The 115,343-nt window shown below is 38.0% G+C and carries 101 protein-coding genes and 1 other RNA gene; 50 read left to right on the top strand and 52 right to left on the bottom strand.

Annotated elements, in window-relative coordinates; genetic code table 11:
• Window positions 1-17: 17 nt before the first annotated feature.
• The 14 genes from AC0QT4_RS02370 to gshB form a co-directional block, all read right to left on the bottom strand.
• Window positions 18-869, bottom strand: coding sequence for an outer membrane protein (locus tag AC0QT4_RS02370; RefSeq protein ID WP_473200128.1), 852 nt, complete (start codon window positions 867-869; stop codon window positions 18-20).
• 320 nt (window positions 870-1,189) lie between these two features.
• Complete coding sequence (locus tag AC0QT4_RS02365) at window positions 1,190-2,023, bottom strand: outer membrane protein (protein ID WP_473200127.1); 834 nt, start codon at window positions 2,021-2,023, stop codon at window positions 1,190-1,192.
• An 880-nt stretch (window positions 2,024-2,903) separates the two neighbouring features.
• Entirely contained in the window at window positions 2,904-3,209 is a 306-nt protein-coding gene (locus tag AC0QT4_RS02360) for a hypothetical protein (protein ID WP_473200126.1), read from the bottom strand.
• A gap of 561 nt (window positions 3,210-3,770) precedes the next feature.
• A complete protein-coding gene (locus AC0QT4_RS02355; RefSeq protein ID WP_473200125.1) occupies window positions 3,771-4,397 on the bottom strand; it encodes a ribonuclease D in 627 nt (208 codons plus the stop codon).
• Window positions 4,390-5,784, bottom strand: coding sequence for a dipeptidase (locus AC0QT4_RS02350; RefSeq protein WP_473200124.1), 1,395 nt, complete (start codon window positions 5,782-5,784; stop codon window positions 4,390-4,392). Before AC0QT4_RS02350 ends, AC0QT4_RS02355 begins: the two co-directional genes overlap by 8 nt.
• Before the next feature lie 75 nt (window positions 5,785-5,859).
• Window positions 5,860-6,735 (bottom strand): bifunctional DNA-formamidopyrimidine glycosylase/DNA-(apurinic or apyrimidinic site) lyase, encoded by an 876-nt coding sequence (gene mutM, locus AC0QT4_RS02345; RefSeq protein WP_473200123.1) that lies wholly within the window; start codon window positions 6,733-6,735, stop codon window positions 5,860-5,862.
• Between the two features lie 57 nt (window positions 6,736-6,792).
• Window positions 6,793-8,040: an aminopeptidase gene (locus tag AC0QT4_RS02340; protein ID WP_473200122.1), complete on the bottom strand. Its 1,248-nt coding sequence runs from the start codon at window positions 8,038-8,040 to the stop codon at window positions 6,793-6,795.
• A gap of 31 nt (window positions 8,041-8,071) precedes the next feature.
• Window positions 8,072-8,923: a cell wall hydrolase gene (locus tag AC0QT4_RS02335; RefSeq protein WP_473200121.1), complete on the bottom strand. Its 852-nt coding sequence runs from the start codon at window positions 8,921-8,923 to the stop codon at window positions 8,072-8,074.
• A 581-nt stretch (window positions 8,924-9,504) separates the two neighbouring features.
• Window positions 9,505-10,227, bottom strand: a complete 723-nt coding sequence (gene phoU / locus AC0QT4_RS02330; RefSeq protein ID WP_473200120.1) for a phosphate signaling complex protein PhoU — start codon at window positions 10,225-10,227, stop codon at window positions 9,505-9,507.
• A 21-nt stretch (window positions 10,228-10,248) separates the two neighbouring features.
• Entirely contained in the window at window positions 10,249-11,007 is a 759-nt protein-coding gene (pstB, locus tag AC0QT4_RS02325; protein WP_473200119.1) for a phosphate ABC transporter ATP-binding protein PstB, read from the bottom strand.
• Window positions 11,008-11,066: 59 nt separating this feature from the next.
• Complete coding sequence (gene pstA, locus AC0QT4_RS02320; protein ID WP_473200118.1) at window positions 11,067-12,359, bottom strand: phosphate ABC transporter permease PstA; 1,293 nt, start codon at window positions 12,357-12,359, stop codon at window positions 11,067-11,069.
• Window positions 12,356-13,816: a phosphate ABC transporter permease subunit PstC gene (gene pstC, locus AC0QT4_RS02315; RefSeq protein ID WP_473200117.1), complete on the bottom strand. Its 1,461-nt coding sequence runs from the start codon at window positions 13,814-13,816 to the stop codon at window positions 12,356-12,358. Before pstC ends, pstA begins: the two co-directional genes overlap by 4 nt.
• A 62-nt stretch (window positions 13,817-13,878) precedes the next feature.
• Window positions 13,879-14,925, bottom strand: coding sequence for a substrate-binding domain-containing protein (locus tag AC0QT4_RS02310; RefSeq protein WP_473200116.1), 1,047 nt, complete (start codon window positions 14,923-14,925; stop codon window positions 13,879-13,881).
• A gap of 95 nt (window positions 14,926-15,020) precedes the next feature.
• The gene (gene gshB, locus AC0QT4_RS02305) at window positions 15,021-15,959 is read right to left on the bottom strand and encodes a glutathione synthase (RefSeq protein WP_473200115.1); all 939 of its coding nucleotides are present in this window, start codon (window positions 15,957-15,959) and stop codon (window positions 15,021-15,023) included.
• 87 nt (window positions 15,960-16,046) lie between these two features.
• On the opposite strand from gshB, the gene AC0QT4_RS02300 reads away from it, so the two are divergent.
• Window positions 16,047-16,835 carry a molybdopterin-synthase adenylyltransferase MoeB gene (locus AC0QT4_RS02300; protein ID WP_473200114.1) on the top strand — a complete coding sequence of 263 codons (789 nt, stop codon included), beginning with the start codon at window positions 16,047-16,049 and terminating at the stop codon, window positions 16,833-16,835.
• A 632-nt stretch (window positions 16,836-17,467) separates the two neighbouring features.
• Here AC0QT4_RS02300 and AC0QT4_RS02295 read toward each other — a convergent pair.
• From AC0QT4_RS02295 to AC0QT4_RS02285, 3 genes are all read right to left on the bottom strand, one after another.
• The gene (locus AC0QT4_RS02295; protein ID WP_473200232.1) at window positions 17,468-18,703 is read right to left on the bottom strand and encodes an MFS transporter; all 1,236 of its coding nucleotides are present in this window, start codon (window positions 18,701-18,703) and stop codon (window positions 17,468-17,470) included.
• Window positions 18,703-19,764, bottom strand: coding sequence for a ThiF family adenylyltransferase (locus tag AC0QT4_RS02290; protein ID WP_473200231.1), 1,062 nt, complete (start codon window positions 19,762-19,764; stop codon window positions 18,703-18,705). The genes AC0QT4_RS02295 and AC0QT4_RS02290 overlap by 1 nt, the downstream gene beginning before the upstream one ends.
• Before the next feature lie 677 nt (window positions 19,765-20,441).
• Window positions 20,442-21,029, bottom strand: a complete 588-nt coding sequence (locus AC0QT4_RS02285) for a c-type cytochrome (protein ID WP_473200113.1) — start codon at window positions 21,027-21,029, stop codon at window positions 20,442-20,444.
• A 105-nt stretch (window positions 21,030-21,134) separates the two neighbouring features.
• On the opposite strand from AC0QT4_RS02285, the gene AC0QT4_RS02280 reads away from it, so the two are divergent.
• The 24 genes from AC0QT4_RS02280 (at window position 21,135) to truB (ending at window position 45,432) form a co-directional block, all read left to right on the top strand.
• Complete coding sequence (locus AC0QT4_RS02280) at window positions 21,135-21,866, top strand: 3-deoxy-manno-octulosonate cytidylyltransferase (RefSeq protein ID WP_473200112.1); 732 nt, start codon at window positions 21,135-21,137, stop codon at window positions 21,864-21,866.
• The gene (locus AC0QT4_RS02275) at window positions 21,863-22,726 is read left to right on the top strand and encodes a prephenate dehydratase (RefSeq protein ID WP_473200111.1); all 864 of its coding nucleotides are present in this window, start codon (window positions 21,863-21,865) and stop codon (window positions 22,724-22,726) included. The genes AC0QT4_RS02280 and AC0QT4_RS02275 overlap by 4 nt, the downstream gene beginning before the upstream one ends.
• Window positions 22,727-23,132: 406 nt before the next feature.
• Window positions 23,133-23,540 (top strand): hypothetical protein, encoded by a 408-nt coding sequence (locus tag AC0QT4_RS02270; RefSeq protein ID WP_473200110.1) that lies wholly within the window; start codon window positions 23,133-23,135, stop codon window positions 23,538-23,540.
• A 667-nt stretch (window positions 23,541-24,207) separates the two neighbouring features.
• Window positions 24,208-24,305: signal recognition particle sRNA small type (gene ffs, locus AC0QT4_RS02265), an RNA gene on the top strand.
• A gap of 228 nt (window positions 24,306-24,533) precedes the next feature.
• On the top strand, window positions 24,534-26,456 hold the full coding sequence (locus AC0QT4_RS02260) for a DNA polymerase III subunit gamma/tau (RefSeq protein ID WP_473200230.1): 1,923 nt from the start codon (window positions 24,534-24,536) through the stop codon (window positions 26,454-26,456).
• Window positions 26,457-26,470: 14 nt separating this feature from the next.
• Window positions 26,471-26,794 (top strand): YbaB/EbfC family nucleoid-associated protein, encoded by a 324-nt coding sequence (locus AC0QT4_RS02255; RefSeq protein ID WP_473200109.1) that lies wholly within the window; start codon window positions 26,471-26,473, stop codon window positions 26,792-26,794.
• A gap of 36 nt (window positions 26,795-26,830) precedes the next feature.
• Window positions 26,831-27,436, top strand: coding sequence for a recombination mediator RecR (gene recR, locus AC0QT4_RS02250; RefSeq protein ID WP_473200108.1), 606 nt, complete (start codon window positions 26,831-26,833; stop codon window positions 27,434-27,436).
• Between the two features lie 57 nt (window positions 27,437-27,493).
• Window positions 27,494-28,522, top strand: coding sequence for a YeiH family protein (locus AC0QT4_RS02245; protein ID WP_473200107.1), 1,029 nt, complete (start codon window positions 27,494-27,496; stop codon window positions 28,520-28,522).
• Window positions 28,523-28,632: 110 nt separating this feature from the next.
• Window positions 28,633-29,316, top strand: coding sequence for a tRNA (adenosine(37)-N6)-threonylcarbamoyltransferase complex dimerization subunit type 1 TsaB (gene tsaB, locus AC0QT4_RS02240; protein WP_473200106.1), 684 nt, complete (start codon window positions 28,633-28,635; stop codon window positions 29,314-29,316).
• Window positions 29,316-29,807: a ribosomal protein S18-alanine N-acetyltransferase gene (gene rimI / locus AC0QT4_RS02235; protein WP_473200105.1), complete on the top strand. Its 492-nt coding sequence runs from the start codon at window positions 29,316-29,318 to the stop codon at window positions 29,805-29,807. Before tsaB ends, rimI begins: the two co-directional genes overlap by 1 nt.
• A 31-nt stretch (window positions 29,808-29,838) precedes the next feature.
• Window positions 29,839-31,215 (top strand): tRNA (N6-isopentenyl adenosine(37)-C2)-methylthiotransferase MiaB, encoded by a 1,377-nt coding sequence (gene miaB, locus AC0QT4_RS02230; RefSeq protein ID WP_473200104.1) that lies wholly within the window; start codon window positions 29,839-29,841, stop codon window positions 31,213-31,215.
• 163 nt (window positions 31,216-31,378) lie between these two features.
• Window positions 31,379-32,482, top strand: a complete 1,104-nt coding sequence (locus AC0QT4_RS02225) for a PhoH family protein (RefSeq protein WP_473200103.1) — start codon at window positions 31,379-31,381, stop codon at window positions 32,480-32,482.
• An 18-nt stretch (window positions 32,483-32,500) separates the two neighbouring features.
• Complete coding sequence (ybeY, locus tag AC0QT4_RS02220; protein WP_473200102.1) at window positions 32,501-32,977, top strand: rRNA maturation RNase YbeY; 477 nt, start codon at window positions 32,501-32,503, stop codon at window positions 32,975-32,977.
• A 91-nt stretch (window positions 32,978-33,068) separates the two neighbouring features.
• Window positions 33,069-34,088, top strand: coding sequence for a hemolysin family protein (locus AC0QT4_RS02215; RefSeq protein WP_473200101.1), 1,020 nt, complete (start codon window positions 33,069-33,071; stop codon window positions 34,086-34,088).
• The gene (lnt, locus tag AC0QT4_RS02210; protein WP_473200100.1) at window positions 34,069-35,685 is read left to right on the top strand and encodes an apolipoprotein N-acyltransferase; all 1,617 of its coding nucleotides are present in this window, start codon (window positions 34,069-34,071) and stop codon (window positions 35,683-35,685) included. The genes AC0QT4_RS02215 and lnt overlap by 20 nt, the downstream gene beginning before the upstream one ends.
• A gap of 146 nt (window positions 35,686-35,831) precedes the next feature.
• Window positions 35,832-36,245: a helix-turn-helix domain-containing protein gene (locus AC0QT4_RS02205; RefSeq protein ID WP_473200099.1), complete on the top strand. Its 414-nt coding sequence runs from the start codon at window positions 35,832-35,834 to the stop codon at window positions 36,243-36,245.
• A 117-nt stretch (window positions 36,246-36,362) separates the two neighbouring features.
• Window positions 36,363-37,628 (top strand): methionine adenosyltransferase, encoded by a 1,266-nt coding sequence (gene metK, locus AC0QT4_RS02200; protein WP_473200098.1) that lies wholly within the window; start codon window positions 36,363-36,365, stop codon window positions 37,626-37,628.
• Entirely contained in the window at window positions 37,625-38,326 is a 702-nt protein-coding gene (locus AC0QT4_RS02195; protein WP_473200097.1) for a tRNA (guanine(46)-N(7))-methyltransferase TrmB, read from the top strand. Before metK ends, AC0QT4_RS02195 begins: the two co-directional genes overlap by 4 nt.
• A gap of 151 nt (window positions 38,327-38,477) precedes the next feature.
• Window positions 38,478-39,104, top strand: coding sequence for a ribosome maturation factor RimP (rimP, locus tag AC0QT4_RS02190; protein WP_473200096.1), 627 nt, complete (start codon window positions 38,478-38,480; stop codon window positions 39,102-39,104).
• Between the two features lie 47 nt (window positions 39,105-39,151).
• The gene (gene nusA, locus AC0QT4_RS02185) at window positions 39,152-40,759 is read left to right on the top strand and encodes a transcription termination factor NusA (RefSeq protein ID WP_473200095.1); all 1,608 of its coding nucleotides are present in this window, start codon (window positions 39,152-39,154) and stop codon (window positions 40,757-40,759) included.
• A gap of 21 nt (window positions 40,760-40,780) precedes the next feature.
• A complete protein-coding gene (locus AC0QT4_RS02180) occupies window positions 40,781-41,416 on the top strand; it encodes an RNA-binding protein (RefSeq protein ID WP_473200094.1) in 636 nt (211 codons plus the stop codon).
• Complete coding sequence (gene infB, locus AC0QT4_RS02175; RefSeq protein ID WP_473200093.1) at window positions 41,413-43,935, top strand: translation initiation factor IF-2; 2,523 nt, start codon at window positions 41,413-41,415, stop codon at window positions 43,933-43,935. The genes AC0QT4_RS02180 and infB overlap by 4 nt, the downstream gene beginning before the upstream one ends.
• A gap of 125 nt (window positions 43,936-44,060) precedes the next feature.
• A complete protein-coding gene (gene rbfA / locus AC0QT4_RS02170) occupies window positions 44,061-44,468 on the top strand; it encodes a 30S ribosome-binding factor RbfA (RefSeq protein WP_473200092.1) in 408 nt (135 codons plus the stop codon).
• Between the two features lie 4 nt (window positions 44,469-44,472).
• Complete coding sequence (gene truB, locus AC0QT4_RS02165) at window positions 44,473-45,432, top strand: tRNA pseudouridine(55) synthase TruB (RefSeq protein ID WP_473200091.1); 960 nt, start codon at window positions 44,473-44,475, stop codon at window positions 45,430-45,432.
• 453 nt (window positions 45,433-45,885) lie between these two features.
• Here truB and AC0QT4_RS02160 read toward each other — a convergent pair whose 3' ends face one another.
• Complete coding sequence (locus AC0QT4_RS02160) at window positions 45,886-47,514, bottom strand: MFS transporter (RefSeq protein ID WP_473200090.1); 1,629 nt, start codon at window positions 47,512-47,514, stop codon at window positions 45,886-45,888.
• A 316-nt stretch (window positions 47,515-47,830) separates the two neighbouring features.
• Between AC0QT4_RS02160 and rpsO the strand changes: the two genes are divergently transcribed.
• From rpsO to AC0QT4_RS02145, 3 genes are all read left to right on the top strand, one after another.
• Entirely contained in the window at window positions 47,831-48,100 is a 270-nt protein-coding gene (rpsO, locus tag AC0QT4_RS02155; protein ID WP_473200089.1) for a 30S ribosomal protein S15, read from the top strand.
• Window positions 48,101-48,341: 241 nt separating this feature from the next.
• On the top strand, window positions 48,342-50,477 hold the full coding sequence (gene pnp, locus AC0QT4_RS02150) for a polyribonucleotide nucleotidyltransferase (RefSeq protein ID WP_473200088.1): 2,136 nt from the start codon (window positions 48,342-48,344) through the stop codon (window positions 50,475-50,477).
• Window positions 50,478-50,550: 73 nt separating this feature from the next.
• Complete coding sequence (locus tag AC0QT4_RS02145) at window positions 50,551-51,549, top strand: class I SAM-dependent methyltransferase (RefSeq protein WP_473200087.1); 999 nt, start codon at window positions 50,551-50,553, stop codon at window positions 51,547-51,549.
• Window positions 51,550-51,568: 19 nt separating this feature from the next.
• On the opposite strand, the gene hslU is transcribed toward AC0QT4_RS02145, so the two are convergent.
• Both hslU and hslV read right to left on the bottom strand, forming a co-directional pair.
• Entirely contained in the window at window positions 51,569-52,879 is a 1,311-nt protein-coding gene (gene hslU, locus AC0QT4_RS02140; RefSeq protein WP_473200086.1) for an ATP-dependent protease ATPase subunit HslU, read from the bottom strand.
• Window positions 52,880-53,461: an ATP-dependent protease subunit HslV gene (gene hslV, locus AC0QT4_RS02135; RefSeq protein WP_473200085.1), complete on the bottom strand. Its 582-nt coding sequence runs from the start codon at window positions 53,459-53,461 to the stop codon at window positions 52,880-52,882.
• Between the two features lie 220 nt (window positions 53,462-53,681).
• Here hslV and AC0QT4_RS02130 point away from each other — a divergent pair, with 220 nt between their 5' ends.
• The 4 genes from AC0QT4_RS02130 (at window position 53,682) to AC0QT4_RS02115 (ending at window position 58,181) form a co-directional block, all read left to right on the top strand.
• Window positions 53,682-54,671 carry an asparaginase gene (locus AC0QT4_RS02130; protein WP_473200084.1) on the top strand — a complete coding sequence of 330 codons (990 nt, stop codon included), beginning with the start codon at window positions 53,682-53,684 and terminating at the stop codon, window positions 54,669-54,671.
• 118 nt (window positions 54,672-54,789) lie between these two features.
• A complete protein-coding gene (gene coaA / locus AC0QT4_RS02125; protein ID WP_473200083.1) occupies window positions 54,790-55,788 on the top strand; it encodes a type I pantothenate kinase in 999 nt (332 codons plus the stop codon).
• A 13-nt stretch (window positions 55,789-55,801) separates the two neighbouring features.
• Window positions 55,802-57,175 carry a leucyl aminopeptidase family protein gene (locus AC0QT4_RS02120; RefSeq protein WP_473200229.1) on the top strand — a complete coding sequence of 458 codons (1,374 nt, stop codon included), beginning with the start codon at window positions 55,802-55,804 and terminating at the stop codon, window positions 57,173-57,175.
• A 124-nt stretch (window positions 57,176-57,299) separates the two neighbouring features.
• Window positions 57,300-58,181 (top strand): C40 family peptidase, encoded by an 882-nt coding sequence (locus tag AC0QT4_RS02115; RefSeq protein ID WP_473200082.1) that lies wholly within the window; start codon window positions 57,300-57,302, stop codon window positions 58,179-58,181.
• Between the two features lie 801 nt (window positions 58,182-58,982).
• On the opposite strand, the gene AC0QT4_RS02110 is transcribed toward AC0QT4_RS02115, so the two are convergent.
• The 3 genes from AC0QT4_RS02110 to AC0QT4_RS02100 all read right to left on the bottom strand — a co-directional run bounded on the left by AC0QT4_RS02110 (window position 58,983) and on the right by AC0QT4_RS02100 (window position 61,844).
• A complete protein-coding gene (locus AC0QT4_RS02110) occupies window positions 58,983-59,396 on the bottom strand; it encodes a (deoxy)nucleoside triphosphate pyrophosphohydrolase (RefSeq protein WP_473200081.1) in 414 nt (137 codons plus the stop codon).
• Window positions 59,397-59,526: 130 nt separating this feature from the next.
• A complete protein-coding gene (gene argJ / locus AC0QT4_RS02105) occupies window positions 59,527-60,759 on the bottom strand; it encodes a bifunctional glutamate N-acetyltransferase/amino-acid acetyltransferase ArgJ (protein WP_473200080.1) in 1,233 nt (410 codons plus the stop codon).
• A gap of 131 nt (window positions 60,760-60,890) precedes the next feature.
• Entirely contained in the window at window positions 60,891-61,844 is a 954-nt protein-coding gene (locus AC0QT4_RS02100; RefSeq protein WP_473200079.1) for a peptidylprolyl isomerase, read from the bottom strand.
• Between the two features lie 418 nt (window positions 61,845-62,262).
• Between AC0QT4_RS02100 and secA the strand changes: the two genes are divergently transcribed.
• From secA to prmC, 4 genes are all read left to right on the top strand, one after another.
• Window positions 62,263-64,980, top strand: coding sequence for a preprotein translocase subunit SecA (secA, locus tag AC0QT4_RS02095; RefSeq protein WP_473200228.1), 2,718 nt, complete (start codon window positions 62,263-62,265; stop codon window positions 64,978-64,980).
• A 27-nt stretch (window positions 64,981-65,007) separates the two neighbouring features.
• A complete protein-coding gene (locus AC0QT4_RS02090) occupies window positions 65,008-65,424 on the top strand; it encodes a Fur family transcriptional regulator (RefSeq protein ID WP_473200078.1) in 417 nt (138 codons plus the stop codon).
• 178 nt (window positions 65,425-65,602) lie between these two features.
• A complete protein-coding gene (prfA, locus tag AC0QT4_RS02085; RefSeq protein ID WP_473200077.1) occupies window positions 65,603-66,682 on the top strand; it encodes a peptide chain release factor 1 in 1,080 nt (359 codons plus the stop codon).
• Window positions 66,679-67,545 carry a peptide chain release factor N(5)-glutamine methyltransferase gene (gene prmC / locus AC0QT4_RS02080; protein ID WP_473200076.1) on the top strand — a complete coding sequence of 289 codons (867 nt, stop codon included), beginning with the start codon at window positions 66,679-66,681 and terminating at the stop codon, window positions 67,543-67,545. Before prfA ends, prmC begins: the two co-directional genes overlap by 4 nt.
• Here prmC and nrdF read toward each other — a convergent pair.
• Genes nrdF through nrdH form a run of 4 tightly spaced genes read right to left on the bottom strand, consistent with a single transcriptional unit; the run spans window position 67,542 to window position 71,282 of the window.
• Window positions 67,542-68,516 carry a class 1b ribonucleoside-diphosphate reductase subunit beta gene (gene nrdF / locus AC0QT4_RS02075; RefSeq protein WP_473200075.1) on the bottom strand — a complete coding sequence of 325 codons (975 nt, stop codon included), beginning with the start codon at window positions 68,514-68,516 and terminating at the stop codon, window positions 67,542-67,544. The two genes, prmC and nrdF, sit on opposite strands and share 4 nt — an antisense overlap.
• Before the next feature lie 11 nt (window positions 68,517-68,527).
• On the bottom strand, window positions 68,528-70,678 hold the full coding sequence (nrdE, locus tag AC0QT4_RS02070) for a class 1b ribonucleoside-diphosphate reductase subunit alpha (RefSeq protein WP_473200074.1): 2,151 nt from the start codon (window positions 70,676-70,678) through the stop codon (window positions 68,528-68,530).
• Entirely contained in the window at window positions 70,660-71,058 is a 399-nt protein-coding gene (gene nrdI, locus AC0QT4_RS02065) for a class Ib ribonucleoside-diphosphate reductase assembly flavoprotein NrdI (protein WP_473200073.1), read from the bottom strand. The genes nrdE and nrdI overlap by 19 nt, the downstream gene beginning before the upstream one ends.
• Complete coding sequence (gene nrdH / locus AC0QT4_RS02060) at window positions 71,058-71,282, bottom strand: glutaredoxin-like protein NrdH (RefSeq protein WP_007347678.1); 225 nt, start codon at window positions 71,280-71,282, stop codon at window positions 71,058-71,060. Before nrdH ends, nrdI begins: the two co-directional genes overlap by 1 nt.
• A gap of 684 nt (window positions 71,283-71,966) precedes the next feature.
• On the opposite strand from nrdH, the gene AC0QT4_RS02055 reads away from it, so the two are divergent.
• From AC0QT4_RS02055 to AC0QT4_RS02025, 7 genes are all read left to right on the top strand, one after another.
• Complete coding sequence (locus AC0QT4_RS02055; protein WP_473200072.1) at window positions 71,967-72,719, top strand: ABC transporter ATP-binding protein; 753 nt, start codon at window positions 71,967-71,969, stop codon at window positions 72,717-72,719.
• 3 nt (window positions 72,720-72,722) lie between these two features.
• Window positions 72,723-73,604, top strand: coding sequence for a metal ABC transporter permease (locus tag AC0QT4_RS02050; RefSeq protein WP_473200071.1), 882 nt, complete (start codon window positions 72,723-72,725; stop codon window positions 73,602-73,604).
• Between the two features lies 1 nt (window position 73,605).
• Window positions 73,606-74,523 carry a metal ABC transporter substrate-binding protein gene (locus AC0QT4_RS02045; protein WP_473200070.1) on the top strand — a complete coding sequence of 306 codons (918 nt, stop codon included), beginning with the start codon at window positions 73,606-73,608 and terminating at the stop codon, window positions 74,521-74,523.
• A gap of 721 nt (window positions 74,524-75,244) precedes the next feature.
• Window positions 75,245-76,570 (top strand): sn-glycerol-3-phosphate ABC transporter substrate-binding protein UgpB, encoded by a 1,326-nt coding sequence (gene ugpB / locus AC0QT4_RS02040; RefSeq protein WP_473200069.1) that lies wholly within the window; start codon window positions 75,245-75,247, stop codon window positions 76,568-76,570.
• A gap of 107 nt (window positions 76,571-76,677) precedes the next feature.
• A complete protein-coding gene (gene ugpA, locus AC0QT4_RS02035) occupies window positions 76,678-77,562 on the top strand; it encodes a sn-glycerol-3-phosphate ABC transporter permease UgpA (RefSeq protein ID WP_473200068.1) in 885 nt (294 codons plus the stop codon).
• Window positions 77,563-77,572: 10 nt separating this feature from the next.
• Window positions 77,573-78,424, top strand: coding sequence for a sn-glycerol-3-phosphate ABC transporter permease UgpE (gene ugpE / locus AC0QT4_RS02030; protein WP_473200067.1), 852 nt, complete (start codon window positions 77,573-77,575; stop codon window positions 78,422-78,424).
• 2 nt (window positions 78,425-78,426) lie between these two features.
• Window positions 78,427-79,473: a sn-glycerol-3-phosphate import ATP-binding protein UgpC gene (locus AC0QT4_RS02025; protein ID WP_473200066.1), complete on the top strand. Its 1,047-nt coding sequence runs from the start codon at window positions 78,427-78,429 to the stop codon at window positions 79,471-79,473.
• 99 nt (window positions 79,474-79,572) lie between these two features.
• Here AC0QT4_RS02025 and AC0QT4_RS02020 read toward each other — a convergent pair whose 3' ends face one another.
• From AC0QT4_RS02020 to AC0QT4_RS02010, 3 genes are all read right to left on the bottom strand, one after another.
• On the bottom strand, window positions 79,573-80,295 hold the full coding sequence (locus AC0QT4_RS02020; RefSeq protein WP_473200065.1) for a glycerophosphodiester phosphodiesterase: 723 nt from the start codon (window positions 80,293-80,295) through the stop codon (window positions 79,573-79,575).
• Window positions 80,296-80,427: 132 nt separating this feature from the next.
• A complete protein-coding gene (guaA, locus tag AC0QT4_RS02015; RefSeq protein ID WP_473200064.1) occupies window positions 80,428-81,984 on the bottom strand; it encodes a glutamine-hydrolyzing GMP synthase in 1,557 nt (518 codons plus the stop codon).
• 126 nt (window positions 81,985-82,110) lie between these two features.
• Window positions 82,111-83,397, bottom strand: coding sequence for an RsmB/NOP family class I SAM-dependent RNA methyltransferase (locus AC0QT4_RS02010; protein ID WP_473200063.1), 1,287 nt, complete (start codon window positions 83,395-83,397; stop codon window positions 82,111-82,113).
• Window positions 83,398-83,905: 508 nt separating this feature from the next.
• Between AC0QT4_RS02010 and AC0QT4_RS02005 the strand changes: the two genes are divergently transcribed.
• Window positions 83,906-84,055, top strand: coding sequence for a hypothetical protein (locus tag AC0QT4_RS02005; RefSeq protein ID WP_473200062.1), 150 nt, complete (start codon window positions 83,906-83,908; stop codon window positions 84,053-84,055).
• 162 nt (window positions 84,056-84,217) lie between these two features.
• Here the strand turns inward: AC0QT4_RS02005 and guaB are convergent, their stop codons facing one another.
• From guaB to AC0QT4_RS01990, 3 genes are all read right to left on the bottom strand, one after another.
• The gene (gene guaB / locus AC0QT4_RS02000) at window positions 84,218-85,717 is read right to left on the bottom strand and encodes an IMP dehydrogenase (protein ID WP_473200061.1); all 1,500 of its coding nucleotides are present in this window, start codon (window positions 85,715-85,717) and stop codon (window positions 84,218-84,220) included.
• A 147-nt stretch (window positions 85,718-85,864) separates the two neighbouring features.
• Entirely contained in the window at window positions 85,865-87,436 is a 1,572-nt protein-coding gene (locus AC0QT4_RS01995) for a phospholipase D-like domain-containing protein (protein ID WP_473200060.1), read from the bottom strand.
• Between the two features lie 414 nt (window positions 87,437-87,850).
• Window positions 87,851-89,248 carry a sigma-54-dependent transcriptional regulator gene (locus tag AC0QT4_RS01990; RefSeq protein ID WP_473200059.1) on the bottom strand — a complete coding sequence of 466 codons (1,398 nt, stop codon included), beginning with the start codon at window positions 89,246-89,248 and terminating at the stop codon, window positions 87,851-87,853.
• 253 nt (window positions 89,249-89,501) lie between these two features.
• Here AC0QT4_RS01990 and omp10 point away from each other — a divergent pair, with 253 nt between their 5' ends.
• The gene (omp10, locus tag AC0QT4_RS01985) at window positions 89,502-89,861 is read left to right on the top strand and encodes an outer membrane lipoprotein Omp10 (RefSeq protein ID WP_473200058.1); all 360 of its coding nucleotides are present in this window, start codon (window positions 89,502-89,504) and stop codon (window positions 89,859-89,861) included.
• 265 nt (window positions 89,862-90,126) lie between these two features.
• Here the strand turns inward: omp10 and AC0QT4_RS01980 are convergent, their stop codons facing one another.
• Together AC0QT4_RS01980 and galU are read right to left on the bottom strand one after the other, a co-directional pair.
• The gene (locus AC0QT4_RS01980; RefSeq protein WP_473200057.1) at window positions 90,127-91,119 is read right to left on the bottom strand and encodes a KpsF/GutQ family sugar-phosphate isomerase; all 993 of its coding nucleotides are present in this window, start codon (window positions 91,117-91,119) and stop codon (window positions 90,127-90,129) included.
• A 40-nt stretch (window positions 91,120-91,159) separates the two neighbouring features.
• The gene (gene galU, locus AC0QT4_RS01975) at window positions 91,160-92,050 is read right to left on the bottom strand and encodes a UTP--glucose-1-phosphate uridylyltransferase GalU (RefSeq protein WP_473200056.1); all 891 of its coding nucleotides are present in this window, start codon (window positions 92,048-92,050) and stop codon (window positions 91,160-91,162) included.
• A 273-nt stretch (window positions 92,051-92,323) separates the two neighbouring features.
• On the opposite strand from galU, the gene AC0QT4_RS01970 reads away from it, so the two are divergent.
• Both AC0QT4_RS01970 and AC0QT4_RS01965 read left to right on the top strand, forming a co-directional pair.
• Window positions 92,324-93,580 carry a lytic murein transglycosylase gene (locus AC0QT4_RS01970; protein WP_473200055.1) on the top strand — a complete coding sequence of 419 codons (1,257 nt, stop codon included), beginning with the start codon at window positions 92,324-92,326 and terminating at the stop codon, window positions 93,578-93,580.
• Between the two features lie 15 nt (window positions 93,581-93,595).
• Entirely contained in the window at window positions 93,596-94,663 is a 1,068-nt protein-coding gene (locus tag AC0QT4_RS01965; RefSeq protein WP_473200054.1) for an SGNH/GDSL hydrolase family protein, read from the top strand.
• A gap of 144 nt (window positions 94,664-94,807) precedes the next feature.
• On the opposite strand, the gene AC0QT4_RS01960 is transcribed toward AC0QT4_RS01965, so the two are convergent.
• On the bottom strand, window positions 94,808-96,832 hold the full coding sequence (locus AC0QT4_RS01960) for a M3 family metallopeptidase (protein WP_473200053.1): 2,025 nt from the start codon (window positions 96,830-96,832) through the stop codon (window positions 94,808-94,810).
• Between the two features lie 349 nt (window positions 96,833-97,181).
• On the opposite strand from AC0QT4_RS01960, the gene mgtE reads away from it, so the two are divergent.
• The 3 genes from mgtE to ppa all read left to right on the top strand — a co-directional run bounded on the left by mgtE (window position 97,182) and on the right by ppa (window position 101,492).
• Entirely contained in the window at window positions 97,182-98,558 is a 1,377-nt protein-coding gene (gene mgtE / locus AC0QT4_RS01955; protein ID WP_473200052.1) for a magnesium transporter, read from the top strand.
• Between the two features lie 514 nt (window positions 98,559-99,072).
• Window positions 99,073-100,899, top strand: coding sequence for a translational GTPase TypA (typA, locus tag AC0QT4_RS01950; protein WP_473200051.1), 1,827 nt, complete (start codon window positions 99,073-99,075; stop codon window positions 100,897-100,899).
• A gap of 65 nt (window positions 100,900-100,964) precedes the next feature.
• Window positions 100,965-101,492: an inorganic diphosphatase gene (ppa, locus tag AC0QT4_RS01945; protein ID WP_473200050.1), complete on the top strand. Its 528-nt coding sequence runs from the start codon at window positions 100,965-100,967 to the stop codon at window positions 101,490-101,492.
• Window positions 101,493-101,542: 50 nt separating this feature from the next.
• On the opposite strand, the gene AC0QT4_RS01940 is transcribed toward ppa, so the two are convergent.
• From AC0QT4_RS01940 to AC0QT4_RS01865, 16 genes are all read right to left on the bottom strand, one after another.
• Window positions 101,543-101,863, bottom strand: a complete 321-nt coding sequence (locus tag AC0QT4_RS01940) for a DUF167 domain-containing protein (protein WP_473200227.1) — start codon at window positions 101,861-101,863, stop codon at window positions 101,543-101,545.
• A 24-nt stretch (window positions 101,864-101,887) separates the two neighbouring features.
• Window positions 101,888-102,181 carry a YggT family protein gene (locus AC0QT4_RS01935; protein WP_473200049.1) on the bottom strand — a complete coding sequence of 98 codons (294 nt, stop codon included), beginning with the start codon at window positions 102,179-102,181 and terminating at the stop codon, window positions 101,888-101,890.
• A gap of 349 nt (window positions 102,182-102,530) precedes the next feature.
• The gene (locus AC0QT4_RS01930) at window positions 102,531-103,076 is read right to left on the bottom strand and encodes an invasion associated locus B family protein (RefSeq protein ID WP_473200048.1); all 546 of its coding nucleotides are present in this window, start codon (window positions 103,074-103,076) and stop codon (window positions 102,531-102,533) included.
• A 112-nt stretch (window positions 103,077-103,188) separates the two neighbouring features.
• Window positions 103,189-103,713 (bottom strand): RNA pyrophosphohydrolase, encoded by a 525-nt coding sequence (locus tag AC0QT4_RS01925; RefSeq protein WP_473200047.1) that lies wholly within the window; start codon window positions 103,711-103,713, stop codon window positions 103,189-103,191.
• 31 nt (window positions 103,714-103,744) lie between these two features.
• Window positions 103,745-105,055: a S41 family peptidase gene (locus AC0QT4_RS01920; RefSeq protein WP_473200046.1), complete on the bottom strand. Its 1,311-nt coding sequence runs from the start codon at window positions 105,053-105,055 to the stop codon at window positions 103,745-103,747.
• A complete protein-coding gene (locus tag AC0QT4_RS01915; protein WP_473200045.1) occupies window positions 105,045-106,328 on the bottom strand; it encodes a murein hydrolase activator EnvC family protein in 1,284 nt (427 codons plus the stop codon). Before AC0QT4_RS01915 ends, AC0QT4_RS01920 begins: the two co-directional genes overlap by 11 nt.
• 95 nt (window positions 106,329-106,423) lie before the next feature.
• Window positions 106,424-106,906 carry a 23S rRNA (pseudouridine(1915)-N(3))-methyltransferase RlmH gene (gene rlmH, locus AC0QT4_RS01910; protein ID WP_473200044.1) on the bottom strand — a complete coding sequence of 161 codons (483 nt, stop codon included), beginning with the start codon at window positions 106,904-106,906 and terminating at the stop codon, window positions 106,424-106,426.
• A gap of 1 nt (window position 106,907) precedes the next feature.
• Entirely contained in the window at window positions 106,908-107,351 is a 444-nt protein-coding gene (gene rsfS / locus AC0QT4_RS01905; protein WP_473200043.1) for a ribosome silencing factor, read from the bottom strand.
• A gap of 41 nt (window positions 107,352-107,392) precedes the next feature.
• A complete protein-coding gene (locus AC0QT4_RS01900; protein ID WP_473200042.1) occupies window positions 107,393-107,986 on the bottom strand; it encodes a nicotinate-nucleotide adenylyltransferase in 594 nt (197 codons plus the stop codon).
• 29 nt (window positions 107,987-108,015) lie between these two features.
• Entirely contained in the window at window positions 108,016-109,272 is a 1,257-nt protein-coding gene (locus AC0QT4_RS01895) for a glutamate-5-semialdehyde dehydrogenase (RefSeq protein ID WP_473200041.1), read from the bottom strand.
• A 42-nt stretch (window positions 109,273-109,314) separates the two neighbouring features.
• Window positions 109,315-110,454, bottom strand: a complete 1,140-nt coding sequence (gene proB, locus AC0QT4_RS01890) for a glutamate 5-kinase (protein ID WP_473200040.1) — start codon at window positions 110,452-110,454, stop codon at window positions 109,315-109,317.
• A gap of 11 nt (window positions 110,455-110,465) precedes the next feature.
• On the bottom strand, window positions 110,466-111,482 hold the full coding sequence (obgE, locus tag AC0QT4_RS01885; protein WP_473200039.1) for a GTPase ObgE: 1,017 nt from the start codon (window positions 111,480-111,482) through the stop codon (window positions 110,466-110,468).
• Between the two features lie 171 nt (window positions 111,483-111,653).
• Window positions 111,654-112,382 carry an RlmE family RNA methyltransferase gene (locus AC0QT4_RS01880; RefSeq protein WP_473200038.1) on the bottom strand — a complete coding sequence of 243 codons (729 nt, stop codon included), beginning with the start codon at window positions 112,380-112,382 and terminating at the stop codon, window positions 111,654-111,656.
• A gap of 32 nt (window positions 112,383-112,414) precedes the next feature.
• Window positions 112,415-113,719: a Ppx/GppA phosphatase family protein gene (locus tag AC0QT4_RS01875; protein ID WP_473200037.1), complete on the bottom strand. Its 1,305-nt coding sequence runs from the start codon at window positions 113,717-113,719 to the stop codon at window positions 112,415-112,417.
• Window positions 113,720-114,559: 840 nt separating this feature from the next.
• Window positions 114,560-115,150 carry an invasion associated locus B family protein gene (locus AC0QT4_RS01870; RefSeq protein ID WP_473200226.1) on the bottom strand — a complete coding sequence of 197 codons (591 nt, stop codon included), beginning with the start codon at window positions 115,148-115,150 and terminating at the stop codon, window positions 114,560-114,562.
• Between the two features lie 2 nt (window positions 115,151-115,152).
• A partial coding sequence (locus AC0QT4_RS01865) for a YadA-like family protein (RefSeq protein WP_473200036.1) occupies window positions 115,153-115,343 on the bottom strand: 191 nt, incomplete at its 5' end.

Here is a 115,343-nt window from a genome sequence, read left to right as displayed (position 1 = left end):
AATTTGTTTATCATACATTAAAATTTGTAAGCTACTCCAACACGGAAATCATTCGTCTTATAGTTAAATTCAGCGTCATCATCTTTGAATTTCTTTTTACCAAAATCTGAGTAACGATATTCCGCACGCAACAAAACATTATCAGTCATTGCGAAATCGATACCACCACCAAGGGTAAAACCAACCATCGTTTTTGTTTTATCGCCTACAGTACCAGAAACTGTTTTACTTGGTTTATTCTCTACCGATTTCTTTGTTCCTGAAATCATAGCAATACCTTGCATTTGCGCATATGCAATGCCACCAGCAAAATAAGGCATAATCCGGTCAGCAGCCGCAAACCCAATACGCGCCCGTGTCGCACCAGTCCATTTTTCTTTATAAGTAAAGATATATGATCCAGTATCGCCTTCTGCAAATTTTTCGACGTCACTTAACTTAATACCAGCCTCTGCAAATGCCGCATTAAAATCTTCAAGATCAGTAGCTTCAAGCTCTTTTGTAGAGAGTGTTTTTGTATCTCCTCTATCAGCCCAAACAGCATCTGTTTCAATCCCTAGTATGAGACTATTTCCAAGATCTATATTGGATCCTGCATAAAGACCACCCATGAAACCTGAAGGTTTCGGCGTGTTATCTTTACTAAAAAACTCATTTTTCTTACCAGAATCAGTTATCTCAACCTTACTTGAAAAATTCCCAACTTGAGCACCAACATAAAAACCGGTCCAAGAAAATGCAGGAGCAGAAATAATGGAAGTTCCCCGATGAGAGGAAACCTCATGTGGGATGACAACATCAGCAGCCTGTGCCGTAGAAACTGAAATCAAAGCGATCACAGAGGTTATCGTTAAACGTTTTATATTCATAAATTTTTCTCCTAAATAATGCAATACTGTGCAACCATGCAAAAAAATCTATAATTAAAAGGATATAGTCATAAAAAATAAAGCCTCTATTCAAAGAGAGAACGGCTTAATGGGTTCGTCATGCATTACAGTTTGTCAATTGCATATACGGACCTTACTGGTATTGTAAGAGATTTCATTTTTGTCCTTTAAAAGGTTTATCCAAAACAACGAGTAACAATACCTTGCATGTACTATGAAATATATAACACTATAGTCATAGAACATAACAGAAGTTCTATCAAAGATAGAACCCCTGCATGATTTAGCTTACAAATACATTAAAATTTGTAAGCTACACCAACGCGAAAGTCATTGGTTTTGTAAGAAACTTCATATCTATCTTTTGAATATTTCTTTTTACCAAAATCTGAGTAACGATATTCCGCACGAACAATAATATTATTGGTCATCGCTAGATCAACACCAGCACCAAGAGTATAGCCAACAAACGTTTTTGTTTCATCAGAAAGGTTACCAGAAGCTATTACTTTATTTGTATCCTTTCCTGTTATTGATATCGAAGCAATATCTTGAAGCTGTGTATAGGCAATACCACCAGCGATATAAGGCATAATGCGTTCAGCAGCAAAACCAATTCGCACCCGCGTAGCACCAGACCACTTTTCCTTAAAAGTAAAACTGCTAGAACGTTTACCACCAACTAAGGATTCGTTGTCACCAATCTTAATTCCAGACTCTTTCAAGATCTTTTTGACATAAGCTTCGTGATCCGGATTAATCAGAAACTCTTTTCCCGTTTTAGTGTCGCTTTTATCAGACCACATGATATCTGTATCAACACCTAAAATAAGACCGTTGCCAAGATCAATATTGGAACCCGCATAAAGGCCGCCCATGAAACCTGACAATTTAGGCAAAAGGTTGTCTTGCACCGGAATGGTTTTTCCATTATTGAGGATATCCATCTTCGTTTTACTGGAAAAACCACCAATCTGACCACCAAGATAAAAGCCTGTCCAAGAAAAAGTGGAAGGAACAATAACCGGTGCAACGGGTGTAGGACTAGGGGGAACAATAACATCTGCTGCTTGTGCCGCTGAAGCTGAAACAAAAGCAAAAGCAGAAGCTGTTATTAACCATTTCATATTCATAATTTTTCTCCATAGCTGAATATTTGAACACACGATTCCATATAGAGCCCCCTTTTCAGATATCTGTAGTAAAAATGATACACTCATAAAAAAAACAAAAAGCACCCCCCTTCTCTCTTATCCATCTGATCTATAATGAATGAATTTGGAAGCTATGAAAACGTAGAAATGAATCTTCTCAATCAAATTTAATGTTGTTTCTTTATGGAGCTTCTAAAGTCTTGAACAACATTCTCCGTAAGTATCAGGGACTGATGATTACTGTAAAATGAAATACGCTTATAAAATGTACCCAAGCAATATCTTCTATTTTAACACTCATATGACTCTATACAATGTCTTAACCCGTTGATCCCTTTCACACACTGTAAAAAAATCTGCTCCTCCGCATACAGTATTGCAAAAACCACATAGAGAGCAGACAACCCTAGCACTCCTCCTCACAACTACAGATATCTTTTTCTTTAAATAAAATTCTTTTACACCTCTTTATTTTTCAAAATACACTCTCATCTCCTCATATTCTGAAAATTTTTTTCAGAATATTTACACAATCTTGTAGAATAATTTTTCATCACTTTTATGCCCTTTTATCAAACCACCTCCTTTTCCTCCTTACAGCAAAAATTCCTACGACAAAAAATATTTCCCCTCTAACCCCAAGGACATTGTAACCCTCTCTTGTGCGACCATACCTTTCATTCTTTTATCGAAATCAGCACACTTAGATTTTTCATAAATGATACATTCTCCAACTATCATAATGGCACAACAACTAAACCACAAAGAAACAATTACCTCTCTTTAAGCTACCAAAAATATCCCCCCTCGCCGCCTATCCAGAATAAAATAGCATCTCCTAACTTTGTTTCTTCGCTTATTAAAAACTCATCGGACTTTTGGTAAACAACTTTGGTCGACCTTTTTTGTTTCTAGATCCCAGACCTCTTCTTTTCGCTGATGAGGATATGGGTACTAACTTAACAGCTAGCTTGGGCTCGTCATTATCAAAACAAGAAAACTTTGTTTGAAAAACTTTAGACAAGCTATCGCTCTCTCGTTCATTAGGAGAAAACGCCGAAGGCATTGCCTGCAATAACTTTTGAGCAGCTATAAAGCCAGCTCCTTGGGCTATAGAAATTGAAGAAAAAGTAGTAAAAGCTGTAATAAAATATTTCAGATTCATTGATCTAACTCCTTGTAAGTATCCATAATGGATTTTACATAGTGCTAACATTTCAAGTTTCCATAAAAAAAATGGTATGTTGAGTAGATAAAAAGCTCAAATTCTAAAAAGCACAATTTTGGAGCAGTTTTATTTAAAAAAATATTTTTAAGCTTTGCCAATACAAAAATCATTGGTTTTATAACCAATGAAAATATGCCTTCTCAAATAGACAATAAATGAAACGAATATTGATCAATGTATTTCTCTCGGAAAGAGACTCTATTGCGTATATACAATACGAATTAAATCATATTCATATAGAAAGCTTTCTCTATGAGATTATTACGTATATTTTTTGCTTTTTTATTCCCTTATGAAATTGTCTGTTTTTGTAAACCTTAAAATAAAAGAAAAATAATGTACCTTTATTGTACAAGTTTCAACAACACTCTTTATTCTAAAAATTAGGCCATAAAATACTCTCATAAAAAACACAAGAAAACCACACGCCCATATATACTACGGATGTGTGGTTCTGTAACATTAATGACTTTTTTATTTTTATTAAAAAGCTAATTTTTAAACTGAGCTATGCGCGAAAATATCAACCTCTGACCATCCCAAAAGATCAAGTTTTGCTCTCACTGGTAAAAATTGAAAACATGCCTTTGCAACATCTTCCCGCTCTTCACGTCTTAAACGTTCTTCAAATATATTCTTTAAACGATGTAAATATAAAACATCTGATGCGGCATATTCAATTTGTGCGCGTGATAAAATTTCTGCTGCCCAATCTGAAGATTGCTGCTGTTTAGAAATATTCACATTGAGCAATTCACTACAAATTTCCTTCAATCCATGACGATCCGTGTAGGTACGCGTGAGTTTCGAGGCAATTTTTGTACAAAAAACCACATCAGGCATAACGCCAAACGTATGCGCTAAAATAGCAAGATCAAAACGCCCAAAATGAAATATTTTGGTGATAGCCTTATCTTCAAGTAATTTAACCAAATTGGGAGCACTCTTTTGCCCTTTAGCAATCTGTATAACGTCAGCAGTACCATCCCCAGAAGAAAGCTGAACAACACATAAACGATCACGGTATGGTTGTAATCCCAAAGTTTCGGTATCAATCGCAACAGCATCAATTTGATAATTATCTAAGTTTGGTAAATCACCTTGATGAACGCGGATCTCAGTCATTTACCCTCCTATTTGCTAACGCTGCCAGAATACGTGCCCAAGACCGTTGCCCTTTATGAAATGACTTTAAGTTATATTTTTCATTTGGTGAATGAATACGGTCATCAGCCAGTCCAAAACCAACCAAAAGACTTTCCATATCAAGAATTGACTGAAAATCTGCTACAACTGGAATTGAACCACCCATAGCTATCAATACAGTAGGAACTTCCCACTCTTGGGATAAAGCATCCTTTGCCGCCTTGATAAAAGAGGAATCATAGGGAAGCTGCAATGCCGGAGAAGAACCATGATTCTTAAATGTCACTGTACAGTCAGCAGGAATCGAGTTACGGACATAATCACGAAAGGCTTGACGTATTTTCTCTGGATCTTGTTTATGGACTAAACGACACGATATTTTTGCGCTTGCCTGAGAAGCAATAACCGTTTTAATCCCTTCCCCTTCATAGCCTCCACTAATACCATTAATTTCTGCTGTAGGACGTGCCCATATTTGTTCTAAAATACTTCGCCCTTTTTCCCCAAAAGGAACGGAAAGACCGATAGGACCAAGAAATTTTTCAGCAGTGCAATTAAGCTCATTCCATAATTGCAAAATATGGGAAGGTGTTTCTTCTACACCGTCATAAAAACCAGGAATTGTTACTTTATTATTTTCGTCATAAAGTCCTGCTAAAACTCTAGTTAAAATACGAATAGGATTAGCTGCTACTCCGCCAAAATAACCAGAATGCAAATCACGATCAGCTGCTGTGATAATAATCTCTTCTGCCATAATTCCCCGAAGAGAAAGAGCAATAGAGGGGGTATTTGCATCCCACATCGACGTGTCACAAACCAACGCGTAATCAGCTTTAAGTTCATCTTTATTTGCTTTTAAAAAAGGAACAAGAGAGGGAGAAGCACTTTCTTCTTCACCTTCACATAAAATAGTAACTTTAACAGGAAGCTGTCCTGTTTCTTTCTTATATGCACGACACGCTTCAACAAATGTCATAAATTGGCCTTTGTCATCTGAAGCTCCACGAGCACAAATAACTTTCTCGCCATCTCTCTCTTTTATAGAAGGTGTAAATGGATCATCTTCCCATAAGCTCAGGGGATCAACAGGTTGCACATCGTAATGTCCGTAGAATAAAACATGTAAACAATCATCTGAAGGGCCTGGATGATGCCCAACGACCACTGGATGCCCCGGAGTATCACGACGTGAAGCCTCAAAACCAATGCTTTTTAAATCCTCTACTAACCAATCTGCTGCTTGACGACATTCGTCCTTATAAGCTGAGTCCGTAGAAATCGATTGAAAACGTAAAAAAGAAAAAAGGCGTTCAAGGCTCTTTTCTATATTATCATCAAGATGTGTGAGTACTTTATTAAGCATAAAAAAACCTCTCAAGCCTTAATTAACTATCGATATGACTTTAAGCCTCTCGTAGAATTTTGCAAGAGACCTCTTTCATTTTTGACACTGTGAACAGTAAAAACTTGAACGCCCCGACTGAAAAATGCGTATAATAGGCATTCCACAGTGTAAACATTCTTCTCCTTCGCGCCCATACACTGAAAAAGCATGTTGAAAATAACCAAGAGAACCATCTACCTGTACGTAATCACGTAATGAAGATCCACCAGACAAAATTGCTTCAGAAATCACATTGCGTATATTCTGAGCTAGAGAATCTGCAAATTCACGTGCATGTGCAGTTTTTAATGCTAATGTAAATGCACCACGCTGTGGTGACAAACGACTACGCCATAGTGCTTCGCAAACATAAATATTTCCAAGACCCGCGACAATAGACTGATCAAGTAAAACTCCCTTAAGAGATATTTTTTTATTAACAAAAGCCTTTTGTAAATAACGACCCGAAAACATATTACTCATAGGCTCGAGCCCCAGTTTCTTTAAAAGTGGATGCTCATAAAGCCTATTTGTTTCTATTAGAAGCATAAATCCAAAACGACGAGGATCATTATAGGTAAGATGATAAACCTTGCCATCCTTTACCTGAATATCCATGGCAAAATGATCATGCTTAACAAATTTCCCTGTAACAGAAGATGTTTGGGTTAAAAAATCATCTTCTATACGCCATGATCCTGACATTCCTAAATGGCTTAAAATTGTTTCATTCTGCGAAAGATGAAATAATAAATATTTTGCGCGCCGACCAAGTTCTATAATTGTCCTTCCCATAAGTCGTTCAGGAAACGCCTCAGGAAAAGGAAATCGCAAATCCTTTCGATGAAGCTTGACAGATACAATTTTTGCACCAGTTACAAATGGCTCTAAACCACGACGAACGGTTTCTACTTCAGGAAGCTCAGGCATCACTTTTTTAAAAAATTATGCGCTTTCTAACAAAATATCACTGAAAAAACAATAATACTAAGCCCACTCACCTTTACGAAATACAGGAATTTTCGCGCCATCCTGCGTAATGCCATCTATATCGATTTCACCAGATCCAATCATCCAGTCAATATGAATCACACTTTTATTCCCACCACGCGCTGCAATTTCCTCTGAGGTCAATGATGCTCCATCTAAAAAGCACTTGGAATAACACTGCCCTAAAGCGATATGACATGCGGCATTTTCATCAAATAATGTATTATAAAAAAGAAGTCCACTCTTAGAAATTGGTGAAGAATGTGGGACAAGAGCAACTTCACCTAATCGACTCGCACCCTCATCACTCTGTAAAACCTGTTGCAAAACTTCTTGGCCTGTTGAAGCACGTGCGTCAACAATACGTCCCGCTTCAAACCGCACCTCAATATTATCTATGAGTGCTCCTTGATATGAAAGTGGTTTTGTTGAACGAACAAAGCCTTCAACCCTATGAGCATGAGGAGTGGTAAAAACTTCTTCTGTCGGAATATTAGGATTGCAAACTACATCATTTTTAGCCGTTGATGCACCACCATGCCATTCGTGATCATCTGCCAAACCAACCATTAAATCAGTCCCTGGCCCTGTAAAATGCAAAGCAGAAAAACGCTGCCCATTGAGCCAAGATGACCGTTGTTTTAAAGTTGCATTATGCACAGTCCATGCATGCACTGGATCTTCTTCCGTAACACGTGAAGCTGCAAAAATTGCATCCGCTAACTTCTTAATCGCCTCATTAAGCGGTAAAGAAGGAAACACAGCCTCAGCCCATCCTGCCGTTGGATAAGCTACAATCGACCAGTTCATGGCAAAATTTGATATTTTTTTGAGAGCAGGCTGATAAGCCATTGACGTAGACTTATTTAAACGCGAAACTTTATCAAAGTCTTGATTGGAAAGGAGTAAAGGATTATCACCAACAATAGCCAAACGCGCAGCTCCATTTCCAAAAGCCTTTGCCATTCCCTCATACAGCCAAGAAGGTGCGCAATCAAAACTAGCAGTATGTGCATTTTCAAAACGTGTAAGCGATAACATATCATCACTAAAAAGTGGTGTAATTACACCGGCACCAACCTTATAAGCATGATAGGCAATACGCCGAACAAAAGGTAATGCTGAAACTGGAGCAGTCAAAATAAGATCCTGCCCTTCTTGTAAATTTAACCCAACTTTTACCGTAATTTCTGCAAGACGATTAAGCTTTTCAGGCGAAACCGCCTCATGAATATCAAAGTACATTACCAATATCCTTACTTTGGTTGTGAAAAAATTATCGGCTTCTGTACCGTTTTTCTAACATTGTAATAATTAAATTCAACTGATCTGATGAGGGCATTGCATAAGCTACTGTCGCTTTGCTTTCCCCGCCCTGATCTATACGATGCGGTGGATCTGTAGGAATAGGAACTTTATTAAGTTGTACTGTAACAAAAGGTGTAATACGCGCTTTATTCACCTGCGCTACTTCTATAGAAGAAGATGTATTTTGTTTTTCTTCTGCTTTTATTTCTTTAATTGATAAGCTTGTATCCATGATACTTAGTACATTACCAGAACGTTCTTGCGCAAAAGCATAAGCAACATCATAAGGACGGTCGTTGGTAGGAACTTGAAGCGATCCATCACGGGAGCGCTTTTCATAAAAAGCATTTCCCCCCGCAACACGAACATAATGCATATTTTTATAAGGAAAAGATAAACCTGCTGTATGAAAAAACTTGGCGTTTTTAAGTTTTTCATCCCTTCTGCCACGTAAAACAGCATCAGCAGCCTCTTTAACACGGGCAACAGATGCTGGCTCCGTCATAGGACGCGTTAAAACACCAGGAGCAAATTGTTTATATTGACCAACAACACCACAAATCGTTTTTGGATACGCACTTGAATTAACACGGTTCATAACAACCGTTCCAACAGCAATCATTCCTTCAAAGCTCGTACGATTTGATTCAAAATACATTGCACGCATAAGGCATTGGCGTTCAGTCAATGGATACACTGCTGTTTTCGTCTTCTTATTTTCATTCACTTTATCAACACCAAAATGATTTGCAGCACATCCCACGATAACAAATGGTGCTAGAAAACAGGTTATAAAAACAGTCCAACAATTTCTTTTCATCTTATACAACACAATTCTCACGTCTTTGAAGCATTCACAATTTGAACATGTTTTAAATGTATGTTCAAAGAAAGTATACAGTTAATTGTTACAACTTAGTAAAATTTTAATACAAGAAGTAATTAAAAGGTATTTATGCGAAGTAAAAAATAAAAAATTGTTAACCGATCAATATTGTCATTATTAACGATGGAAACAGCTACACAATCTCACCCCTCATCTTTTAAGAGTGGATAAAATATTCTGCTTCAGAAAGCGTTTGAACGATTTCGCATACAAAAAGATTGTCATACTAAAGGAGTCTGTATCAAAAATAAATACGGATATCTTCTTTAATACAAATTTGAGAAAATGATTAGAAAGAAGTTTTTACTCCACCCCAAACTAAGCAGGTGATAATTTCTCTGAACTCAGATATATCTAAAGAGAATAAAAATCCGTAATATTACCCCAATTTCCACATTGTCTCTTGTGTTTATCCATAAGTTATCTTTCCTATTCCATCTAAAGCCATACTGTAAAAAAAGTGCCTAAATGGTTTTCATCTTTATAGAAATTCATTCTAAAAGCTGAAAGAAAATCTAATCTATTTTCTTCTCCCCTACCCCAACTTTATAGGTAAGATCATCGCGAGGACGATCAGAAGACATATGGTAACCCGTTATTATATAATGAAGCATTTCCGCAATATTGGTAACATGATCACCAATTCGTTCAATGTTTTTTAAACAAAAAAGTAAATGCGTACAAACTGTAATATTGCGTACATCTTCCATCATATAAGTTAGAAGCTCACGAAAAAGAGACGTATATAAAGCATCAATTTTACCATCGCGCTCACGTACCGCGTCAACACGTTCCAATAAACGGCTCGTGTAAGCACTCAATACTTCCTTTAATTGATTGAGTGCTAAAGCTGCAATCGTTTCAAGCCCATGATAAAAAGCAGCAGATTGACGTGTTTCTGAAAGCGCTACCGTTCGCTTAGCAATGTTTTTGGCCATATCCCCAACCCGTTCAAGATCAGAAGAAATACGAATGGCACCAATAATTTCACGCAGATCAACGGCCATCGGTTGGCGTTTGCAAATAATGGTAATTGCTTTTTCATCAATGTCACGTTCTGCTTCATCTAAAAACAAATCATCGGCAATAACTGCCGTCGCAAGTTGAAGATCACTACACACAATTGATGCAACAGAACGTTCAATCATTCTTTCTGCATGACTACCCATTGCTGTAATCCGTGCTTTCAAATATTTTAGTTCTGCATCATAAGAACGGACAGTATGGTTCCTAGACATAGCTTATACTCCTCAATTTACCTATCCAAAGCGCCCTGTAATGTAATCTTGCGTACGTTGTTCTTTTGGTGAGGTAAAAATCATTTCAGTTGCACCAACTTCTACCAAATGTCCCAAATGAAACATGGCAGTATATTGAGAAACACGTGCTGCCTGTTGCATGGAGTGTGTCACAATAACAATTGTATAGTCTTGTCGTAACGCATCAATAAGCTCTTCAATACGCGCTGTCGCAATTGGATCAAGAGCTGAACAGGGCTCATCCATCAAAATAACTTCAGGACTAATTGCAATGGCACGCGCAATACATAAACGCTGTTGCTGTCCTCCTGATAAACTTGTACTTGCCTCATGAAGACGATCTTTTACTTCTTCAAATAAACCTGCCTGTCTTAAACTCTTTTCAACCCTATCATGCAATTCGGCACGCGATTTAACTAAACCATGAATGCGTAGCCCATAGGCAACATTCTCAAAGATAGATTTTGGAAAAGGACTAGGCTTTTGAAAAACCATCCCGACACGAGCACGCAATTCCACAACATCAATCTTCTGGTCATAAATATTCTCTCCATCTAAGGTAATAAGACCTGTTATTTTAGCGCCTTCAATCGTATCATTCATACGATTAAAACAACGCAAAAAAGTCGATTTTCCACAACCTGAAGGACCTATCAAAGCTGTAACCTGATGTTCAGGGATATCAAGAGTGATACCATGAAGTGCTTCTTTTTCCCCATAAAAAACCTTTACATCTTGACCGCGCATTTTTATTTTCATTACAAAAACTCACCTTACCTTAAAACATAAACCTTATCAAAGTTACTGCTTTATCGAAATCACTGGCGCCGTTCAAATCGTCGACGTAAAAAAACAGCAGAAATATTCATGATCGCAAGAAAAATCATTAACACGATAATAGCACCTGATGTCTTTTCAACAAAAGCACGCTCTGCTTCCCCTGCCCACATGAAAATTTGAACAGGCAAAGCTGTTGCTGGATCCATGGGGGTAGAAGGAATATTGACAACAAAAGCAACCATTCCAATCAAAAGCAACGGGGCTGTTTCACCCAGAGCCTGAGCTACACCAATGATCGTACCCGTCAAAATACCAGGAACCGCTAAAGGAACAACGTGATGAAAAACCATTTGTGTTTTCGATGCCCCTAATCCTAAAGCAGCTGCGCGAATAGAGAGAGGAACAGCCCGCAAAGCAGATCGTGTCGCTATAATAATTGTAGGGAGTGTCATAAGAGCCAAGACAAGCCCACCAACAAAAGAGGCTGAACGTGGTAACCCCAAAAAATTAACAAAAACAGCAAGTCCTAAAAGACCAAAAACAATCGAAGGAACAGCAGCAAGATTATTGATGTTAACCTCGATAAAATCTGTAAATTTATTTTTGCGTGCATATTCTTCCAAATAAAGAGCTGTTGCTATCCCTATTGGAAGCGAAATCAATAAAACTATGACTATCATATAAAGAGAGCCAATGATCGCAACCCCTAATCCCGAAGTTTCAGCACGGCTTGAAGCGCCAAATGTAAAAAAACCAAAATTAAATGTTTTATAAAGCGTACCATCATGTGCTAAACGTTTTATCCATTCTACTTGGCGATTAGAAACTTTGCGGTTTTTTTCCGCTACATGTAAATCAATCTGTCCTTTATAAGCAGAATCAATATCTGCTGCAGCTAAAACTTTGATTTTTTGCGTTGTTCCAATCAGTTTTGGATTTTTTGTTACCATTTCACGAAGTTGAACACGTACACCATTTGAAAACATACGATTAATATCTCGTAATAGTGCTCGATCATTTTGATCTATATCAAGTTTTTTTGCCAAAGCATTCCGTACGAGAAGAGGATAATTGGCCGTTATGAGTATCTGCGGATTCGTTTCACGTTGCCCCTTTGAATCAATGATTTTCTCATCCAAATAAATCGATAATGTCATTTCACTTTGAAAAAAAGCTGTATACCCCTGACTGATGATAGACCACAAAAGCGAAAATAAAAAAAATAAACTAATAAAAATAGCAATCAAACCATACGCTCGGAAACGACGTTCAGCCCAATATCGACGCTTGAGGCCAATATTACGACGAGAGACAAGAACTTTTTCATTCATTCGTATTGTTCCCGATATTTACGCACAATATAAAGAGCAAGAATATTCATTAAAAGAGTCATGATGAAGAGCGTCATCCCTAAAGCAAAAGCTACAAGAGTTTGTGGAGAATTAAACTCAAAATCACCTGTTAATTGGTTAACTATCTTAACTGTCATCGTAGTCATTGCTTCGAATGGATTAAGTGTTAGGTTCGCAGCAACACCTGCCGCCAGAACCACAATCATTGTTTCTCCAATTGCACGTGATGCTGTCAATAAAATTGCCCCCATAATTCCTGGAAGCGCTGCCGGTATAACAACTTTCTTAATCGTCTCAGATTGCGTTGCTCCTAAACCATAAGATCCTTCACGCAAAATGCGTGGAACAGCTGTTATAACATCATCCGACAAAGAGGAAACAAAAGGAATCAACATAATTCCCATCACGACTCCAGCCGTTAAAACACTTTGGGCCATAATAAAACCAGCACCACCAGAAAGAGAGACAGAGAGATCACGTAAAAATGGCCCTACAACCTTCAGAGCAAAAAAACCATAAACAATGGTTGGAATACCAGCGAGCACTTCTAACAATGGCTTCACAATTGATCGTAATTGAGTAGAAGCATATTCGGCCATATAAAGAGCTGAAAACAACCCAATAGGAACAGCAAAAAGCATTGCCACAAGCGCAATATAAAGCGTGCCCGCAAGAAGCGGAATAAGACCAAATTGTCCCACTTCATTGCCCGAACCACTCACTGAAAAACGTGGATCCCAAACCGTTCCAAAAAAGAAATTTGATAAGGGTACAGACTGAAAAAAACTCATCGTTTGAAAAAACATGGAAAATGCTATGGCTGCTGTTGTTAAAACCGCAACTATAGATGCGCAAATCAACCCAATGACAATGAAACATTCAACCTTATTGCGCGCACGCTGACGTGGAGCAATTTGGATAATTCCAAAGATAAAACCAAAGAATGCAATGACAAAAAGAAAGCTATGACCAATTAACTGTAGCTCTTTAGAAGAAGAGACCCATGACTGTGCTATTCTTAATACATCCTCTGATACCCCATGGGGTAAAATAGATCCTTTTGCCAATAATTGTGCCTGCACTTCTTCATACGAAGCAGTAACAAAATCGCCCTCAAAGCGATGAACCATTTTGACCAGATTTCGAATAGTTCCCAAAATAAGATCATGATTCACAAGCTCGGTTGCACGTACACTATACGCTTCAACCTCTCGAGAAGCACTATACTCTAAATAAATTGCACTCCCACTCTTCCAAAAAATTAAAAAAATAAGTGCTGGAATAACAGTTATCAAAAATGTCCACCACCCGTAATAATAGGCACGAGAATGCATCTTGTATTGTGCGTATTCAAGAGAGCGAGCTCGCATATAAGAAATATAAAACCCCAGAAAACCGAGAAAAAATAGAAGAAAAATAATAACAGAAATGCGCATATTGTCTTTCAATTTTTACAAAAAAATACCATAGAAAACTTCTATACCGCAAATTCAGAGAATTATTTCAGACTCATCACTCTACCAGAAGAAAAAGCAGAACGTTGTGCTTGTCTTTCTTTTTCAGAAGCAACAACCAAACCATATTCAGCCAATGGACCATCTGGTCCAATCATTTGATCAGAAAGGAAAAAGTTAACATATTCCCATAAACCTGGAATAATACTAACATGTGCTTTCTTAATATAGAAAAAAAGTGGACGAGAAACCGGATATTCGCCGCGTGTAATTGTTTCAACGGTTGGTGCAAACCCATTAATCTCCGCAACCTTTAACTTATCAGCATTATTTTCATAAAAAGATAAACCAAAAACGCCAACCCCTGTTTTATTAGAAATTAAACGCGCAAAGGTTTCAGAATAATCCCCATCAATATCAATAGCTTTTCCATCTCTCCGTACAGCAACACAAGCAGTATGAATCGCTTTATCATCCATTCCTAAAGTCTTCATTAGCTCAACTGCTCCACTCGCTTTACAGCCTTCGGCTAGCAATTTCTCTTCAAAAACTTCACGCGTTCCATGCTTCTCTCCAGGGATATAAGCTGCTATCGTCCAATCAGGAAGAGCTTTATTAACTGCATTCCATTTTGAGACGTTATTGGGTTGCAATTTTCCGTCTATAATAACCCGAGCAGCAAGTGCTCTATAAACATCTACTGGTTGTAGCTTCCAATCAGGACCATTTATATCTGTTGCAAAAACAATACCATCATACCCGATGCGTATTTCTTCAACATCTTTTACACCAGCATCAAAACAAGACTGCAATTCACCAGGCTTCATCGCCCGTGAAGCGTTAACGATATCAATTGTATGCTCCCCAATACCATAACAAAACTCTTTAATACCAGCTCCTGTTCCACCCGATTCGATAACTGGAACCTTAAAGTTTGGATAAGTTTCTCCAAATACTTCAGCAACAATCTTTTGATAAGGTAAAACTGTAGATGAACCCGCAATCTGTATTTGATCACGTGCATTGCCGACATTAATGGACAACAGCATTGCAAAAAACAGTCCCACTCCAACTGACAATACTCTGCTCATCCATAAACTCCTTAGAACTTGAGCCAATATTTTCCACTCTTATCATACAATCATCCAGATTGTAATTCACATTTACGGTATAACAAATAATAAATTTAATGAGCACATTTTAACTCAACGACATCCCAGAAAAGATGGGCAACATCTGCACCACCAAAGCGTTTAATTTCACGAATACCGGTAGGAGATGTCACATTAATTTCCGTTATATAATCTCCAATCACATCAATTCCTACAAGAAGAAGTCCACGTTCCTTTAAAGCTGGGCCAATCCGTTCGCAAATCTCATTATCACGTTTTGTTAAATCAACATTTTCCGCACGCCCTCCAACATGCATATTAGAGCGTGCATCTGTTTCCACCGGAACACGATTAATCGCTCCAACAGGAGTACCATCAAGCAAAATAATTCGTTTATCCCCTTTTCGCACAGCATCTATATAACGTTGCACAATAAAAGGTTCGCGATAACTTTTTGCAAACATTTCTAAGAGTGATGATAAATTGCGATCATCCTGTTTCAAATGAAAAACACCCGCCCCTCCATTGCCATAGAGTGGTTTAAGAATGATATCGCCAAACGTAGCTCTAAAATTCGTTATTTCTTCAATATCTTTTGTAATTAATGTTTCTGGCATCAAATCAGAAAATTCAGTAACAAAAATTTTTTCTGGGCTATTGCGGACCCACTTTGGATCATTCACCACAAGTGTCTTAGGATGAATGCATTCTAACAAATGCGTCGTGGTGATATAATTGAGATCAAAGGGCGGATCTTGGCGTAAAAGGACCACATCCATATCCGTTAACTCCGTGCGTACAGGCTCTCCTAAGTCATAATGGTTCCCCTCTTCATCGCGTACAATCAACGGCTCTAATCGTGTCATCACACAACCATCGCGCATCGATAAATGATCTGGTGTATAATGAAAAAGTGAGTGTCCGCGTTCTTGCGCTGCTAAAGCCAGTGCAAATGTTGTATCTCCTTGAATCCGAATCGTTGAAATGTGATCCATCTGAATGGCAATTTTCATGAATAAAACCTCCCTATACTAAAAGCGGACTAGTCTACGCGCTATAAAATTAGTAAACAATGAAAGAACTATGACAAGAGAAAGCTCATGATACAAGAAGCGGATACAAAATTAAGCCATGAGGAAATAAAACGCTATGCACGCCATATCCTTTTGCCTGAAATCGGAGGAGCTGGTCAACAAAAGCTCAAAACTGCACGCATTCTCGTTGTTGGAGCAGGAGGACTTGGTTCTCCTGTCCTAAGCTATTTAGCCGCTGCAGGCGTTGGAACCCTTGGAATTGTTGATGACGATATCGTTTCGCTTTCCAATTTACAACGCCAAGTGATTCACAAAACGAACACAATTAATCAATTAAAGACTGAGAGCGCTAAAGCCGCTATACAAGCGATAAACCCTCATATTATTGTTGAAAAACATAACACACGCTTAGATAAAAGTAATGTGGATAAATTATTAAATGCCTATGATATTATTGTTGATGGTAGTGATAATTTTGCCACACGCTACTTACTTGCCGATCATGCTGCCCAATGCGCAAAACCCTTAATCAGTGGTGCTGTAGAACGTTTTAATGGCTCATTGACAGTGCTCATGCCTTATAAAGACAATAATCCTCACTATCGAGACCTATTCCCCAATCCACCTGCTCCAGACACTCTCCCAACATGTGCTGAAAACGGAATCATCGGTGCTTTACCCGGAGTCATTGGAACACTCCAAGCCATGGAAGCCATTAAACTTATCACAAACATTGGTGAACCATTAGTAGGAAAAATTCTCCTCTATAATGGATTATCCGCACAATTTAATATCATTACCTATAAACGGTCAAATTCCAGCGCAAATAAAACAAACATCAAGGCGTGCATATAAGGATTTTGAGAAAAAGAAAAATACGATCGGCAAAGCCATGTTCAATCATTTTTCCATTGCACATAATACTCATTTCATGTGCAAGCACTTTGACAACTTTTAAATCATGGATCATCAACAGATAATACAAGAGTTATTTATTGTGGTTGACGAAAAAGACTAATAATCAGTCCCGACATGCTCACATCACATCAAGAGAAGAGGTTGGTTCATCAAGCGTGATAAAGTGTGGTTTGAGAAGTATTGCATGAGCAAGAGTAATTCACTGCCTCTTTTTACGTGAAAACACATATGGATAACAGAGCGGGGGAAAAGCCATCAATTTCGTGCAAAACTTCAATAGACCAATACCCCTTTTTCATTATCCTCATTAATTCTGAGCAAGTTCTTTTCTCTACACTCTTGAGTAAAAGCAAAATTGCAGTTTTTCAAAAAATCTCAAAAACTATATTCAATGAAATAAACTAGTTTTAGCAGGACAAAATTCTGTACGATTTCAATGCACTTCATCAATAATTTACAAAATAGAAAAAATTCTTGTGATAGATTACCCTCTTTCATGAGTATAATGCATCCTAATCGTTTTTCTGATCTATAAAACTTCGGAAACAATCGCTTTTTTAACTGTATTTTCATATAGTTTTTTTCAAAACAGATTTAGTAGGCAACGACATCCACTTGATGATTACCACGCCACACATAAAAAAAGTTAAAATCGGCAATACAAGGTAATAAGACGGTGGAATTGTTGCAGGGAGAAAAGAAATGACACTTAATGCCGCTATCGAGAATATTCTTCCGCTAAAAGATGCAGCACCGACAATGCCGGAAATATGTTGAGTTTGTTTTTTGTTAAGCTCTGAAAAAAACAAACTCTTTGCACCTATCGGTACAGTGCAAATAAACCCATGAATTAATGAAAATGCGATAACTGATGCAGCAATTTGACTGCTATGGACAAAAAAATAAAGAGCCATACACATCAGGGTAGAAAAGAATGAAAAATACTTTATGGAGTTTTTATATTTTTTATCGAGTACGTGATATTTAGACATCAGAGAATTAGAAAAATATTGAGCTGAGAAAGCGCCAGCATGGCAGAACATGAGTAGCAGCATCTGCGAATTGTTGAGGTGGTCAAATTTGCCACCTGAGAGTATTATCGGTTGCCAAAAGTGATAAATAACCTGAATGCCCGCGCTAAACAGGCACATCAGCAAAATAAACCATGCTCCTCCCACGGTGTTTTGAAATATCCAGAGTGTTTCCTTAGCATTTTGTAGGATAGTTTTGGTTTTTGTTCCTTCACTCATGAATATTTTTTCTTCAGGAATGATAAGGAATATAAAGAAAATTATTCCCATCATCAGGCTTGAGATAATATATCCCATGAAATATTGCCCAAAATAATATATCGTTGCAATTCCTATGATACCGCTAACAATGCTACCAAGAGAGTTTATCTGATGAGCGAGATGTGCATAATAAGAAAAGCGGTCTTGTTTACTACCTAAAGAATGGTAAATCCAGCCGTCAATGGCACTGGTAATGAGGCAAATTCCCGCTGCATAGAGAATTTGTGCAATCATAAGCGCTGTCATATTGGGAGCTTGAAGACAAAGAAAATAAAACACTCCTGTCAGAAAAACTCCAACCGTGACTGAGTATTTATGTCGATATTTGTCAGCTAAAACAGCACAAGGAAAATCAAGAAGCAAAACAGTTATTGAAAAGGCAATTTGCAGCAAAGCCAATTGGGATAGAGTAACCCCCATAGACATTAGAAAAATGGCGTGATAAACACCAATGAGCATTCGTATTGCATGGTAAGATCCATAGGTTACAGCAAGTATTCGAGGTCTGTTCATCAACTTGTCCCACAAACTTTGCAATGAGGATTCTTTTCTAAGCAACGCTCTTCTGTGAAAAGTTTGCTGCTCCATATCCCTATACGGCGATCAATGGACAGGAGCTCACCATAACCACCCAAAAATTTAAGAGCATCATTAGCACACATAGCCGCTGAAAGAGCATTCACAGGAGGAAACGTCGCAACTTTAAAATTATTATTAATAGCAGCGCAAACCTCATAGATTAAACCATCGCTTTTTTCGGGAAGATTTCCTATCGATGAACCGCATACATAGCAACCGGTTTTTCCAGGTATATAAAAAGGTCCAAATACAGCAATATCATTGACATAGCCGGAATTTATATAAGCTTGTTTATTTTTTATACACCATTCGTTTATCCATGGGACTAAATGGTCAGGTTCATCAGCAGAAATGATCCACAAATCGGCTTTAGGCAATTTGCTAATATCTTCTTTTATAGTGATCGACATTTGTAATTCGCTAATCTCTATTTGACTATTCCTTTGTATAAACTCACGCTGAAGAACAGTCGTCTTAGGAAGACTAATATCTTGTTCAGTAAAAAGAATTTGTCTGGTAAGACTGGTTATCTCGATTACATCATTGTCGACAAGAATTAACTTTTCCACGCCAGAGGATGCAAGTATCGCTGATACATGATTACTAATTCCCCCACCCCCTAAAATGACTACCACTTTTTGTGAAAAGATACGTTGAATAGACTCTGGATTCATACCGTAACTTTGATAATAGAGATGATTTCTCGAATATCGATTATTGAAAATATTATCCGATGTCTCTGCTAACACAACGAAATGATTGGAAAAAAGAAAGTCAAACGCGCGGTTAAAGTCTTCTCTCAACATGATTGATGATAGCGAATTATAAGCTTCCTCTATCGTCTTTTTCTCGATCCATTGTGCCGCGAGAAGTACAAAATTTTCCCAGCCTTTTTTCTTATTGATAACAAACTGCTTTGAACCGGCACCGAAAATTGCATTCTCTTTACGGACAAGAACACGGATGTATTTTCCTAAAATATATTGACGTTCCATTGCCCCCCATTTATTCATTAAATAAACTTTCCCCTGAAAAATTATTTTAGGGAAAAGAATCTTCCTTATCAATTAAAACCTATATGATCCATAATACCCCCCCTCTTCTTAAATATTGTTTCCGTTATTCATCACTCCTGTGATAAAAATGAGCTTGAATCAAAACATCATTATTATCAATATGTTTTATGTGACCTAGCATGAATGTTCTTACAAAATACGCATCGAGTTCCTTAGAAAATAGAAAAAACCTCATGCATAAGAACTCTCTTTTGCCTCAGGCAACAATACGCGAAGCTTGATGTTATCAGGTTTTATTTTCTATGGCACTTAGTTAGCTAACTTCAACAAAACGCAAATGGCGTACCCTACAGATTTATTCACTTTCTTTGATGGAGATGAAAGCAATTTTATTTTCAACGAAACTCTTAATGAGATTTTGCCTGATGCTTGTACTTTCCAACTTTAATTGGATTATTTTGATTCAATCAATCATAGGTGTATTTTGTTACATTCCAACAATAGAGAGAAAATACAGAAGGAAACTTTGTCACTAACGCACAATTTTAAACAGCACTCAAATTCAATACATCCACCAACCTCTACCTTTTTAGCAAATGAATTTTGGTAATCTGTCTTTATTCTTGATAATCAAAATATGATTATAAAACAATGATTTATTTATCAAATAGTTTATCTTTGGTCTGACTTGGTTTTTCTTCCTTATTATCCATTGGTAAAGGAACAGGATGATCAGATAAACTACGCAAATAAAGCAAAAGATCAGCACGATCTTGGTCATTTTTGATCCCACGGAAAGACATAATGGTTCCTGGGAACGCTTTACGTGGTGATTGTATATAACGATCTAAAGTTACAAAATCCCATTTTTGATGAGAATTTGCACGCAACACTCGTGAATACGCAAAGCTTGGTGCCGCTGCCAAAGGACGGTTGACTATGTCCCAAAGCACTGGACCAACACGACCAGATTCATTGCGTCCAGAGGTATGGCATATAGCACATTGGTGAAAAATTTTACGCCCATTTTCAAGATTAGCTTGTTGAAGACGATCTGTTAGAGACAAAGAACTCTCAGATGTATGCTGTTTCTCTTTAAATGCTTCATTCTTTGCAACTGGATGAGGATGTTGAACTGATGGAGAATTATCGTAGATTATATTGCTGAGTGTAGAAATCCCTACCACCATAATCAGCACAAAAAGGCAAGCAAAAACAAAATAGACGATAGTCGAGCGATTCATAAAAACTTAAATGTTCATCTTTTCATTACTACTTTGTAGTTTAAGCTTTTTCCTTATAAGATACAATATTATAAATGCATGACACACGGTATTTGGAACATTACAATGGCACTTGAACCTATTATTCTTATCCCTGCTCGCATAGGCTCAACCCGCCTACCCCAAAAAGCTCTCGCCGAGATTGCTGGAAAACCAATGATTGTTCATGTTGTTGAACAAGCAAAAAGAGCTGCAATAGGACGTACTCTCGTTGCAACAGATCATAATGATATCGCCAAAGTTGTTACGACTTATGGGCATGAATGTATCATGACCTCTTGTGATCATAAATCTGGATCTGATCGCATTTATGAAGCCTTAACGCGTATTGATCCTGAACAACGCTACAATACCATTTTGAATTTACAAGGTGATCTCCCAACAATAACACCTCATGAGATCACCAGTACTTTACGCCCTCTAGAAAATAATCTTACTGATATTGCAACTTTGTGTGCCAAAATCATTGAGGAAGATGAGAGGATAGATCCTAATGTTGTCAAAGTTATTGGTACACCGCTTTCCCAAAATCGCCTTCGTTCTCTTTATTTTACCCGTGCAACAGCGCCTTACGGAGATGGCTCCCTTTTCCACCATATTGGAATCTATGCCTATCGACGCGAAGCACTTGAAAAATTTGTAGGGCTTAAACCCTCTCCACTTGAGCAACGTGAAAAGCTTGAACAATTACGCGCATTAGAACATAATATGCGTATTGATGTAGAAATAATTGAGACTATTCCCTTAAGCGTCGATACACAACGTGATCTTGAACGAGTCCGTAAGATTTTAGCATGAAAATACTTAAAAAAACTAATAAGATCTCTTTCCAAGGAGAATATGGTGCAAATTCTCATATTGCTTGCTCCAATATGTTTCCCAATATGGATGCTGTGCCCTCTACTACTTTTGAAGATGCCCTCAACTTGGTAGAAAGCGGGCAAGCTGATCTTGCTATGATTCCTATTGAAAATACTCTTGCTGGACGCGTTGCAGATATTCATCACCTCTTACCGCAGTCATCCCTTTATATTATTGGCGAATATTTTTTGCCTATACATTTTCAACTCATGGTTTTACCGGGTGTTACGCTTGAAGAAATTAAAACCGTCCATAGCCATACACACGCCCTTGCACAATGCCGTAAAATTATACGCAACAATGGTTGGATCCCTGTAACCTCTGCTGATACAGCTGGAGCCGCAAAATTTATTAAAAAAGATGCAAAACGTTCACAAGCAGCCTTAGCTCCTCTGATCGCGGCTGAACTCTATGGTCTTGATATTATTGAAAAAAATGTTGAAGATAGTCCCCATAATATTACTCGTTTTGTCATCCTTTCGCGTTCTCAAAAACATGTACCAAAACCCCAAAATGGCGAAAAAATCATTACCAGTCTTCTTTTTCGAGTGCGCAATGTGCCAGCTGCCCTTTATAAAACTCTGGGAGGATTTGCTACAAACGGTATCAATATGACAAAATTAGAAAGCTACCAAATTGGTGGAAATTTCAATGCAACACAATTCTTTGTTGATATTGAAGGACATCCTGAAGAACCTATGATGCAACTCGCCTTAGAAGAACTGTCTTTCTTTTCCGCTGAATTTCGTATTATCGGTATTTATCCGGCTAAAAACGATCGAGCACTCTATGTATGAAAGACACTTAAATTGGATAATTTTTGTACGTAAGAAAGGACACACTTGAAACACAATACAAGTAACAACCCATACTTTTCTTTCGTCACCCCATTTTCCTCATATAGGAAAGAATTCTTTATAAAAAATATATCATTTTCTATTGCAATTTATTTCAAAGTGAAACCTGTAAACCTTCCAAATAAGGTCAAAAAATAACTTCAATTGCTACCAGAGCACATTAATTTGCCTTCAACTGTCTTGGACTTAAAAGCTAAAAATGATTTTTATAAAATTTACAAAATTAGAAAATGCACTTTAGCTCCACTTTTCGTTTTAAATTTTATCTTTTCTCTTTACGAAAACTAATTTATAATCCACATTCTAGAATAATTTACAATTCATATTCTGGGATAAAAGGAAAAAAATGAAAAAAATCTTCAGTCAAGGATTATTGATTGCCAATATCCTTATGTGCTCCAGTGTTGCTTTTGCTGGCTTTGGTGAGAAAGAATGGGATTTTGCGCCAGGTGAAAGTGTTGAGATTGGTACATCCGATAAAATGCATCACGGCGTTGAATACTCTTGTAAGGTGTTTAAGCCCAAGAAAGCATCTTTTACTTTATCTTACTCTTCCCCTTCTGATTTAAACAAATTGAAAATTGTTGCTGACGATGAAAAAAAGATAAAGCATAATAAAAAACAGCGAATCTTTAGGCTTCAAAGTATAACATCTCTCCAAATAAGCTTCCCTCCATCAGGAAATTATGTTTTTAAAAATATTACTAAGAAAAGGGTTGTTGGGAAAAATTGTGATACAGGAGACTACGATTGATAAGATTTCCAAGAGCCTTTAAGTTCATGTAGATTTCCGCAATTATTGAAGTAAGTTTTTAAAATCAGGTGTCGTGAATTATCGATACCTGTTTTTTTATGAGGGTTTGTATTTATTTAACAAAATCAAACTGTTCAAACTAAATCGCGAAACACTCAATACGTTAGATATTGAGTAAATTTTATAACCAATTAAATTATTTTATATTTTCATTAGTATAGATTTTTTTAACAAGGACATTATCTCCATCAAGAATTCATCCGTCATTTAAAGCAGTATAATATAGATTGCGTTGTGCTATTTTGTAATAATATTTTCCCCCCAATATTCCAATTTCAGCTTATTAAGTACCCTCATCTGTTGAGCCTTTCTTTTTTGTCACCGCAAAGTTCTCATAATTTTTAAAAAACTTCAAAAAATACATATTCTTGCCTAAAATTCTAAAACAGACTTAGTTAATTAGCGTCTCCTCAATATCGCACAAAATCAACACTTTTGTTCAGATCCATCACTCTATGATGAGTTCTTGGAATGAAAGTGAATGAATTCGTATCCATTGGTCATTCATAGTGCAAGATTGAACTCAAAAGAACACTTCTTTGTCGTTCTTATCATATTTTTTGTTTCTTAGCTTGATTTTTCATTTTAAATCGACAATATGGGCTTGGGAGGTTGGTAGTGGACGAACTACTCGCCAACTGGGTCAGGTCTGGAAAGAAGCAGCCCCAACGAGTTTTGGTACGGGTCATCGTACCAGCCTCCTTTTTATCGGATAAATTATATTTTTATCATTCAATAAAACGTCTCCACTGTTTTAAAATGATATGGTGGTGTGAAAAATAAAGACTTTGAGCTGTCTTTAAGAAAATTGTTCTATTTCTTCAAAAAATAATTTGATTGAGAAAAAATCCTTTTATATTAGAGTACAGTAGCAACTTGTGCTTTTGTGTTATAAAAATATACGCATAAAGAGTTTCAAAATTGGAATCGTTGATGGAAAATACGCCGGTAGAAACAACCTATCGTGTTCTTGCTCGCAAATATCGACCTCAGAATTTTTCTGACCTCATTGGTCAAGAAGCCATGGTGCGTACCCTCACAAATGCCTTTGACACAGGTCGCATTGCACAAGCGTGGATGCTAACAGGAATTCGCGGAGTGGGTAAAACCACAACAGCACGTATTTTAGCACGTGCCCTCAATTATAAAACACAAGAGATTAACCAACCAACAACCGTATTGGATACACTTGGTGAACATTGCACGCAAATCATTGAAGGACGTCATATCGATGTTATAGAAATGGATGCAGCTTCGCATACAGGTATTGATGATATTCGTGAAATTATTGAACAAATACGTTACCGTCCGGTTTCTGCACGCTATAAGGTTTATATTATTGATGAAGTGCATATGCTTTCAACACAAGCATTTAATGGCTTATTGAAAACGCTTGAAGAACCACCAGCGCATGTAAAATTTATTTTTGCAACAACAGAAATTCGCAAAGTTCCCATCACAATCCTTTCACGTTGCCAGCGTTTTGACTTACGGCGTATTGAATCTGCTATCTTAGTTTCACATTTGCGCCAAATTGCAAAATATGAAAACGTAGAGGTGGAAGAGCAGGCACTCTCTATGATTGCTCGCGCTGCAGAAGGCTCTGTACGTGATGCACTGTCCATTTTTGATCAAGCAATTGCTCATAGCCAGGGCAATGTTAGTGCTGTTGCTGTGCGCACAATGTTAGGATTAGCTGATCAAGCACGTATTATTGATCTTTTTGAATTCATCATGAAAGGCAATGTTGTCGATGCATTGCATGAATTACGCAACCAATATGATGCAGGCGCTGATCCTCTCACTATATTGACAGAATTGGCCGATTTTAATCATCTTGTAACACGTCTCCGTTTTACTCCAAACATAGCAGAAGATTCCTCGCTTACTGAAAATGAACGTTTAAGAAGCCTCAATTTTTCACAAAAACTTTCCATCCCTATTTTATCTCGAAACTGGCAAATGTTGCTCAAAGGCTTACAGGAAGTTAGTCAAACTGCGCATCCGCTTCAAGCCGCCGAAATGTTACTTATTCGTCTTGCACATACTGCTGATCTGCCAACCCTTGATGAAGCTTTGAAAAAAATTTCACAAGAAAAAACACCTCTCACAATTGTTCCAAATGCTTCCCACCAAGAGTTCACAAATGTAAATAATACGACAAAAGAAACAACTGAGTATACCTCTTCTGCTCCAGACGTTTCAAAAACATCACAAAATCAATCAGATATAAAAACATCATTGGAAAACCAATTAGACCACTCTTTACAACAAAAAGATTCAGCCAAAATTCAAAATCCTGAAAGCATTCATATTCCTGAAATAACAAAAACTTTTGAAACTTCTCCATCTGTTGATCCATCTCAAGATATTGTAAATTTATCGCATTCCACCACACAAACAGTAAAAGAGATGACTGAATCGCAACCCATCGTTATCGATTCCTTGCGCGATATGGTTAAATTAGCTGAACAGTATAATGATGATTCTTTCAAAATTTTTGTTAAAGAATTTGTTCATCCTGTATCTTTTCAACCAGGGCATATTACCTTAAGACTTTCCGAAAATGCTCCACTTTCACTTGCTCGTGATCTAGAAAAAACACTTTTTCAATGGACCAAGAAACACTGGACTGTAACTTTTGTTAATGAAGGAGGAGGACCAACCCTACAAGAAGAGAGTTTGGCTATCCAAAAAACTCTTTTTTCCAATGCGCAAACAGATCCTGATATTGCGAAAATACTTGACTATTTCCCAGAAGCAAAAATTGTCGATATTCGTTTGAATAAACAAGAAAACGATCTTGATTTACTCTCTAATACCTTTAAAAATGAAAATGATATAAACGATGAATAAGGATACCTCTTTCTATGCGTGAAATGATGAATATGATGAAAAAAGCTAAAGAAGTGCAAGAAAAAATGCAAAAAATGCGAGAAGAAATGGCGAATATGCAAGCCATTGGCTCTGCAGGCGGTGGTCTTGTAAATATCACTATAAATGGTAACAATAGCATAATAGCGCTTCAAATTGATCCTTCATTACTCAAACCTGAGGAGGTTGAAATTCTTGAAGATCTCATTATAGCAGCACATCATGAAGCTAAAACAAAAATTGAAATTGCTATAGAAGAAAAAACAAAAGCTATGACAGCAGGGCTACCACTTCCAACAGGTTTAAAACTTCCACTCTAATATAACCGGATTTATTTAATCCTGTGAGATAAAAATATGTCTAAATACATTGCAGGACCTGAGATTGAGCGTCTCATTCAGCTGTTAGCACGGATACCAGGTCTTGGTCCACGTTCAGCGCGTCGTGCTGCGCTTCATCTTATTAAAAAAAAGGAATCCTTATTGGAACCTTTAGGAGTAGCAATACAAGCAACTATAGACAAAGTTGGTCTTTGTTCTGTTTGTGGCAATGTAGATACAACTAACCCCTGTTCAATTTGTACAGATCCCCGACGCGATGATACGACAATTATTGTTGTTGAGGATATTGCTGATTTATGGGCTCTTGAGCGTGCAAAAATTTTAGCAGCCCGTTATCATGTTTTAGGCGGCCGGCTTTCACCCTTAGATGGGATTGGTCCAGATGAACTCAACATTGCGCCTTTAATACAGCGTGTTGTAACGAGCTCAATTACGGAGATTATTTTAGCCGTGAATGCTACTGTTGAAGGACAAACAACAGCTCACTATATTACCGATCAGCTTTCCAATTTCTCTATTAAAATTACTCGTCTTGCTCATGGAGTACCCGTAGGAGGTGAATTGGATTATCTTGATGATGGGACATTAGCTGCTGCATTACAAGCGAGAACCAATCTTTGAAACTACCCTTACTTGCCTATTACCTTCCTTGTCTATCCTTTTTTACTGTATAGGAAAATGCCCCCAAAAAGCCCCTCTCTTCTGAAAGATCTTGGACCTGGTGTTCTAACGTGTCTCCTTATATCCGCTTTAGCCTATGGCTTAGAAATTATAGAAAAACAGCTTTTTGCAGAAACGTGGCTTGAAAGCCTTGTCTTAGCAATATTACTAGGTTCTATTGCTCGTAGTTGTTTTACTTTTCCAAAATATTTTCAAAAAGGTATAAATTTTTGCGCAAAAACACTTCTCGAAATCGCTATCGTTCTTCTAGGTACAAGTATTAGCATCCATGCTGTTCTTTCAACTAGCTGGAGTTTGCTTGTTGGCATCGTATTTATTCTCTTTATCACTATTCTTATCAGTTTTGTTATTGGACGGCTTTTTGGGCTTTCTCCACATTTAGCAATGCTGGTTGCATGTGGTAATGCCATTTGTGGTAATTCCGCCATTGTTGCAACTGCACCTGTCATTAATGCAAAGCATGAAGATGTAGCCGCGTCAATTGCCTTTACCGCACTCTTAGGCGTTATTATCATTTTACTTTTACCCTTTTTACAGCCACTTCTCGATTTATCATTTAATCAATATGGCGTGCTTGCCGGCATGGTCGTTTATGCTGTGCCACAAGTTTTAGCGGCAACAGCATCTGTCTCTTTTCTAAGTGTTCAAATTGCAACAATTGTCAAACTAGTACGGGTTTTAATGTTAGGCCCTGTTATTATTACTCTATCAATTATTTATCGCCGCTCCGCAAAAACACGCTTACGTTTACATACACTCGTCCCATGGTTTATCATCGGTTTTATTCTTATGATGCTTGTCCGCTCAAGTGGTCTTATTTCTACAACAGCTCTTAACCCTCTCAAAATTATTGCTCAGTTGTTTACTGTTATCTCAATGGCAGCATTGGGATTAGGCGTTGATATTCGTTCATTAAAAAAAGCAGGATGGCGGGTTATCTTAGCTTCAACCTGCTCCATACTAATCCTTGCTGCTTGTAGCCTTATTATGATAAAATTAATTGATTTGAACCATATAATATTTTAAATATGCATCTTCTTAAAAAAGATTGCAAAATCAAAATATAGTAAAAAACAAACGAAATTTAAAAATACAGCAGTCTTTTGTGTGTCATATTATTCAATGAGAATATTTTTATGCTTATTCTTGCTATAGATACAGCTTCAGTCCATTGCGCTGTTGCGCTTACCCGTCGTAAATCTGTTATTGCCCGTATCAGCGAGCGCATAAATAAAGGACATGCCGAAAAAATCATTGGACATATTGCACAAATAACTGATCAAGCTAACGTTACTCTTAATCAAATTGATCGCATTGCTGTCAATATTGGTCCTGGATCATTTACCGGTGTGCGCGTAGGTGTTGCAACAGCAAAAGCTTTGGCATTAGCGCTTGAAATACCAGCTATTGGAGTAAGTGCACTCGAAGCATTAGCAGCACAAATAAGAAATAAAAATACCACGTCAGCAATCACTGTTGTTATTGAAGCAGGAAGAGAGATGTTCTACCATCAAAATTTCAAGGAAGATCTCACACCTTTGGGAGAACCAAGATTAAAAACAATTGAAAATATTATCAAAGATTTACCGCAGACAACAATATTAACCGGTTCAGCAGCTGGCACCCTTGAACTTTATATTGAAAACAATAAGCTTAAAAAAAATATTGTGCGAGATCAAACCCTCTGCGAAACAGCTGATGTTGTAAGCTATGCTCACCTTGCAGCAAATAAGAAACCACAAGATCCACCTCGCCCACTCTATTTACGCAATGCTGACGCAAAACAACAAACCGGTTTTGCTTTACCACGAAAAAAATAATGTTTAAATTTTCATCGACAAACAAGCATTTTAGAGCTGCTCCACTCCACGTTGATGATAGTGCTTCTCTTCATCAGATTTATCAGAATTGTTTCACCCCTGCTTGGGAAAAACAAGCTTTTGATCATTTTTTAACAGATCACTCTATCTTTGGATATAAAGCCACCCCCATTAATGAACCAGAGAAAATTTTAGGATTTTGCCTCTACCGCTTCATTCTTGATGAAGCAGAAATCATCACAATTGCTGTTCATCCACATTTCCGTCGACAAGGAATTGGCTCCTTGCTTATCGATAGCATATTTTGTCATCTTCACCACGAAGGAGCCATAAAACTCTTCTTGGAAGTAGAAGAAACGAATCTTTCTGCTTTGAATCTTTACCAACGTTTTAAATTTGAAAAAATTGCTAAACGTCCTGCCTACTACCAATCACACAACAGGCGGACAGATGCGATCCTTATGCAAAAAACTTTTAAGCAAATAGATTGAGATTTCTGTTAAAAACATTTAGACATGCGTTATGAATAAAGTAGATCCTAAGAATATGCCTCCTGTTCCTCCTAAAAAGGTTTTTATCAAAACCTACGGATGTCAAATGAATGTTTATGACAGTCAACGAATGACTGACAGTCTCAGTTTACAAGGTTATGTTACAACACAAACACCAAATGACGCTGACCTTATTCTCGTTAATACCTGTCATATTCGTGAAAAAGCAGCAGAAAAACTCTATTCTGACCTTGGACGTTTGCGCGTAATGCGTCAAGAACGTACCCCTGACAAACCTCTGATGGTTGGTGTAACGGGTTGTGTTGCACAAGCAGAGGGAAGTGAAATTTTGCGCCGTGCTCCAACAGTTGATCTGGTCATTGGTCCGCAAATGTATCATCGCTTACCAGACTTGTTAGAAAAAGCTAAACGGGGAAAAAAGGTTATTGAAACAGACTATGCTGTTGAAGATAAATTTGCTTATTTACCAGCTCATAATAAACGCGCTGTAAGAAAGCGGGGCGTTAGTGCATTTTTAACAGTACAGGAAGGCTGCGATAAATTTTGCACTTTTTGTGTTGTTCCTTACACACGCGGTGCCGAAATATCGCGATCTGTCGAGCAAATTACCGAAGAAGCACGTCAACTCATCGAAGCAGGTGTCAAAGAAATTACACTGCTTGGTCAAAATGTAAATGGTTGGCACGGACAAAGTGCAAATGGCAAGACTTGGCGCCTCGGCGACCTCCTCCATCATCTTGCCAAACTAGATGGTTTAAAGCGTCTCCGTTACACAACAAGTCACCCAAGAGATATGGATGATAGTCTTATTGCCGCACACCGAGATCTTGACATCTTAATGCCTTACTTGCATCTTCCTGTACAATCTGGTTCAGACCGCATCTTAAAAGCAATGAATCGCCAACACAAAAGCATTCATTACCTTCAGCTTATTGAAAAAATTCGCAATGCGCGACCTGATATTGCTTTTTCAGGCGATTTTATTGTAGGATTTCCAGGAGAAACAGATGAAGACTTTGAAGACACACTTAAACTTATTAAACAAGTACAATATAGTTCGGCCTATTCTTTCAAGTATTCACCGCGACCTGGAACAGTTGGTGCAACAATGAAAAATCATGTTGACGAAACTGTGAAGGACGCTCGGCTCCAGCATTTACAGGTGCTGCTTCTTGAACAGCAAAATGCATTTTTGCGTTCTAAAGTTGGTCAAACAACCGATGTGCTTATCGAAAAAGCTGGACGTCATTCGGGACAAATGATAGGTCGTTCACCTTGGCTTTTACCTGTAGTTGTAGATACAGAAGCTTCTACAGGGACCGTGGTGGCAATCCATATTAAAAATACAAGCTCAAACAGTTTTATTGGTGAAATGGCACATATATAAACATGCCTCAAATGCCTTGATTGCGAAATAGATTTTAAAAAGCTCTTTTATTTTGGAATAAAATTATTACATCTAGAGTTTGTGTACTCTATGAAAGGTAATTTGCTTTTATAAAGTTTCTTCAAGAAAGTGTGCAACATTTATGTAAATAAGGGAGAATAGGTTGAAAACTTCAACCGAAAAAGTAAAATACATTAAAGAAAAGGTGAAAGTTTGCCATAGAAATGTTGGTGTCTTGGAAAAAGCAAGTCTGCCAGATATTAATCATGTCGTTTTAATTTTTGAAAATAATAGATATGCCAAAACGGTTTTTGGTAAACTCGATGAAAATCTTACTTATATCGAACAAAAACTGGGACTTAACATTCATCCGCGCGGTAATGAAGTTCTCATTCAAGGAAATGTTATTGCTATAAAACGCGCACAGTATGTATTACAACAGCTTTATGAACGCGCCAAAACACATCAAGAGCTTACGTTATCAGATACAGAAGGAGTGATTGCCATGGCAAATTTGCTACAGGAACAGCAAGAAGCCTCAACAACAATCAAACCTATAAAAAAACTTATCCCCGCACACTTGAGTACTCATAAAAAAACGATCCATGCTAGAACCTCCACTCAAGATGCTTATATACGTGCAATGGAACGTAGTGAACTTGTTTTTGGTGTAGGACCAGCAGGAACAGGCAAAACATACCTTGCCGTTGCTCACGCTGCAATGCTTTTAGAGCGCGGTATCATTGAACGAATTATTCTCTCACGTCCTGCTGTTGAGGCTGGAGAACATCTTGGCTTTCTACCTGGTGATCTCAAAGAAAAAGTCGACCCATATTTACGTCCACTTTATGATGCTCTTTATGACATGATGCCTGTCGAGAAAGTAGAGCGCATTTTGGCTTCCGGCGTCATAGAAATTGCCCCTCTTGCTTTCATGCGTGGGCGTACACTAGCCCATGCCGCTGTTATTCTTGATGAGGCACAAAATACCACACCCATGCAAATGAAAATGTTCCTCACACGTCTTGGAGAAGGAACACGCATGATCGTCACCGGTGATATAAGCCAAATTGATTTGCCTAACGGACAAAAATCAGGTTTAATCGAAGCAATACGCATTCTCTCACAGGTGGAAAATATTGTGATCATTCGTTTTAATGAAAAAGATGTTGTGCGTCATCCCCTTGTTACCGCTATCGTCCGAGCTTATGATTATGATTCTGGTATACAAGCTCAAAAAATGTCATCCTCAAGCGCTTCATTTTAAAAGTGAGTTTGATTTATCATGATTACTATTGATATAATGGTCGAGAGCTCAGGCTGGAATGATAAACAAGTACTTTATAATATCACTGAAAAAGTATTAACAACAACAATGCATCATCTTTCATTGGGAAATGTTATAAGCGAAGTCAGCCTACTTTTTACCGATGACAAACATATGGCACAAATAAATGCACAATGGCGCAATAAAAATAAACCTACCAATGTATTGTCCTTTCCCGCTTTTCCACTTAAAGTTGGAGATCCTCCTAGACCCATACTGGGTGATATCGTTATTGCACAAGAAACTGTTGCGCTTGAAGCAAAAAAAGAAAGAAAATCATTTCAAGATCATTTAACGCATATGATTGTTCATGGCGTTCTCCATCTGCTTGGCTATAATCATGAAACAAATGACGAGGCTTACCAAATGGAAAAGCTTGAGAGAGAAATTCTTCAAAAGCTTTCCATAAATGATCCCTATACGGAAATGTCTTAAAATGATAAAAATTAACCTTCTTAAATCACCATCATACAATTTAAAGCCTCTGATGTCTCTACTATAAAAGAAAGTTTTAAGATTTTAAATCATGGCAGACAAAATAAATACACCACATAACAGTCAAGCATCGTCTCATATTGAAGAGCATAACTCTCAGCAGACTAATCATACAGAAAAAAACTCCTTGCTGAATCATTTGTTTTCGTTTTTACGTGGCCGTAATTATACGTCATTACGCGATGATCTGTCTGTTGCACTCAATACTAACAATGAAAAAGATACAACCCCCTTCTCACCTGAAGAACGGACTATGCTGCATAATATCTTACATTTGCGTGAAGCGCGCATTGCTGATGTTATGATTCCACGTTCTGAAATCAAAGCATTGGAAATTAATACCCCTCTTGGGGAAGCCCTTAAATATTTTGCAAGAATTGGCCATTCTCGTATACCTGTTTATGCTGAAACTTTAGATGATCCACGAGGAATGATTCATATCCACGATATTCTTAATTATATGAATCGCTTTATTATCAACTCAACTCAAACCGAGCAGAAATCCGATTCGCTTCAGTTAAACCACAAGGACCTACACACTCCAATCGGTGAGTTAGATTTGATTCGAACAGTTCTCTTTGTGCCTAGTTCCATGCTGGCAAGCAAATTATTAACACGTATGCAAACGACACGAACACAGATGGCTTTAGTTATTGATGAACATGGAGGTACAGATGGTTTAGTCTCGATGGAAGATATTGTTGAATTGGTTGTTGGTGATATCGAAGATGAACATGACAATGTAGACAATGCTATCGTGTGTGAACCAAATAATAAATGGCTTGTTGATGCAAGAACCGAACTAGAAGATGTAGAAAAAGCGCTTGGTCCTGATTTTATCATCGGAGAATATGGAGATGAAGTCGATACTATTGGTGGTTTGATTGTCTCTATTCTTGATCGTATTCCTGCAAAAGGTGAAGTCGTTGAAGCTATACCTGGCTATCGATTTCGTATTCTAGAAGCTGATAAACGCCGGATTAAACGATTGCGCATTTTTCGCATTCCAGAAAATGAAAATTTAAAAAACAATGCCAACTCTAAAGAATAATCAAACTTTTTTAAACAATTTCATCCTTTTCCTGTTTTCTATTACCAGCTGGAAGCGACAAATGTGGGTGTTTCTCTGTGGGGCGACTACTTCTTTTGCCCTTCCTCCTTTCTCTTTGACACCTCTTTGTTTTTTAACTTTTCCCGTCTTTATTATTCTTCTTGACACAATACGTACAATCCAAAATAATAAAAGGCGTTTTCTTACCTACGCTTTAAGCTGTGGAACTTTTGGCTTTAGTTATTTTATTTGTAGCCTTTGGTGGTTGTGCAATGCTTTATTAACCGACCCAGTTTCTTTTGGTTGGGCAGTGCCGTTTGCCATTTTAATTCCTCCCATTTACCTTTCTTTTTATTGGTTTTTTTCTGGTTTTATTGTCGGTTTATTATGGACAAAAGGGATAGCACGCTTCTTTGTCTTAGCCTTTGCACTAGGATTAGCAGAGTGGTTACGCGCATTCTTATTCACAGGTTTCCCATGGAATTCTCTTGGCTATACAGCTATGCCAACCCCAATGCTCATGCAATCTGATGCAATCATTGGACTTTACGGAATGAATATTCTTGCCGTTTTAGTTTACAGTCTCCCCACTGTTTTATTAACTGATGAAAAAAAGAAAGCCGCACTTTTTCTTTGCATATCACTTATATTACTTCACAGTGGTTTTGGATTTTATCGTCTCAATACTGTAGCTAACACAGAAGATACCAAAAAAAATAATTACTGGGTACGCATTGTTCAGCCTTCCATTCCGCAAAACATAAAATTAAGCAATACAACACGAGAAAACATATTTGCGGCTCATATGCGTTTGAGTGCAACACCAACAGCCGATCACAATCCAGAACCCGACTTTATCGTATGGCCTGAAGCATCTATTCCTTACCTTCTTTATGACAACTCTCCGACTACAATGCGCATTGCCTCTCTTCTAAAATCCAAACAATCAGCCATTATTGGTGCTATACGCGCCATTGATGATCCGTCTTATGCACAAACAAAATATTTTAATACGATTGCAGTTATTAACGCTAAAGGTAACATTTTAAATACTTCTGATAAGCTTCACTTGGTTCCTTTTGGTGAATATCTTCCCTATGAGAATTTATTAAAAAAAATCGGATTGCATATCCTTGCGGATAATATTGGTGGATATAGTGCTGCAAGTGTGCGCGAAACTGTCACGATGCCAAACGGGTTTTCTTATCTTCCACTGATTTGTTATGAAGCAATCTTTCCCAATGAAATGAATTTTAAAGGTCCCTCTCCTCAAGCAATTATTAATGTTACGAATGATGCATGGTTTGGTGTAACGCCTGGCCCATATCAACATCTTCAACAAGCACAGCTTCGTGCTATTGAACTGGGAATTCCCCTCATACGAGCAGCCAATAATGGAATATCGGCTGTTATTGATTCTTATGGACGAATCGTTGTAGCACTCCAACAAAATGTTGTTGGTATTATTGATTCACCAATTCCCTCACCCATTATCCCTATAGGAAGTAATAAAGAAAGGATATTCTCTACTTTCATCTTATTCATTCTTATGCTATTGTGCCGTATCGGTTTTGGTTCTACAAAACAGTTTAAATGATCAAATGCCCATATACGGTATAGTGTTGTGCGTACCAGTAATATTGGGAAAAATTGTTACATATTATTTTAATTATATGCTAAATCAACCTCAAATAAATTTGATGTTGATTGAGCAGTAGAGTGCTGGAAATAAAGAGTTGCATTATGACTGAAACTAGAAAAAAGCCTGATCCTATAGATGTTTATGTTGGAACTCGTATTCGTTTACGTCGTAATATTTTAGGACTTACCCAAGAGAAACTAGGTGAAAAGCTAGGCATCACTTTCCAGCAAGTTCAAAAATATGAAAAAGGCACAAATCGTATTGGTGCAAGTCGCCTTCAAGCAATTGCAGAAATTATGGATGTTCCTGTTTCTTATTTTTTCGATAAAAGCCTTAATACGCAGCAAGTAGAAGGCTTTGCTGAAAGTGAAAATGATTTTATGGATTTTTGCTCCAGTAATGAAGGAATTCAGCTCATGCGTGCTTTTACTAATATATCTGATGCTAAAGTGCGTCGAAAAATTATTGATTTAGCAAAAGCACTTTCGGAAGAAGATTTGACAAACAAACTATAAAATAAAAATTACGTCTTTTCTTTTCCTATCTTATAATCAGCATTGACCATTTGCCGTGGCATTGGCAAATAGAGGCAATTTTAATAGACATTGCTTTTCTTTTTTGAAGGAGTTCCTATGCCGCACCAAGATTATTTTTTTACGAGTGAATCGGTATCGGAGGGGCATCCTGACAAAATTTGTGATCGTATTTCAGATGAAATCGTTGATATGATTTATAAAGAAGCTCAGAAAACCGGTACGGATCCATGGCTCGTACGAATCGCTTGTGAGACTCTTGTTAGTGTAAACCGTGTTGTTATTGCGGGTGAAGTGCGTGTTCCTGATACACTCTTAAAAAGAGATAAAAATAAGAAATTTATCTACGATGAAATGGGGTTGCCACTCATCAACCCTACCCGTTTTCGGGCAATAGCACGCCGTGCTATTCGCGCAATTGGTTATGAGCAAGCAGGATTCCATTGGAAAACTGTTAAAATTGATGTTCTCTTACGCCCACAATCAACTGATATTGCACGCGGTGTTGATAATGCTACAGATCGACATGGTGAAGAAGGAGCAGGTGATCAAGGGATCATGTTCGGATATGCTTGCCGTGAAACACCTGCTCTCATGCCTGCGCCAATTTATTATGCGCATAAAATTCTTAAACTTCTTGCTGCAGCCCGCCATAAAAATGAAGGAGAAACCGGAAAATTAGGACCAGATGCCAAAAGCCAAATAACAATACGATATAAAAATGGAAAACCTATAGAGGTAACATCCATTGTTCTTTCAACACAACATTTGGATGAAAGTTGGGATTCCAATAAAGTCCGGACAGTGGTTGAGCCCTATATTCGTCAAGCTTTGCATGATATTCCCATTTCTGATCAATGTAGTTGGTACATTAACCCAACAGGGAAATTCGTTATTGGAGGTCCTCAAAGTGATGCCGGATTAACTGGGCGCAAAATTATTGTTGACACTTATGGAGGCGCAGCTCCTCATGGTGGAGGTGCTTTTTCAGGAAAAGATACAACAAAAGTTGACCGTTCTGCAGCTTATGCTGCGCGTTATCTTGCTAAGAATATTGTTGCAGCTGATCTAGCGGAACGCTGTACTATTCAACTCTCCTACGCAATTGGCATTGCGCAACCCTTATCCATTTATCTTAATCTCCATGGAACAGGAAAAGTCGATGAAAAAATTCTTGAAGCCACTATTCGCAAAATAATGGACCTTTCACCAACAGGAATCCGAAAACATCTTGACCTCAATAAACCTATTTATACAAAAACAGCTGCTTATGGTCATTTTGGACGCAAACCAGGAAATGATGGTTCATTTTCATGGGAGAAAACTGACCTCATTAAAACACTTCAAACAATGACAAGATTATGATTGATCATAATACACGTATCTGTGAAGCATTTTTTGGTCGACGCAAAGGAAAACGACTACGAGACAGTCAGTTTGCACGTATAAAAACACTTCTTCCAACTCTTAATATTGATTTGAATACCGCTCCACCTTTAGACTTAACGTCTTTGTTTCTCGATAAAGTAACAGAAGTTCATCTTGAAATTGGCTTTGGTGGAGGTGAACATTTGCTTTATCAAATGGAGCATTTTCGACAAACTGGTTTTATCGGCATAGAACCCTTTATCAATGGCATGGCAAAAATGTTGATGTCTCTTGAACAACATAAAGAGCATCAAAATCACATTCGTCTTTATGATGATGACGCCACACTCCTCCTTGATTGGCTCCCAAATGCATCACTTGACGGAATAGATCTCTTCTATCCAGATCCGTGGACTAAAAAAAAGCATTGGAAACGACGTTTTATTAACATGAAAAACCTTAATCGTTTTGCTCGTGTTCTTAAAACAGGTAAAAAATTTCGCTTTGCTAGCGATATAGATAGTTATGTAAACTGGACCCTCTATCATTGTACACAACATCACAGTTTTGAATGGAAAGCTGAAAATCCTAAGGATTGGAAAACTCCTTATCCGCTATGGCTAAGCACTCGCTATGAAACAAAAGCTCTGCGCGAAGGAAGAACACCTACTTATCTTACCTTTATCAAGAAATAAATGATGAGATGCTTTTCTTATAAACAACTTGAAAAAAATTGAATTTAGGAGTATCAGTAGCTAAATTCTTGGTCTTATGATGAGGAGTGGGCCGTTGGACCCGCTCTTTTTTAGTGTCATAAAACTGATGAAACCGACTTGGATAAAATATATGAACGAGACTGAAAAAATAAGTGTTCTTGACGAACCACGTTTGTTTGAAGAAAATGGTATTGAAGCGCGTATCGCTGCTCTTGTCATACCTGTACTTAAGCCTTTAGGTTTTCGTTTAGTTCGCATAAAACTTCTTGGTTTAAATGGTTTAACATTGCAGATTATGGTTGAACGCGCAGATGGCTCTATGACTGTAGAAGATTGTGAAATGGTTAGTCGAACTGTTTCTCCCCTTCTTGATGTACAAAATATAATTGATCGCAAATATCATTTAGAAATCTCATCTCCTGGAATTGATCGTCCACTGGTAAGAAAATCTGATTTTTTTGATTGGCAAGGGCATCTCGCAAAAATTGAAACAAAGATTAAAATTGATGGACGCCAAAAGTTTCGTGGAATGCTTACAAACATCACCCAAGATGGATTTATCTTAAACACTGATAAAGCGGCTTATGGAGAAGCTCTGTATATCTCTATTTCCTTTTGTGATATCATAAATGCGCACTTGGTACTGACAGATGAACTCATTCGCGACGCGTTAAAAAAAAATAAAGATTTAAGTCAAAAAATCATTCCCGAAGATAATTGTAACGTTTCGGAGAAAACGTCAAATTACAAGAGCTAAGATCTCAGGGAAATGCTCATTGTGTAGCACAAAGAAGGAGAAAATTGATGGCTACAAGCGTTAACAGGCTTGAAATTCTGCAAATTGCAGATGCTGTTGCACGTGAAAAATCAATTGACCGTGAAATTGTCATTTCTGCAATGGCCGATGCTATTCAGAAAGCGGCACGCTCTCGTTATGGTCAAGAAACCAATATTCGTGCTGAAATCAATTCCAAAACAGGTGAAATTAAATTGCAACGCCTGCTTAAAATTGTTGATGTCATTGAAGATTATACAACTGAAATTACTTTATCTGACGCACTCAAACGTCAAGCAGACGCAAAAATTGGTGATTTTTTTGCTGATCTTTTACCTCCTATGGACTTTGGGCGTATCGCGGCGCAATCTGCTAAACAGGTTATTGTACAAAGAGTACGCGACGCAGAGCGTGATCAACAATATGAAGAATTTAAAAATAAAATTGGTGAAATTATTTCTGGTACAGTAAAACGTGTAGAATATGGCAATGTTATTGTTGATCTCGGGCGTGGTGAGGCCGTTGTGCGCCGTGACGAATTAATTCCACGTGAATCTTTCCGCTATGGAGACCGTATTCGTGCTTTTGTCAGTGATGTGCATCGTGAATCGCGTGGTCCACAAATTTTTCTTTCACGTACACATCCACAATTTATGGTAAAACTTTTTACCATGGAAGTGCCAGAAATTTATGATGGTATTATAGAAATTAAATCCGTTGCCCGCGATCCTGGTTCACGTGCGAAAATTGCTGTTGTCTCACGCGATGGTTCCATTGATCCTGTTGGAGCATGTGTTGGAATGCGAGGAAGTCGTGTACAGGCTGTTGTTGCAGAATTACAAGGTGAAAAAATTGATATTATTCCTTGGTCCCCCGATGCTGCAACATTTATTGTCAATGCACTACAACCCGCTGAAGTTTCTAAAGTCGTCCTCGATGAAGATGCAGAACGTATTGAAGTTATTGTGCCTGATGACCAACTCAGTCTTGCTATTGGTCGGCGTGGACAAAATGTTCGTTTAGCTTCACAATTAACAGGATGGAATATTGATATTTTAACGGAACAGGAGGAATCTGAAAATCGTCAAAAGGAATTTACCGAACGCAGTAAACTGTTCATGGAATCCTTAGATGTTGACGAAATGATTGGGCAAGTGATGGCATCAGAAGGATTTTCTTCCATTGAGGAAATCGCCTATATTGATCTCGAAGAAATCGCTTCTATTGATGGTTTTGATCATGAAACTGCTGCTGAAATCCAAAGTCGTGCACGCGAATATCTTGAACGTAAAGAAAAAGAACTCGATGAAAAACGTAAAAAACTCGGTGTTTCTGACGAATTACGTACATTGCCTGGAGTAACAAGTGCTATGCTGGTTGCTCTTGGCGAAGATGGTGTGAAAACAATGGAAGATTTTGCAGGTTATGCAGTCGATGATTTGGTTGGCTGGAGAGAACGTAAAGAAGGTCAAACACAGAGCTTTTCTGGTATCCTGACCCCGTTTGATATTACACGTGATGATGCAGAAGCTATGGTTTTAGCAGCACGTGTGCAAGCAGGCTGGATAGACCAAGCTGATCTTGTAGCAGAAACTCCCGCAGAAAATGAAAACTCTGCAAAAGATGAAAAAAAATAATTTGACGTGGATACACTTTAAATGAATGAACGGACCTGTATTGTGACAAGAAAAAACGCTTCAGCCAAAACGCTGATCCGTTTTGTTATTGGTCCCAACAATCAAATTGTTCCTGATCTTAAATCCAATTTACCTGGACGCGGCGTTTGGGTTTCTGCTCACCATTCTGCCATCGAAGCAGCAATAAAACAAAAAGCCTTTAAGAGAAATTTTAAAACAGATGTTGAGGTTGCACCAAATCTTGTGCATATTGTTGATACACTTTTACTAAAAGCTGCTCTTTCAAGTCTTTCCATGGCACGAAAAGCTGGTGCCGTTGTTATGGGGGCAACAAAAGTTGATGCAGCTATCCGCTCTGGTCAAGTTCTGCTCGTACTTCATGCTAAGGAAACTAAAGAAGATGGAAAACGAAAAATTGCACAAGCTATCCACACAATGCAACAACAAACAAATCGGGATATAAAGACCATATCTTTATTTACAAGTGATGAAATGCGAGTGGCTTTTGGCGCTAATCCCGTAATGCATGCAGCCTTATTAGACACCAAAGCTGCTGAGGGATTTCTAAAAACAATATATAAACTGCTCGCCTATCGTGATGACAAGCACAGCAAGCTTGGTGAGATGACGGCACAAGCCGTGAAGGAAGTACAATGAGTGAAAATAATAACGACAAAATAACAGCCAAGAGGACTTTAACCTTAAAGCGGTCAGTCCTAGAAACGAGCACGGTCAAACAAAATTTTAGCCATGGCCGTACAAAGGCTGTGGTTGTCGAAACCAAACGGCGCAAAGTTACACGCCCTGATGAAAAGGCTGAGGTACAACAGCCAATTACGAAACCACATGTGGCTTCCCAACGGTCTAAACCACGATTCGAAGAAGCAGCCCCTCGTGAACGTGTCGCTAAAAGCAATCTCTCATCTGCTGAAATGGAAGCAAGGCTTCGTGCATTGGAAGAAGCGCATATTCAAGAGAAAATAATGCGTGAACGAGCCGAAGAAGAAGCAAAGCGTTCAAAAGAACGTGAAGAAATTTTACAGCAGACAATTCAAGAGACAGAAATACATCAAGAAGAAGAAAAACCATCGGCACAGATTCCGTCTCTTCCCTCTACTCATTCCATCATAGAACCGATAGATATTCCTATCCCTCCTAAAAGTACACCTGTTATTGAAAAGCGCAAAGCAGATGAAAACAAAGAAGATGATCGACATAACCGGCGGGCTAACCCTGCAAAATCAGAAGTGCGTGCACCAAAAGTTATAAAAGGAGCTGATGAGCGGCGCCGTGGCAAACTCACCCTTAATAGCGCTTTAGATGAAGAAGGGAGCGCACGTGGACGTTCAATGGCTGCTATGCGCCGGAGGCAGGAGAAATTTAAGCGTGCACAAAATCAAGAGCCAAGAGAAAAAATTTCTCGCGAAGTTGTTCTTCCTGAAACCATTACCATTCAAGAACTTGCTCAACGTATGACTGAACGCTCCGTTGATGTCATTAAATTTCTCATGAAACAGGGGCAAATGATGAAACCTGGCGATGTTATTGACGCAGATGTTGCGGAACTCATCGCCGCCGAATTCGGTCACACTGTTAAGCGTGTTTTAGAATCTGACGTAGAAGAAGGCATCTTTAATATAGCTGATAACCCTCAAAAAATGCGGTCACGCCCACCCGTTGTAACAATTATGGGACATGTTGACCATGGAAAAACTTCTCTGCTTGATGCTATTCGAAAAGCGAATGTTGTTTCTGGTGAAGCAGGAGGAATCACACAGCATATTGGTGCTTATCAAGTGGAGCAAAATGGTCAAAAGATTACCTTTATTGATACACCAGGACATGCCGCCTTCACAGCTATGCGTGCTCGTGGGGCTCGTGTTACAGATATTGCGGTTCTCGTTGTCGCTGCTGATGATAGTGTTATGCCGCAAACAATTGAGTCAATTAATCATGCTAAAGCGGCAGGCGTGCCTATTATTGTTGCTATCAACAAAATTGATAAACCAGCTGCTGATGCACAAAAAGTGCGTACAGAACTCCTCCAACATGAAGTATTTGTTGAAACCATGGGAGGGGAAACTTTAGAAGTCGAAGTTTCTGCTAAAACCGGTCAAAATCTTGATAAACTCCTCGAAGCTATTCTCCTTCAAGCTGAAATTCTTGATTTGAAAGCAGATCCACAAAGAACAGCAGAAGGCGTTGTCATTGAAGCAAAACTCGATCGAGGACGTGGGTCTGTTGCAACAGTTTTGGTTCAGAAAGGGACATTGCATCCTTCTGATATTATTGTTGCCGGCAATGAATGGGGACGCGTGCGTGCTTTGATTGATGACCATGGTCGTCATATTAAAGAAGCCGTTCCTTCTACACCCATTGAAATTTTAGGTATGCAAGGGACACCACAAGCTGGTGACCGTTTTGCTGTTGTCACGCATGAAGCAAAAGCACGCGAAATTTCTGAATATCGTCAACGGTTAGCACGTGATAAAGCTGTAGCCCGACAAACTGGTTCTCGTGGTTCTCTCGAGCAAATGATGACCAGATTACAAACTACAGGTGTTAAAGAATTTCCTCTTATTATTAAAGGAGATGTGCAAGGTTCCATTGAGGCAATCGCTTCAGCATTAGAAAAGCTAGGGAATGAAGAAGTCCGTGCCCGTATTGTGCATTCTGGTGCTGGAGGTATCACTGAAAGTGATATTTCTCTTGCTGAAGCTTCTAACTCTGCTGTCATTGGTTTTAACGTTCGAGCCAATAAACAAGCACGTGATTTTGCTAAAATTCAAGGCATTGAAATTCGCTATTACAACATCATCTATGATCTCGTTGACGATATAAAAGCTGCTATGTCAGGATTACTCTCACCAGAACAGCGCGAAACTTTCCTTGGTAATGCCGAGATTCTAGAAGTCTTTAACATTACAAAAATCGGAAAGGTTGCGGGTTGTCGTGTTACAGAAGGTAAAATAGAACGAGGAGCGGGTGTTCGCCTGATCCGCGATAATATTGTCATTCACGAAGGTAAACTTAAAACACTCAAGCGCTTTAAAGATGAAGTTAATGAAGTACAAAGTGGTCAAGAATGTGGGATGGCATTTGAAAACTATGAAGACATACGTGCAGGAGATGTTATTGAAACCTTCCGCATCGAACATATCAATCGCACATTATAAAAGAGTCCAATGGCTTTACTCTCTATAAAATGAGAAACACGTGGCGCTATGTGCAATGCTTCTGTTCTTTCTTAATCTTTTCAGATGATTAAAAGAAGAATAATTGTAACAAGGGTAAAATTTCGATGAAAAATGTAGGGCCTTCACAACGGCAACTAAGAGTAGGAGAACAAGTGCGCCACGCAGTCGCTCATGTTCTACAGCGCGGTATTTTACTCGATGATACTTTGAAAAACATCGTGCTTTCCGTCTCTGAAGTGCGCATGTCACCAGATTTAAAAATTGCAACCTGCTTTGTTTCTCCTCTTAGTACTGTTCAAAATGCATCTCATATTGATGTCGTTGAACTCCTTAATAAACATAGCCGTTTTATCCGTGGAGAAATCAGTCATACCTTACGGCAAATGAAATATATGCCTGAATTGCGTTTTCGGCTCGATAGTAGTTTTGATAATTTTTCAAAAATTGATGCCTTGCTTCGTTCACCTGAAGTAGCACGTGACCTTCACCATAATGACGAACTTGAGGATTAAAAATATGTCACAGCAACGCAAAAAAAAGGGGCGTCCTGTTTCTGGCTGGATTATATTTGATAAACCAAAAGGTATGAGATCAACAGAAGCTGTTTCTCAAATCAAATGGCTCTTTCATGCGCAAAAAGCAGGACATGCGGGAACACTGGATCCGCTCGCTTCTGGTCTCCTGCCAATTGCATTGGGCGAAGCAACAAAAACCGTACCTTACGTAATGCAAGGCACAAAAACCTACCGTTTTCAAATCGCTTGGGGAGAAGAGCGTTCAACAGACGATCTAGAGGGTGAAATAACGAAGACATCACTCAAACGTCCAACACAAGAAGAAATACTTGCTCTTCTTCCCCAATATACAGGTGTTATTTTGCAAACACCCCCACAATTTTCCGCAATTAAAATTGCCGGTAATCGCGCCTATGATTTAGCACGTGAAGGTGAGATTGTTGAAATTCCACCACGCCAAGTAGAAATAGAAACTTTTAAATTAATAGAGACTCCTACTAAAGACTGTTCACTCTTTGAAATAACCTGCGGAAAAGGAACCTATGTGCGCTCCTTAGCTCGTGATATAGGGCGTGATCTTGGTTGTTATGGACATATTGCTGATTTAAGACGTATCGCAGTAGCACCTTTTTGTGAAGATGATCTCATTACGTGGGATGAATTAAAAGCGGTAGCATTGGATAAAAATACAACAAGTGAAAATGATGCTCCCCCCAAAAAAAACTTTTTAGAGCTTGATACGCTTTTAATTGAAACAGGTGCAGCTCTAGATTGCCTCACTCATTATACCCTTAACAAAACGCAAGCTCAACGAGTCATGATGGGCAATCCAGTGCTCCTTTGTAATCACAATGCAGCTCTTGATGAAGAGGAAGTTTGCGTTCTCTACAAAGATCAACTTCTTGCTATAGGCTCCCTCGATAAAAGCTTGTTCAAGCCAAAGCGGATTTTTACAGTTTGACGTTCTCTTTCTCACAACTATCTCTTTGAAAAAGAGAGTTTTTCATATCAATATTGCCCTACACTCACCTTTTGACAATAATTCGTATCATAATCTAAATCAGTAACACGTTCATAAGTCCAATCCTAGCTTGCACAACAAAATACAAGGAGTTGTTTTTATTATTTTAATCGTCTTTTTGGTCATTGCTGAATACACACGCAAAGCTATAATATTAAGAAGATTTTATAGAATAGAAAATGCAGGCTTTAGCTTAAAAAAATCGTAATATTCATATTTATAACCTCAAACTGATTGTTCAGCCGAAATTTATTCCCATTTCACCAACAGCATAAAGTGTTCATGGTAATATCTAATTTTTCTGCTGTTCTCTTCATGTTAACTAATTTATTCCATAAAAATAATTACACACATCTAATAGTTTACAAAAAACTGTTTTTAACCCTCATATCATTAAGGTAATTGATCAGCAGAAGACTTTAAAAGCATCTCACCAGCATGTGGTATTGTTTGCCGCTCAATCATCCGATGCACCCTTATACCGTTAGGCGCACGATTTAAGTGACGCAAAAGCTTATTGACCTCTGCATCTGCTTTTATACGGCGGTGATTATGACGTAAATAATCTACCCATGTTGGCATATGATAAGCTTCCGTCCAATATTCAGGCCTTTCAAGGTCGCGCAAAAGAACCCATTGGCGAGCGCCATCTCGTAAACGAATATGACGACGACGTGTCATCACTTTGAGAAATTCTTCGAGATCATTTTCACGAATTTGATAATCGATCATAATCATAATCGGACCACTTTGTGCTTTTAGATCAAGTAAAAGCTCTGGTTCTCTAAAATGATCAAGGGGATCTAAATCTATCTGAGGGATTTCCTGAATTTTAAACTTTATCCCCATAAGAGCTCCAAAAATCAAGAAGAGAGAACAAACACTCAAAGCAACTGTTGGAGAATAACCATCAGCCAAAACGCCCCAAATTACACTTCCAACCGCCATACCTCCATAAGATGCTGTTTGATAAAGTGCTAAAGCACGCGCAACAACCCAGCGCGGTGTAGAAAGCTGTACAGATGTATTAAACAGTGATAACGCCAAAACCCAACATAAGCCAGCAGGAAATAAAGCAATATGGCTTACAATCAATGAACGGCTTATCGCTAAAAAAAAGCAAGAAAAGGCAAAACCGATAAATGCACTTGCAATAATCGTTTCTAAACGAAAATAATGCCGTACAGATGAATTAATCATACCAGCTGTCATGGCTCCAAGACCAAAACAACCAAGTAATGTCCCATAAAGAAGCGCGTTTCCCCCAAGAATTTTATGCACAACAATTGGCAAAAGTGCCAAAATTGAAATCGCCCCGATGCCAAAAAGGAACGCTCTTACCATAATACTGAGAAGATTAGGCGACATTGCAACATAGCGCAAACCATCTGAGACAGCTCCTAAAAGCCTTTCCCGTGGTAATTTGTTGTTCTCATAGCTCGGTTTCCAGAAAAATAAAGCACCAATTAAAGGAATGTAACTTATCGCATTAAATAAAAAAGCTGTGGCTGCACCCAATGTAGCAATAACAGCACCACCAATAGCTGGGCCCACACTCCGCATCAAATTAAAGCCAACACTATTCAAACTAACAGCAGCAGGAATATTTTTCCGGCTCACAATGTCTCCTATTGTTGCCTGCCAAGAAGGATTATAAAAAGCCGTTCCACATCCAAGCAAAAACGTAAAGCATAATAAAAGTCCAGGTGTAAGAAAGCCCATATAGGATAAAATAGCCAAGATCATTGATATAACCATCATCATAATCTGCGCGCACAACATAATTTGGCGACGATTAAAATTGTCAGCTAACGCTCCTGCCATAAGAGAAAACATAACAAGTGGTAATGTGGTAGCACTTTGAACAAGACCTACCATGGAATGTGAAGAGCTAATCAACGCCATTAACCACCCTGCTCCTACAGCCTGTATAAGCCCGCCTAAATTAGAAATGAGAGTGGACGACCACAAATTTCGAAATACCGAATTACGGAAAAGTTCCAGTGTTGAAATGTTTTGCATCTTTTGTCTTCCAATCAATATTTATTGCTTTTTTACCACACACACTCTCTAAAGCAGCAATCTTTGTCTCAAAAGGATGCATAATTCTTTAAAAATTCTCATAAAACCCTGTCAAAATCAATGTTTCAAAATAAAACCCTTTCTTTAAAGAAGGTTTTCAAGATACTTTTAAGGACTAGTATTTTAATCTCCTTTCCTATATAAATGCTGAAGCAAGTGAGGGTTTTCAACTCTCCTTGTTTGTTCACAGACCCTTGCTGAACGACATCTCGGCTGTGGGTGACTTTTTTTCTTCGTTTTTTGAAAGGATAATACGATGTCGATTACAGCTGAACGTAAACAAGCTCTTGTCGCAGAATATGCAAATAAAGTTGGTGATACAGGATCACCAGAAGTACAGGTCGCTGTGCTTTCTGAACGTATTTCTAATTTAACGAACCATTTTAAATCGCATAAAAAGGACAACCATTCTCGTCGTGGTCTTTTAAAAATGGTCTCTCAACGTCGTCGCCTTCTTGATTACCTGAAAGAAATTGACCAAAATCGTTATCAGATCCTTATCAAAAAGTTAGGTTTGCGGCGCTAAAAAAATGGGGAGGTGTTTTTTAAACCTGTCGATTTTTAGCTTGCTGCTTTTAGTTAAAAATTAACGAATAATTATCATGGGGCAGGATTGCTAGTTGCTTCGCGTTTAAATTGCGATTTACTCTGCTCTTCTTGCAAAAAACAGAAGTGTCTTGTTATCCTGCCCATAGCTTTGAAATATGCTACGCAAAACCAGAATGTGAGCACTTAAAAATATGAACACTGGTCATTAAGGATAAAAAATGTTCAAAACGCACAAGATAGAAATTGAATGGGCTGGGCGACCACTTACGATCGAAACAGGAAAAATCGCCCGTCAAGCGGATGGTGCAGTGATTGCTACCTACGGAGAAACTGTTGTCTTAGCAACCGTTGTATCAGCAAAAAGCCCAAAACCAGACCAAGACTTTTTTCCACTTACCGTTAATTATCAAGAAAAATCCTATTCTGTCGGTAGAATCCCCGGCGGTTATTTAAAACGTGAAAATAGACCTACCGAAAATGAGACTTTGATTTCACGTTTGATTGATCGTCCCATTCGTCCCCTCTTCGCTGATGGTTATAAAAATGATACGCAAGTTATTGTTTCCGTTATACAGCATGACCTCGAGAATAATCCTGATATCCTTGCAATGATTGCATCTTCTGCCGCATTAACTTTGTCAGGTGTTCCTTTCATGGGCCCCATTGCTGGTGCTCGTGTCGGCTACTGTAACGGACAATATGTTCTCAATCCTCATATCGATGAAATGCCTGAATCAAAACTTGATCTTGTTGTTGCTGGGACAGAAAGTGCTGTGTTGATGGTTGAATCAGAAGCACAAGAATTGCCGGAAGACATCATGTTGGGAGCCGTTATGTTTGGGCACAAAGGCTTGCAACCTGTAATTGATGCCATCATCAAACTTGCAGAAGTTGCCGCAAAAGATCCACGCGATTTTACTCCTGAAGATCTTTCTGATCTCGAAAAATCTATGCTAGAAATGGTCGAACAGGACATACGAAAGGCTTATACGATTACAGATAAACAAGAGCGTTATGCCGCAATTGATACACTGAAAACAGAAGTTATCAATAAATTTATGCCCGAAACAGAAGGAGATTGTAAATTTAATGCAGATCAAATTGCAACCGTCTTCAAACAGTTACAAGCAAAAATTGTTCGTTGGAACATTCTTGATACAGAAAAACGTATTGATGGACGCGATCTTTCAACAGTCCGTCCTATCCAATCAGAAGTTAGTATTTTACCCCGCACACATGGATCAGCTCTTTTTACTCGTGGAGAAACACAAGCTATCGTCGTTGCAACATTAGGAACTGGTGAAGATGAACAATATGTTGACTCCTTAACAGGTATGTATAAAGAAACATTCCTCCTTCATTATAATTTTCCACCATTTTCAGTAGGTGAAACAGGACGCCTTGGCTCTCCTGGTCGCCGCGAAATTGGACATGGTAAGCTGGCGTGGCGTGCAATTCATCCCATGTTGCCAACAAAAGAATCTTTTCCCTATACTATTCGTGCTGTCTCAGAAATTACCGAATCAAATGGATCCTCTTCCATGGCAACTGTTTGCGGCACTTCGCTTGCTCTCATGGATGCTGGTGTTCCTTTGGCGCGTCCCGTTGCAGGTATTGCCATGGGATTGATTAAAGAAGGGGAACGCTTTGCTGTGTTGTCTGATATTTTAGGAGATGAAGATCATCTTGGGGATATGGATTTTAAAGTAGCAGGAACAGAAAATGGTATTACCGCCTTACAAATGGACATCAAAATTGATGGTATTACCGAAGAAATTATGAAAATTGCACTCGAGCAAGCTAAAGGTGGGCGAATCCATATCCTTAATGAAATGGCTAAAGCTTTAACCAGTGCCCGTGCTGAACTCAGTGAATTTTCTCCACGTATCGAAGTTATGAATATTCCTGTTGATAAAATTCGTGATGTTATTGGTTCTGGTGGTAAAGTTATTCGAGAAATCGTTGAACAAACTGGAGCAAAAATCAATATTGAAGATGATGGAACAATTAAAATTGCTTCTCCCGATGCTAAAACTATTGAAGCAGCAAAACGTTGGATTCATTCCATTGTTGATGAACCTGAAGTTGGTGCTATCTACCAAGGAACAGTTGTAAAAACCGCAGAATTCGGTGCGTTCGTAAACTTCTTTGGCTCACGAGATGGACTCGTTCATATCTCTCAACTCGCATCAGAACGTGTTACAAAAACAACAGATGTTGTTAAAGAAGGCGATAAAGTTTGGGTTAAATTAATGGGTTTTGATGAGCGTGGTAAAGTTCGCTTATCAATGAAAACCATCAATCAACAGACCGGTGAAGAAATAACAAGTGATAGGTCAATAAAAGAAGGATGATTATTCCCTTTTCTCACAAAATAAAATGCCATCCTCATATCAGAATGGCATTTTTCCTTTAAAAGAGATATATGTGTTATTGTTTTTACCTTTTGAAAACCAAAACCTTCCTCTTCCCAACCCAAGCCAATCTTGGCTGAGCATTGGTTTAACAGAAATTCCAACTCTAGAATGGACACAAAATTTAAAAGTTGTAACACCTTGGCGACCAGACTTTTTAAAATTTGCCAATGCTCAGTTTCATTGTTCTCCTCAAATAGATAAAACTCTTAACTATGATGGTGCATTTTTGCACTTAAGTAAATATCGTGGTTTCAATCAAAATTGTTTTCTTGATTTATTAGAATGTGTTAAACCTGATGGGTGGATTGTTATCGGTGGGAATAAAACTGCCGGTGCAGCTTCAATGATGAAATGGGTCAAAACACTTGTTCCCATTACTGATAAATTAACTAAAAACCATGGACTGGTATTCTGGCTTCAAGTTCCACAACAAATAGAGAAACAGAAGATTGCGCAATTGCGTTCACCGCCGCTCACTTTTGCAAATAAATTTCAAACCTGTCCTGGAATGTTCTCACACGGCCGTATTGATCCTGGATCTGCTGCTCTTGTTTTCCATATGAATAAAATCATTTCTGGAAAGACTGCTGACTTTGGTGCTGGATGGGGATTTCTTTCTTATGCTGCCCTTGAAAAAAGTGAAAAAATAACGACTCTCGACCTCTATGAAGCTGATTATAATGCTTTGAGAGCAGCCAAACAGCACCTTAAACACAGAATTCCTTCTTGTCCGATTCATTTTTATTGGCATGATCTTGTACATGAACCGATTGCAAATTTATATGATACAATCATTTCAAATCCACCGTTTCACACGCAACAAAAGACAGATATTGCATTAGGACAGCATTTTATTATAAATGCTGCAAAATACTTAAAGCCTGGCGGCAATTTGCTGCTTGTTGCAAACCGCCACCTGCCTTATGAAAAATTGTTAAAAGACACTTTTCGCACAGTCTTGATACATGAGAAAAGTGGCGGTTTCAAAGTTATCGAAGCACGCCGCTAAACGAAAACAAATGATAACGCTAAAGAATGAAACGTGAAAGATCTATATCAGCAGCAAGTTCACCTATAGATTGTTTGACATAAGCAGCGTCAACCTTAAACGATGTTCCAGCTTTATCGGGTGCTGTAAAAGAAATCTCATCTAAAACACGCTCCATTACCGTTTGCAAACGGCGGGCCCCTATATTTTCGATTCTTGCGTTTAAGTCCACAGCAATATCTGCTAAAGCATCAATCGCATCATCGGTAATTTCTAAATGAACCTCTTCCGTTGCCATTAAAGCAATATATTGCTTAATTAAACTGGCTTCAGGTTCGGTTAGGATACGTCGTAAATCTTCCCTTGTGAGAGGATTTAACTCTACGCGAATGGGCAAACGCCCTTGCAATTCTGGTAATAAATCAGATGGCTTGGAAACATGAAACGCGCCTGATGCAATAAAAAGAATATGATCTGTTTTGACTTGACCATATTTTGTAGCAATTGTTGTTCCTTCAACCAAAGGCAAAAGATCTCGTTGAACGCCTTCACGTGAAACTGCAGCCCCTGCACCACCATCTCTCGTTGCAATTTTATCAATCTCATCGATAAAAACAATCCCGTCATTTTCAGTAACACGAAGTGCTTCTTGGATAATTTGATCTTGATCAAGGAGTTTTTCAGATTCATCATCAATGAGAGGCTTAAAAGCATCTTTTACTGTTGTTTTACGAACCTTTGTACGACTGCCCATTTTGCCAAAAATTTCTGATAAATTCATGATTCCCATTTGTGCACCGGGCATACCAGGAATATCAAAAGTCGAAGCACTATTGCTGTTATTATCCGCTACTTCAATTTCAATCTCTTTTTCATCCAATTCACCTTCGCGCAGTTTTTTGCGAAAACTATCACGAGTCATAGGACTTGCTGTCTTACCAACAAGGACATCTAAAACGCGCTCTTCTGCATTCATGTGAGCCTTTACTTTGACTTCATCTCGTTTTTTTTCACGCACAAGAGAAATAGCAATCTCAACAAGGTCACGAATAATTTGTTCAACATCACGTCCTACATAACCAACTTCAGTGAATTTAGTTGCTTCTACTTTAACAAAAGGAGCTCCAGCAAGTTTTGCTAATCGACGCGCTATACCTGTTTTACCAACACCTGTTGGCCCTATCATCAAAATATTTTTCGGCATAACTTCTTCGCGCATTGGTCCGTCAAGCTGTTGTCGACGCCACCGATTGCGCAGTGCAATAGCAACAGAACGTTTGGCATCATTTTGGCCAATAATAAAACGATCAAGTTCAGAAACAGTTTCACGAGGGGAAAATACAACACACATTCAAATAGCTTTCTCTAAAGAAGATAATTCTGCATCCAATGTTTCAATCGTAAAATGATCATTGGTGTAAATACAAATTTTAGCGGCGATATCCATAGCTTTACGGGCAATGGTTTCAGCATCTAAATCCATATCCATGAGTGCCCGAGCAGCTGAAAAAGCAAAATTGCCTCCAGAACCAATAGCCATAACTCCATCTTCTGGTTCTAAAACATCACCAAGTCCTGTTAAAGCTAAAGTTACTTTTTTATCAGCCACAAGCATCATTGCTTCGAGACGTCGCAAATAACGGTCTGTTCGCCAGTCTTTTGCAAGTTCTACACAAGCACGCATAAGCTGATCAGGATATTGCTCAAGCTTTGTTTCTAATCTTTCCAACAAAGTGAAAGCATCTGCTGTAGCACCTGCAAAACCAGCAATAACGGTTCCGCCCTTTCCAAGGCGACGAACCTTGCGTGCATTGCCTTTCATAATTGTCTGCCCAAGTGAAACCTGACCATCACCAGCCATCACAACTTTATCACCTTTTCGTACAGTAATAATCGTTGTACCATACATTACATTTGGCTTATGTTCTGCCATAAGGAAATTCATTAATATTAACCTCTATTTTTAATATTGATTGCTTCTCATCAAATATAAAATCCAATTACTCTTACCTTTATTTAAGAACATACACTGCAAAACACAATGAGTTAACACAATTCAATTTATTGAAACAAAAAAATGATATCATTGTTATCAATGCAAATTGTTGCTAAATAGTTTTTGTAAACGATTTGCGTCTTTTAAAGGAAAAATTATGAAAAAAATAGCCTTAGGAACATTGGGAGGAACAATTGCAATGGCCGCTGACAATTTTGGCCAAATGCAACCAACATTAACCTCAGATATCCTTGTAAAAAGTGTTCCTGATCTAAATAAAGTTGCTAATATTCATGCGCAAACATTAACACAATTACCAAGTGGATCTTTATCCTTTAAGACTCTTTTTGAAATCATCGAGTGGGCAACACAACAAATAAAAGCTGGCGCAGACGGTGTTATTTTAACCCAAGGGACTGATACAATCGAAGAAACTGCTTTTTTTCTTTCTCTTTATTGGGATAAAGCAGAACCGCTTATTATAACTGGTGCTATGCGTATACCTTGTGAAGCAGGTGCTGATGGACCGGCTAATATTTTAGCAGCAACTCGGGTTGCTGCTGATCCACAAAGTCGGAACAGAGGCGTTTTAGTTGTCATCAACGATACCATTCACTCACCTTATTGGGTCCAAAAAAGCCATACAGTTAAAATTGAAACATTTCAATCAGGTCTGGTCGGTATTTTAGGCACTCTTTTGGAAGGAAAAGTGGTTTATTTTAATGATCGAAACTTTTTTCCGAAAACATTTAATCTTCCTCAAAATTATAATCATCAAGTTGCTCTCCTGTACTCCTCTTTATCCTCTGATACACAGTTAATGAAATTCTGTCTCGAAAGTGAACATTATGCTGGACTTGTTATTGCTGGTTTTGGATCAGGGCACTGTAGTTTTGAAGAAGCAGACATCGTACGACAATATACACAAAAAATACCAATCATCATCGCTAGCCGTACCTACTCTGGCTCAACAACACGCACAACTTATGGCTATAAAGGTTCAGAAGTCGATATGATTGCTGCTGGTACCCTCATGTCTGGTTATCTATCAGCGGTAAAAGCACGTTTACTTTTATGGGCCTTTCTGGCACAAGGATACTCATTGGCGCAAATCAATGCCCAATGGAATGACTGGACCATGAGCTAATGAAAGACTCTATTATTTTAAAGAAGAGAATATGCAAAATAAAATTCATTCGAATATAAAACTGCTTATCTAGCTATCCTTAATTAATGATTGCAGAAAAAAATTTTGACCAAGACAAATGATTGATACGCTTCTCCCAAAAATTGATCAAGAAGGTGATTTGGTCCAATCTATTTCTGATCGTTTTTCACCTTATCGTGTCTTTACTGCACAAGAGTGGTCGCAATTTCGTGCGGATACACCACTGACCTTGACTTTTGATGAAATCAAACGTTTACGTTCAATTGATGATCCAATTGATCTTAAAGAAGTGCAACGCATTTATCTTTCCTTATCACGTTTGTTATCATGCCATGTTGAAGCCGTACAGGAACTTTTTCATAAGCGTCAACAATTTTTACATCAAGAAGGAAGTAAAAAAACCCCTTTTATCATTGGGATTGCCGGCTCTGTTGCTGTAGGAAAATCAACCACTGCTCGCATTCTTCAAGAACTTTTAAAACGTTGGTCATCCAGTCTTAAAGTCGATTTGATTACAACGGATGGTTTTCTCTATCCTAATGCTATTTTACAGCAAAAAAATCGTATGCATCGTAAAGGATTTCCTGATTCTTATGATATTAAAAAGTTACTCTGTTTTCTTTCTGCTATAAAAGCCGGTATTGGGAATGTTCGTGCTCCACTTTATTCGCATATGACCTATGATGTTCTGAAAAATCAAACTATTACCATTGATCGTCCAGATATTTTAATTGTTGAAGGGATTAATGTATTACAAGTCAGTGATCTTCCTAAAGATGGAAAAATCATTCCTTTTGTTTCAGATTTTTTTGATTTTTCAATCTATGTAGATGCTGAAACAGAAGTTATTCGTCGCTGGTATTTGGAACGATTCAAACGTCTGCGTAAAACAGCTTTTCAAAATCCTGAATCCTATTTTCACCGTTATGCACACCTCAATGACAAAGAAGCTTCAAAAATTGCTGAAGACCTTTGGCAGACGATTAATTTGAAAAATTTACAAGAAAATATATTGCCAACACGACCACGATCTAATCTCATTCTACGGAAGGGAAAAAATCATTTGGTTGAATATGTTGCACTTCGACGACTTTAAGGATTTCATGAATATGCATTTACATCACATTTCTTTCAACTCAACACGTGTCGATAGTAGCTGTCCCATACTTTTGATTAACCAAACAAATCTGAGTGATTTATCGCTTGATGCTTCAACAACAGCATGGATGAAAGTGAATAATTTTACTGGAAAAGCAGGACAAATACTCTTTATTCCTCACGAAACGGGGCATTTAAAAAAAGTTTTATTTGGACTTGGTAATGGTGATGAACCTTTTATCACAGGGCTTCTCGCTCAAAAGATTCCTTCTGGACATTGGCATTTAGAAGGCACAGCCTCCCATGAAATAAATAGTTATCTTGGATTGGCTTTTGGAAGTTATCAATTCAACCGTTATCGTCAAAATTCTTCCTCCAAATCATTATCGATCTCTGTCAACGAAACGGTTGATCTCAATGAACTTCAACGAATTTATGAAACTGTCTTTCTCGTTCGTGATCTCATCAATACTCCTGCCAATGATATGAATCCTGAAACTCTCGAGAAAGAAGCACACAAACTAGGAAAAACCTATGGTGCTCATGTCCAAAGCATTTGTGGAGATGAACTTTTAACACATAATTTTCCAATGATCCATGCTGTCGGACGAGCCAGTAGTACCGCGCCACGGCTCATCGATCTGCAATGGGGACAAGAAAATCATCCTAAAATAACGTTGGTTGGTAAGGGTGTAACTTTTGACACGGGAGGGCTCAATATTAAATCAGCCAATAACATGTCAAACATGAAAAAAGATATGGGGGGTGGAGCACATGTTTTAGGGTTAGCTAAACTGATCATGGATGCGAAATTACCTTTTCGGTTGCGTGTTTTGATTCCAGCTGTTGAAAATGCAATTTCTGCTAATGCTTACAGACCAGGCGATATTCTGCAAAGTCGTAAAGGTTTGAGTGTTGAAGTTGGCAATACAGACGCTGAAGGGCGGCTTGTTCTTGCTGATGCATTGGCCTATGGCGATGAAGAGAGTCCACAATTCATGCTTTGTATGGCTACTTTAACAGGAGCAGCCCGGATAGCATTAGGACCAGATCTTCCTGCATTTTATTGTAACGATTCACTATGGGCACAACAAATTTCTCAATCTGCTCACTCTGTCTGCGATCCTCTTTGGCAAATGCCACTCTGGAAACCCTATAAAGAAATGTTATCATCACCAATTGCTGATCTTAACAATATAAGTGGAAATAACTTTGCTGGTTCTGTCGTCGCTGCTTTGTTTCTGAACTCTTTTGTTGAAAAAACCAAATATTTTGCGCATTTTGATCTTTATGGGTGGGTTCCAAAAGAAAAGCCAGGCGCCCCTGTTGGTGGTTCTGTACAAGTTATTCGTGCGCTTTATAACCTCTTTAAAACTGAAACCTAATGAAAATATCCATAAAGTGCATAATTCTTAAGTTTTAAAATTAATTGTTTATCGTTTTAAATTGTGTCTGCATTTCTTCAGTTATCATTATTCTGTTTAAAAGTAAAAAATGAAAGGTAAACAGATGATCTTTAAAGATCCAAGATTATATGCATTTAGAGATGATCTAGCAGATCAACGTCTTGAAACAGTCGTTATGGCTCAACGCTTTGTTCAAGGTGAAAAAAAGCGTGTTAATAGTGCTGTTGCTGGACTTTTTAAAGAAAACAATAAAAAAAGTGAAAGACAAACAGAGTGCTTATTTGGAGAAGAGTTGCTCATCTTTGAACAAAGCAAAACCATGTCGTGGGGGCAATCCCTTAAAGATGGTTATGTCGGTTATATTGATACAGCAGCTCTTTGTACATCAACAGTAAAACAAACACATGTCGTTTCAGTGCCACGTACTTTTCAATATTTACAAGATGACTTACGTGGACCAATAGAGTATGCCTTATCCATGGGAAGCAAAGTAAGTGTTGTTGATGAAACTGAAGTCCGTGGCACCATGTACTCTATACTTGAGAATGGAAAAGCAATTATTACCCATCATCTCAGTCCTATTGGACGTGTCTATGAAGATTATGTTACCGTTGCTGAAATGTTTATACACACACCTTACCTTTGGGGTGGGGTTAGTGGTTTTGGAATTGATTGCTCAGGACTGGTCCAACTCTCTATGATCATGACCGATCAAATGGTTTTACGCGATACTGACATGCAGCAAAAAACTATAGGCAAGCAACTTACAGACAGTGATAAACTTCAACGAGGTGATTTGATTTTTTGGAAAGGCCATGTTGCCATTATGATTGATCATGAAAATATCATCCATGCAAATGGCTTCTCTATGGACGTTATGATCGAGCCACTAGAGGAAGCAATTAAGCGTATCGCTCAAAAAAAACAATATCCTATAGAAAAACGCCGTCCAATACTTGGCAACGAAATACATACTCCTATGTGATTTCAACGAAACAAAAAGTTCTGTTGTTACATTCTTCCATAAGGTCATTTTAAAACTTTAAAAGTAATAAGATAAATCAGAACAGGTTGTTCATCTTAGAGAGACTCAAACTGGTTTCACAAACTTGTCTCGATTGAATGAGGTTAATTATTGGTTTTTGCTTACAGCAGATCTTTAGAATTCATTTAAAAACTTTTATCAATATTTGTACATTGTGGGAATATTCTATAAGCCTATCAACCAGCTTACTGAATATTATTCATAAAATGACTGTTTACAGATAATTCTTTGATTCCAAATAATAAGTTTATGCATACCGAATGATATCTTTTAATGTTATATTATTTTAAATCCTCTTATTTTGAATAAAGAACTGTTCCATCACACTAAGAGATTACCATGTAATGTGAAAAGCAGTTTTAGAATGGAAGCCATATAATTAAATGAATATTTCAATGTAAGGACAAATGCAACATTGGAGAAAGGTCAAAAATGATAAAGCTAACTTATGACGTCATAAACGATAAAGAAGTGGTATGCTTCTGATTTTGCATTACGCATTCATAGGTAATGCTGATAGATAAAAGGAAGAGCATTTAAAATAAAAAAGAACACAACATTAAAGAAAACAATCGACCATTGTAAGGGTAATTTATATTGATGAAACCAACGTTTATCACAGAGGCAATCACAATGATGATTAAGCTGTTAATCATATAAAAATTACAAATCTTCTATCATCAATATCTTATGAAAAAGATGCCTCTTATCTGTACGCAATGTTTTTCTTTCACAAATCCGTTAAAGAAGAATTTTTTTTAACACCTGAACCAATGGCTTATCAGCATCAGGCATAGGATATTTATCAAGATCATCAATAAAAATCCATTTTAAATTTTGCCCTTCCCGTCCTTGCGCAACTCCCTCATAATAGTCACAAAGATATAACGGCATTAAGAGATGAAATGTTTCATAAGCATGGCTTGCAAATGTTAAGGGTAATAAATTGTTCGGATGAACATGAACACCAAGCTCTTCCTCTAACTCACGAATCAATGATGCTTCTGGAGATTCACCTTGCTCAACCTTTCCACCAGGAAACTCCCATAAACCGGCTAATGATTTTCCTTGTGGGCGTTGTGTAAGCAAAACACGCTTATCTTGATCTAACAATGCGCATGCAACGACAAGAAGAAGTGAACCTTTTACACGCATACTACTCTCCAACAGAAATAGTAAAGATACATATATCTTCTATAATGCTCTCTGCTTTAAGAGGAAAGAAGTAAAAAACATCCTTTTTAAAAAATATACAGATAACGATATCAAATTTATGGTATATTGGTTAACTTCTATAATCGCCATTAAGCATGACGTACTCTTTCGTCAAATCACAAGACCAAACAGTCGCTTTACCAACGCCTAAACCGATATCAACACGAATTGAGATGTGTTGCCCTCGCATATAAGCACCTATTGTCTCTTCGCAATATTCAGGATCTCGTTCACCATTAACTGCCAAACGATGTTCACCAAACCAAATTGCTAAAAGATCACGATCTACTTCAACACCTGCCTTCCCAACGGCCATAACCACCCGCCCCCAATTAGCATCTTCACCAGCAATAGCGGTTTTTACAAGCGGTGAATTTGCAATTGATAAGGCTATAGTTTTAGCAGCTTTATTTGTTGTAGCACCAATCACATTCACCTCAATTAAATGGCGTGCACCTTCTCCATCACAAACAACTTGTAGTGCAAGTTCATGTAAAAGTGCACTTAAGTGTCTTGAGAACACCTCATAACGCGGATCAGTTTTACAGGTAAGGCAAGGAAAACTTTTTGTTCCTGTTGCAAACATCATGAGTGTATCTGATGTTGAGGTATCACTATCAACAGTAATTGAATTGAAAGATCCTTGAACGGCCTCTGATAACATGGATTGAAGGATATCCGAAGAAATAGCTGCATCACTTACAACAAAAGAGAGCATTGTTGCCATATCTGGTGCAATCATACCAGCGCCTTTTGCAATCCCATTAATGGTAACAATCTCTCCTCCACATTCAAATCTGCGTGTCGCAAGTTTGGGAAATGTATCAGTCGTCATAATAGCTTTTGCAGCTTCTAACCAGTTCCCTTCTCCTGCTGTCTCCACCATAGTTGGTAAGAGACTTACAATACCCGATGCATCCATTGGCTCACCAATAACGCCTGTAGAGGCTATAAAAATTTCATTTTCTTTAGCTCCCAAAGCGCTCGCGGCTGCACTCATGATTTCATTTGTTGTATGCCTTCCTCTGCGTCCTGTAAAAGCATTTGCATTCCCAGAATTAACAACAATACCCTTAGCAACCCCATGGGGAAGCGAAGCGCGACAATGTTCCACAGGAGCAGATGGACATTTTGAACGCGTAAAAACACCTGCCACACTTGTTGGCTTATCAAATATAATGAAAAGAACATCTGTACGACCTTTATACTTAATCCCAGCCTCAGCTGTTGCTATCCGCACACTAGATAATGGCGGAAGCTCTTGTATGTTTTGAGGAGATAAAGGAGATCTCTTTAAAATCATAGTCTACTCTCCATAAAAACAGATGAAATGATTGCAAATAGATAGCCTGTCACAAAAAAATGCTAGACTTTTTGAACAAAAGCAATCTTTCCACCCCGCCTGTACAGATATTCTCCACGTCTTTTTCCTTACTATTCTGTATCTTCTTCATCGGTTGCTTCATCCGGAAGCGGCGTTCCACTCTGACTCAGTGATTGCATCAATTTTGTAACATTAGGATCGGGATATTTCACATCTAACTTGCTGCGTAAATCAACAATCAGTTTTTGGTAACGCTCTTTTATCAATTGTGTACGCAACATCTCCTTAACATCATCAAATACAGGAGGTTGTTTCAAACGACGATCCTCTACCTTAATAACATGCCAACCAAAAGGACTTTCAACAGGTTTTTTTGTGTATTCGCCAACTTTCAGACCAAATGCAGCATCCTCGAAAGGCTTAACCATTTGACCATGGCTAAAGTAACCAAGATCGCCCCCAACAGCAGCAGAACCATCTGTTGAACTCTTTTTTGCGATCTCTTCAAAACTTTCCCCTTTACTTAAACGCTTAATGATAGCTTCCGCTTCTTTTTTCGTTTTGACCAAAATATGACGCGCTTTAACCTCATCTTCTTTGGGTAAAGCAGCAACTTCTTTATTATAAAGAGCTTCCAAATCAGTATCGGAAATCTGATCAACAATTGTCTGTTTAAAATAAAGCTGCTGAAGAACATTGTCACGCATAACAGCCATACGTTTATCATAAGTTTCAGTCTTATCGATGCCCTTACTAATTGCTGCTTTAGCAAGTGCCTGCATATCCAAATAAGCTTTTAAAACCATTATACGGCGTTGTTCCTCAGGAAAACGCGCTAAATTAGGATTTATCTCAAGCGCTAAATCATCCAACTGCCCTGCTGTAATATTCTTTCCATCAATAATTGCCATAACATGAGAGGAAGCAACTGTTTTTTCAGAAGCTTTCTCTAAAGTCTTTAAATCATTCGACGGTGAATTCAAACTCTCTTGAGCCATCACCTTTAAACTTGTGTTTGCTAATAAGGCTGATGTTAAAAAAAGCATGATAAAGTTGAATTTCATAAATATACTCCTTAAAAGTGAAAGCTGGTCCAAGACTCTTATTTTTTATCGTAACATTTTAATCTCTAAATAGAGATAAATAAATCAGTAATTTTACTTTAAAAAGCATAAACTCGTCTTTTTATCTCAATTTGTTGCACTCCATCTAATGCAGTCAGAAAACATGATAATATAAAAAAATGACACATTGCATCCCAAATTACTTTGTATTGTATCAATTAAATAGCATTACTAAAGTTGACACGGTGCACTTAGCCTCTTATCTCTACTTTATAACTAAAGTGAAAAATTGCACACCGACAAATATAACAGCGCCATTTGCATCTCGTTATATTAAATGTCTTGGAAAGTGCGGAGTATGGGGATAGCATATGAATTATCCAATAATAGTGACAACAATCAAAAGAAAGGGCCAGAGATGGTCAGTTTAGGTGTCTTTGCACGTAAATTTTTTGGTTCCGCTCATGAGAGACGTCTCAAAGCTCTTCGCCAAAAAGTTATACAAATTAATGCTTTAGAAGAACAATTTGTAAAATTAAGTGATGCGCAACTGTGTCAAAAAACTGACGAGTTTCGTAAACGCCTCATGGAAGGTGAAACTGTTGACTCGCTCCTACCAGAAGCTTTTGCGACTGTCCGTGAAGCAGCAAAACGTGTTTATGATATGCGTCCTTTTGATGTACAGCTCATTGGTGGAATGGTACTCCATGACTGTGGCATTGCTGAAATGCGTACAGGTGAAGGTAAAACATTAATGGCAACTCTGCCAATTTATCTCAATGCATTGGAAGGCAAAGGCGTTCATGTCGTTACAGTAAACGATTATCTTGCTAGTCGTGATGCTGAAACAATGGGAAAAATCTTCGGTTTTCTAGGACTCACGACAGGTGTGATTCTCCATGATCTTGATAATGATGCCCGTCGAGCAGCCTATGCATGCGATATTACCTATGCAACAAATAATGAATTGGGGTTTGATTATCTGCGCGATAATATGGCCTTTGATCGCAGTCAAATGGTTCAGCGTGGGCACCATTACGCAATTGTTGATGAAGTTGATTCGATCCTCATTGATGAAGCGCGTACCCCCCTTATCATTTCTGGTCCTTTAGAAGATCGTACAGACTTCTACAATCTCATCGATACATTTATTCCTGCCTTAATTCCAGAAGACTACGAAATAGACGAAAAACAAAAGACAACAACCTTTACCGAAATTGGTACTGAAAAAATTGAAAACATGCTTGAAAAAGCAGGATATCTTAAAGGTGAAAGCCTGTATGATATAGAAAATGTTGCTATCGTCCACCATGTCAATAATGCTCTCAAAGCCCATAAGCTATTTGTCCGCGATAAAGACTATATTGTTCGCAATAATGAAATTGTTATTATTGACGAATTTACGGGGCGGATGATGCCAGGACGGCGTTATTCTGAAGGACTCCATCAAGCTCTTGAAGCGAAAGAGCATGTTGCGATCCAACCAGAAAATCAGACTCTCGCCTCCATTACTTTCCAAAATTACTTCCGTATGTATAGAAAACTGTCTGGAATGACTGGGACGGCTACAACAGAAGCAGAAGAATTTAGCAATATTTATGGTCTCGAGGTTATAGAAGTCCCCACAAACTTACCAATACAGCGTCTTGATGAAGATGATGAAATTTACCGAACAGCAGAAGAAAAATACCGTGCTATTGTGCGTGATATCCGTCAGGCACACGAAAAAGGGCAACCTATTCTCGTGGGAACAACATCTATTGAAAAATCAGAACAATTGGCAGAACGTTTGCGAAAAGAAGGTATTACCGACTTTAGAGTCTTAAATGCCCGCTATCATGAGCAAGAAGCATACATCATTGCACAAGCTGGTGTTCCTGGAGCCTTAACCATCGCAACCAATATGGCCGGTCGTGGTACTGATATACAGCTTGGTGGTAATGTCGAAATGCGTATTCGACGAGAATTACAAGATATGCCTGAGGGAGCAGAGCGGACAGCTAAAATTGAAGAAATTAAAAAAGATGTTCAACGTCTCAAAGAAAAGGCTTTAGCTGTTGGTGGTCTTTATGTCATTGCCACGGAACGCCATGAGAGCCGTCGTATTGATAACCAACTCCGTGGTCGCTCTGGTCGCCAAGGAGATCCTGGTCGCTCAAAATTCTTTCTCTCTCTTCAAGATGATCTCATGCGTATCTTCGGTTCTAACCGTATGGATGGCATGCTGCAAAAACTTGGGCTGAAAGAAAATGAAGCCATTACCCATCCATGGATTAATAAAGCCCTTGAAAAAGCACAAAAAAAAGTCGAAGCACGAAACTTCGAAATTCGTAAAAATTTATTAAAATATGACGATGTCATGAATGATCAACGAAAGGTTATTTTTGAACAGCGTATGGAAGTCATGAATGCAGAGGATTTAACAGAGACGATTCTTGAAATGCGCAATGAAGTAGTCGAAGATCTGGTAGAGGCTTATATCCCATTTGGAACATATTCTGAAAAATGGGATGTGAAAACTCTACAAGAGAAAATTCGCCAACTCTTTAATCTTGAGCTTCCAGTAGAAGAATGGGCAAAAGAAGATGGAATTGCCGAAGAACAAATTTTAGAACGCATATCAGATGCTGTTACCAAACTTGAAAATGAACGGACTGAACGCTACTCTCCAGAAGTTATGGCTTATTTCCACAAAGCCATATTACTTGAAACAATTGATACTTTATGGCGTGAACATTTGGTAAGTTTAGACCATTTACGTTCTGTTGTTGGTTTTCGGGGTTATGCTCAACGAGATCCACTCAACGAGTATAAAACAGAATCATTTGAACTCTTTCAGAGCATGCTTAAAAATTTGCGCAGTATCGTCATTTCTAAACTCATGCGTTTTGAAATTATTCAGCAATCTACAGAATCCCTCACACCTGAGCAAACAGATGCTGATAACTTTGTTTCAAATGATAAAGGAGAAGAGAATATTCCTACCTTGTGGGCACAAACACAAGAAAATAAAATTGTTAACCCGAAAGCCCGTGATCCAAATGATATAACCACATGGGGAAAAGTTGGACGTAATGAGCGTTGCCCTTGTGGTTCAGAGAAAAAGTATAAACACTGTCATGGAGCCTTCGTTTAAAAAATAAAGAGTTAAACAGTTAAAAAGATGAATAAAAAACGAGATTATGAGCAGGAGTTACGCACTGCAGGTTTAAGAGTAACACGTCAAAGACGTATTATTCTCGATATTTTGATGGATACAGATGATCACCCGAACGCGTTTGAAATTTTTCAGCGTGCCCACAAAATAGATTCTAGTATTTCGCTATCAACTGTTTACCGAACCATGAAAATATTAGAAGGAAATGGAAAAATTCATCGTCATACCTTTAGTGGTGGACCATCTCGTTTTGAGCAAGCAGATGGGCAACACCATGATCATCTTATCGATGTGGAAACAGGACAAGTTATCGAATTTCAGTCTGATATCATTGAAAAGCTGCAAGAGAAAATCGCAAAATCCCTTGGTTATAACATTATTTACCATCGTCTTGAACTTTATGGAAAAAAACGTAATTCTTAAATTAATGATTCCATATAGATAGCCAAAAGGCTCGTCATGAAAATAAGACTTTATACAAGTTCCCTTCATAACTTATAGTTTTCATTGGTAGAGAATTTTCTACTCTATTACCCCTTTTTATAGAATGCTATAAAGCATTTAATCGTTAGTATTATTAACAAATTAGGCGAATATTATCATGGTTTCTTTGCCTCAAGATCGTATGAAACAGCTTGAAAAACGCTTTGAAATAATTGAAAGTCAAATGGCTGAAAATCCCAATGCTGAGACATATGTAAAACTAGCATCTGAATATGCAGAATTGCAACCAATCGTTACCTCTATAAAAACGTTGAATGCTCTTTACCGAGAAACCACAGAACTAGAAACTATCATCAGTGATAAACTAACAGAGAGAGAGATGCGTAACCTCGCTCAAGAAGAGTTACCATTATTATATCAAAAGATCGAACAACTTGAAAAAGAACTCCAGATTCTTCTTTTACCAAAAGATGTTGCTGATGAAAAAAGTGCTATTATTGAAATTCGAGCAGGAACAGGTGGATCAGAAGCAGCGCTTTTTGCTGGTGATCTTTTCCGCATGTATGAACGTTATGCCAATACACATAACTGGAAAGTTGAAATTGTTTCCCTCAATGAAGGAGAAGTTGGTGGATATAAAGAAATCATTGCTACCATTTCAGGTAAAGGTGTTTTTTCTAAACTGAAATTTGAATCAGGCGTTCATCGTGTGCAACGCATCCCTGAAACAGAAACAAGTGGACGTATTCATACCTCTGCTGCTACTGTTGCGGTGCTTCCAGAAGCTGAAGAAATTGACATCGAAATTCGTCCAGAAGACATTCGCATTGATACAATGCGTGCATCTGGAGCAGGAGGGCAACATGTCAACACGACTGACTCAGCGGTTCGTATCACGCATATTCCAACAGGAATTATGGTTGTGCAAGCAGAAAAATCACAACACCAAAACCGTGCACGTGCACTCCAAATTTTACGCGCGCGCTTATTTGATATCGAACGACAAAAAGCGGAAAGTGAACGTTCAGCTTCCCGTAAAAACCAAGTCGGCTCTGGTGATCGCTCGGAGCGTATTCGTACCTATAATTTTCCCCAAGGGCGGATCACGGATCATCGTATTAATCTCACTCTATATAAGCTTGACCGCGTCCTAGAAGGAGAACTTGATGAACTTATTCATGCACTTATATCCGATCATCAGACAGCTCTCCTTATGGAAATGGATAATAATGGATGAACGCGCATACTCTTAATGACACTATTCGGAAAACGAAAGAAAAATTGCATAGTCAAGGAATTTCTGAAGCTAATCTTGATGCAAAAATACTGGTTGAATGGATAACAGGGACAACTGCATTTGATAGAATTTCCAAACCAGATTTATGCCTCTCTTTTGAGCAAATTGCACAATTAGAACATGCTGTACAACGACGTATTTCTGGAGAACCAGTCTATCGTATTATTGGAAAACGAGAATTTTATGGTCTATCTTTCGCACTCTCTCAAGATACCTTAGAACCACGTCCTGACACAGAGACGCTCATAGATCTTGTTTTACCACACTTCAAAAAACATGCTGAGAAATCAGAACAAACAACATTTCTTGATATGGGAACAGGAAGTGGCGCCATTGCCGTTGCGATTCTTAAACAAATTCCTCAATCTTACGCAATCGCTGTCGATATTTCTGAAGATGCTCTCAAAACAGCCACAAAAAATGCGAAAAATGCGAAAGTTATAAACCGCTTTACTCCCCTACTCAGTGATTGGTTTAATTCTGTCACAGATCAATTCGATTTTATTATTTCTAATCCACCCTATATTCCTGAAGAAGATATTAAAGACCTTGGAAGAGAAGTACGTCTTTATGACCCATTACGCGCTCTGAGTGGAGGACAAGATGGTCTTGATTTTTACCGAAAACTCGCTCATGAAGCAAAAGACTACTTAAAAGCAAAAGGTTTTGTCGCTGTCGAGATAGGCTACTCTCAAGATAAATTAGTCTGTAATTTATTTAAAAAACATGGCTTTCAGTGTTTAGAAATGCGCAAAGACCTTAACGGTATACCTCGCGCACTTCTCTTTACCTGTAATCATTAAAATTCCCAATCATCATCCGTGGTAGCAACTGCCTTACCAATAACATAAGAAGAACCAGCGCCTGAAAAAAAGTCATGATTTTCATCAGAACTTGGTGACAAAGATGCTAAGATAGCAGGATTAACACGACAAACTTCAGGAGGAAAAAGAGCTTCAAAACCTAAATTCATTAAGGCTTTGTTTGCATTATAATGAAGAAAAACTTTAACATCTTCCGTCAATCCAAGTGCATCATAGAGATCTTCAGTATATTTGCATTCAATATTGTAAAGATCGAAGAGCAAATTAAAAGCAAAATCTTTAATCTCTTGTTTTTTGGCTTCATCAAGTTTTGCAAACCCTAATTGAAATTTATAGCCTATATAATAACCATGTACAGCTTCATCACGAATGATAAGTCGAATGAGATCTGCTGTATTTGTTAATTTAGCGCGACTTGCCCAATACATGGGTAAATAAAAACCAGAATAAAATAAAAAACTCTCCAGTAAAGTCGAAGCAATTTTCTTCTTTAACGGATCGTTTGCTTCATAACGCTCAAGAACTAATCTTGCCTTTTTCTGCAAATGAACATTTTCTTCTGACCACCTAAAAGCATCATCAACTTCTACTGTTGAACATAAGGTTGAAAAAATAGAGGAATAAGAACGTGCATGAACTGCTTCCATGAACGCAATATTCGTCAGAACTGCCTCCTCATGCTCTGTTATCGCATCAGAAAGCAGTGAAATGGCTCCTACGGTATTTTGAATCGTATCTAGGAGAGTTAACCCTGTAAAAACACGAATTGTTAACTGACGTTCTTCCTCAGTTAAGCTTGACCATGACGGAATATCATTAGAAAGCGGAACCTTTTCTGGCAACCAAAAATTTCCAGTTAAGCGGTTCCATACTTCAAGATCTTTCTCATCATGCAATCTATTCCAATTGACAGCGGAAACAACAGGATTCTTGGTTGTAATCTTTGTCATATGATTATCTCCTATAGACTACATGAAACACAGCCATCTACCTCTGTTCCACTCAATGCAACTTGCCGCAACCGTACATAATAAATACTCTTTATACCCTTTTTCCAAGCATAAATTTGCGCGCGGTTAATATCACGCGTGGTGGCCGTATCAGGAAAAAACAATGTTAATGAAAGACCTTGATCAACATGCTGTGTAGCGGCAGCATAGGTATCAATAATTTTTTCAGGACCAATTTCATAAGCATCCTGATAGAAGTTCAAATTCGTATTATCCATATAAGGAGCGGGGTAATAAACACGCCCAATCTTCCCTTCTTTGCGAATCTCAATCTTTGAAGCTATAGGATGAATAGAAGATGTTGCATTATTAATATAGGAAATAGACCCTGTGGGTGGCACTGCTTGAAGATTGCGATTATAAAGCCCATACTCAATAACTAATTTCTTGAGTTCTTGCCAATCCTTTTGGTCCGGTATCACGATGTTACTTCGTGCAAAAAGTTCTTGTACAAGCGCAAATTGCGATTTCCACTCCTTCTCAATATATTTAGCAAAAAAACTTCCATCTGCGTAGGTAGATTTTTCAAATCCTGCAAATACTTTTTGACGTTCACGTGCAATCAAATTGGAAGCACGTATTGCATGGTATGTCACAGTATAAAAATAGATATTTGTGAAATCTATTGCTTCTGGAGATCCATAATAGATCTGTTCCCGCGCTAAAAAACCATGCAAATTCATTTGTCCTAAACCAATCGCATGACTCTCAGCATTGCCCTTAGCAATCGAAGGAACACAGGCAATATTGCTCATATCAGAAACAGCAGTAAGAGCACGAACAGCAGCTTCTACCGTCTGCCCAAAATCACGACTTTCCATTGCTTTTGCAATATTCATTGAACCAAGATTACAAGATATATCACTTCCAATAGTGCGATAAGTTAAATCCGTCTCTAGTTCACTCGCTTCACTTACCTGCAAAATTTCTGAACATAAATTGCTCATACTTATCCGCCCAGCTATTGGATTAGCTCGATTAGCAGTATCTTCAAATAAAATATAAGGATAACCTGATTCAAATTGAATCTCTGCTAATGTCTGAAAAAAAACGCGTGCACTGATTTTCTTTTTACGAATCTTAGCATTATCAACAAAAGATCGATAATGCTCCGTCAAAGAAATATCACTAAAGGGTTTTCCGGTAACACGCTCAATATCATAGGATGAGAATAAGTACATATCCTCATTATTACGTGCAAGCTCAAAAGTAATATCAGGAATTACGACACCAAGCGAAAGTGTTTTAATTCTGACTTTCTCATCAGCATTTTCACGCTTTGTGTCCAAAAACTTCATAATATCTAAATGATGTGCGTGTAAATAAACAGCACCGGCTCCTTGTCGCGCACCAAGTTGATTGGCATAAGAAAAGGAATCTTCCAAAAGCTTCATTACAGGTAATACACCTGAAGATTGGTTTTCTATTTGTTTGATTGGAGCTCCTGCTTCCCGTAAATTTGTCAAACAAAGTGCTACCCCTCCGCCGCGTTTTGAAAGTTGTAAAGCTGAATTGATCGAACGGCCAATTGATTCCATGTTGTCTTCAACACGCAACAAAAAACACGATACTAATTCACCACGTTGTCTCTTTCCCGCGTTCAAAAATGTCGGTGTCGCAGGTTGAAATCGACCTGTAATAATCTCATCTACCAGAATCTCAGCAAGAGCTTTATTCCCTTGTGCTAAATATAAAGCCACAAGGCAGACACGATCTTCATAACGTTCAAGATAGCGCTTTCCATCAAAAGTCTTTAGAGTATAGCTGGTGTAATACTTAAATGCACCCAAAAAAGTAGGAAAACGAAACTTAAAAGCATAAGCACGTTTAAAAAGCTTTTTGATAAAAGAAAAATCATAAAGCTCAAACAAAGCTTTTTCATAATAACCTTCCTCTATCAAGTAATCTATTTTTTCTTTCAAGTTATGAAAAAAAACCGTATTTTGGTTAACATGCTGGAGAAAATATTGTCGAGCAGCAAGCCGATCCATCTCAAATTGAATATGACCATTCTCATCATAAAGATTAAGCATTGCATTCAGTGCATGATAATCCGTGATCTGACCTGATTTCTGTAATTGTTCTATACTGACTGTTTCCAAAACTCTTCCAATCCCTTCTTTACACAAATGACGTCTTCATCAGTTCCACGCAACTCAAAACGATAAAGGCAAGGCACAAAACATTTTTTAGCAATAATCTTGCTTGCTAAATTATAATAGCGACCAAAATTGCGATTCCCGCCTCCAATAACACCACGAATGAATTTGCGATTCTCAATTTCATTGAGAAAATGAATAACCGCTTTCGGTACAGCCCCTCTTCCTTCACCATCTGCATAGGTGGGAACAACTAACACATAAGGCTCATCAACGAACATAGACGGCTTTTTTTTATCAATCTTAAGGAGCCTTTGACTAAGCTGAGAGACAAAATGTTCAGTATTCCCCGTTGCACTCGAATAATAAACAATAAGTCCCATTAAGCACAAAGACCACTAATCATATCTGGTCTAAAACCAGACCAATGATTTTCACCACAAACAACCACAGGAACCTGACGATACCCCAAAGATTGAACAAAACTATATGCCTGTTCATCACGGGAAATGTCCACAACACGATAATGGATACCTTTAGCATCAAAGGCACGACGCGTAGCGTCACATTGAACGCAAGATGGCTTACTATAAATAGTGATCGACATTTTTTTCAACTTTCATAATTTAAAAAACTAACCCTCAAAGGGTATTAATTCTGATAATTTTATAGATACTCAAGAATAATAAAAAACAGCAATTGTACACAAACACATCCTTGTTCAAACAACACATAGCTTCTCGAACACAACAAAAATCCCCATCAAATAGTTTTAAAAGTATGATGAGAATAAATGATCATTCTACAACTTAAATGGCAAAGCACCCCAGCTATAAAACAATCTTTTGCTTGCATTACAATTCCCTCCTGCTGTCTAAAAATCTGATGCTCCTCAAGCCACCTACGTCACGTGGCTTAGCTTTACTCTTTCATGCAAAAACCAACTACAAAAACGAACAGAGATTCCTTCGAAAAAGACATTTCAAAAGAAATATTACTCTCCTGTTGGTCAACAAACTCTTTACGATCATATTATGGAAATAACTTAGACGCCAAACGAAACACTCTATACCCTCACTTGTGCTTATTTAGAATCAATAATCATTTTGATACTATATATAGTATACACGCTCTCTCTTTCGTCAAGGCAAATTCAATCATTATTTTGAATTTTCCACGATCTTTCGTACTGACATTTTCAATTCATAAAACATACGTAATAATATAACATTTTGTTGACAAATGTTATATTATAACATAACTTTTTAAGATAAATAATTAAGGTGAAAGTATGAGTCTGCATTTCGACAGTGCAACATTAGGTTATGTGAATAGAATAGCTATAAAGAGTTTCTCAGCAAAATTAAAAGCCGGCTCGTTGGTAGCAATAATAGGAAATAATGGCGCTGGAAAATCTACACTGCTAAAAGCTGCTGCCGGATTGATTAAGCCTCTCAAAGGTAAGATTATAAAACCGAAAAAAAGTCGGGTGGCTTATCTTGCACAGCAATGTGATATAGATCAAACATTTCCCATTAATGTAGAAGCGCTTATAAAAACAGGGTTGTGGTCTTTTTGTGGATTATGGAAAAATCATCGCCCTTATTATCCTAAAATCCAAAATGCACTTGAAATGGTTGGCCTTACAGCCCTCGCTACACATTCCCTTGATACGCTTTCAAGTGGACAATTACAACGCGCCCTTTTTGCACGTATTATTGTACAAAATGCCGATATCATCTTGCTTGATGAACCTTTCAATGGTGTCGATCGTAGGACTCAAAAAGACCTCCTTGCGTTGATATCAAACTGGCAAAAACAAGGACGAACAGTTCTTACAGCACTTCATGATCCCCTCATTGTGCAAAATCATTTCCCTCATATGATTCAAATTAATGAAAAAAGCGCTTTTTATGGGGAAACAGAACAGTTTTTCCATGACACCCTTGATCATGTTATGCCACCTCTTACATCCCATTCTTTCCGTATCAGTGCACTAAAACAACATTTTCCCCTCAATGATTCTCGCCCTATTAGGTTATAAGACGTGTACGCATTTTTTCTTGCTCCTTTTATTGATTTCCATTTTATGCAAAGCGCCCTTATTGGTTCAATTCTGCTGTCCATCAGCGCCTGTCCTGTTGGTGTATTTTTGATGTTACGCGGAATGAGTTTAACAGGAGATGCAATATCCCACGCCATTCTTCCTGGTGTTGCAGCTGCTTTTCTCCTTTGTGGATTCTCACTTTTATCTATGACGCTTGGCGGCATTTTAGCCGGTATCATTGTTGCTTTAGCAACCGCCTTAATTTCACGAAATAGCTTTCAGAAAGAAGATGCATCAATGACTGTTTTTTATCTGATTGCACTCGCAGCAGGCGTCATTATTGTTTCACTTAAAAACTCTACCATTGATCTGCTCCACCTTTTATTTGGCTCAGTACTTGCTCTTGATACACAAGCCCTTTTTATGATCACCACTATAATGCTTATCACAGTCTGTAGTCTTTGTGTTTTCTGGCGTGCACTCGTACTCGAAAGTTTTGATCCCCTCTTTTTTAAATCGCTCTCTCCCTTGAGTAAATATGTTCATATATCACTGCTCATACTTGTCGTTCTGAATTTAGTTGGCGGTTTCCAATCACTAGGAACACTCCTTTCTGTCGGCATTATGATGGTTCCAGCCATTACAGCCCGTTTTTGGCTTTCGCGTCTTGGCCCTATTTGTGCACTCTCTATTCTCTTAGGAATCATTGCAAGCTTTTGTGGACTACTGCTTTCTTTTCATCTTTCACTTCCCTCCGGTCCAGCTATCATCCTTGCCGCAGGGGTTCTTTATCTTCTTTCCTGCTTCATAAGTCCACGCGGCATTATTGTAGCACGGTTTCCTCACCTCTTTTATACATCCTCCCCCACTTTAAGGAAATAATATGCCTAAATTTATCCAACAATTTGTTCTGCTTGGAACTCTTTTATTGTTTGTCCTTTTTCCATTTTCTACTTTTGCGCAGAACAAGATTAAAGTTGTCGCAAGCTTTTCTATTCTTGCAGATTTAGTAAAAAATGTGGGAGGCAACCACATTTCTATGATTACTCTGGTCGGTCCCAATGCGAATACCCATACTTATGAACCAACACCCCGTGATGCCAAAGCTCTTAGAAATGCTCATATTATTTTCATCAATGGACTACATTTAGAAGGTTTTATGGACCGTCTTATCACGGCAAGTGGTACAAAAGCACTGCTTGTCGAAGTAAGTGCCAATATTCCTTTCCTTGAAATTAAAAATCAAGGACATAGCGCCCATCACCACAGTGATATGGATCCCCATGCTTGGCAAGCTATCCCTAATGTTGAAATTTATATCAAAAATATCGCTATTGCTTTGTGCAAAATTGATAAAAAATCCTGTGCAAGCTACAGAAAAAACTCTCAACTCTACATCCAAAAACTTAAAGAAGCACAAGAAAAACTTAAAACAAAGATTGCCTCTATCCCAAAAGATAAGCGTATTATTATTACATCCCATGATGCCTTTGGCTATTTTGCTCAAGAATATGGTTTTACCATACTTGCACCCCAAGGTGTATCAACGGAAGCTGAAGCGACTGCAGCCGATGTAGCCGAACTTATTAAGCAAATTAAAACCAATAAAGCAACCGCCCTCTTCGTTGAAAACATCTCTAATCCCCGCCTCATAAAACAGATTTCAAAAGAAACAGGTTTAAAAATTGGTGGAACACTCTATTCTGATGCATTGTCGGACGAAAATGGTCCTGCTGCAACATATCTCGATATGATGGAACATAATATTAATACTCTTATCGATGCAATAATGAAACACTAAGATCTCTGTGCACAGAGAAAAGATAATCAGCATTAAAAACAACTAAATTACCAGTATTCAAGATATTTGAAAGGATGTCCACTCTCAAAATCTCTGTTATGCTTATAAAAAGCATGATTATGTGTGCGCATTTAACAAAGGCACTAATAAAACCTTGAACTTAAAATAAAGAGAGCTCTTTGGAGCTCTCTACAGTATGCTTACTCAATAAAAATATTTTGTTCTATCCCTTTTATGCGACTCTAGAATCATGTTTATGAAAAAAGTTCTTCCTTAGTTATCCCAAATAAATACAATGGCGCTGTAAATAAAAATATACTGAGGAAAGCTTAAAAACTCTTATAAGGCTTTTTAAAAGTCTCATAGAAATTATGAGAAAAAATCAAGAACACTCATGATTAAGTTACAAAACATTTTTTCATCATTTTTAAAAAATACTCTTTTCAAGATTACCAATAAATCCCTCGCAAATTAAAGCACCATAATGCTTAAATTTCTTTTTTTTGACATATTCTATCAAATGTTCATAGTGACTCCATCACTCTACGTTAGCACTCATAAAAGAAAAACTGATAAGTTTAAACAAATTCGTTTGACCTTTTGATGGTTCCTGTTTAAATGAGCTAACATATTTCTGGAATAAAATTGGCATGGCGTGTTCATGTGTAATACTATGAATTTAAGGGAAACTTGCATTTCACCACTTCAAAAAGGGGAAGCTATGAATCGTTTTTATCTTTCTATAGCAGCATTTACAGTTGCTATCAGCATGGCAACAGCAAGCTTTGCGCAAACAAAAATTAGCTTTTGGCATTCAATGAGTGGTGAATTAGGAGAACAAACTGAACGTCTCATTAACGATTTTAATGCCAGTCAATCGGATTACAAAGTTATTCCTTCATTTCGTGGTGAATATGAAGAAGGCATGGTTGCACTCATAGCAGCATTTCGCGGAAAGCAACAACCAGTTCTTGCTCAAATTTATGAAGTTGGTACCGGAACAATGATGGCTGCAAAAGGTGCTATTTATCCTATTTATCAACTTATGGCAGATACAAAACAAGAGTTTGATCCTACTAATTATTTGCCTGCTATCAGTGGGTACTATTCTGATGTTCAGGGACGAATGCTTTCTATGCCATTCAATGCTTCAACACCAATCCTTTACTATAATAAAGATATCTTCAAAAAAGCAGGACTTGATCCAGAACAACCGCCTAAAACATGGCAAGATGTAGAAAATTTCTCCAAAAAAATTCTTGAAACTAAAGCGGCAAGCTGTGGTTTTACAATGTCTTATGCAGCTCAGTGGATTGGTATAGAAAATTTTTCAGCATTGCATAATGTCCCTTTTGGAACAAAAGAAAATGGTTTTGGTGGTCTTGATTCAGAGCTTACTTTAAATGGTCCTTTACAAGTGCGCATGTGGACTGACCTTAAAAAATGGTCTGATCAAGGTCTCTTTCGTTATGGCGGTCCAGCTGGAGCCTTAGATTCAACACCAATGTTTATGACGCAAAATTGCGCAATCTTTATGCAATCTTCAGGGTCTCGTACAGGAATTCTTTCAGAAGCGCAGTTCAATGTTGGATTTGGTCAACTGCCTTACTATGATGATATAAAAGGTGCACCTCAAAATTCAATTATTGGAGGGGCCTCTATTTGGGTTTTAAAAGGACATACCTTCGAAGAATACGCAGGTGCCGCTGCTTTTCTTAAGTATCTCTCAAGAGCAGATAATCAAGCTAAGTGGCACCAGACAACAGGTTACCTTCCAACAACAAAGGCTGCTTACGAATTGAGCCAAAAACAGCATTACTACGATAATAATGCCGGTGCAGATATTGCCATTAAACAGATCACTCTCAACCCACCAACTGTTAACTCAAAGGGCATAAGATTTGGTAATTTACCACAAATTCGTTCTATTCTTGATCAAGAATTAGAAGCCGTCCTTAGTGGTTCTAAGACACCAAAAAATGGATTAGATGAAGCCGTTGAACGTGGGAATAAACTCTTACGTGAATTTGAAAAAGCTAATCATTAAGGTTTAATTATTATCGTAAATATCAAAAGATCAGCCAAACAGTTAAGCCTTTTTAGTTGTTTTTTGTTCGCCCTTCTAAAGTCTCTGTATTTAAAGAACCCATAAGAATGCAAGAAAAACAAGTATATTTCAAAAATAGTCTGCTTCCCTATTGGCTGCTCTTACCTCAGCTCATTGTGACTTTTTTGTTTTTCTTTTGGCCTGCTGCTCAAGCAATAAAATCATCTTTCGAGCGTGAGGACCCTTTTGGATTTACGACAACCTTTATTGGTTTTGAAAATTATGTGACAATCCTCTCTGATTCTGCTTATATAAAATCACTTCTTACAACGGCGGTCTTTTCTATTTCTGTTACTGTTGTTTCCATGTCGCTATCACTTCTTTTAGCCGTCTGTGTTGATCGCGTTATCCGCGCAAAAAAAGCTTACACCACACTTTTACTTTGGCCTTATGCTGTTGCTCCAGTATTGGCAGGTATTTTATGGTTGTTTATCTTTCATCCAACGATTGGAGTTATCCCGTTTCTTTTGGCGAAAATAGGAATCATATGGAATTATCGTATCAATGGTATGCAAGCCATGATCCTTATTGTGATTGCAGCTAGTTGGAAACAAATTTCCTACAATTTTCTTTTTTTTCTTGCAGGACTCCAGTCTGTTCCACGTTCCCAAATAGAGGCAGCAGCAATTGATGGTGCTAGCCCTTTTAAACGCTTTTGGACTGTGGTTTTTCCTCAAATTTCACCGACAACTTTTTTCCTTCTTATCGTTAATATTCATTATGTTATGTTTGATACATTTGGTATTATTGATAACATAACCTCTGGAGGTCCTGCACGTGCCACAAGTACCCTCGTCTACAAAGTCTATGATGATGGTTTTAGAAATCAAATAATAGGAGCATCAGCAGCACAATCAACAATATTAATGTTGATGGTTATTGTTTTAACGTTTATTCAGTTTCGCTGGATTGAACGTCGTGTGCAATATTAGGAAGCGAATTATGGTTGAAAATCGCCCTATTTTGAAATTTCTAACTCATCTCATTCTCATTATTGGTATTCTTATTATTTGCTTTCCAGTTTATGTTGCCGTTATCGCATCAACCCATAGTTCAGCAGCATTTAGCTCAGGAACACTTCCTCTTTTACCAGGAAATTACACTCTGGAGAACTATAAAACAATCTTTGGTGATGGCCTTGCGCAACTTGGTCTGCCAAAGCTGTGGCCACTTTTAATGAACTCACTCATCATGGCGCTTGGTATTAGCATCGGAAAAATTATTATTTCGCTCTTTTCTGCTTATGCAATTGTTTATATGCGCTTCCCTTTCCGAAAAACTGCTTTTGTCCTCATCTTTATCACTTTGATGCTCCCGGTTGAAGTTCGTATTATTCCAACATACGCAGTTGTTGCACAATTAGGGATGATCAATACCTATGGTGGTATGATTATTCCACTCATTGCCTCTGCAACTGCTACATTTTTATTTCGCCAGTTTTTTTTAACTGTTCCTGATGAACTCTTAGAAGCGGCTCGTGTTGATGGTGCAGGACCGTTTAGATTTTTTAAAGATATTCTCCTTCCTCTTAGTAAAAGCAATATCGCCGCTTTATTTATTATTATGTTCATTTATGGGTGGATACAGTATCTGTGGCCTCTTATCGTGACAACTGATCAAAATCATCAGACTATTCTTATTATTTTAAAACAGCTTGTCGTAGAGTCACTTCAACATGATCCTCAATGGAATATACTCATGGCAGTATCGGTTGTTGCTATGGTACCACCTGTTCTTGTTGTCATCTGCATGCAACGGCTTTTTATCAAAGGCCTTATTGAAACGGAGAAATAACTGTGGCCATAATCCAGTTATCAAATATAAAAAAACAGTATGAAAACGGCATTCTGGTCATAGATGATTTAAACTTAACTGTTGCTGATAAAGAGCTTCTTGTTCTTGTCGGTCCTTCAGGATGTGGTAAATCAACTTTGTTACGCATTATTGCAGGGCTTGAACAAGTCACTTCAGGTGAGCTTTATATTGATAACGAGCGTATCAATGACCGTGAACCAGCTGATCGTGATATTGCTATGGTTTTTCAAAATTATGCCCTTTATCCCCATATGACAGTTCGTGGAAATCTAGAATATGGTCTTAAGAATCGTAAAACACCTAAAGATGAAATAAATAGACGTATCACATACGCGGCAAAACTTTTACAAATAGAGCCATTCCTTGATCGTAAACCACGACAATTATCAGGAGGACAACGACAACGCGTTGCAATGGGGCGTGTGATTGTTCGCCAACCACGGGTCTTTCTCTTTGATGAACCGCTCTCAAACCTCGATGCAAAATTGCGGGCGCAAATGTGTATTGAGATTAAAACTCTGCAGCGCTCATTGGGTACAACGAGCCTGTATGTTACCCATGATCAACTGGAGGCTATGACATTAGCCGATAGAATCGTTGTCATGAATAATGGCGCTATAGAGCAAATCGGAACGCCAATGGAAATTTATGATTATCCAGCAACAACATTTGTGGCTGATTTTATTGGTTCTCCTCCTATGAACTTTCTTGATCGCCAAATCCTAGAAAAACACTTAAATCATTCATTGTCTTATAGTGAAGAAACTGATCTTTTAGCCTTTAGACCAGAAGTAATCTTGTTGGGAGAATACCCAGATCAAGGACCTGTCTTTCACACACAAATTGAACTTATCAAACCTGTCGGAACAGGATGCCATGTTTTAACACGTTGGAATGGCAATATTTTCACTATTGAAATAAAAGAGCGGATTACAAGCGACTATGGCGAAAAATTAAGTTTTACTGTTGCTCATCAAAATTTTCATACTTTCAATAAAACCACTGAAAAACGCACAAATATTAAATAAATAGAGTAAAGGCTTTGCTCTTATAAGCAATCTCAGTAAACGCTTCTTACGTTCAAGATCATTTTTAAAGCAAGACATCTTTTGTATTATAGATGTGTGTTATTTCTTTGTACGCAACTGTAAAGCTAAATCAGGTTGATCTGTTGTGATATAATGTACAGGCATATCAAGCCAATGCGATAATCGAGCTCTTCCATTAATGGTCCATACCCCTACAGTAAAACCAGCATCAAGCGCAGATTCAATAAAGTGTCGTGAGACTATGGAGCCATCTAAACTTAGATCAGAATACCCCAATTTTTTCCACTCAGAAAAATGATGATACATATCACCTTCAAAGCTATCAATGCAGGGACCAGATGTTATACCTGCTTCAATGAAGGGACGAAGGCTTACAGGATCAAAACTAATTGCAGAAACCCGATCTTCTAAATTTCGGTTTCTTATCAACGCAAGCGCTTTTTGCGATAAAATCATTTCACGCTCAACTTCACCACATGTTTTAATTTCAAGATGCAGTGCAACATTGGTTGGTGCTAAAAGATCAAGAAGTTCCTCTAATAAAGGAGGAGATTCACTACTCCCTTTTATACAAAGTTGTTTGCGTGTTTCATTATCAATATCGTGAATATATCCGGCTTTGCCAACCAATTGTTCTAAACGAAAATCGTGAAATACAACCACTTCACCACTTTTAAGCAGATGAACGTCGCATTCAACCTCATCCACTCCCAATGCAATTGCATGACGAAATGCTGAAAGAGTATTTTCGGCATAAAGATGCGCTCCACCACGGTGTGCAACAATTTTTTTCTTAGACATGCAAAACTTCATACTTTTCAAGTTTAAATGATATTTGCTAAGATACAAGCGGATAATCGTTTTTTAAAGCCTATACAAGATAAATAATAATTTAAAAAAGCTCTTTTTTAAAAGATTTAAACTTTATTCCAATTACTCCCATTCAATAGTACCAGGAGGCTTTGAAGTTACATCATACACAACACGATTAATACCTCTAACTTCGTTAATAATACGTGCCGCTGTTTTGCTTAAAAACTCCATATTATAGGGATAAAAGTCTGCCGTCATTCCGTCCACAGATGTTACAGCACGAAGAGCACAAACAAATTCATATGTGCGTCCATCACCCATCACACCAACAGTCTGAACAGGAAGAAGAACAGCAAAAGCCTGCCAAATTTCATTATAAAGACCTGCTTTACGAATTTCATCAAGGTAAATTGCATCCGCCTCACGTAAAATTTCTAATTTTTCCCGTGTCACTGCCCCTGGACACCGAATTGCAAGACCGGGACCTGGAAAAGGATGGCGACCAATAAATTGCTCAGGTAATCCTAATTCTCGCCCTAGCGAACGAACCTCATCCTTAAAGAGCTCACGCAACGGCTCTACAAGTTTCATCTTCATCCGTTCCGGCAATCCCCCTACATTATGGTGACTTTTAATTGTTACTGACTGACCAATTGCTGAAACACTTTCAATGACATCTGGATAAAGCGTGCCTTGCGCTAAAAATTCTGCGCCGCCGATTTTTTTAGTCTCCTCTTCAAAAACTTCAATAAAAAGGCGGCCAATCGTTTTGCGCTTTTTCTCTGGATCTGTCTCTCCCTCCAGAGCATTGATAAACATATTAGCGGCATTAACGTGAATAAGCTCTATATTATAATGATCTCGAAATAATGTAAGAACTTCTTCAGCCTCATTCTTGCGCATCAACCCATGGTCCACAAAAATACATGTCAGTTGATCTCCTATTGCTTCATGAAGAAGTACCGCCACAACGGATGAATCCACTCCACCTGAAAGACCACAGATCACGCGATTTTTCCCAACTTTTTTCCGTATTTTTGCAATTGCTTGCTCACGATAAGAGGCCATTGACCAATTACCTTTAAGACCAGAGATTTTATAAACAAAATTTTGCAAAAGCTTTGTACCATCCGGTGTATGAACAACTTCAGGATGAAACTGCACTGCGTAAAGGTGTCTTTTTTCATCGGCAATAGCAGCATAGGGAGCACCTTTTGAGGTTCCTATGACACGAAAACCTTCTGGTAGTGTCGTGACACGGTCACCATGACTCATCCATACTTGATAACAAGAGCCTTTTTTCCATATACCGTCAAAAAGTGCACTCTCTTCTTGTACTTCCAAAAAAGCGCGTCCAAATTCACGCTCAGATCCAGCTTCAACTTTTCCTCCAAGTTGAACACACATGACTTGTTCACCATAACAAACCCCAAGAATAGGAACTCCAAGTTCAAAAACTTCCATTGGAGCACGTGGCGATCCCTCATCGAGAACGGAATAAGGACTCCCTGATAAAATAACCGCTTTAGGTCTTATCCGCTTAATACCTTTTAAAGCCAATTGAAAAGGAACAATTTCACAATAGATACCCATTGCTCGTACCCGCCGCGCGATAAGTTGTGTCACTTGTGAACCAAAATCAATAATAAGAACAGTGTCTGAATGTGAGATGCTCATAGAAAACCAATCAATAATTGTACCAATGCAATTTATTATTCAATCTTTCCCTTTTCACAAGCCTCTTTACTTGAGAAAAATACTTTTCTCGTAAAAAGTTAAGATAAAAAATGCAAAAAACAGATATCAATGTTTTTTTTGTAACACAGACAAAAAGAAACCATCTGTTTTTGTTGTTGCTGGCGATAAGTTAAGTCCGTAATTTGAAAAGATTGGCTGTATCGATGAAGAACTAAAATGTTGCTGCCAAAGTGCATGCATATTTATGGGATAAAAATTGGAGTGCTGTTGAAGAAAATGTGAAATTTGTTCCTCATTTTCATCCACAAAAAGAGAGCACGTAATATAGACTAAACGCCCATTTGGTTTAAGATAATCTATAGCCTCATTCAAGATAGTCTTCTGTTGCGTTTGGCGTTGCCTTACCTGTTCTAATGTCAAACGCCACTTTGTATCTGGTCGCCGCCGCCATGTTCCTGTACCACTGCACGGTGCATCTAGTAAAACTATATCCATCTGCCCTCTTAACGGCTTTAATTCTGCTGCATGACTTCGTGGTTGTACATTACAAACACCAGCACGTCGTAGACGATCAAAAATAGGAGCTAAGCGAGCTTTGTCTGAATCATAAGCATAAATTTGCCCGTGATTTTTCATACAGGCTGCTAAAGCCAACGTTTTTCCACCAGCCCCAGCACAATAATCTAAGATCCGCATATTTGCTTTTGCTTCGACAAGATAAGCAACAATCTGAGATCCAAGATCCTGTATTTCAAAGTGCCCTTGTTGAAAGGCAAATTCCTTTTGAACATTGGGATGACGCTCAAATTTTTCAATCGGTGCAATTCTTAAAGCTTGCGGAAACCACGACAACGACTGAGCTTTGGTTTTCATAAGATCTTTCAGCACCTTCTCCGGCGTTGCCTTCAAGCTATTCACACGTAAATCTACAGGAGGACGTGTTGCTAACGCAGCAGCTTCAATGACCCAATTATCTGCACATACAGGAAGAAGATGTGCTTGACACCACTGAGGAATATCACCACGAATATAATCTGGTGCATCAACTAACCGCTGTTTTTTCCATGATTGACGTTGCCTAACCCCTAAGAGCCGCGGGGCAAATCGATCTCCTTCTAATTCACTATCAATTTGTTCAATTGTCATTTCTCCCGTATCTAATAAGGTCCCGAAAACCATATCCCTCACATCATCACTGGCCAGACGCCATTGTAAAGAATAACGCCGTCTTAAAACATCATAAACAATTGTACCAATAGCTGCACGATCACTTACTCCAGCAAAACGATGTGAAAGCCCCCAAGATTTTAAAACTTCACTTGCAGAACAATGCCGTGTTTCTATCTCGCGTAGAATATCTATTGCCGCGCGCAAACGCCCACCTAAGCGCATTTATTTCTCCGATTTGAATTTTTATAAGTCTTTAAAGAATGTAAAAAATTATTTTTCTTAACTTCAATGATTTTTTTACCATGTAAAGTTCACATTGTACGATCAATGATTCTAATCATCGTTTTTTATAGAATTTCAAATTCTTTATTTCATATACTAATCATTCGTATTTTTATCATTTAAAATGTATGTGCATTCCTTTGATACAAAAAAGTAGCTTAGAACTTTAAAATCCTTTTTCCAATGTGCGTGTACAAAAGTCATAAAATCTTTATGATTTAAGAAATTAATTTTTCATAGTGCTCTATAAACAGCACATAAAATCAAATAGCTATCATTTTAAAATGCTTTCTTTCGTAAAAAATGGAAAAACACTTCTATCAAGACTCATACATCCATTTCTCTCCTGAAAAAATATTAACTTTTTAGAAAACACCTGGAACCACTACTTAGCATGACCGTTTTTATTGTAATGGCCTTAAGCCAGATAATTTAAAAGGAGAAAATAATGAATACTTACAATAATGGGAAAACAACTTCATCTAAAAGTCGTAACAATACAACACCCTCAAACAATGGAAAGAAATCCATCCAAAGTGATCAGACTAACACTCGCCAGCGTGCGTCAAAGACGGGGCGAAAGACTACAAAAAGCTAATTCCCTTAATTTCATATAACCTTTAGAAAGAATTGGGATATAAATCTCCAATTCTTTCCCTCTTTAGGATTCTTGCACCAAATCACAAAGAGAAAAATAGCAGCCTTTGTGTATTTTCTCAAAAGATTTACACCATACAACAGAACTATAAACTCTTACACATCAAACAGGACCCCGATAATTTGGACTCTCCCGTGTGATAGCAACATCATGTGTATGGCTTTCGTGGAGCCCAGCATTGGTGATACGAACAAACGTTGCTTTTTCATGAAACTCTGTTAAATCCTTTGCACCAACATACCCCATTGAAGCACGTAACCCACCAGCAAGCTGATGTAAAACCGATGCTATAGGACCTTTATAAGCCACTTGCCCCTCTACACCTTCAGGAACCAATTTAAGCTCATCGCGCACTTCATCCTGAAAATAGCGATCTGCCGATCCTCTCGCCATAGCACCTACTGATCCCATACCCCGATAGGCTTTAAAAGACCGCCCTTTATAAAGATAAACTTCACCAGGGCTTTCATCTGTACCTGCTAAAAGGGAACCAATCATAGCAGCACAAGCTCCACCTGCTAAAGCTTTAGCAAAATCACCTGAAGCTTTAATCCCACCATCAGCAATAATAGGAATACCAGCTTTTTCAGCAACTTCTACAGCATTAATAATAGCTGCAAGTTGAGGCACACCAACACCTGCAACAATTCGTGTTGTGCAAATAGAGCCAGGACCAATACCAACCTTTACCGCATCTGCACCACTATCAATTAACGCCTGCGTTGCTTGAGAAGTTGCTACATTCCCAGCAATAATAGCTGTAGAACACGCCATCTTTTTAATGCGCTCAACGGTGTCTAGCACACGTTGAGAGTGTCCGTGCGCTGTATCAATCACCAGCACATCTACACCTGCGTCAATGAGCCGTTCAGCACGCTCAATCCCATCATTCCCCACACTACTGGCAGCTCCAACACGCAAACGACCTTGAGAATCTTTCGCTGCATTTGGATTTAATTGTGCTTTTTCAATATCCTTAACGGTTATCAAACCAACACAACGATTTTGTTCATCGACAACCAATAATTTTTCAATACGGTGGTGATGTAAAAGATACTTCGCTTCACTGAGTCGAACATTTTCACGGACCGTAATCAAATTCTCATGCGTCATCAATTCATAGATTTTCTGTTTTGGATCCGATGCAAAACGCACGTCTCTGTTCGTCAAAATGCCAACAAGCTGTCCAGCAGTCTCACCTTTAACGTCATTTTTAACAACTGGAATACCTGAAATACCATGAGAGCGCATCAAAGCTTTCGCTTTTTCAAGGGTTGCATCTGGACCAATTGTTACTGGATTAACAACCATACCCGATTCAAACTTTTTTACCTGACGCACTTCTTCAGCTTGCTCTGCAGCAGACATATTACGATGAATAACACCAAGACCCCCAGCTTGAGCCATAGCAATTGCCAAACGCGATTCTGTTACAGTATCCATTGCAGCAGAAAGCAAAGGCAAATTTAGCGTAATATCAGCTGCAATACGTGTTCTAAGATCTACTTGGCTAGGCATAACAAGAGAATGACCCGGCTGTAAAAGCACATCATCAAAAGTCAGTGCCAATGCACCCGTTCCTGTTTCAACAATTTTTGCCATAGCCAAATTCCTTTTATAACAAAACACCGCAAGGTGTTTTAAACAACTGCGGTTTTCATACGTTGCGGATTGGCAAACAATTATGCCATGTTACAAAAAAAATGAAAAGAAAAATTAAAATAATTCTCCCATTATAGTTTATAAAATCTACAATTGTGATTCAATCGGTAACCAACTTATTATTTTAGCAAACGCACGGCGCCAAAAATTGCTTTCTGGCTCACAATCAACACTATACTGTTTTTCATTTTCAATAAAATCCCAATAAATACGATTATTATCACCAAGACGCAGATGATAACTCATTTCGCCTGTTGTTTCTTCAGAAAAAAGCAAATCTAACCTCGCTGTAATCGGTGCACATTCAAAAAGAATGCCCATTTCCGTATTCAGTGCCGCTGATCTAGGATCAAAATTTAAAGATCCAATAAAAGCAGTTTTACGATCAACTAAAAAAGCTTTGGTGTGTAAACTTGCCTTACTTGATCGAAAGAGTCGCAATCCTCGAGTATTTCCATCCGGTTTTAATTCATAAAGCTTAACACCATTTCTCAATAACGCTTTACGATACGGCACATAACCACCATGTACCAATGCTACATCCGTTGCAGCTAAGGAATTTGTAAGAATTTTGACATCAACACCCCTTGAAACCAATTTGCTAAAATTCTGCGTCCCTACCTTACCTGGTACAAAATAAGGTGACGTAATCTGAACTGTTCTTTTAGCCTCCCCTATAACTTGTGAAAGCGCCTTCATGAGCCAATTTCCTGCCTTTTTGCGCAATGCTTTTTCCGGAGGATCAGAAAGAACTACAACTTTATCTGCTAAAAATAACCGCTTTCCTGTTTGAATAAAACAGTCAAAATTAATATGCTCCTTGATATAATCTAAATAAACTTTTGCAACCTTGGAATCGCGAAATTCTTGTAATTTATTCTTCCAATAGCTAAAGTCACTGGTACTTTTAGGAACAACCAGAGTATGAATTGGTAAAACAACAGCACTATTCCAAAAATCATCAAAGATATTTTCCACCTTTTTAACTGAGGGACCGATTAACATCAAATCCAAATCTCGAAAATGCGATTCTTCACCAGCGTCAAAATAAGAATCTGCAAGGTTGCGTCCTCCTACAAAAGCCACTCGACCATCGACAATAAAAGCTTTATTATGCATTCTGCGTGTGACAGTAATTGCTCGCAATATAATCTCTAAACCACGACGTAAACCACCTTTACGTGATCGCCCTGGATTAAACATTCTCACCTCAATCTGAGGATGTTTATCTAGGGCAATATAAGCTGGATCACGAGCCTGAGCATTAATATCATCTAAAAGAAGGCGTACCCGAACACCACGATCAGCTGCTTCTACTATTTCACTTAATAATAAGCGCCCTGTTAAATCATCGTCCCAAATATAATACATCAGATCAAGGCTACGCCCCGCCTGTGCTGCTCCTATCGCACGAATACAAAAGGCATCCAAATTGCTGGTGATGAGTGAAAGGGCATCTTTATCAACTCCTAATCCATCTTTTTCTTTTGCTAATTTACTTACTATCCGATCAAACTTGGTTTCATCTTTCTTAACAGATAAGGCATAAGAACACACCCCCCTCGCACTTTTAACAAAACGCCCATATGTGTAAATCGCCAACATAGACGCAACAAAAAAAAATGCGATAAAACCGATAACAATCTGTAACAGTGTCAAAGAAAATCAACTTTCTATTTTTAAAGCCATTGCACCATCATCGATACCAGCCACAGCATTAAAATCAATAATCCCATCTTAATTAGATCCAATAGAATGCCATCTCTTGCTTAAGAGAATATAAACTCAATATCAATGATTATAGAATTTTAGTTTCAGGACTAAAAAAGTGTGAAAGTTATCTCTTCTCATTAAATGTAAAATGAGCTAAAATGGTAAAAATTGAAACAAGAAAAAAGACTTGAAAAGAACAGCACAAATAAAATCAATATTTATTGACTTTTTAAAATTATCGCCAATGTTTTAATTCTCTATAATAAAAAACATCTCTTCAAAAGATCCCCCTCCCCGCCACTGCTTTTACCAAAAAATACTGCATTTTTTCTAAAAAGCACACTTTTCATCAATAAAAATTCATTGTGGATTCTCTTTCTGTTCTCGGTTTTTTATTGCTTTCAATTCCTCCATTTTTCGATAAAGTGTAGAGCGACCGATATGAAGACGCCGAGCAATCTCGCTCATATGTCCCTTATAATGTTTAACCGCCTTCTCAATAATATCATGTTCCATCTCTGCAAAAGTGCGAACATGCCCATCAGAATTTAAAAGTTGTATTGATTCTTGTTTATGTCCTCTTTGAACATCGTTCTCAATGATATTTGGAACACTCATTAGCGGACTCCCCATTAATTGAGGAAAGTCCCTAACTGTTAACAATGGCCCCTCACTGAGTAAAACCGCGCGAAACAAAAATTTCTCAAGCTCATCCCGATTACCAGGCCAATCATACTGCATAAGCAATGAAAGAGCTGATCCAGCTAAACCATGGACATGTGATCGCCCTGTTTCCATAATAATGCGATCAATCAAATTTTGCGTAAGTTCTGGAAAATCATCTCTTAATTCCCGTAAAGCAGGAACGCTGATCGATAACTGAGAAAATTGTTCACATAAACTGCGCGAAAAATAACCCTCTTTCACCAAATCTGAAAGCCGCGATGTTGAAATCGTTATAAGACGAAAAGGAGGAGGATTATCCTTGGTTGCTTTTTCCCTCTCTTGAAGATAATTCGCCAAGCGCTTTTGCTGTATGGGCTCAAGTCGATCAACATCGCAAAGGCAAAGTGTTCCTTTCTCAAGAGAAGAGACCAATGGTAAAAACTCTTTAAACCACTGGCGATTTTCTTCTTCTGGATCAACAATAGCTGAACATTGAAAGCGAATAAAAGCGCCCTCCGATGACAAACCTTCATGGTGAATAATGCGCGCTAATGTTTCGCGATCAGTTCCATTTTCACCTTCTATCAAAAGATTTTGTAAGGAATCTGCTGCCTTCCTCGATTGTTCCAAAACTCTCTGCATTGGCCTGCTTTTTACACAGAGATCAGAAAACCGCAAATGATTCTCATTTTTTCGCCGAATATAACAAACTTCACGCTCTAATGCAGAAATAAGAGCAAGAATATCCAAAGTGACTCTCAACCGTAATGACGTAACTGGATAAATCCAATAATCAACAGCTCCAGCTGTTAAAGCTTTCTGGAGTAAGCTTTGATTCTCTTGTTGTGCTATCACAACAATAGGAACAGAAACACCAGCAACTCTAATCATTTTAATCAAATCACCCACACTCAAATCACTCATAGCGACATCAAGAAGTGCAAGCATAATATTTCTACGTCTGTGTAAAAGATCAATCGTACGTAAACCATTTTCTGCTTCAATGACACGGTGGCCAAAACCTCGGAGCATTGCAGAAAGCTCTATACGTTTTCCATAATCTTCACTCGCAACAAGAATAGGACCAACCATAATTTTAATAATCTCCTTTGAGACTACTAAACGGCTTAATGTAAAAATTGTTGTAAACCATAAGAAATATTTCACCTCTTGTGTTTTATCTACGGTATTTCATCAAGCTGTTAATTAAATACAACATTAAGGCATTTTTTTCCATTGTTTTGCTGTTTCATTGATTTTCATAAAATTTTTTATATTGACTCATGGAATAATTTAACAATGTTATAGAAGCTAAAAAGCAAAGTAACATAAATAGAGATAATAAATGAAACAGACCTGCCGTATTTTATGTCTTACAATCATCGCTTTAACATTAGGTGCCTGTGGTTCTTCACAATATTACAGGCAAAATGTACCAGATGGAATTGACGGTAAATGGATTGATGAAAATGGTATTATTTCTTCTTTTCGCAATGGCGTTTTTGAAACACGTGCAGCAGATACAGAAGAAAAACTATCAGAAGGGACATATAATTATGTTAGTCCTCAACATATAGAAATTGAAATACGCTCCATTCTCCGTGGAACAATATCGAAAGCCAATTGTATGATCTCACGCGATGCAACACATCTTTTCTGCACATCACATATAGGATCACAATTTTCTCTCAAGAGAAAATTTTAGATAAAATATAAAGCTAAAAATGCTATTCAATAGAGTGACGTATGTATCAAGAGAGGGCCCTTTTTCCTTTTGACACAAGTCTTCGTTAAGATACGCAACCTACTGATACCGCATTCTGACAATAAAATCTGCAAATATTATTGAATACAAAAGCACCTGTTTTTTCGAGAAACACCCATCGTTGCCATACAATAAAATTTTATCTTTTTGTTTTTGAATCTGTTTTATTCCAAAATAAAACTTTATCTGATGTGTGTACACCAACTTATGCCGCACCAATACGTAAAAGATCATGGAAATGAACAATTCCTACTGGTTTTTTGTTCTCAACCACAAAAAAAGCACCGATGTGATGATCATTAATAAAAGCTGTTGCCGCACCGACCAGTGTATTGGGCTCTACAATTTTAGGATTTTTTGTCATTATCTCATCAACATTAAATTTTGATAAGTTGAAGTGAATGTTGCGTGCAAGATCACCATCGGTCACAATCCCAATTAATTCACCTTTTTGATTCACAACACCAACACAACCAAAATGCTTTTCAACCAAAATATTCATCGCTTCAATCATAGTTGCTCCCTGCACAACCAAAGGGATGCGATCACCTTCATGCATAATATCACGCACATATTTTAAGCTTGCACCAAGAGAACCACCAGGATGATAAATTTTGAAATCCGTTGCCGTAAAACCACGCATTTCTAGAAGAGCAACAGCTAATGCATCACCCATTGCTAATTGCATAATTGTTGAAGTTGTAGGAGCAAGTCCGTGAGGACAAGCTTCCTCTATCTTTGGCAATAAGAGTACGATATCAGCTTGTCGCCCTAACACAGAGTGCTCACCCGATGTCATCGCAATAAGTGGTGTGCGAAAGCGTGCAGCATGATTAATAATGCCACTTAATTCCAAAGTTTCACCAGACCACGACAAGGCAAGAATAACATCATCGGGTCCAATCATACCAAGATCACCGTGATTAGCTTCTGCGGCATGAACAAAAAAGGCAGGTGTCCCTGTTGAAGCTAAGGTTGCAGCAATTTTTGTTCCTATATGACCACTCTTTCCAAGACCAGTAATCACCACATGACCATTAGCATTTCTAATAGTTTGAACAGCAGTTTTAAAGGAAGAAGAAAGACTTCCCAAAAGAGCGGTTTCAAGAGCTTCAAGCCCTCGCTTTTCACTCGCAAGCGTTTTTAGTGCTGATGTAATAGCACCCTGCAAAGCTATATGAGGAACTGGTATTGTCATAATTAAATTTGATAAATGAAATTAAAAGAGAGATCTACAATCATTTTTCAACCTTAATGATTTCTAGTAATTTTTTTAACGAAGCAGAAACTTGGCTACGCATGTCAGCACATGCTAAAGAAAATGCAACATTAGCTTCAATAAAACCAGCTTTAGAACCGCAATCAAAGGTGAGTCCTTCTAACTGGAAACCAAAAAAGTCCTGCTCATTTGAAAGCCTTACCATCGCATCTGTTAATTGAATTTCATTTCCTGCCCCTCGTTCTTGATTGGAGAGAATATCAAAAATTTCTGGTTGCAAGATATAACGTCCATTAATATATAAATTGGATGGTGCACTCCCTTTTGTTGGTTTTTCTATCATTTTTGTGATTTCAAAACCGTTTGCAATCTGTTTACCTTGTCCAACAATACCATATTTATGTGCTTCACTAGGATCGCACTCTTGAACGGCAATAATATTTCCCCCTCCGGTTTTCTCATAAAGATTGATCATCTCAGAAAGGCAGCCCTTTTTAGCTTGTATAAGCATATCTGGTAACAATAAAGCAAAAGGCTCATTCCCAACTAATTCACGCGCGCACCAAAGAGCATGTCCTAGCCCCAAAGGCTGCTGTTGCCGCGTAAAAGAAGTTGTCCCTGGTGGAGGCTGTAAACCGTGTAAACGCTCAAGTTCTTCTTTTTTACCACGTTCAGCAAGAGTTGTATATAACTCAACTTGGGCATCAAAATAATCTTCAATAACTGCTTTATTGCGTCCAGTAACAAAAATAAAATGCTCAATACCAGCCTCACGCGCCTCATCTACAACATATTGAATAACTGGCTTATCAACAACTGTTAGCATTTCTTTAGGAATTGTTTTTGTTGCAGGGAGAAAACGTGTGCCAAGACCAGCCACAGGGAATACTGCTTTCCGGATTTTATGCACTCTCACCTTCCTGCTCCTCATTGATCACATAACTCATTGATTTCATTTAATATATATTTTTACTAAATGGTAAAAGAGATATCTTATTGTTATTTTACCATTATAATGGACAGGAAAAAGATGCAAGGATGTGATAATGTATTAAAGATATTCCTTCAAAACAAATAACCTATTTCAACCTTTCTTATTCATTTGAATCTATCATTAATAAAACCACATATACAAATGAATTCTTGCACATAAAAATACTGAAATATTGAGGGGAATTAAAAAATGAAAAAAACAGAATCTAAAACTTTCTCTTCTTTAGAGAAATCGATAAGGTGGAAAACTCTTATTATAGGTTTGGCTGTTTTTCTTTCTGCTTTTTTAATGTTTGTTACATCATTTTTATATGCCGGTAATGGTTTTAAACACTGGATTAAAGAGTTTAAAAAAATAGCTCTCGCCAATAATATCTCATCTTCTACATTTGACATGGCTTTTAAAAATGTTAACGCAATTGATCCAGAAGTTTTAGAACGAGCTGCATACCAGCCAGAATTTGTTGATCATCCATGGAATTATTTTGATAATCGTGTTCATGATTTTGCTATTTCAGAAGGGCAACGCCAAGCTCAAAAATGGAAAAACTGGCTTCCTCAAATTGAGAAACGTTTTGGTGTTGACCGTAATATTCTCCTAGCCATTTGGTCAATGGAAAGTAATTATGGAAAAATTTTAGCAAATAAAAGTGTCATGCGTGATACCATTCGTTCACTTGCAACCCTAGCCTATGCTGACAAAAAACGTGCAAAATACGCACACACACAACTCATAGCTGCCATGAAAATTCTCCAACGTGGTGAAATTACACGTGCACAACTTACTGGATCTTGGGCCGGCGCAATGGGGCATACGCAATTTATTCCAAGCAGTTATCTCGCTTATGCCATTGATATGGATGGGGATGGACGACGAGATATCTGGAATTCTGTTCCAGATGCCCTTGCAACCGCTGCTAACCTGCTCCACATGAATGGTTGGCAACCTAACTTCCTTTGGGGAGTAGAAGTTAAATTGCCGCAAGGAAAAAATCTTCCTGGGGATTGGCATTCCTTTGAACAGTGGGCAAAATTAGGCGTAAAACACGCAAATGGAGAGCCCTTACCTTCATTATCTGAACAAGCAATATTGAAGTATCCAGATGGGCTAAAAGGACCTGTGTTCTTAGTAACAAAAAATTACTTTGTGCTTAAACATTATAATAATGCAGATCGCTATGCTTTAGCGGTCGCCCTTCTTGCTAACCGTATTGCTGGACACCCTGGACTGATTCAGGATTGGCAACGACCATTCAAACCTCTTACTTTCCATGAACGCAAAGAATTGCAATCACGTTTAATGGCGCTTGGCTATTATAAAGGAGAAATTGATGGCAAAATTGGCACCGTCTCTCGAAAAGCACTTAAAGATTTTCAACTGCGCCACGGCTTAACGACAAATGGATATCCAACCCCTGAAGTTCTCTTTCTTCTTCGAAAACAATAATTTGGAGTAAAGTGTTTGTCTTATTTCCGATCAATATACTTAATCTTCTTGCTTTTCTCTCTCTTCACTGTGAGTGTTATGCAACCGTCTCCAAGTAAAGCGACAAATTTTTTTAAGTGGTTGTTAGAACATAACAAACAAGAGCAACTACAACAATACCCAAAAATTATAGAACAGAAGAGATACAAACCACCCAAAAAAACTATAATACAAAAATCTGTAAAAAAGCTAAAAGAAGAAAATGCAAAACGTATTCTTGTCATAGGGGACTTTGTAGCTTCTGCTGTTGCCGACGCTCTTAAGAAGCTGTTTATCGATAAGAGTGATATCATCGTCATAAATCATACAATACCAAATTCTGGTTTAATCCGTACTGATCAAACTTCTTGGAAAAATAATATTTCTAAACTTATTGAGAAAAATAAACCCGATGCGACTGTTATAGTGATTGGTGCCAATGATAATCAAACAATAACAACATCTTATGGCATATTCAGTCCAATTCAGCCAGAATGGCTCAATATCTACAAACAAAGAATTTCCGAAATTGCTGAAGACCTTCACACTTCAGGAAAACCGTGGATATGGATGGGACAACCTACTTTTGGAAATGATGATTTGACACAAAAAATGAAAATCTTCAATGAGCTCTACAAGCAAGAAACAGAAGAAGCAGAAGGATATTTTGTCGATGTTTGGGATGGTTTCATTGATGAACAAGGGCAATTTTCTTTTTCAGGCTATGATATAAATGGAAAAGTTGTTAGATTACGCTCTCGTGATGGTATTCATTTTACTTCTGAAGGAAAGAGGAAACTTGTTTCTTATTTAGAAAAAAAATTGGAAAATATTTTAAATTTTCATACACTTTCCCATGAAAATTCACTTTTTATCAATGTTAACACGCCCAAAATTATGCAAGAAACACAGAATATTGAGCGTCAATCTCCAATAACCCTCCATGATATTGCACAACAAAATACTGGATTGCTCAATAAAATAGATCAAAGCTTTATAAAAAGATCATGGCTTCCAGCAAATGGTCATCAGAAAGACCGCGCTGATAATTTTTCTTTCCCTTGATACTTTTAAAACAGAAGCTTGTCATTTGCAGAGCACATGACAAGATTCTGTTCATATGATCATAATGAAGTAATAATTTGCATCAATCTCAATTGCAGAAAAGAATATAACAACGGTATGGCTCTTGCACCATACCATTATCTTTTACAGCCCTCGTTTTTTTATCATAGCTTCTGGTGATGGCAATCGTCCCCGAAAAGCTTTATAGAGTTCCTCTGGATCATGGCTTCCCCCAGCAGAATAGATAAAACGCTTTAAGCGATCAGCAAGTTCTGAATCAAAAACATCACCGGTTTCTTCAAAAGCTTGAAACGCATCGGCATCGAGTACTTCCGACCACATATAAGAATAGTACCCAGCAGCATAACCATCTCCTGAAAATATATGGGTAAAATGCGGAGGACGATGACGCATGATAATGGTATTGAGCATTTGCAACTTTTCTAATTCTTGGCGCTCAAATAGTGTTGAATCAGTTATTGTTTTTCCTTTATGAAAAGCCATATCCACGAGAGCGGATGCGGTAAATTCAACCGCAGCAAAACCAGCATTAAATCTCTGTGCGGATAGAACTTTATCCATTAATGTTTGTGGCATAGGAAGCCCTGTTTTTACATGCGTAGCATAAGATTTTAAAGTCTCTGGTACAGTTAACCAATGTTCGTAAAGCTGAGAAGGAAGTTCAACAAAATCACGCGAAACGGATGTTCCTGCTACAGATGGCCATGTTACATCAGAAAGCAAACCATGTAATGCATGGCCAAATTCATGGAAAAGCGTACGTGCATCATCAAGTGATAAAAGTGCAATATCTTCTTTAGGTGGCTTAGCAAAATTACAAACATTGTAGATAATAGGCTTTTGTCCGCCATTCAATTTATGTTGCGATTGTAAACTACTCATCCACGCACCAGAACGTTTTGAAGGACGCGCAAAATAATCCCCAATGAAATGCCCAAGCAGGCTTCCATCAGATTTTTTCACTTCCCACAAACGCGCATCAGGATGCCAAAGTGTAAGAGCGCTTTTTTCTTCAAATGTAATGCCAAAGAGTTTTTCTGCTACCCCAAAAGCTGCTTTAATCATGCGATCAAGTTGAAAATAATATTTAATTTCAGATCCATCGAAAGAAAATTTTTCAGCGCGCAGTTTTTCAGCATAATAACGCCAATCCCAAGCTTCTAAAGTCTCGTTGCTTCCTTGATTGTGTGCAAAATTTTGCAATTCAATTTGTTCGCTAGAAGCTTTCGCTCTTGCCCGTTCCCATACAGATGTAAGCAAATCCATAACCGCATCAACACTTTTAGCCATTGTATTATCAAGTTTTAAATCTGCAAAGGACTTATATCCTAACAATTTAGCCTTCTCATCACGAAGCGCAATAATTTCTAAAATAATTGACCGATTATCGTTCTCGTTATCATTTTCACCACGTTTGGCCCAAGCTTGAAATGCGACTTCACGCAAATCACGGCGCTGAGAAAATTTCAAAAAAGGATCAATAATTGAGCGTGCTAATGTTAATGCATGTCTCCCCTCATGCCCCCTTTCGCGCGCAATTTCCTTCATTGAAGCAATAAGATCATCAGGCAAACCACATAAATCTGTTTGTTCTAAAAATAAAACCCATTCAGCTTCATCTTTTAAAACATTCTGGCCAAAAGTAGCATTTAAAAAAGCAAGTTTCTCATTAATTTCTGCAAGCCGTTTTTTATCCTCTTCATCAAGTTTTGCACCATTGCAAACAAACTTTTTCCACCATAATTCAAGTACACGTTTTGTTTCACTATCATACATGCCTTGCTGTGACTGCTTATAAAGCACATCTATTTTCGCAAATATTCGTGCATCCATCATAATTTTGGAAGAATAACGAGAAAGTTTTACAACAAACTCTTGTTCTAATTTCTGAATCAACGCATTACTATGTGCACTTGAACGCAAGAAAAATATTGAACAAACACGATCAAGTGCTTTGCCAGAAAGCTCAAAAGGTTGCAAAAAATTCTCAAGAGTCGTTGGTTCTTGCACCGTAGCAATAGTCTCTAGTTCTTGTTCTGCTTCTTGAAGAGCCTGTTCAAAAGCGGGTTTAAAATCTTCGTCACTTATTAAAGAAAAATCAGGAAGCCCTGAAAATCCCTTCCAGTCCAGCACTGCTGCTTTTGTCATAATATTCTCTCTCTCCATTATGAATTTAATGTATAACGATTACCTTTACGACACAAATTGATAATATACTAAAACTATTGTGTGAACTTCAAAAATGCCTTTCAGATCTTTCTCTCTTAAAGGCAGAAATCAGGAATATCACTCTTATTTAAGAGGTAAACAAAAATGAAAATTTCTCTATGTCTGAATTCATGAAATTGTTTATAACCTGTAATCTATCCTTGACTTTATTTTAAATATTAACAATTGGAGGAATATAATTGGGGAGGGCTTTTTTAAAACTTCCATAACTTTTTTTATCCTATCCTAGAATAATTATATTCTCCCATCCTTCGGAAGGTACTTTATTATGACTGAAATTAAAACGACCTTCGACTTTAAAAATTCTTCACCTGAAGTCCTCGCCGAGGAATTAAAAAATTATCATTTTGCTGATTCGATTGATATCATCAATGATCTCGATATCATGGAACGCGTAGCTATTCTTAGCCTTTTACCCCTTGATTATACAATTGAGCTTTTTGACAAACCAGAACTTGAACAATCAGCAGCGATTCTTGAACTTCTTCCTGTTAATCGTTCAGTTGAAATTCTTGATGGCATGTCGGCTGACGCTGCTGCCGATGTCTTTCAGGAAATGGATAAGGAAACCCGCAAAAAGCTTTATGTATTGCTTAAACCCTTAACGCGTGCTGAACTCAAAAAACTTACAAGCTATCCTGATCATACAGCGGGTGCACTTATGACAACTGAGTTCATAGCTGTCCCCGCAAACTGGACCGTAAAAAAAACGTTGGATCATATTCGTGATGTTGAACGAACACGTGAAACAGTTTATACAAGCTATGTCATCGATCCCAAAACAGGCACTCTTCTCAAGGCTGTTTCGCTGCGTAACCTTATCCTTGCCTCACCTGATGATCAAATTCTCAATGTTTCTAACCATGACACACCTATTGCAATCTCTCCCTTCACACATCACGAAGATATTGCCCGTCTTTTTCAGCGTCATGACCTTCTCTCTGTACCAGTTATTGATGAGAGTAATCATGTCATTGGTATTGTAACCGTCGATGACGTCCTTGATACAATGGTTGATGAAATGAGTGAAGATGCCTATAAATTTGGAGGTATGGAAGCTCTTGATAAGCCCTATATGCAAATCAACTTTCTAGGGATGATGAAAAAACGTGGTGGTTGGCTTGCATTACTTTTTCTTGGCGAAATGCTAACAGCCAGTGCTATGCAATATTTCGAAACAGAACTTGAAAAAGCCATCACTCTCACACTCTTTATCCCCCTCATCATGAGTTCGGGAGGAAACTCTGGTTCTCAAGCAACATCCCTTATTATTCGCGCTTTAGCTCTACGTGAATTGACACTTAAAGATTGGTGGAAAATCATACTCCGTGAAATTCCAGCAGGAATATCCCTTGGTCTTTTACTTGGCGTTATTGGAATGATGCGTATTGCTCTTTGGCAAGAGCTTGGTATTTACAACTATGGTGAACATTGGATTTTTATTGCCATAACGGTAGGTGCTGCTTTAGTTGGAATTGTCACCTTTGGTTCTTTATCCGGCTCCATGCTTCCCTTTATCCTTAAACGTTTTGGATTTGATCCAGCAAGCGCTTCCGCTCCTCTTGTTGCAACTTTAGTGGATGTTATGGGAATCGTGATCTATTTTTCTGTTGCCTCCTTTATCTTGTCTGGAACTCTCCTCTAAGAGGAAAAGCAAAAACGCTCTCCTCATACAACTTAAAATCTTTGTTTTGTAAGCAAAATGTTGATTTTTTTTAAATATAAAATAGCATTATGCATTTTAAATAAGTTCTTTTAAGATTGCCATAATTCACTGTTTAAAATGCTTTTATTATGAATAAACACAAAATATTCAACGACCCTTCAAGAGAGAAATTTTAGAAAAAATCGAATATATATTAACGTAATGTTTTAATAAAAGGACGTAAAAAACCTTTTATACAAAAGTGAAAATCGTAAAAACCTACACTTGAATCGATTAAAAAGGTTCCAAAAGCAGGAATGTTACTGCAAAAAATATAATAAAATCAATAACAAATAAATTTCTTGCTGCTAAGAAACAGTAAGTGATTGAATTGTTTTTCTTATCCCTCTTCCAAAATTATAAAAAAACATGTAAAAGGCTCTGTAATAGTAAGGTAAGGAGCGCAAAGGCGTTGCTTCAAATGAAATCTCATTAAACGAAAAGAAGAAAATTTATGCAATTGCGTAATATCGCCATCATTGCCCATGTTGACCATGGCAAAACAACACTTGTAGACGAGCTTCTCAAACAATCAGGAAACTTTCGTGATAACCAGCGTACCAGCGAACGTATGATGGATTCAAACGATATTGAAAAAGAACGTGGAATTACAATTCTAGCAAAAGTAACGTCCGTCGTTTGGAAAGATACCAGAATTAACATTGTTGATACACCAGGTCACGCTGACTTTGGTGGAGAAGTTGAACGTATTTTGAACATGGTCGACGGAGCAATCGTGCTTGTTGATGCTGCTGAAGGCCCAATGCCACAAACAAAATTTGTCGTTGGAAAAGCATTAAAAGTAGGTTTACGTCCAATTGTTGCTATCAATAAAATTGATCGAGCTGATGCACGAGCCGATGAAGTTATCAATGAGGTTTTTGATCTTTTTGCTGCTCTTGATGCAACCGATGAACAACTTGATTTCCCTATTCTTTATGGATCAGGTCGTGATGGATGGATGGCTGAATCTCCTGAAGGACCGAAAGATCAAGGATTGAGCCCTTTATTTGATCTTGTAACTCGCCATGTTCCTTCTCCTAATGTAGCGGAGGGACCATTCCGTATGATCGGAACTATTCTTGAAGTAGATCCATTTCTTGGGCGAATTATTACAGGACGCATTCATTCGGGCTCGATAAAACCCAATCAAAGTGTCAAAGTTCTTGGGCAAGATGGAAAACTTTTAGAAACTGGACGTATTTCAAAAATTTTGGCATTTCGTGGACTAGAACGACAACCTATTGAAGAAAGTGTTGCTGGTGATATTGTAGCAATTGCTGGTCTACAAAAAGGGACTGTTGCTGATACTTTCTGTGATCCCACGATCAATGAACCTCTCACCGCCCAACCCATTGATCCTCCTACTGTTACGATGAGCTTTCTCGTCAATGATAGTCCCCTTGCTGGAACTGAAGGCGATAAAGTAACAAGCCGTGTCATCCGTGATCGTTTGTTAAAAGAAGCAGAAGGGAATGTAGCCCTTAAAATTGAAGAATCAGCTGATAAAGATTCTTTCTATGTCTCAGGACGAGGGGAATTGCAACTTGCAGTTCTCATTGAAAATATGCGCCGTGAAGGGTTTGAGCTTAGTGTTTCACGACCACGCGTTGTTATGCAAAAAGATGAAAACGGAGCAACTCTTGAGCCAATCGAAGAAGTTGTTATCGATGTTGATGAAGAATATTCCGGAACTGTTGTTCAAAAAATGTCCGAACGTAAAGGTGAAATGGTTGAATTGCGCCCTTCTGGAGGAAATCGTGTCCGTCTTGTCTTTTATGCACCAACGCGAGGCCTCATTGGTTACCAATCAGAGCTTTTAACTGATACACGTGGTACAGCCATTATGAATCGCCTTTTCCATGCCTATGAGCCTTATAAAGGAGACATTGGTGGTCGCGTTAATGGTGTTATGATTTCAAATGATAACGGTGAATCTGTCGCTTATGCTCTTTTTAATCTTGAAGATCGTGGACCTATGGTGATCGATGCCGGTGTTAAAGTCTATCAAGGTATGATTATTGGTATACACTCACGTGATAACGATTTAGAAGTGAATGTTTTAAAAGGAAAAAAGTTAACCAATATGCGTGCTTCTGGAAAAGATGAAGCCGTAAAATTAACCCCTCCAATTAAAATGACATTAGAACGTGCTCTAGCTTGGATACAAGATGATGAATTGGTAGAAGTAACTCCTAAAAATATTCGTCTACGCAAACTCTATTTAGATCCCAATGAACGCAAACGTTTTGAAAAAACACGCGCATCAATTTCAAGCTAACTTTATGGCTTTTTCAATCAAATATTTATTGTATTTAGCTTCATCATTCCAGAAAGGATGTTTCCATGAATATTAAAGAAATCCCCGTGGGTAAAAATCCACCTGAAGATATCAATGTTATTGTAGAAGTCTCTCTTGGTGGTCAACCAATAAAATATGAGATGGACAAAAAATCGGAAGCCTTATTTGTTGATCGTTTTCTCCATACATCAATGGTTTATCCAGGAAATTACGGCTTTGTCCCACATACACTTTCAGATGATGGTGATCCTATTGATGTTCTTATCTGTAATACCCGTCCACTAATTCCTGGTTGTGTTATTAATGTTCGCCCTATCGGTGCTCTCATGATGGAAGATGATGGTGGTAAAGATGAAAAAATTATTGCTATTCCTACTCCAGAATTAACAAAACGTTATATCAATATTCATAATTATACAGATCTTCCTGAAATTACCCTAAAACAAATTGAACACTTCTTTGAGCATTACAAAGATCTTGAGCCTGGGAAATGGGCTAAAATTGAAGGTTGGCGGGATAAAAATTTTGCACATGAACTGATTAAACAAGCCATTGAGCGCAATAAGCAATAAAAAAATATAATCATCGCAAAAAATAAAGCCTGTTTTTTGAATAGGCTTTATTACTTTGAGATATCATCTTCTAAAGATTGCCATATCTGCTTTAGCTTTTCCAAGTGTGTTGAAAAATAAAGCTGCTTGTAGCGAGATGTTGCACCGCTTTTCAAAGAAATACAGGAAGATGGTACTTTCCATTGCTTCGATAAAAATTGAATGAGAGCCTTATTTGCCTTTCCAGCTTCAGGAACAGCACGAAGGCGTATAACTAAATATTGCTTTCCATCATCCCTGCATTCGATCCCCATTATTCGATCAATGGAAGCTTTTGGAGTGAGATGCACAAATAAACTAAAACCGCGATTATCATCACCTTGATAAAACATCTTCATGCATCTCATGGAGTATTTTTATAGATACATGCCTGCATAAGCACGCCACATAAAAGTACGAATAAAATGAATAATTATAAAAACTACAAGAGGCGAAATATCAATTGTTCCAAAATTTGGTAAAATCCGCCGAATGCGACTTAAAATTGGCTCTGTCAACCGATGCAAAAAGCTTCCTATCAAAACAACAAAGCGATTGCGTGCATTTATAATATTAAATATATAAAGCCAAGAAAAAATGACACTTGCGATTAAAATATCTATATAAATACTGAAAATAAGATCTATTACTTGAAGCAATGCATAAACCATGTTTATTCCTCTTTTAATCAAAGAAACAAAAGAGTGTAGAGAGCTTTCATTAAAATAACTCGTTTATGGAACAAGAGCATTGTACGCCAATGTCTTTTTCCATAAATAAAAAAACCAAACATCCAAATTCTTTATCTTTTCTATACTATAATAGGATGATAAATCTCATAAACAAATATGAAAAACAAAAACAGCTGAACAAAACAGAAACAACAGTGCGTAATTTGAGAACCTTAAAAAAAATTTGAAAATCCCTTATAGAATAATCTCGTTGTTTCAATCTTAAGGATGTTACAAAAAACACTTAAACAAAAACGGCCTTTAAAGGCCGCTTTTGTTATTTTTAAGATTATTTCTGCAAAGCAATCAAGCGATTAAGGGCATTGCTAAAACCATTTAACTGAACGAATAAATCATTCAAAGGTGGTTCACCTGGAGCAGCAATTGTCATAGCCAATTTCAAATTCTTTCCAGCACGTAAAGCTGCCACATGATTTTTATCAAACACTATTGGAACAATGCAACCTGCTGGTACACACGTCCGAATGCCGGTTTCGATAGCAGCCTTTCCCTCATCAACTTGTAAACGAACAGGCTTAGAGACCAAAATGCCAAAAGGAACTGTTAGATTACCAGATACCACACCATCAGCATTGAGAATAACATTCATGGCCACAACAACACGCCCCTGATCATTCACTTCTTGACGGTGCATAAAACAAACTTTTTTTCCCTCTTGCATACCACAATTAATAGTCCACAAGCCGTAAGTTTCAGCCAAAGAAGAAGCTCCATTTGGCAATGTCGCTGCTGCTGGTTTTGAATCTGATGCAAACGCTACAGACGAAATAGTCAAGAGAGTAAAGGCTATAAGTAAATTAAATAACTTTTTCATTTTATATTCCAGTTCTTTACATAAAAGAGAAACACGCTTATTATCTTTTATAATTATACATAATATAAAAGCATCTTAATCAAAAAAAGAGCTTTCTGTCATTATATAGCTTTTATAATTGCCTAAGGCTACCTCGAAATTCATTAACAACTTTTCTATAGACATGCTTTTTAAAAGAAATAACAATTGAAGGAAGAATTTCCAAGTCAATCCATTTCCACTGGTCAAATTCTGGTTTATTACCATCCGGCGGGGGATTAATCGCGATTTCAGAAAGATCTCCCGTAAATTGAAAAGCAAACCATTTTTGTATTTGTCCTCGATATTTATTGCTTAATTTACTCCCAACAAGTTCTTGTGGAAAGTCATAAGTGAACCAATCCTTTGCTTCCTTAATCAACTTTACAGATCGAATGCCTGTTTCTTCGTACAGTTCACGACATGCTGCCTCTAATGGCTCTTCATTCTCATCTATCCCCCCTTGAGGAAGCTGCCAACGATGAGACATCTCAGTATCGGAAGGAGCACACGTCATTACACGGCGCCCAACCCACACTTTACGTGTATGATTAAAGACAACAATTCCAACACATTTCCGATAAGGAAGGGCTTTCAAATTAACCTCTGCATTACCCATTCGATGATCCTTTAACTGCGCAAGCCCTTTCTTATTTTAAAATATCCTTATTGGGATCTGGTGGAAATGCTGCATGCACCATTTCACCCCGTAATAACTTATAAGCCTCACGCAATTGAATATCATCCTTAGGATCTTGTGGAACAAAAGCAGCTGAACCAGACCCTTTATTGCTTTCTTGCTTCCCTTTAATATGCCCTTTTAATGTAGATTCACCGATCTTTACATCATAGCCTTTATATTTTTCAGGAAGTGGTTGTTCTACAAGAATATCAGGTGTAATTCCTGTCCCTTGAATTGAAGTGCCCGATGGCGTGTAATAAAGCGCGGTAGTTAAGCGTAAAGCACCATTCTCACCTAAGGGAATAATCGTTTGAACAGATCCCTTACCAAAAGATTGTGTCCCTAAAATCGTAGCACGACGATGATCTTGTAATGCGCCAGCAACAATTTCAGAAGCACTTGCTGAACCACCATTAATGAGCACAATGAGAGGTTTTCCATTGATGAGATCTCCTGGTTTAGCATCAAATCTTGTTACATCACTCTTCTTACGCCCACGAGTCGATACAATTTCACCTTTATTGAGAAATGCACTCGAAACACTCACAGCTTGATCTAAAAGACCACCAGGATTAAGCCGTAAATCAAGAACATACCCCTTCAACTTATCTTGAGGAATTTTAGACTGAATATCTTTAATTGCAGCCTGAAGATTGCTAAAAGTCTGCTCAGAAAACTGAATAATTCTTAAATATCCAATATCACCTTCAACGCGATATTTCACTGCCTTTACTTTGATGATATCGCGAACAACTTTAATTTCGAGTGGCTTATCAACACCTGAACGCATAATTGTCAACATTATTGGTGTTCCAGGAACTCCTCGCATCTTACTAACAGCTTCATTCAATGTTTGACCATTCGTCTCTACACCATCAATTTTTGAAATAAGATCCCCTGCTAAAATACCTGCTTTTGCAGCAGGTGTATCATCCATTGGGGAGACCACTTTAATTAAACCTTTCTCCATGGTAACTTCAATACCAAGACCTCCAAACTCTCCCTTCGTAGAATCCCGCATCTCCTTAGCTTCTTGCGCATTCATATAAGATGAATGGGGATCAAGCGATGTGAGCATTCCATTGACAGCATTTTCAATAAGCTTTTTATCATCTGGAACCGTCACGTATTGCATACGCACTCGTTCCAAAATATCGCCAAATAGAGCCAGCTCTTTATACACATCACTTTCATTATTGGCAGCAACAGACTGCACCATTATCATTGAACTGGCGCCGAGCAATACCCCAGCGACCAAAAGAATAACTTTACGAATCATTTTGGTTCCTTCTCGTTTTTTCAGTCCGCCACCAAGGAGATGGATTCACAGGCTTTCCTTGCTTTCTAAACTCAATGTAAAGCATTGGAGCAGTTTTTCCTATATCCAATGCAACACTGTTCGCAACAAATTGCATCCCCATCGTTCCAAGAGGTTCACCTGCCAGAACAAACTGTCCCTGACTTACGTTGATTTTTGACATTCCAATAAGAATGATATGATAACCATTTCCAACATTGAGAATAACTAACTGTCCATAAGAACGAAATGGCCCCGCAAAAGCAACAAGAGCATCAGAAGGGGATATAACAACAGCCGATTCTTCTGTTTCAATCATTTCACCAAAGCGCATCATCTGCGAACTATTACGCACACGCTCCACTCTTTTTCCTAAAACAGGTAAAAGTAAAGAACCTTTTTGGCTTTCAAAATTCGACTGTTCTAATAATTGTAAATTTTTCCGTACCTGTGTCGATACATCAGAGCTCAGTTTTGATTGACGATCAAGTTCTAAAATCAATTCCTCCAAAGATTGCGCTTTTTTAGCAAGAACAATGTTTCTTTGTTGCTGCTCAATAAGCTCTTTCTCTGATCTTTGTTGTAATTCAGCTTTTTTACCTAATAAAAGCTCTAAATGCTTTCGCTGTTCTGCTTGATTTTGCATTTTAGCCTTTAGCGCTGTATATTCCATGGTAATTGAATTGGTTAAATTGGTCAACGCCTTCAGACTTTCTGTTAAAGCTCGTGTTTTCTCTTGCATTTGAGGTACGACAGCTCCTAATAAAACAGAACTACGGACAGACGTTAATACATCTTCAGGCCGTAGCATAAGCGCAGGAGGAGGATTTAATCCCATGCGTTCTAAAATGGCAAGAACTTCAGCAAATTCAGTCCGCCGATTTTTTAAATTTTGTTGAACTTGTACCCGCTTTTCTATCATTTTTTTTAGTTTTTCTTCTCTTTCAACAATATCATTCGCTACTGCACGTTCTGCTTTAGCAGCCTTTATGAGAGCATCGCTTAAAGCACGCTGATCTTTTTTTAAACCTTCAACTTGATGCTTAAGAAAAGAAACCCGCTCACGTGAGAGTGAAATATTTTTGTGAATCTCTGCTAACGCTTTATGTGCTTCTTCTACACTCCTCACTGTATCTTCAGCATGCGATACAGAAAAACAAAACCCCATACTCAAAAAAAACACGAAAAATATCATAAATTCTTCATATAAATGTTGCATTTTTCTATGAAGACTTTCTTTCATTTGCCCAACCATTAAGCATCATCGCATAAATTAATATGCTTTAAATGACGTCAACTAAAACAATATTAATAAATACACAATTAAGTGCTAAAAATTGTGCAAAAATATTAAACACGATGATAGGGATGGTTACTAGAAATTGTTACAGCGCGATAAAGCTGTTCTGCAAGGAGTATGCGCGCAATTTGATGCGGCCATGTCATAAAACCAAAAGACAAAAGAAAATCAGCACGGCTTCTTATCTGTTCACCATGCCCATCAGGTCCCCCTAAAGCAATTATCAAATCACGGACACCTTCATCACGATAAAAACCCAACTTTTCAGAAAAAGCAGATGATGAAATTGATTTTCCACGCTCATCCAACACGATTAATCGAGACTTTTCAGGCAAAAACTCGATAAGTTTTCTTCCCTCTTCTTCCATACGTTGACATGCTGTCTGAGCACGACTTTCTGATATCTCCTGCAATTTTTTTAAATGAAATCCCACAGCTCCAGAACTTTTAGAAAAACGATCTAAATAATGGTGAACCAATTTGTGCTCTGCACCCATCTTCATACGACCAACAGCAAAAATAGAAATTTGCATGCTAATGATCTCCAAAGAGAACCGATTTTGTATTGTTTAAATCCGGAGCAAGCCACATTTTTTCTAAATTATAAAAGAGACGAATTTCTGAGCGAAAAAGATGAACAATAATATCACCTGTATCAATCAAGATCCAATCGCCCGCCGCAAGCCCTTCTACTCTTGCAAGACCGTACCCACTCTCTTTCCAAGTGCGTAATAAATGATCAGCAATAGCAGTAACATGGCGTTGTGAATGTGCTGATGCTATCACCATGTAATCAGCCAAAGATGATTTACCCTGAATATCAATGGAGACAATATCTTCTGCTTTTATATCCTCTAAACTCTTGAGAATAATTTTCAGAGCCTCACCGGCAGAAAAGATTCTCTTTTCTGTCGTAGTTTCAATACTGAAAGAGTATTTTTGTGAAATGTTTTCCAGATCTATATCCTTTCTTATCATTTAAAACAGAGAAGAAACAGAAGCAGAATCTTATAAAATGTTCAAGAAAAATTATTCTCCTTTAAACGAAGATTCGTTGAAGACTGAAAAGATAAAGGTCCATGTAAATAAGTCCAAACCGGTGGTTTTATAAAAGGCAATCGTATACTTTTTCTCTCATCTAAACGAACAGAACGGTAAATATGTGCCATAGGAGAAGAGAGTGCTGACATATGCGCAAAAGGACGATCGATAATTGCAATAGGAAGCATCGATATAATATCACGCCATCGAGACCAATGGTGAATCGTTGCAAAACTATCTGCACCCATAACCCACACAAAACGTACCCCACGGCAATGCGTGAGAATATAAGAAATCGTATCTCTTGATATTTTACTTCCTATTGCCTGTTCAAAACCCGTTACGCGAATCTTCGGATGATTGACAAGTTCAATACTTAGCCGCATTCTCTCATTTAAAGAAGGTAAATGTGTATGATCTTTTAAGGGATTTCCTGGAGTTACCATCCACCATAATTGATCAAGATGCAAACGCCGAATTGCACTTTCTGCAACAAGAAGATGTCCAGCATGCGGAGGATTAAAAGAACCGCCAAAAAGTCCCACAACATTGGATTTTTCAACATATGGCATGCGATCTTTCCAAAGAAAAAATGGATTTTTCAAGGCCTAACCTGTCCATTTCCTTTAATGTGATACTGAAATGATGTCAGCTGTTCAACACCTATTGGACCACGCGCATGCATTTTTCCTGTTGCAATACCAATTTCCGCTCCAAAACCAAATTCACCTCCATCAGCAAATTGTGTCGATGCATTATGCAGTAAAATAGCTGAATCTAAACGATTAAAAAATATCTTTACCACTCTCATATCCTCAGCAATAATCGATTCTGTATGTCCCGATGAATAACGTTGAATGTGCGTAATGGCTCCTTCAATACCTTCAACTGTTTTGACAGAAAGAATTGCATCCAGATATTCATGCGACCAATCTTCTTCAGAGGCTAATTTAACATCTGGTATAAGAGAAACAATATCCTCTGTTGCACGAATTTCGCACCCCTTTTCTTGTAAAGCAGTTAGAACAGGAAGAAATTTTTTTAGTGCTTGGCGATCAATGAGAACGGTTTCAACAGCACCGCATATGCCGGTTCGCCGCAATTTTGCATTGACAACAATCTTACGCGCCATATCTAAATCTGCTGATTGATCAATATAGATATGACAAAGCCCCTCCAAATGGGCAAAAGTTGGAACACGTGCATCAGACTGAACACGTGCAACAAGGCTTTTGCCACCACGAGGTATAATAACATCAATCATACCATCCAATCCTTTGAGCATTTCTCCAACAGCATTACGATCTGTCGTTCCAACCATTTGAATAGCATGTTTAGGAAAACCAGCTTCCTCCAATCCTCTTACCAACGCTGAATGAAGTGCGTGAGAAGAATGAAAACTATCCGAACCACCACGTAAAATTGCAGCACTTCCAGCCTTCAAACATAAAGCGCTTGCATCAATTGTAACATTTGGTCGACTTTCATAAATGATGCCAATTACACCAAGAGATGTACGGACACGGCTAATATGAAGTCCATTTGGACGTGTCCATTCACTCATCACTTGCCCAACTGGATCAGGCAAAGAAGCTATTTGGCGCACGCTCGCTACGATTGCATCCAAACGCAATGCATCTAATTTGAGCCTATCAACCATTGCTGCCTTCAAATTATTCTGAGCAGCATTTTCTAAATCCTGACAATTAGCTCGTAAAATTTCAGCTGATTGATCTTCTAAACTTAAAGCTATCATTTCTAATGCCTTATTCTTTTGTTCAGAAGACATAATAGCCAATGCCGTAGCAGCATGGCGCGCTTTTCGCCCCATGTCCTTCATCTGTTCTTTTAAAGACATAATATCATCCACTCTGCCAAAACAATAAACAAGATAACTTTTTTAAACAGACTCGGTCAAGCAGCGTAAAACCATATCATTACGATGGACCATAGCAGAGCGCGCATCATATCCAAGGATAGATTCAATTTCCTCGCTTTTACATCCCATAATGCGTACAACTTCATCTTTGCCATAACTTACAAGTCCACGAGCAATCTCAACACCATTTGTATCAACAATCGCAATCGTATCGCCACGATTGAATTTTCCCTCAACAGCAATCACTCCTGCAGCTAATAACGATTTTCCAGCTTCAAGAGCCTTAACCGCTCCCTGATCAATCGTCAAAATACCTGATGGATCTAAATGACCAGAAATCCAAGTTTTCCAAGCATTAACAGGTTTTTCACCCGCAGCAAAAAAACTGTTGCGCTCCCCTCTGTCAAGGGCCGCAAGAGGATTCATACGCTTGCCTGAAGTAATAACCATCGCTGTTCCAGCGGAATTTGCTATTTTTCCAGCATCTAACTTGGTCTTCATTCCTCCACGAGAAAGCTCTGAAGCAGCTACATCTGCCATTTTTTCGATATCACTCGTAATTGATGGAATAAAAGGAATAAATTCAGCTGTGGGATCACGATGAGGAGATTTCGTATAAAGGCCATCAATATCTGATAAAAGGATCAAAAGATCCGAACCCATCATTGTTGCTACGCGTGCCGCTAAACGATCATTATCACCATAGCGAATTTCACTTGTTGCAACAGTATCATTCTCATTAATAACAGGTACAGCACCAAAACGCAAAAGCACATTAATTGTAGCACGTGCATTGAGATAACGCCGTCGCTCTTCCGTATCAAAAAGAGTGAGTAAAATTTGACCTGTTTTTAATCCGTATTGAGCAAGCGCATCACCATAAGTTTTAGATAATTCAATTTGTCCCAGAGCAGCACACGCCTGACTCTCTTCTAATTTCAAAGCTCCTTTAGGAAGCTGAAGCAATGTTCTTCCTAAAGCAATAGCACCTGAGGATACCAATAAAATCTCAACACCTTTTTGACGTAATTTAGCAACATCACTTATCAAACTGTTGAGCCATTCGGCCCGTAAACCTGTTTGAGGATCAACCAAAAGAGCAGATCCAATTTTGATCACAATGCGTTTATAGTGTGCAAGTTTTTGTAATCCAACTGCCATCTTAATCAATCCTACTGCTCTCCATCATCATCTTCTTTGCGTGCCATTTCAATAATATGAGCAACTGCACGGAGCACATTTTCTAGACCTTCACGACTCACCGCAGAAAACATCATCACAGATTTACCCGTTACTTTTTGTAAAATCTCTTGTTTGGCTTTACGCCCCTCAAGAGTGAGAGTATCTATCTGACTTAAAGCTATAATTTCAGTCTTATTACTCAAGTTATTTCCATATGCTTCTAGTTCATTACGCACAATCTGGTATGCTTTTGCTACATCTTCTTCTTGAGCAGAAATCAAATGGAGTAAAACACCACAGCGTTCTACATGCCCTAAAAAACGATCCCCAATCCCTACGCCTTCATGTGCTCCTTCAATTAAACCGGGAATATCAGCCAAAACAAATTCACGAGCATCAACCCGTGCCACACCAAGATGAGGATGGAGAGTAGTAAAAGGATAATCTGCAACTTTTGGTTTTGCAGCTGTTACTGATGCTAAAAAAGTTGACTTCCCAGCGTTCGGTAAACCAATAAGTCCACCATCAGCAATTAACTTCAAACGAAGCCACAGTGTGCGCTCTTCTCCAACCAAACCCGGATTGGCGCGACGAGGTGCCCGATTCGTAGACGTCGTAAAATGAAGATTCCCAAAACCACCGTTTCCTCCTTTTGCAAGACGGTAACGTTGTCCCACTTCTGTTAAATCACAGATTAACGTTTTATTATCTTCTTCAAAAATTTGTGTTCCAACCGGTACTCTAAGGATGATATCATCGCCTTTTTCACCCGTCATGTTACGTCCCTTACCATGTCCTCCTGTTTTTGCCCTAAAATGCTGCTGATAGCGATAATCAATCAACGTATTGAGTCCATCAACAACAACAGCCCAAACATCCCCACCGCGTCCCCCATTGCCTCCATCAGGACCACCAAATTCAATAAATTTTTCACGGCGAAATGATACTGCCCCTGCCCCTCCATTACCTGAACGAATATAGACTTTAGCTTGATCAAGAAATTTCATTGAAAATACTCTCTGAGGAATCAATCCCTCTACCTCTATAGGCAATGCATCGGTTTTACCAGTTTTTCATTATTGACGAAAGAAAAACTATCAACGATATCACCAACAGTCGTTTGTAAAAATTCTTACATTAAATCTGTAAATATCCTTAAATCTTCTGAAGAAAAGATACTATTGTTGTATTTCTGTCTTACCTTTAGAACCTAGGGCTAAAAGATAAAGCTCTACTGACTCTGATCGGCTTGCAGGCGGTTTAACATGATGAACTGTTTTAAAATTCTGCTTCAAGGTCGTGAGAAGAGTGTTCTCTGCCCCCCCCTGAAAAGCTTTTGCTAAAAAATGTCCTCCAGGTTTGAGAACTGAAAGAGCAAAATTAGCGGCAACTTCACATAAATGGATCGTCCTTAAATGATCCGTCTGACGATGGCCCGTTGTTGGTGCTGCCATATCAGAAAGCACTACATCCGGCTTTGTCCCTAAGGCATCAATTAATTTCTGTGGTGCATCTGCATGCAAAAAATCCATTTGCAACATCACCACTCCAGGTAATGGATCAACATGCAAATAATCAATGCCAACCACATTAGGTTTTTGATCACTGGAACCCACTATCCGTACAGCAACCTGACACCATCCTCCCGGCGCCGTACCTAAATCAATAATCTTTTGACCTTTTTTGAGAAACTTATAGCGTTCATTAATTTCAATTAATTTATAAGCCGCACGCGAACGATAACCATCCACCTTCGACTGATGGACATAAGGGTCATTCAGATGCCTCTCTAACCATCGTCGTGATGACGCTTTAATGGTTCCTGCTTTTTTCTTTACACGCTGATATAATTCATGTGATCCTGAACCACCGTATCCACCTGCTGGTATTTTTATCTTTTTTTTCATTGTTATTCATTGTCTCCGTCTTTCGATAACTGCTAACGTTTGACGCTTTTCCGCTTTCCATTGCAATGCCATACACCATCGCGTAACATCAACTCTATCAAAATTCCTTCTCTTAAACCACGATCAGCAACTCTTAATCGTTGACTGGGCCAAATTTCTCGAATAACATCTAAAATCGCGCAACCAGCTAAAATTAAATCTGCTTTTTCTCGTCCAATGCAAGGATTAGTTGCACGTTTTTTTATATCCCATGACAATACACGTTTTGTCATAAGTGTAATGTCTGCATCATTCATCCAAATACCATCAACTTGTCTGCGGTCATAACGCTCTAAATTAAGGTGCATTCCTGCTAAAGTCGTAATCGTTCCAGAAGTTCCCAAAAGATGAAACTTCGATCCTTGAGCTAAAGTCCCCAATTGGTGACGTCCTGAAAAATTATTTAACAAATTTCGTACATAATTTTTCATATTTTCAAAATCATCTAAACTAACATCATTTCCTCCAAAGCGCTCAGCAAGCGTGACAACACCAACAGGAAGCGAAGTCCATGCCGCAATCTGTTCGGTTAAACGTAAAGAACGCTTTTTGGAAACATCAAGGAGCACAATTTCTGATGATCCTCCCCCAATATCAAAAAGCACAATTGCATCAGTGTTCGGTTCAACAAGCGTACCACACCCTGAAACAGCAAAGCGCGCTTCTGTTTCCCGATCAACAATTTCCAATTCAAGACCAGTCTCATCCAAAACGCGTTGAATAAAATATCTACCATTTTTTGCCAAACGGCAAGCTTCTGTTGCAACTAAACGATAACGCTTAATACGCCTCTGTTTTAACTTGAAATGACAAATCTTTAAGGCTTCAATTGCACGATCCATTGCTCGTGTATTAAGAAAACCAGTATTTACTAAACCTTCTCCTAATCGTACAATACGTGAAAAAGCATCAACAACGCGGAAATGTCCTGGTTTACTGGGAGATGCGATAAGAAGACGACAGTTATTCGTTCCCAAATCAAGTGCCGCATAAAGAGGTGGAGATTTTAATTGAGAAAACTTTGGGAAAAAAGGCGTTTTTGAGCCTTTTGTTTTTTCAATACCTGCGGTTGCTCGACCATTAAATTCAAAAGCTGTATCGGAGTGCATAAAATTCTGTTTGCGATATCTTCTTCGCTGTTTTTGCTTTATATCAACAGAAAGAGAGCATTCCTCTGTCTTTAACGATGCAGAATGATTATTTCGATTGCTAGCATAGTGATCATACAATTGCTCTCCTCTGACATCATACGCTTTTCCTTGCTTTGACTCTTTTGAACCATAATCTAACGGGGGCATTTTTCCTTATCCCTTGAGCGTTTTCCCCAATAAATAAACGCAAGAACTCTCTCTGCTCATTACTAAAGCTAAAGTAACAATGCGGCATTAAATTACAAATATCAAGAAAACATTCGTTACTTTTTCTCTCATTAGGATTTTCTATGCTAACATCACTCAACTTTCTGAATAATTTTTGGTTGTTTCCACAAATCTGTATTTTTCTTTATAGTCTTAAAACGATAAATTAATTATTTACGTTTCGTCCATTTTATAAATTGCCATCTTCTCTTTAATCATTCACATCGAGGTTTATCTCTCTTGTAAAAAGATAAATTTATATTCTTAGAGAATTTTTAAATTATAATTTTTCTTATATTTATAAAATAATAGCATTATAATTGCGTTTTGCAGAAGATTGAACCTTTATGCTTTAACCACAAAAAATACGACATTATTTCAATTGGAAACCCTTTATGTCCAATGATACCACTCAAAAATCGGTATGGGATTTTTACAAAGGAAAAGTTAACCCATCTCTTGTTCAAAGGAATTATATTCCTCTTTATCGCTATTTATTTTAATCTAACTATTCTCAATAACTTTTTACTGTTAATAGCTAATGTAATTAACTTTATAAATCCTGTGAGGAAATTCTAACTCGTATTCTTAATGTTCTATTACAGAATAAATAACCTCTTGCAATTTTACATCCGTAAAACACATTCTAAATTGAACAAATCATTTCTATATTATGCTATAAAAATCATTTAACTATTAAATTTTTTCCTTAGATCTGAAAATATAAAACAATAATCTAAGTTATAGGCAAATAAGATCTTCTAAAATTGCTTTATAAGTTTAACGTTGTAAAGAATAAAGTGCTGCACTCAAACCTTTAAATGGTACAGTAAAAGAAAATATTTTCCCTTCTTTAATCTTATAGGAAATACGTACTTTTTTGTTTTGTTCTATTTGTTTGCTAAAAACTGGTCCTATAGGCGATTGTGCCAAGCAGATAGTTTCATTACATTGCGTATAACGAATAAGAACAGGCTTTTTAACACCTTCCATAAACATTCGAATAGGAACACTTATATCAGTATTTGGTAATGTCCGAAAAAGCATCACTGCTTGGCCATTTTTGGTAGAAACAAGAGACCAACTAAAAATAGTGTTATCATCTTGGTCATGAACTGTTTGCGTTACATTACAGATACCTTGCTTAAGCTTTTGTTTTTCATCGCAAATCAATGTCCAATAATCAAATTGCATAATAATTCGACGTGTTTCACCAGGTTCTCCTTTAGGAATAGATAACTGCGGTGGATGCACCGTATAAACATTATCCTTCTCATTAGCAAAACTTTCGCCCTTGCCGATTAAGGCAAGGACAAACAGAATAATTATAAAAATATTTGGTTTTTTTATCATACTATCAGTTTTTTTCATCATCATCTAAGTCTCAGAGTAATCCCTGCACCTACACCCCAGTGACCTCCAGCACTTGTGACTGATACATTAGAACGAATGTTCCCATCTTCAGAGGTATAACCAGCACCAAAAGCAAAAGCAGATTGACTACGCCATAAACCTGTACCAAATGAAACACTTAAAGATCCTGGTATATCATAATACCGTAAGT

Source organism: Bartonella sp. EBT8, assembly GCF_055796165.1.
This window is presented reverse-complemented; position numbering and strand designations above follow the sequence as displayed.

Excerpts from the sequence above, each read along its gene's own strand:
- AC0QT4_RS02370 (WP_473200128.1), bottom strand. The coding sequence starts at position 869 with ATGAATATAAAACGTTTAACGATAACCTCTGTGATCGCTTTGATTTCA.
- AC0QT4_RS02365 (WP_473200127.1), bottom strand. The coding sequence starts at position 2,023 with ATGAATATGAAATGGTTAATAACAGCTTCTGCTTTTGCTTTTGTTTCA.
- AC0QT4_RS02360 (WP_473200126.1), bottom strand. The coding sequence starts at position 3,209 with ATGAATCTGAAATATTTTATTACAGCTTTTACTACTTTTTCTTCAATT.
- AC0QT4_RS02355 (WP_473200125.1), bottom strand. The coding sequence starts at position 4,397 with ATGACTGAGATCCGCGTTCATCAAGGTGATTTACCAAACTTAGATAAT.
- AC0QT4_RS02350 (WP_473200124.1), bottom strand. The coding sequence starts at position 5,784 with ATGCTTAATAAAGTACTCACACATCTTGATGATAATATAGAAAAGAGC.
- mutM (WP_473200123.1), bottom strand. The coding sequence starts at position 6,735 with ATGCCTGAGCTTCCTGAAGTAGAAACCGTTCGTCGTGGTTTAGAGCCA.
- AC0QT4_RS02340 (WP_473200122.1), bottom strand. The coding sequence starts at position 8,040 with ATGTACTTTGATATTCATGAGGCGGTTTCGCCTGAAAAGCTTAATCGT.
- AC0QT4_RS02335 (WP_473200121.1), bottom strand. The coding sequence starts at position 8,923 with ATGAAAAGAAATTGTTGGACTGTTTTTATAACCTGTTTTCTAGCACCA.
- phoU (WP_473200120.1), bottom strand. The coding sequence starts at position 10,227 with ATGTCTAGGAACCATACTGTCCGTTCTTATGATGCAGAACTAAAATAT.
- pstB (WP_473200119.1), bottom strand. The coding sequence starts at position 11,007 with ATGAAAATAAAAATGCGCGGTCAAGATGTAAAGGTTTTTTATGGGGAA.
- pstA (WP_473200118.1), bottom strand. The coding sequence starts at position 12,359 with ATGAATGAAAAAGTTCTTGTCTCTCGTCGTAATATTGGCCTCAAGCGT.
- pstC (WP_473200117.1), bottom strand. The coding sequence starts at position 13,816 with ATGCGCATTTCTGTTATTATTTTTCTTCTATTTTTTCTCGGTTTTCTG.
- AC0QT4_RS02310 (WP_473200116.1), bottom strand. The coding sequence starts at position 14,925 with ATGAGCAGAGTATTGTCAGTTGGAGTGGGACTGTTTTTTGCAATGCTG.
- gshB (WP_473200115.1), bottom strand. The coding sequence starts at position 15,959 with ATGAAAATTGCCATTCAGATGGATCACATTTCAACGATTCGGATTCAA.
- AC0QT4_RS02300 (WP_473200114.1), top strand. The coding sequence starts at position 16,047 with ATGATACAAGAAGCGGATACAAAATTAAGCCATGAGGAAATAAAACGC.
- AC0QT4_RS02295 (WP_473200232.1), bottom strand. The coding sequence starts at position 18,703 with ATGAACAGACCTCGAATACTTGCTGTAACCTATGGATCTTACCATGCA.
- AC0QT4_RS02290 (WP_473200231.1), bottom strand. The coding sequence starts at position 19,764 with ATGGAACGTCAATATATTTTAGGAAAATACATCCGTGTTCTTGTCCGT.
- AC0QT4_RS02285 (WP_473200113.1), bottom strand. The coding sequence starts at position 21,029 with ATGAATCGCTCGACTATCGTCTATTTTGTTTTTGCTTGCCTTTTTGTG.
- AC0QT4_RS02280 (WP_473200112.1), top strand. The coding sequence starts at position 21,135 with ATGGCACTTGAACCTATTATTCTTATCCCTGCTCGCATAGGCTCAACC.
- AC0QT4_RS02275 (WP_473200111.1), top strand. The coding sequence starts at position 21,863 with ATGAAAATACTTAAAAAAACTAATAAGATCTCTTTCCAAGGAGAATAT.
- AC0QT4_RS02270 (WP_473200110.1), top strand. The coding sequence starts at position 23,133 with ATGAAAAAAATCTTCAGTCAAGGATTATTGATTGCCAATATCCTTATG.
- AC0QT4_RS02260 (WP_473200230.1), top strand. The coding sequence starts at position 24,534 with ATGGAAAATACGCCGGTAGAAACAACCTATCGTGTTCTTGCTCGCAAA.
- AC0QT4_RS02255 (WP_473200109.1), top strand. The coding sequence starts at position 26,471 with ATGCGTGAAATGATGAATATGATGAAAAAAGCTAAAGAAGTGCAAGAA.
- recR (WP_473200108.1), top strand. The coding sequence starts at position 26,831 with ATGTCTAAATACATTGCAGGACCTGAGATTGAGCGTCTCATTCAGCTG.
- AC0QT4_RS02245 (WP_473200107.1), top strand. The coding sequence starts at position 27,494 with ATGCCCCCAAAAAGCCCCTCTCTTCTGAAAGATCTTGGACCTGGTGTT.
- tsaB (WP_473200106.1), top strand. The coding sequence starts at position 28,633 with ATGCTTATTCTTGCTATAGATACAGCTTCAGTCCATTGCGCTGTTGCG.
- rimI (WP_473200105.1), top strand. The coding sequence starts at position 29,316 with ATGTTTAAATTTTCATCGACAAACAAGCATTTTAGAGCTGCTCCACTC.
- miaB (WP_473200104.1), top strand. The coding sequence starts at position 29,839 with ATGAATAAAGTAGATCCTAAGAATATGCCTCCTGTTCCTCCTAAAAAG.
- ybeY (WP_473200102.1), top strand. The coding sequence starts at position 32,501 with ATGATTACTATTGATATAATGGTCGAGAGCTCAGGCTGGAATGATAAA.
- AC0QT4_RS02215 (WP_473200101.1), top strand. The coding sequence starts at position 33,069 with ATGGCAGACAAAATAAATACACCACATAACAGTCAAGCATCGTCTCAT.
- lnt (WP_473200100.1), top strand. The coding sequence starts at position 34,069 with ATGCCAACTCTAAAGAATAATCAAACTTTTTTAAACAATTTCATCCTT.
- AC0QT4_RS02205 (WP_473200099.1), top strand. The coding sequence starts at position 35,832 with ATGACTGAAACTAGAAAAAAGCCTGATCCTATAGATGTTTATGTTGGA.
- metK (WP_473200098.1), top strand. The coding sequence starts at position 36,363 with ATGCCGCACCAAGATTATTTTTTTACGAGTGAATCGGTATCGGAGGGG.
- AC0QT4_RS02195 (WP_473200097.1), top strand. The coding sequence starts at position 37,625 with ATGATTGATCATAATACACGTATCTGTGAAGCATTTTTTGGTCGACGC.
- rimP (WP_473200096.1), top strand. The coding sequence starts at position 38,478 with ATGAACGAGACTGAAAAAATAAGTGTTCTTGACGAACCACGTTTGTTT.
- nusA (WP_473200095.1), top strand. The coding sequence starts at position 39,152 with ATGGCTACAAGCGTTAACAGGCTTGAAATTCTGCAAATTGCAGATGCT.
- AC0QT4_RS02180 (WP_473200094.1), top strand. The coding sequence starts at position 40,781 with ATGAATGAACGGACCTGTATTGTGACAAGAAAAAACGCTTCAGCCAAA.
- infB (WP_473200093.1), top strand. The coding sequence starts at position 41,413 with ATGAGTGAAAATAATAACGACAAAATAACAGCCAAGAGGACTTTAACC.
- rbfA (WP_473200092.1), top strand. The coding sequence starts at position 44,061 with ATGAAAAATGTAGGGCCTTCACAACGGCAACTAAGAGTAGGAGAACAA.
- truB (WP_473200091.1), top strand. The coding sequence starts at position 44,473 with ATGTCACAGCAACGCAAAAAAAAGGGGCGTCCTGTTTCTGGCTGGATT.
- AC0QT4_RS02160 (WP_473200090.1), bottom strand. The coding sequence starts at position 47,514 with ATGCAAAACATTTCAACACTGGAACTTTTCCGTAATTCGGTATTTCGA.
- rpsO (WP_473200089.1), top strand. The coding sequence starts at position 47,831 with ATGTCGATTACAGCTGAACGTAAACAAGCTCTTGTCGCAGAATATGCA.
- pnp (WP_473200088.1), top strand. The coding sequence starts at position 48,342 with ATGTTCAAAACGCACAAGATAGAAATTGAATGGGCTGGGCGACCACTT.
- hslU (WP_473200086.1), bottom strand. The coding sequence starts at position 52,879 with ATGTGTGTTGTATTTTCCCCTCGTGAAACTGTTTCTGAACTTGATCGT.
- hslV (WP_473200085.1), bottom strand. The coding sequence starts at position 53,461 with ATGGCAGAACATAAGCCAAATGTAATGTATGGTACAACGATTATTACT.
- AC0QT4_RS02130 (WP_473200084.1), top strand. The coding sequence starts at position 53,682 with ATGAAAAAAATAGCCTTAGGAACATTGGGAGGAACAATTGCAATGGCC.
- coaA (WP_473200083.1), top strand. The coding sequence starts at position 54,790 with ATGATTGATACGCTTCTCCCAAAAATTGATCAAGAAGGTGATTTGGTC.
- AC0QT4_RS02120 (WP_473200229.1), top strand. The coding sequence starts at position 55,802 with ATGCATTTACATCACATTTCTTTCAACTCAACACGTGTCGATAGTAGC.
- AC0QT4_RS02115 (WP_473200082.1), top strand. The coding sequence starts at position 57,300 with ATGATCTTTAAAGATCCAAGATTATATGCATTTAGAGATGATCTAGCA.
- AC0QT4_RS02110 (WP_473200081.1), bottom strand. The coding sequence starts at position 59,396 with ATGCGTGTAAAAGGTTCACTTCTTCTTGTCGTTGCATGCGCATTGTTA.
- argJ (WP_473200080.1), bottom strand. The coding sequence starts at position 60,759 with ATGATTTTAAAGAGATCTCCTTTATCTCCTCAAAACATACAAGAGCTT.
- AC0QT4_RS02100 (WP_473200079.1), bottom strand. The coding sequence starts at position 61,844 with ATGAAATTCAACTTTATCATGCTTTTTTTAACATCAGCCTTATTAGCA.
- secA (WP_473200228.1), top strand. The coding sequence starts at position 62,263 with ATGGTCAGTTTAGGTGTCTTTGCACGTAAATTTTTTGGTTCCGCTCAT.
- AC0QT4_RS02090 (WP_473200078.1), top strand. The coding sequence starts at position 65,008 with ATGAATAAAAAACGAGATTATGAGCAGGAGTTACGCACTGCAGGTTTA.
- prfA (WP_473200077.1), top strand. The coding sequence starts at position 65,603 with ATGGTTTCTTTGCCTCAAGATCGTATGAAACAGCTTGAAAAACGCTTT.
- prmC (WP_473200076.1), top strand. The coding sequence starts at position 66,679 with ATGAACGCGCATACTCTTAATGACACTATTCGGAAAACGAAAGAAAAA.
- nrdF (WP_473200075.1), bottom strand. The coding sequence starts at position 68,516 with ATGACAAAGATTACAACCAAGAATCCTGTTGTTTCCGCTGTCAATTGG.
- nrdI (WP_473200073.1), bottom strand. The coding sequence starts at position 71,058 with ATGGGACTTATTGTTTATTATTCGAGTGCAACGGGGAATACTGAACAT.
- nrdH (WP_007347678.1), bottom strand. The coding sequence starts at position 71,282 with ATGTCGATCACTATTTATAGTAAGCCATCTTGCGTTCAATGTGACGCT.
- AC0QT4_RS02055 (WP_473200072.1), top strand. The coding sequence starts at position 71,967 with ATGAGTCTGCATTTCGACAGTGCAACATTAGGTTATGTGAATAGAATA.
- AC0QT4_RS02045 (WP_473200070.1), top strand. The coding sequence starts at position 73,606 with ATGCCTAAATTTATCCAACAATTTGTTCTGCTTGGAACTCTTTTATTG.
- ugpB (WP_473200069.1), top strand. The coding sequence starts at position 75,245 with ATGAATCGTTTTTATCTTTCTATAGCAGCATTTACAGTTGCTATCAGC.
- ugpA (WP_473200068.1), top strand. The coding sequence starts at position 76,678 with ATGCAAGAAAAACAAGTATATTTCAAAAATAGTCTGCTTCCCTATTGG.
- ugpE (WP_473200067.1), top strand. The coding sequence starts at position 77,573 with ATGGTTGAAAATCGCCCTATTTTGAAATTTCTAACTCATCTCATTCTC.
- AC0QT4_RS02020 (WP_473200065.1), bottom strand. The coding sequence starts at position 80,295 with ATGTCTAAGAAAAAAATTGTTGCACACCGTGGTGGAGCGCATCTTTAT.
- guaA (WP_473200064.1), bottom strand. The coding sequence starts at position 81,984 with ATGAGCATCTCACATTCAGACACTGTTCTTATTATTGATTTTGGTTCA.
- AC0QT4_RS02010 (WP_473200063.1), bottom strand. The coding sequence starts at position 83,397 with ATGCGCTTAGGTGGGCGTTTGCGCGCGGCAATAGATATTCTACGCGAG.
- AC0QT4_RS02005 (WP_473200062.1), top strand. The coding sequence starts at position 83,906 with ATGAATACTTACAATAATGGGAAAACAACTTCATCTAAAAGTCGTAAC.
- guaB (WP_473200061.1), bottom strand. The coding sequence starts at position 85,717 with ATGGCAAAAATTGTTGAAACAGGAACGGGTGCATTGGCACTGACTTTT.
- AC0QT4_RS01990 (WP_473200059.1), bottom strand. The coding sequence starts at position 89,248 with ATGGTTGGTCCTATTCTTGTTGCGAGTGAAGATTATGGAAAACGTATA.
- omp10 (WP_473200058.1), top strand. The coding sequence starts at position 89,502 with ATGAAACAGACCTGCCGTATTTTATGTCTTACAATCATCGCTTTAACA.
- AC0QT4_RS01980 (WP_473200057.1), bottom strand. The coding sequence starts at position 91,119 with ATGACAATACCAGTTCCTCATATAGCTTTGCAGGGTGCTATTACATCA.
- AC0QT4_RS01970 (WP_473200055.1), top strand. The coding sequence starts at position 92,324 with ATGAAAAAAACAGAATCTAAAACTTTCTCTTCTTTAGAGAAATCGATA.
- AC0QT4_RS01960 (WP_473200053.1), bottom strand. The coding sequence starts at position 96,832 with ATGACAAAAGCAGCAGTGCTGGACTGGAAGGGATTTTCAGGGCTTCCT.
- mgtE (WP_473200052.1), top strand. The coding sequence starts at position 97,182 with ATGACTGAAATTAAAACGACCTTCGACTTTAAAAATTCTTCACCTGAA.
- typA (WP_473200051.1), top strand. The coding sequence starts at position 99,073 with ATGCAATTGCGTAATATCGCCATCATTGCCCATGTTGACCATGGCAAA.
- ppa (WP_473200050.1), top strand. The coding sequence starts at position 100,965 with ATGAATATTAAAGAAATCCCCGTGGGTAAAAATCCACCTGAAGATATC.
- AC0QT4_RS01940 (WP_473200227.1), bottom strand. The coding sequence starts at position 101,863 with ATGTTTTATCAAGGTGATGATAATCGCGGTTTTAGTTTATTTGTGCAT.
- AC0QT4_RS01935 (WP_473200049.1), bottom strand. The coding sequence starts at position 102,181 with ATGGTTTATGCATTGCTTCAAGTAATAGATCTTATTTTCAGTATTTAT.
- AC0QT4_RS01930 (WP_473200048.1), bottom strand. The coding sequence starts at position 103,076 with ATGAAAAAGTTATTTAATTTACTTATAGCCTTTACTCTCTTGACTATT.
- AC0QT4_RS01925 (WP_473200047.1), bottom strand. The coding sequence starts at position 103,713 with ATGGGTAATGCAGAGGTTAATTTGAAAGCCCTTCCTTATCGGAAATGT.
- AC0QT4_RS01920 (WP_473200046.1), bottom strand. The coding sequence starts at position 105,055 with ATGATTCGTAAAGTTATTCTTTTGGTCGCTGGGGTATTGCTCGGCGCC.
- AC0QT4_RS01915 (WP_473200045.1), bottom strand. The coding sequence starts at position 106,328 with ATGGTTGGGCAAATGAAAGAAAGTCTTCATAGAAAAATGCAACATTTA.
- rlmH (WP_473200044.1), bottom strand. The coding sequence starts at position 106,906 with ATGCAAATTTCTATTTTTGCTGTTGGTCGTATGAAGATGGGTGCAGAG.
- rsfS (WP_473200043.1), bottom strand. The coding sequence starts at position 107,351 with ATGATAAGAAAGGATATAGATCTGGAAAACATTTCACAAAAATACTCT.
- AC0QT4_RS01900 (WP_473200042.1), bottom strand. The coding sequence starts at position 107,986 with ATGCCATATGTTGAAAAATCCAATGTTGTGGGACTTTTTGGCGGTTCT.
- AC0QT4_RS01895 (WP_473200041.1), bottom strand. The coding sequence starts at position 109,272 with ATGTCTTTAAAAGAACAGATGAAGGACATGGGGCGAAAAGCGCGCCAT.
- proB (WP_473200040.1), bottom strand. The coding sequence starts at position 110,454 with ATGGCAGTTGGATTACAAAAACTTGCACACTATAAACGCATTGTGATC.
- obgE (WP_473200039.1), bottom strand. The coding sequence starts at position 111,482 with ATGAAATTTCTTGATCAAGCTAAAGTCTATATTCGTTCAGGTAATGGA.
- AC0QT4_RS01880 (WP_473200038.1), bottom strand. The coding sequence starts at position 112,382 with ATGAAAAAAAAGATAAAAATACCAGCAGGTGGATACGGTGGTTCAGGA.
- AC0QT4_RS01875 (WP_473200037.1), bottom strand. The coding sequence starts at position 113,719 with ATGCCCCCGTTAGATTATGGTTCAAAAGAGTCAAAGCAAGGAAAAGCG.
- AC0QT4_RS01870 (WP_473200226.1), bottom strand. The coding sequence starts at position 115,150 with ATGAAAAAAACTGATAGTATGATAAAAAAACCAAATATTTTTATAATT.